This is a genomic window from Pseudomonas sp. B33.4 (assembly GCF_034555375.1).
Lineage (GTDB): Bacteria > Pseudomonadota > Gammaproteobacteria > Pseudomonadales > Pseudomonadaceae > Aquipseudomonas.
In genome coordinates this window covers 4,144,970-4,260,312 of sequence record NZ_CP140706.1, presented here as the reverse complement: position 1 = coordinate 4,260,312, position 115,343 = coordinate 4,144,970, and the positions used below count along the sequence as shown (strand labels likewise).

General features: G+C 59.6%; 93 protein-coding genes and 2 pseudogenes (1 of these 95 cut by a window edge). 43 read left to right on the top strand and 52 right to left on the bottom strand.

Annotation, left to right across the window (positions count from 1 at the left end; all coding sequences use genetic code 11):
* Positions 1-109 precede the first annotated feature (109 nt).
* Both U6037_RS18675 and U6037_RS18670 read left to right on the top strand, forming a co-directional pair.
* On the top strand, positions 110-2,149 hold the full coding sequence (locus U6037_RS18675) for an NADPH-dependent 2,4-dienoyl-CoA reductase (RefSeq protein WP_322844086.1): 2,040 nt from the start codon (positions 110-112) through the stop codon (positions 2,147-2,149).
* Positions 2,150-2,349: 200 nt separating this feature from the next.
* Positions 2,350-3,276 (top strand): 1-aminocyclopropane-1-carboxylate deaminase/D-cysteine desulfhydrase, encoded by a 927-nt coding sequence (locus U6037_RS18670; RefSeq protein WP_322844085.1) that lies wholly within the window; start codon positions 2,350-2,352, stop codon positions 3,274-3,276.
* A 3-nt stretch (positions 3,277-3,279) separates the two neighbouring features.
* On the opposite strand, the gene U6037_RS18665 is transcribed toward U6037_RS18670, so the two are convergent.
* The 3 genes from U6037_RS18665 to U6037_RS18655 all read right to left on the bottom strand — a co-directional run bounded on the left by U6037_RS18665 (position 3,280) and on the right by U6037_RS18655 (position 6,101).
* Positions 3,280-3,828, bottom strand: coding sequence for a cytochrome b (locus U6037_RS18665; RefSeq protein ID WP_322844084.1), 549 nt, complete (start codon positions 3,826-3,828; stop codon positions 3,280-3,282).
* A gap of 189 nt (positions 3,829-4,017) precedes the next feature.
* Positions 4,018-4,845: a phosphonoacetaldehyde hydrolase gene (gene phnX, locus U6037_RS18660; RefSeq protein ID WP_322844083.1), complete on the bottom strand. Its 828-nt coding sequence runs from the start codon at positions 4,843-4,845 to the stop codon at positions 4,018-4,020.
* A 146-nt stretch (positions 4,846-4,991) separates the two neighbouring features.
* Entirely contained in the window at positions 4,992-6,101 is a 1,110-nt protein-coding gene (locus U6037_RS18655; RefSeq protein WP_322844082.1) for a 2-aminoethylphosphonate--pyruvate transaminase, read from the bottom strand.
* A gap of 112 nt (positions 6,102-6,213) precedes the next feature.
* Here U6037_RS18655 and U6037_RS18650 point away from each other — a divergent pair, with 112 nt between their 5' ends.
* Complete coding sequence (locus U6037_RS18650) at positions 6,214-7,074, top strand: LysR substrate-binding domain-containing protein (protein ID WP_322844081.1); 861 nt, start codon at positions 6,214-6,216, stop codon at positions 7,072-7,074.
* 96 nt (positions 7,075-7,170) lie between these two features.
* Here U6037_RS18650 and U6037_RS18645 read toward each other — a convergent pair whose 3' ends face one another.
* Entirely contained in the window at positions 7,171-8,043 is an 873-nt protein-coding gene (locus U6037_RS18645; protein ID WP_322844080.1) for a LysR family transcriptional regulator, read from the bottom strand.
* Between the two features lie 282 nt (positions 8,044-8,325).
* Between U6037_RS18645 and U6037_RS18640 the strand changes: the two genes are divergently transcribed.
* Positions 8,326-9,651 (top strand): MFS transporter, encoded by a 1,326-nt coding sequence (locus U6037_RS18640; protein WP_322844079.1) that lies wholly within the window; start codon positions 8,326-8,328, stop codon positions 9,649-9,651.
* A 72-nt stretch (positions 9,652-9,723) separates the two neighbouring features.
* Positions 9,724-11,115 carry an FAD-dependent oxidoreductase gene (locus U6037_RS18635; protein WP_322844078.1) on the top strand — a complete coding sequence of 464 codons (1,392 nt, stop codon included), beginning with the start codon at positions 9,724-9,726 and terminating at the stop codon, positions 11,113-11,115.
* 21 nt (positions 11,116-11,136) lie between these two features.
* Here U6037_RS18635 and U6037_RS18630 read toward each other — a convergent pair whose 3' ends face one another.
* Positions 11,137-12,534: a type VI secretion system Vgr family protein gene (locus tag U6037_RS18630; protein WP_322844077.1), complete on the bottom strand. Its 1,398-nt coding sequence runs from the start codon at positions 12,532-12,534 to the stop codon at positions 11,137-11,139.
* A 221-nt stretch (positions 12,535-12,755) separates the two neighbouring features.
* Between U6037_RS18630 and U6037_RS18625 the strand changes: the two genes are divergently transcribed.
* Positions 12,756-13,460 (top strand): YebC/PmpR family DNA-binding transcriptional regulator, encoded by a 705-nt coding sequence (locus tag U6037_RS18625; RefSeq protein ID WP_322844076.1) that lies wholly within the window; start codon positions 12,756-12,758, stop codon positions 13,458-13,460.
* A 112-nt stretch (positions 13,461-13,572) separates the two neighbouring features.
* On the opposite strand, the gene U6037_RS18620 is transcribed toward U6037_RS18625, so the two are convergent.
* Both U6037_RS18620 and zapE read right to left on the bottom strand, forming a co-directional pair.
* Entirely contained in the window at positions 13,573-14,886 is a 1,314-nt protein-coding gene (locus U6037_RS18620) for a leucine-rich repeat-containing protein kinase family protein (protein WP_322844075.1), read from the bottom strand.
* A gap of 230 nt (positions 14,887-15,116) precedes the next feature.
* A complete protein-coding gene (zapE, locus tag U6037_RS18615; protein WP_322844074.1) occupies positions 15,117-16,247 on the bottom strand; it encodes a cell division protein ZapE in 1,131 nt (376 codons plus the stop codon).
* Positions 16,248-16,551: 304 nt separating this feature from the next.
* Between zapE and U6037_RS18610 the strand changes: the two genes are divergently transcribed.
* The 7 genes from U6037_RS18610 to U6037_RS18580 all read left to right on the top strand — a co-directional run bounded on the left by U6037_RS18610 (position 16,552) and on the right by U6037_RS18580 (position 22,980).
* Positions 16,552-17,055, top strand: coding sequence for a spore coat U domain-containing protein (locus U6037_RS18610; RefSeq protein WP_416221725.1), 504 nt, complete (start codon positions 16,552-16,554; stop codon positions 17,053-17,055).
* 101 nt (positions 17,056-17,156) lie between these two features.
* Entirely contained in the window at positions 17,157-17,690 is a 534-nt protein-coding gene (locus U6037_RS18605) for a spore coat U domain-containing protein (protein ID WP_322844072.1), read from the top strand.
* Between the two features lie 20 nt (positions 17,691-17,710).
* Positions 17,711-18,247 (top strand): spore coat U domain-containing protein, encoded by a 537-nt coding sequence (locus U6037_RS18600; RefSeq protein WP_064389251.1) that lies wholly within the window; start codon positions 17,711-17,713, stop codon positions 18,245-18,247.
* Between the two features lie 4 nt (positions 18,248-18,251).
* The gene (locus U6037_RS18595) at positions 18,252-18,752 is read left to right on the top strand and encodes a spore coat U domain-containing protein (RefSeq protein ID WP_122607800.1); all 501 of its coding nucleotides are present in this window, start codon (positions 18,252-18,254) and stop codon (positions 18,750-18,752) included.
* Between the two features lie 91 nt (positions 18,753-18,843).
* Positions 18,844-19,575 (top strand): molecular chaperone, encoded by a 732-nt coding sequence (locus U6037_RS18590; RefSeq protein ID WP_416221724.1) that lies wholly within the window; start codon positions 18,844-18,846, stop codon positions 19,573-19,575.
* 79 nt (positions 19,576-19,654) lie between these two features.
* Complete coding sequence (locus U6037_RS18585; protein ID WP_322844071.1) at positions 19,655-22,012, top strand: fimbria/pilus outer membrane usher protein; 2,358 nt, start codon at positions 19,655-19,657, stop codon at positions 22,010-22,012.
* On the top strand, positions 22,009-22,980 hold the full coding sequence (locus U6037_RS18580) for a spore coat U domain-containing protein (protein WP_322844070.1): 972 nt from the start codon (positions 22,009-22,011) through the stop codon (positions 22,978-22,980). Before U6037_RS18585 ends, U6037_RS18580 begins: the two co-directional genes overlap by 4 nt.
* A 125-nt stretch (positions 22,981-23,105) precedes the next feature.
* Here U6037_RS18580 and U6037_RS18575 read toward each other — a convergent pair whose 3' ends face one another.
* Positions 23,106-23,861, bottom strand: a complete 756-nt coding sequence (locus U6037_RS18575) for an anti-sigma factor (RefSeq protein WP_322844069.1) — start codon at positions 23,859-23,861, stop codon at positions 23,106-23,108.
* A complete protein-coding gene (locus U6037_RS18570) occupies positions 23,858-24,364 on the bottom strand; it encodes an RNA polymerase sigma factor (protein WP_150652287.1) in 507 nt (168 codons plus the stop codon). Before U6037_RS18570 ends, U6037_RS18575 begins: the two co-directional genes overlap by 4 nt.
* A gap of 157 nt (positions 24,365-24,521) precedes the next feature.
* On the opposite strand from U6037_RS18570, the gene U6037_RS18565 reads away from it, so the two are divergent.
* Positions 24,522-25,628, top strand: coding sequence for a catalase family peroxidase (locus tag U6037_RS18565; protein WP_322844068.1), 1,107 nt, complete (start codon positions 24,522-24,524; stop codon positions 25,626-25,628).
* Positions 25,625-26,170, top strand: a complete 546-nt coding sequence (locus U6037_RS18560) for a cytochrome b (protein WP_322844067.1) — start codon at positions 25,625-25,627, stop codon at positions 26,168-26,170. Before U6037_RS18565 ends, U6037_RS18560 begins: the two co-directional genes overlap by 4 nt.
* Here the strand turns inward: U6037_RS18560 and U6037_RS18555 are convergent.
* From U6037_RS18555 to U6037_RS18545, 3 genes and pseudogenes are all read right to left on the bottom strand, one after another.
* Positions 26,167-26,631: pseudogene (locus U6037_RS18555) on the bottom strand (hypothetical protein); the annotation flags it as partial. The gene U6037_RS18560 and the pseudogene U6037_RS18555 overlap by 4 nt on opposite strands.
* 48 nt (positions 26,632-26,679) lie before the next feature.
* Positions 26,680-27,831: a M14-type cytosolic carboxypeptidase gene (locus U6037_RS18550; RefSeq protein ID WP_322844066.1), complete on the bottom strand. Its 1,152-nt coding sequence runs from the start codon at positions 27,829-27,831 to the stop codon at positions 26,680-26,682.
* 489 nt (positions 27,832-28,320) lie between these two features.
* Positions 28,321-28,659: a DUF6124 family protein gene (locus U6037_RS18545; RefSeq protein ID WP_116030176.1), complete on the bottom strand. Its 339-nt coding sequence runs from the start codon at positions 28,657-28,659 to the stop codon at positions 28,321-28,323.
* Between the two features lie 130 nt (positions 28,660-28,789).
* Between U6037_RS18545 and U6037_RS18540 the strand changes: the two genes are divergently transcribed.
* Positions 28,790-29,449, top strand: coding sequence for a LexA family protein (locus U6037_RS18540; protein WP_322844065.1), 660 nt, complete (start codon positions 28,790-28,792; stop codon positions 29,447-29,449).
* A gap of 40 nt (positions 29,450-29,489) precedes the next feature.
* Here the strand turns inward: U6037_RS18540 and U6037_RS18535 are convergent, their stop codons facing one another.
* The 4 genes from U6037_RS18535 to U6037_RS18520 form a co-directional block, all read right to left on the bottom strand.
* The gene (locus U6037_RS18535) at positions 29,490-31,439 is read right to left on the bottom strand and encodes an acetyl/propionyl/methylcrotonyl-CoA carboxylase subunit alpha (RefSeq protein WP_322844064.1); all 1,950 of its coding nucleotides are present in this window, start codon (positions 31,437-31,439) and stop codon (positions 29,490-29,492) included.
* The gene (locus U6037_RS18530; RefSeq protein ID WP_322844063.1) at positions 31,439-32,254 is read right to left on the bottom strand and encodes a gamma-carboxygeranoyl-CoA hydratase; all 816 of its coding nucleotides are present in this window, start codon (positions 32,252-32,254) and stop codon (positions 31,439-31,441) included. The genes U6037_RS18535 and U6037_RS18530 overlap by 1 nt, the downstream gene beginning before the upstream one ends.
* Before the next feature lie 13 nt (positions 32,255-32,267).
* A complete protein-coding gene (locus tag U6037_RS18525; protein ID WP_322844062.1) occupies positions 32,268-33,872 on the bottom strand; it encodes a carboxyl transferase domain-containing protein in 1,605 nt (534 codons plus the stop codon).
* A 105-nt stretch (positions 33,873-33,977) separates the two neighbouring features.
* Entirely contained in the window at positions 33,978-35,141 is a 1,164-nt protein-coding gene (locus U6037_RS18520) for an isovaleryl-CoA dehydrogenase (RefSeq protein WP_110719347.1), read from the bottom strand.
* A 296-nt stretch (positions 35,142-35,437) separates the two neighbouring features.
* On the opposite strand from U6037_RS18520, the gene U6037_RS18515 reads away from it, so the two are divergent.
* Entirely contained in the window at positions 35,438-37,135 is a 1,698-nt protein-coding gene (locus U6037_RS18515) for an AMP-binding protein (protein ID WP_322844061.1), read from the top strand.
* 662 nt (positions 37,136-37,797) lie between these two features.
* Here the strand turns inward: U6037_RS18515 and U6037_RS18510 are convergent.
* The 3 genes from U6037_RS18510 to U6037_RS18500 all read right to left on the bottom strand — a co-directional run bounded on the left by U6037_RS18510 (position 37,798) and on the right by U6037_RS18500 (position 40,369).
* The gene (locus tag U6037_RS18510; protein ID WP_322844060.1) at positions 37,798-38,697 is read right to left on the bottom strand and encodes a hydroxymethylglutaryl-CoA lyase; all 900 of its coding nucleotides are present in this window, start codon (positions 38,695-38,697) and stop codon (positions 37,798-37,800) included.
* A gap of 147 nt (positions 38,698-38,844) precedes the next feature.
* Positions 38,845-39,243, bottom strand: a complete 399-nt coding sequence (locus U6037_RS18505) for a MerR family transcriptional regulator (RefSeq protein ID WP_007917234.1) — start codon at positions 39,241-39,243, stop codon at positions 38,845-38,847.
* Positions 39,244-39,439: 196 nt separating this feature from the next.
* Positions 39,440-40,369 carry a LysR family transcriptional regulator gene (locus U6037_RS18500; RefSeq protein WP_016986544.1) on the bottom strand — a complete coding sequence of 310 codons (930 nt, stop codon included), beginning with the start codon at positions 40,367-40,369 and terminating at the stop codon, positions 39,440-39,442.
* A gap of 171 nt (positions 40,370-40,540) precedes the next feature.
* Here U6037_RS18500 and U6037_RS18495 point away from each other — a divergent pair, with 171 nt between their 5' ends.
* On the top strand, positions 40,541-41,770 hold the full coding sequence (locus tag U6037_RS18495) for an acyl-CoA dehydrogenase (RefSeq protein ID WP_322844059.1): 1,230 nt from the start codon (positions 40,541-40,543) through the stop codon (positions 41,768-41,770).
* 137 nt (positions 41,771-41,907) lie between these two features.
* Here the strand turns inward: U6037_RS18495 and U6037_RS18490 are convergent, their stop codons facing one another.
* Positions 41,908-43,242 (bottom strand): phosphate ABC transporter substrate-binding/OmpA family protein, encoded by a 1,335-nt coding sequence (locus tag U6037_RS18490; protein ID WP_322844058.1) that lies wholly within the window; start codon positions 43,240-43,242, stop codon positions 41,908-41,910.
* A gap of 151 nt (positions 43,243-43,393) precedes the next feature.
* Positions 43,394-44,206 carry an exodeoxyribonuclease III gene (xthA, locus tag U6037_RS18485; protein ID WP_141129140.1) on the bottom strand — a complete coding sequence of 271 codons (813 nt, stop codon included), beginning with the start codon at positions 44,204-44,206 and terminating at the stop codon, positions 43,394-43,396.
* 302 nt (positions 44,207-44,508) lie between these two features.
* On the opposite strand from xthA, the gene U6037_RS18480 reads away from it, so the two are divergent.
* From U6037_RS18480 to U6037_RS18445, 8 genes are all read left to right on the top strand, one after another.
* Positions 44,509-45,159: a GNAT family N-acetyltransferase gene (locus U6037_RS18480; protein WP_322844057.1), complete on the top strand. Its 651-nt coding sequence runs from the start codon at positions 44,509-44,511 to the stop codon at positions 45,157-45,159.
* Between the two features lie 66 nt (positions 45,160-45,225).
* The gene (locus U6037_RS18475) at positions 45,226-46,953 is read left to right on the top strand and encodes an autotransporter assembly complex family protein (RefSeq protein ID WP_322844056.1); all 1,728 of its coding nucleotides are present in this window, start codon (positions 45,226-45,228) and stop codon (positions 46,951-46,953) included.
* The gene (locus U6037_RS18470) at positions 46,950-50,624 is read left to right on the top strand and encodes a translocation/assembly module TamB domain-containing protein (protein ID WP_322844055.1); all 3,675 of its coding nucleotides are present in this window, start codon (positions 46,950-46,952) and stop codon (positions 50,622-50,624) included. Before U6037_RS18475 ends, U6037_RS18470 begins: the two co-directional genes overlap by 4 nt.
* A 118-nt stretch (positions 50,625-50,742) precedes the next feature.
* On the top strand, positions 50,743-52,062 hold the full coding sequence (locus tag U6037_RS18465; RefSeq protein WP_322844054.1) for a hypothetical protein: 1,320 nt from the start codon (positions 50,743-50,745) through the stop codon (positions 52,060-52,062).
* A gap of 229 nt (positions 52,063-52,291) precedes the next feature.
* Entirely contained in the window at positions 52,292-52,774 is a 483-nt protein-coding gene (locus U6037_RS18460) for a MarR family winged helix-turn-helix transcriptional regulator (protein WP_077573642.1), read from the top strand.
* Positions 52,764-54,233, top strand: a complete 1,470-nt coding sequence (locus U6037_RS18455) for an efflux transporter outer membrane subunit (RefSeq protein ID WP_322844053.1) — start codon at positions 52,764-52,766, stop codon at positions 54,231-54,233. The genes U6037_RS18460 and U6037_RS18455 overlap by 11 nt, the downstream gene beginning before the upstream one ends.
* Positions 54,234-54,248: 15 nt before the next feature.
* Complete coding sequence (locus U6037_RS18450; RefSeq protein ID WP_166224058.1) at positions 54,249-55,451, top strand: efflux RND transporter periplasmic adaptor subunit; 1,203 nt, start codon at positions 54,249-54,251, stop codon at positions 55,449-55,451.
* Positions 55,452-55,593: 142 nt separating this feature from the next.
* Positions 55,594-57,123, top strand: coding sequence for a DHA2 family efflux MFS transporter permease subunit (locus tag U6037_RS18445; RefSeq protein ID WP_064389289.1), 1,530 nt, complete (start codon positions 55,594-55,596; stop codon positions 57,121-57,123).
* 261 nt (positions 57,124-57,384) lie between these two features.
* On the opposite strand, the gene lpxH is transcribed toward U6037_RS18445, so the two are convergent.
* Both lpxH and U6037_RS18435 read right to left on the bottom strand, forming a co-directional pair.
* Complete coding sequence (gene lpxH, locus U6037_RS18440; RefSeq protein ID WP_322844052.1) at positions 57,385-58,131, bottom strand: UDP-2,3-diacylglucosamine diphosphatase; 747 nt, start codon at positions 58,129-58,131, stop codon at positions 57,385-57,387.
* Positions 58,128-58,634 (bottom strand): peptidylprolyl isomerase, encoded by a 507-nt coding sequence (locus tag U6037_RS18435; RefSeq protein ID WP_141129133.1) that lies wholly within the window; start codon positions 58,632-58,634, stop codon positions 58,128-58,130. Before U6037_RS18435 ends, lpxH begins: the two co-directional genes overlap by 4 nt.
* Before the next feature lie 265 nt (positions 58,635-58,899).
* Between U6037_RS18435 and U6037_RS18430 the strand changes: the two genes are divergently transcribed.
* The 3 genes from U6037_RS18430 to U6037_RS18420 all read left to right on the top strand — a co-directional run bounded on the left by U6037_RS18430 (position 58,900) and on the right by U6037_RS18420 (position 63,809).
* Entirely contained in the window at positions 58,900-60,597 is a 1,698-nt protein-coding gene (locus tag U6037_RS18430) for a glutamine--tRNA ligase/YqeY domain fusion protein (protein WP_016986557.1), read from the top strand.
* Between the two features lie 21 nt (positions 60,598-60,618).
* Positions 60,619-62,001, top strand: a complete 1,383-nt coding sequence (cysS, locus tag U6037_RS18425) for a cysteine--tRNA ligase (protein ID WP_016986558.1) — start codon at positions 60,619-60,621, stop codon at positions 61,999-62,001.
* 590 nt (positions 62,002-62,591) lie between these two features.
* A complete protein-coding gene (locus tag U6037_RS18420) occupies positions 62,592-63,809 on the top strand; it encodes an MFS transporter (RefSeq protein ID WP_322844051.1) in 1,218 nt (405 codons plus the stop codon).
* Positions 63,810-63,983: 174 nt separating this feature from the next.
* On the opposite strand, the gene U6037_RS18415 is transcribed toward U6037_RS18420, so the two are convergent.
* Entirely contained in the window at positions 63,984-65,822 is a 1,839-nt protein-coding gene (locus U6037_RS18415) for a sigma-54-dependent Fis family transcriptional regulator (RefSeq protein WP_322844050.1), read from the bottom strand.
* Between the two features lie 341 nt (positions 65,823-66,163).
* On the opposite strand from U6037_RS18415, the gene U6037_RS18410 reads away from it, so the two are divergent.
* The 6 genes from U6037_RS18410 to U6037_RS18385 are packed head-to-tail and all read left to right on the top strand — an operon-like array spanning position 66,164 to position 72,116.
* Entirely contained in the window at positions 66,164-67,258 is a 1,095-nt protein-coding gene (locus U6037_RS18410) for an ABC transporter ATP-binding protein (protein ID WP_007912480.1), read from the top strand.
* On the top strand, positions 67,258-68,370 hold the full coding sequence (locus U6037_RS18405) for an ABC transporter ATP-binding protein (protein WP_322844049.1): 1,113 nt from the start codon (positions 67,258-67,260) through the stop codon (positions 68,368-68,370). The genes U6037_RS18410 and U6037_RS18405 overlap by 1 nt, the downstream gene beginning before the upstream one ends.
* A complete protein-coding gene (locus U6037_RS18400) occupies positions 68,367-69,233 on the top strand; it encodes a sugar ABC transporter permease (protein WP_322844048.1) in 867 nt (288 codons plus the stop codon). Before U6037_RS18405 ends, U6037_RS18400 begins: the two co-directional genes overlap by 4 nt.
* Before the next feature lie 9 nt (positions 69,234-69,242).
* A complete protein-coding gene (locus tag U6037_RS18395; RefSeq protein ID WP_003192012.1) occupies positions 69,243-70,043 on the top strand; it encodes a carbohydrate ABC transporter permease in 801 nt (266 codons plus the stop codon).
* A gap of 10 nt (positions 70,044-70,053) precedes the next feature.
* Positions 70,054-70,326, top strand: a complete 273-nt coding sequence (locus tag U6037_RS18390) for a DUF2160 domain-containing protein (protein ID WP_007912485.1) — start codon at positions 70,054-70,056, stop codon at positions 70,324-70,326.
* Positions 70,327-70,373: 47 nt separating this feature from the next.
* A complete protein-coding gene (locus U6037_RS18385) occupies positions 70,374-72,116 on the top strand; it encodes an ABC transporter substrate-binding protein (protein ID WP_016986564.1) in 1,743 nt (580 codons plus the stop codon).
* A 395-nt stretch (positions 72,117-72,511) separates the two neighbouring features.
* Here the strand turns inward: U6037_RS18385 and U6037_RS18380 are convergent, their stop codons facing one another.
* Both U6037_RS18380 and U6037_RS18375 read right to left on the bottom strand, forming a co-directional pair.
* On the bottom strand, positions 72,512-73,945 hold the full coding sequence (locus tag U6037_RS18380; RefSeq protein WP_322844047.1) for a heavy metal sensor histidine kinase: 1,434 nt from the start codon (positions 73,943-73,945) through the stop codon (positions 72,512-72,514).
* Positions 73,942-74,616, bottom strand: a complete 675-nt coding sequence (locus tag U6037_RS18375; RefSeq protein WP_322844046.1) for a heavy metal response regulator transcription factor — start codon at positions 74,614-74,616, stop codon at positions 73,942-73,944. The genes U6037_RS18380 and U6037_RS18375 overlap by 4 nt, the downstream gene beginning before the upstream one ends.
* Positions 74,617-75,209: 593 nt before the next feature.
* Here U6037_RS18375 and U6037_RS18370 point away from each other — a divergent pair.
* The 6 genes from U6037_RS18370 to U6037_RS18345 all read left to right on the top strand — a co-directional run bounded on the left by U6037_RS18370 (position 75,210) and on the right by U6037_RS18345 (position 82,534).
* Positions 75,210-76,457: a TolC family protein gene (locus tag U6037_RS18370; protein ID WP_322844045.1), complete on the top strand. Its 1,248-nt coding sequence runs from the start codon at positions 75,210-75,212 to the stop codon at positions 76,455-76,457.
* 49 nt (positions 76,458-76,506) lie between these two features.
* Complete coding sequence (locus U6037_RS18365; protein WP_322844044.1) at positions 76,507-77,694, top strand: efflux RND transporter periplasmic adaptor subunit; 1,188 nt, start codon at positions 76,507-76,509, stop codon at positions 77,692-77,694.
* A 14-nt stretch (positions 77,695-77,708) separates the two neighbouring features.
* The gene (locus U6037_RS18360) at positions 77,709-80,861 is read left to right on the top strand and encodes a CusA/CzcA family heavy metal efflux RND transporter (protein ID WP_322844043.1); all 3,153 of its coding nucleotides are present in this window, start codon (positions 77,709-77,711) and stop codon (positions 80,859-80,861) included.
* Positions 80,862-81,063: 202 nt separating this feature from the next.
* Complete coding sequence (locus U6037_RS18355) at positions 81,064-81,267, top strand: co-regulatory protein PtrA N-terminal domain-containing protein (protein WP_322844042.1); 204 nt, start codon at positions 81,064-81,066, stop codon at positions 81,265-81,267.
* A 79-nt stretch (positions 81,268-81,346) separates the two neighbouring features.
* On the top strand, positions 81,347-81,679 hold the full coding sequence (locus tag U6037_RS18350) for a DUF2790 domain-containing protein (protein ID WP_322844041.1): 333 nt from the start codon (positions 81,347-81,349) through the stop codon (positions 81,677-81,679).
* A gap of 474 nt (positions 81,680-82,153) precedes the next feature.
* Positions 82,154-82,534 carry a DUF6124 family protein gene (locus tag U6037_RS18345; protein WP_322844040.1) on the top strand — a complete coding sequence of 127 codons (381 nt, stop codon included), beginning with the start codon at positions 82,154-82,156 and terminating at the stop codon, positions 82,532-82,534.
* Between the two features lie 661 nt (positions 82,535-83,195).
* On the opposite strand, the gene U6037_RS18340 is transcribed toward U6037_RS18345, so the two are convergent.
* The 25 genes and pseudogenes from U6037_RS18340 to U6037_RS18220 all read right to left on the bottom strand — a co-directional run bounded on the left by U6037_RS18340 (position 83,196) and on the right by U6037_RS18220 (position 112,757).
* Entirely contained in the window at positions 83,196-84,521 is a 1,326-nt protein-coding gene (locus tag U6037_RS18340) for an OprD family porin (protein ID WP_322844039.1), read from the bottom strand.
* A 424-nt stretch (positions 84,522-84,945) separates the two neighbouring features.
* Positions 84,946-85,041 (bottom strand): annotated as a pseudogene (locus U6037_RS18335) (transcriptional regulator); the annotation flags it as partial.
* A gap of 396 nt (positions 85,042-85,437) precedes the next feature.
* Entirely contained in the window at positions 85,438-86,295 is an 858-nt protein-coding gene (locus U6037_RS18330) for a hypothetical protein (protein ID WP_322844038.1), read from the bottom strand.
* A 237-nt stretch (positions 86,296-86,532) separates the two neighbouring features.
* Entirely contained in the window at positions 86,533-87,996 is a 1,464-nt protein-coding gene (nuoN, locus tag U6037_RS18325; RefSeq protein ID WP_007920173.1) for an NADH-quinone oxidoreductase subunit NuoN, read from the bottom strand.
* 7 nt (positions 87,997-88,003) lie between these two features.
* A complete protein-coding gene (nuoM, locus tag U6037_RS18320; protein WP_016986254.1) occupies positions 88,004-89,536 on the bottom strand; it encodes an NADH-quinone oxidoreductase subunit M in 1,533 nt (510 codons plus the stop codon).
* A gap of 39 nt (positions 89,537-89,575) precedes the next feature.
* Positions 89,576-91,429 (bottom strand): NADH-quinone oxidoreductase subunit L, encoded by a 1,854-nt coding sequence (nuoL, locus tag U6037_RS18315; RefSeq protein ID WP_038362640.1) that lies wholly within the window; start codon positions 91,427-91,429, stop codon positions 89,576-89,578.
* Positions 91,426-91,734, bottom strand: a complete 309-nt coding sequence (nuoK, locus tag U6037_RS18310) for an NADH-quinone oxidoreductase subunit NuoK (RefSeq protein ID WP_003223790.1) — start codon at positions 91,732-91,734, stop codon at positions 91,426-91,428. Before nuoK ends, nuoL begins: the two co-directional genes overlap by 4 nt.
* A gap of 3 nt (positions 91,735-91,737) precedes the next feature.
* Positions 91,738-92,238: an NADH-quinone oxidoreductase subunit J gene (nuoJ, locus tag U6037_RS18305; RefSeq protein WP_322844037.1), complete on the bottom strand. Its 501-nt coding sequence runs from the start codon at positions 92,236-92,238 to the stop codon at positions 91,738-91,740.
* Positions 92,239-92,247: 9 nt separating this feature from the next.
* On the bottom strand, positions 92,248-92,796 hold the full coding sequence (nuoI, locus tag U6037_RS18300) for an NADH-quinone oxidoreductase subunit NuoI (protein WP_007920177.1): 549 nt from the start codon (positions 92,794-92,796) through the stop codon (positions 92,248-92,250).
* Positions 92,797-92,807: 11 nt separating this feature from the next.
* A complete protein-coding gene (gene nuoH / locus U6037_RS18295; protein WP_007920179.1) occupies positions 92,808-93,815 on the bottom strand; it encodes an NADH-quinone oxidoreductase subunit NuoH in 1,008 nt (335 codons plus the stop codon).
* Positions 93,812-96,526 carry an NADH-quinone oxidoreductase subunit NuoG gene (gene nuoG, locus U6037_RS18290; RefSeq protein WP_322844036.1) on the bottom strand — a complete coding sequence of 905 codons (2,715 nt, stop codon included), beginning with the start codon at positions 96,524-96,526 and terminating at the stop codon, positions 93,812-93,814. The genes nuoH and nuoG overlap by 4 nt, the downstream gene beginning before the upstream one ends.
* A 134-nt stretch (positions 96,527-96,660) precedes the next feature.
* Entirely contained in the window at positions 96,661-98,016 is a 1,356-nt protein-coding gene (gene nuoF / locus U6037_RS18285) for an NADH-quinone oxidoreductase subunit NuoF (protein WP_007920184.1), read from the bottom strand.
* Positions 98,013-98,510, bottom strand: a complete 498-nt coding sequence (nuoE, locus tag U6037_RS18280) for an NADH-quinone oxidoreductase subunit NuoE (protein ID WP_007920186.1) — start codon at positions 98,508-98,510, stop codon at positions 98,013-98,015. The genes nuoF and nuoE overlap by 4 nt, the downstream gene beginning before the upstream one ends.
* A gap of 2 nt (positions 98,511-98,512) precedes the next feature.
* Positions 98,513-100,297 (bottom strand): NADH-quinone oxidoreductase subunit C/D, encoded by a 1,785-nt coding sequence (gene nuoC, locus U6037_RS18275; protein WP_016987416.1) that lies wholly within the window; start codon positions 100,295-100,297, stop codon positions 98,513-98,515.
* Positions 100,298-100,370: 73 nt separating this feature from the next.
* On the bottom strand, positions 100,371-101,045 hold the full coding sequence (locus tag U6037_RS18270; protein WP_053121628.1) for a NuoB/complex I 20 kDa subunit family protein: 675 nt from the start codon (positions 101,043-101,045) through the stop codon (positions 100,371-100,373).
* A 10-nt stretch (positions 101,046-101,055) separates the two neighbouring features.
* Positions 101,056-101,469 (bottom strand): NADH-quinone oxidoreductase subunit A, encoded by a 414-nt coding sequence (locus tag U6037_RS18265; protein WP_003223812.1) that lies wholly within the window; start codon positions 101,467-101,469, stop codon positions 101,056-101,058.
* 637 nt (positions 101,470-102,106) lie between these two features.
* Positions 102,107-103,432 carry an isocitrate lyase gene (gene aceA / locus U6037_RS18260; RefSeq protein ID WP_034155130.1) on the bottom strand — a complete coding sequence of 442 codons (1,326 nt, stop codon included), beginning with the start codon at positions 103,430-103,432 and terminating at the stop codon, positions 102,107-102,109.
* Positions 103,433-103,906: 474 nt separating this feature from the next.
* Positions 103,907-104,668, bottom strand: coding sequence for a secretin N-terminal domain-containing protein (locus tag U6037_RS18255; protein WP_322844035.1), 762 nt, complete (start codon positions 104,666-104,668; stop codon positions 103,907-103,909).
* Positions 104,669-104,911: 243 nt separating this feature from the next.
* Positions 104,912-105,337: a GNAT family N-acetyltransferase gene (locus U6037_RS18250; RefSeq protein ID WP_322844034.1), complete on the bottom strand. Its 426-nt coding sequence runs from the start codon at positions 105,335-105,337 to the stop codon at positions 104,912-104,914.
* The gene (locus U6037_RS18245) at positions 105,330-106,499 is read right to left on the bottom strand and encodes a cupin domain-containing protein (protein ID WP_322844033.1); all 1,170 of its coding nucleotides are present in this window, start codon (positions 106,497-106,499) and stop codon (positions 105,330-105,332) included. Before U6037_RS18245 ends, U6037_RS18250 begins: the two co-directional genes overlap by 8 nt.
* Before the next feature lie 86 nt (positions 106,500-106,585).
* On the bottom strand, positions 106,586-107,956 hold the full coding sequence (purB, locus tag U6037_RS18240; protein WP_016987412.1) for an adenylosuccinate lyase: 1,371 nt from the start codon (positions 107,954-107,956) through the stop codon (positions 106,586-106,588).
* Between the two features lie 127 nt (positions 107,957-108,083).
* Positions 108,084-108,707 carry a high frequency lysogenization protein HflD gene (gene hflD / locus U6037_RS18235; RefSeq protein ID WP_122600567.1) on the bottom strand — a complete coding sequence of 208 codons (624 nt, stop codon included), beginning with the start codon at positions 108,705-108,707 and terminating at the stop codon, positions 108,084-108,086.
* Entirely contained in the window at positions 108,704-109,828 is a 1,125-nt protein-coding gene (gene mnmA / locus U6037_RS18230) for a tRNA 2-thiouridine(34) synthase MnmA (protein WP_007920201.1), read from the bottom strand. The genes hflD and mnmA overlap by 4 nt, the downstream gene beginning before the upstream one ends.
* A gap of 59 nt (positions 109,829-109,887) precedes the next feature.
* Positions 109,888-110,334 (bottom strand): NUDIX hydrolase, encoded by a 447-nt coding sequence (locus tag U6037_RS18225; RefSeq protein WP_322844032.1) that lies wholly within the window; start codon positions 110,332-110,334, stop codon positions 109,888-109,890.
* Between the two features lie 197 nt (positions 110,335-110,531).
* Positions 110,532-112,757 carry an NADP-dependent isocitrate dehydrogenase gene (locus tag U6037_RS18220; protein WP_322844031.1) on the bottom strand — a complete coding sequence of 742 codons (2,226 nt, stop codon included), beginning with the start codon at positions 112,755-112,757 and terminating at the stop codon, positions 110,532-110,534.
* A gap of 480 nt (positions 112,758-113,237) precedes the next feature.
* Between U6037_RS18220 and icd the strand changes: the two genes are divergently transcribed.
* Complete coding sequence (icd, locus tag U6037_RS18215; RefSeq protein WP_126364475.1) at positions 113,238-114,494, top strand: NADP-dependent isocitrate dehydrogenase; 1,257 nt, start codon at positions 113,238-113,240, stop codon at positions 114,492-114,494.
* 63 nt (positions 114,495-114,557) lie between these two features.
* On the opposite strand, the gene U6037_RS18210 is transcribed toward icd, so the two are convergent.
* The gene (locus U6037_RS18210; RefSeq protein ID WP_316916724.1) at positions 114,558-114,839 is read right to left on the bottom strand and encodes a cold shock domain-containing protein; all 282 of its coding nucleotides are present in this window, start codon (positions 114,837-114,839) and stop codon (positions 114,558-114,560) included.
* Positions 114,840-115,063: 224 nt separating this feature from the next.
* On the opposite strand from U6037_RS18210, the gene clpS reads away from it, so the two are divergent.
* Positions 115,064-115,343, top strand: partial view of an ATP-dependent Clp protease adapter ClpS gene (gene clpS, locus U6037_RS18205; RefSeq protein WP_011334948.1) — the 5' portion only. Its footprint extends 104 nt past the window's final position; only the first 280 of its 384 coding nucleotides appear in the window; it begins with the start codon at positions 115,064-115,066; its stop codon lies off the right edge, out of view.

Here is a 115,343-nt window from a genome sequence, read left to right as displayed (position 1 = left end):
TTACGGTCATTGAGTGACAGCGATGCGACTCTTAGTCTGTGGCACATGACTGACGGGAGCCGCAGAGCGCCCGCAACTTTTTCCGTGATCGCTCGTTGTGGAGTTACCGATGACCGCCGCTCATTACCCGCACCTGTTGGCCCCGCTGGACCTGGGATTCACCACGCTGCGCAACCGCACCCTGATGGGCTCGATGCACACCGGTCTGGAAGAAAAGCCGGGTGGCTTCGAACGCATGGCGGCATACTTCGCCGAACGTGCCCGTGGTGGCGTCGGCCTGATGGTCACCGGCGGCATTGGCCCGAACGACGAGGGCGGGGTTTACTCCGGCGCGGCCAAACTGACCACCGAGGAAGAAGCACTCAAACACCGCATCGTCACCCGTGCGGTGCATGAGGCGGGCGGCAAGATCTGCATGCAGATCCTTCACGCCGGGCGCTATGCCTACAGCCCGAAGCAAGTGGCGCCGAGTGCGATTCAGGCACCGATCAACCCGTTCAAACCGAAAGAGCTGGACGAAGAAGGCATCGAGAAGCAGATCAGCGATTTCGTCACCTGTTCGGTACTGGCGCAAACCGCCGAGTACGACGGTGTCGAGATCATGGGCTCGGAAGGTTATTTCATTAACCAGTTCCTCGCTGCGCACACCAACCACCGCACCGACCGTTGGGGTGGCAGTTACGAAAACCGCATGCGCCTGCCGGTGGAAATCGTTCGCCGCGTACGCGAAGCCGTCGGCCCGAACTTCATCATTATTTTCCGTCTGTCGATGCTTGATCTGGTCGAGGGCGGCAGCACCTGGGACGAGATCGTCACCTTGGCCAAAGCCATCGAGCAGGCCGGTGCGACTATCATCAACACTGGCATTGGCTGGCACGAGGCGCGGATTCCGACCATCGCCACCAAAGTGCCGCGTGCGGCATTCAGCAAGGTCACGGCCAAGCTGCGTGGCTCGGTGAGCATTCCGCTGATCACCACCAACCGCATCAACACCCCGGAAATCGCCGAGCAGATTCTTGCCGAAGGCGATGCCGACATGGTCTCGATGGCGCGGCCGTTCCTCGCCGACCCGGATTTCGTCAACAAGGCTGCCGAAGGTCGCGCTGACGAAATCAACACTTGCATCGGTTGCAACCAGGCCTGCCTCGACCACACCTTTGGCGGCAAGCTGACCAGTTGCCTGGTCAACCCGCGTGCTTGTCACGAAACCGAACTCAACTACCTGCCGGTGCAGCAGATCAAGAAGATTGCCGTGGTTGGCGCTGGCCCTGCCGGGTTGTCCGCTGCGACCGTGGCGGCCGAGCGCGGCCATCAGGTGACGTTGTTCGATTCGGCCAGCGAAATCGGCGGCCAGTTCAACATTGCCAAGCGTGTACCGGGCAAGGAAGAGTTCTTCGAAACCCTGCGTTACTTCAAGCGCAAGCTGCAAACCACTAACGTTGAGGTGTGCCTGAACACCCGCGTCGACGTGGCGAAACTGGTTGACGGCGGTTACGACGAAATCATCCTCGCCACCGGTATTGCGCCGCGTGTCCCGGCGATTCCGGGCGTCGACAACGCCAAGGTGTTGAGCTATCTGGACGTGATCCTCGAGCGCAAACCGGTTGGCAAACGCGTGGCCGTGATCGGCGCCGGTGGCATCGGTTTCGACGTCTCGGAGTTCCTCGTCCACGAAGGCGTAGCGACCAGTCAGGATCGTGCCGCGTTCTGGAAAGAGTGGGGCATCGATACGCAACTGGAAGCACGCGGTGGCGTTGCCGGGATCAAAGCCGCACCGCATGCACCGGCCCGCGAAGTGTTCCTGTTGCAGCGCAAGAAAACCAAGGTTGGCGATGGTCTGGGCAAAACCACCGGCTGGATTCACCGTACCGGTCTGAAGAACAAGCAGGTGCAGATGCTCAATAGCGTTGAATACCTGAGCATCGATGATCAGGGTCTGCACATTCGTATTGGCGAAACCGGCGAGCCGCAAGTGCTGGCGGTGGACAACATTGTGATTTGCGCGGGGCAGGATCCATTGCGTGAACTGCACGATGGCCTGGTTGAAGCGGGGCAGAATGTGCACCTGATCGGCGGTGCGGATGTCGCGGCTGAGCTGGACGCCAAGCGTGCGATCAACCAGGGCTCGCGCCTCGCCGCTGAACTTTAAGCTCCACCGCTTCACCTTTCGGAGCGAGCCTGCTCGCGAAGGCGTGGTGTCAGTCGACATAGGTATTGGCTGACACTCCGCTTTCGCGAGCAAGCTCGCTCCCACAGGATTTGTGCACAGCGCGAACCTTATGAGCCTGCTCGCGATGGCGGCTTGTGAGCGACTAGAATGCTGGCTCTGTCCAGATCGAATCGCCGCCCATGCTTTTGCCTCCCTCCGATTGGCTACCCCAAGCCCCCCTCGAACACCTTCATCTGGACTGGCTCGCAGCCGCCAGCGTTGAAGTCGCCATCCTGCGTCTCGACCAGATCGACCCGCTGATCAGCGGCAACAAATGGTTCAAACTCATCGAACACCTCAAAGCGGCAGACCGCGCGGGTGCCGAAGGCATCATCAGTCTCGGTGGCGCGCATTCCAATCATCTGCACGCATTGGCGGCGGCGGGTAAACGGCTGGGGTTCAAAACCGTGGGGCTGCTGCGCGGGCATGCACAGGAAACGCCGACAGTGCAGGATCTGCAGGCGTTCGGCATGCAGTTGCACTGGTTGGGTTACGGTGGCTATCGCGCGCGAAATGAACCAGGCTTTTGGGAGCCTTGGCATGCGCAGTATCCGCAGCTGTATGCGGTGCCCGAGGGCGGCGGTGGATTAGCCGGGGCGCTTGGTTGTGCGGCCATCCAACAGCAGGCGCAAGCGCAACTGCACACACTGGGCTGGAGTGATTATCACGCTTGGTGGCTGCCCTGCGGCACCGGCACGACATTGGCGGGACTGGTGCTGGCCGAAGCAGGCGGCCACCCGGTCTATGGCGCGCTGGCTGTGCCGGACGATCACGGTGTGGCGCCGCAAGTCGAGTCGATCCTGCAAGCCGCAGGGCACGGCAACGGGAGTTATGCACTGCTCGACGCTAGCCGTGGCGGCTTTGCCAGGGTTGATCCGGCGTTGCTGGCGTTCATCGAACAAACCGAGCAGGCCAGCGGCGTTCCTCTGGAGCCGCTGTACACCGGCAAGGCGTTGCTGGCGCTCAAACAGCAGGTCGAGGCGGGCAGGTTCACCATCGGCACGCGGCTGATCTTCATTCATACCGGAGGCTTGCAGGGCTGGCGCGGTTTTATCGCCAGCCCCTGACGGTCAACCGCGCTTGGGCATCATCCGCAGCAGCGTGTTATCGCGCACCACATAATGGTGATAGACCCCCGCCAGCGCATGCAGGCCGATCAGCCAGTAGCCGATCGTGGCAATCAGCACATGCCAGTGCTCGACCTGCTTGGCGAAATCCTTGTTCTCCGCGACCAGCAGCGGCAGATCAAAACCATAGAACATCACTTGATGCCCTTCGGCGCTGGTAATCAGCCAGCCGAGAATCGGCATGCTGATCATGAACAGGTACAGCGCCCAGTGCATCAGCCGCGCCAGTACGGTTTGCCATTGTGGTGACGCGGGAAAGATTTTCGGCGCCGGGCCAATGCTGCGGGCGAGCAGGCGAAACCACACCAGCACGAACACGGTCAGGCCGAGCATGTAATGCACTTCGCGGATCAGCGTGCGCCCGCCACTGCCTTTGGGAAATAGCCCACGCAACTCCATGCTGGCGTACACCAGCACCAACAGGACCAACATCAGCCAGTGCAACAGGACCGATACGGTGCTGTAACGGGATTCGGAACTTGTCCACGGCATACGGTGTTTCCTCACAGATCAGGGTCAAAAACGCCGTTCTTGTGCGACGGCATGCTTTAACTGTAATCCGCTTTGGCGGATTTGCCTGAGGCTGATCGGACTTTCAATGCTCTGAATCAGGGCTTTGCCAATAAAAAACGCCAGCGTCGTTCAGACACTGGCGTTTTTGTTGGCAGCAAGCGGCAGGGATTAGCTCGATTGCGGCATCTCACCGTTGGCCAGACGCTTGTTGATGTCGGCGATGACTTCCGGCAGATCAGTGATGGTGTCGATCATGTAGTGCGGGCGCGAGCCTTCGAACAGCGCGTGAATGCGCTTGCGTTCGCTGGCCAGCTCATCGCTGCCCAAGGCGCGGAAACCGGCGTAATCCAGACCCAGCGCATTGCCCGAGCAGATCAGCGCGACCGTCCACATCCCGGCGCGGCGGCCTTCGAGAATGCCCGGCACGGTGTCGTCGATCTTCACGCACGCCGCGACATCGTCGATGCCCAGCGCGATCACGTTGGCCAAGGCCTGGGCCGGCCAAGGTCGGCCGTTCGGCACTTCGTCGGTGGCGACCACATGGTCAGCGACGTAGCCGTTGGTGGCGGCCAGTTCGACGACCTTGTCCATCACTTGCTTCGGGTAGCCGGAGCAGGAACCGATCTTGATCCCTTGCTGGCGCAGGTTGGCGATGGTCTCCAGGGCGCCGGGAATCAGCGCCGAGTGTTCGGCGATCTTTTCGATCTGCAACGGCATGAAGCGCTTGTAGATGGCGGTGACGTCGTCATCGGTCGGCGTACGGCCGAACGCCTTGCGATAACGCTCGGCCACTTGCGGTTGGTCGCAGAGGGTGCGGATGTGGTCCCACTTGCCCATGCCCATCGGGCCACGGGCTTCTTCGATAGAGACCTGCACGTCGAACTCGGCGAAGGCTTCGACGAAAATCTGCGTTGGCGCGAAGGAGCCGAAATCGACCACGGTGCCGGCCCAGTCGAGGATCGCGGCTTGCAGCTTGTTTGGATTGAGGTAGTTCATGTTGATCAAATTCCTGAGTTGGCAATGCAATTCAAACTGTAGGCCTTCGCCTGCTCGCGATAGCTGTTGATCATTCAACATCTTCGTCGACTGGCACAGCCTCATCGCGAGCAGGCGAAGGCCTACAGGGGGATTTTTGGTGTGGGTTAGATTTTCAGCACTTCCATCTCACGCAGCACGTCGCCGACCGCCGCGACGGCTTCGCGCATTTCGTCCGGGCTGACGTGGCCGATACAGCCGACACGGAAGGTCTCGACCTGAGTCAATTTGCCGGGATAGAGGATGTAACCCTTGGCCTTGACCCGTTCGTAGAAGTCCTTGAACTGATAGCGCGGATCTTGTGGCGCATGGAACGTGGCAATGATCGGTGCCTGAATCGCTGCCGGCAGGAAGCTGCGTAAACCGAGTTTGCCCATCTCTTCCATCAACGCCTGGCAGTTGGCGGCGTAACGCGCATGCCGCGCCGGCAGGCCACCTTCTTCGTTGTATTGCAGCAGCGCCTCGTGCAGCGCCGCGACCACATGGGTCGGCGGAGTGAAGCGCCATTGCCCGGTTTTCATCATGTAGGCGTGCTGGTCGTACAGGTCCATCGCCAGCGAGTGCGAATTACCGGCGGCAGCGGCCAAAGACTCTTTGCGAGCAAACACGAAGCCCATCCCCGGCACGCCTTCCAGACACTTGCCGGAAGCGGCGATTAGTGCGTCGAACGGCACTTGCCGTGCGTCCACCGGCAGTGCGCCGAAGGAGCTCATGGCGTCGATAATCAGGCGTTTACCGTGTTGCTCGACGACCTGGGCAATCTCCGGCAGCGGATTGAGAATGCCGGTGCTGGTCTCGCAATGGATCAGCACAACGTGGGTAATGCTGCTGTCGGCGCGCAACAAACGATCGACGTCAGCGGCGGTGGTCGGTTCGTCTTCAGCGGTTTCAAACGTGCTGAACGAACGGCCAAGCACTTCGCAGATCTTCGCCAGACGCTTGCCGTAGGCACCGTTGATCAGCACCAGGACTTTGCCGTCACGCGGCACCAAAGTGCCGATGGCGGCTTCGACGGCAAAGGTGCCGCTGCCCTGCAATGGCACGCAGTGGTGAGTCGCGGCGCCGTTGAGGATCGCCAGCAATTGTTCGCAAAGGCTGGCGGTCAGTTGGTTGAAGCGGTCATCCCATGACCCCCAGTCGACCATCATCGCCTGGCGGGTGCGGGCCGAAGTGGTCAACGGGCCGGGAGTGAGCAGGATGGGTTCGGCGATACTCATTCGTGTGTCCTCGGATTGCGCTGTGGGATGAAGCTACGGGGCATACGTTGCAATTCGCCGTTGCATCAATCAAATTGTTTGTTGTTATGCCAGCCATCAGTGAGAGTTATTCATGAACCTGTTTCAGCTCCGCGCCTTCGACGCCGTGGCCCGCGAAGGCAGCTTCACCCGCGCCGCCGCGCGGTTGTTCATCAGCCAGCCAGCGGTCACCGGGCACATCAAAGCGCTGGAGGAGCACTACCAGATCACCCTGTTGCGGCGCACCGCGCGACGGGTGGAACTGACCGAGGAGGGCACCAAACTCGCGGCGATCACCCGCGCGATGTTTGGCCTCGCGGAAGAGGCGCAGACGATGCTCGAGGCCAACCGGCAGTTGTTGACCGGGCGGCTGGAAGTGGCGGCGGACGGGCCGCACATGGTCATGCCGATGCTCGCTAGCCTGCGTGCGCGCTATCCGGGGATCACGGTGAATCTGCGCTTGGGCAATGCCCAGGAAACCCTCGCGGCGTTGTTGTCGGAACACGCCGATGTGGCGGTGTTGACCGAGGTCGAACCGCGCAAAGGCCTGCATTTGCAAGCCTTGAGCGAATCAAGAATTTGCGCGTTGGTGCCGGCGGGGCACCCGTGGGCGATGCGCGCCGGGGAAGTGAAACTCAAGGAACTGGATCAAGTGATCATGGTGCTGCGCGAGCCGAGTTCGATCACCCGGCGTACGTTTGATCAGGCGTGTGCGCAGGCGTCGATCCATCCGCGTGTGCTGCTGGAACTCGATAGCCGTGAGGCGGTGACTGAAGCCGTCGCGGCTGAGTTGGGCGTTGGCGTGGTGTCATCGGTTGAGGTTAGTCATGACCCGAGGGTGGTGGCGATTCCGATTGTCGGGGCTGGGCTGGTGAATCGGCACATGATCGGCTGCATGGAACGGCGACGGGATTTGCGCCTGATTCAGGCGTTCTTTGGTCTGGCGCCAACCTGATAAACCGTGGTGCTCCCTTCGCGAGCAGGCTCGCTCCCACAGGGATATGCATTCCAAATGTGGGAGCGAGCTTGCTCGCGAAGGGGCCAGAACTGTTCACACAAGGCTGTCGCGAACCATATCGAGAAAGGTCGCCACCACCCGTCGATTGCTTTGTTCACGCAAACACACCAGCGTCTCCGTCAGCCGTCGCGTGCAATCGATAATCGGCAACGCACACACCCGCGAATCCGCGCCAAACTCTGCTGCCGAGACAACGCCCACGCCAATCCCGACCACCACCGCCTCACGCGCCGCTTCCCGGCCCTCGACCTGAATCGCCGGACGAATGCGAAAACCGGCCCGGGCCATTTCCTCTTCCAGTGTCTGCCGCGTCACCGATCCGTGTTCACGCAGCACCAGCGGCGTGTCATCGAGGTCTTCCAGGCAAATCGATTCACGCACGGCCCACGGATGATTGCGCGAAACAAACGCCACCATCGGATCGTTACGCAATGGAACGCACAGCAAGCGTTCATCTGTGACATCGCGCCCCAGTAACGCCAGATCCGCCTGATAGTTGAACAGGCGAAACAGCGATTCATCGGTATTGCCGGTTTCGATCTTCACGCTGATCCCCGGATAGCGCTCGCAGAACCGCGCGATTTGCGGCAGTACGTGCACCGGCGCATCCACCGCCAGAATCAGGCTGCCGGTCTGCAAGGCCTGGGATTCCTGCAGCAGTTCCTGCGCTTCGGCTTCAATCACAAACAGGCGTTGAGTGATCGCCAGCAAGCGCTCGCCCAGGTCGGTCAGACGTACGGAACGTTTATTGCGGTGAAACAGCAAAACGCCGAAGCGTTCTTCTAGTTTGCGTACCTGGTCGGAAATCGCCGGTTGCGTGAGAAAAAGGCGCTCGGCGGCTTTGGTGAAGCTTCCATGCACGGCCACGGCGTGGAAGGCTTTGAGTTGGGCGTGGGAAACCGACATGAAGGCACCTGATCGTTAAGTCAGTAACAAGCTGAGCTTATGTGTGAAATACGATAAATCGATTTTATTTATTAAACAGTAATTGCTTTGATCGGCGCACGCCATCGCTGACTGCCCGCTCGGGCAGCGCGGTGAGCCATGAGCCTGTGCGTGCAACAGCAGGACTCATCTGACCGGTATCGCCAGAGGGATAGAGCGATATCGCAGTGCTCAACAATAAAAACACAGGCGTTTTTCTTAACGATTCTGCCGGCACACTCACACCCTGAGGTCAGAACCACCATGAACAAGCACATCGGCACCATTGCGCGTTGGCGCATGCAGATTTTCGCGATTACCTGGCTGGCGTACGCCGCGTTCTACTTCACCCGCAAAGCTTTTTCAGTGGCCAAACTGGGCATCGCTGAAGACCCGACTTTCATGCTCGACAAGATGGCCATGGCCAACCTCGATGCAATCTATCTGGCGGCTTACGCCATCGGCCAGTTCACCTGGGGCATGCTCGCCGACCGATTTGGCCCACGGGTCGTGGTGCTCGGCGGTTTGCTGATTTCCGCCGCAGCGGCGCTGGTGATGGGCAGTTTCGCCACGTTGCCGATCTTCGCTACATGCATGCTGATTCAGGGCCTGGCGCAGTCCACCGGCTGGTCGGGGTTGTGCAAAAACCTCGGCAGTTTTTTCCCGTCCCAACAGCGCGGACGGGTGCTCGGGTTATGGAGTTCCTGCTATGCGTTTGGTGGTCTGGTGGCGTCGCCGTTCGCCGGTTGGTGGGCGTATACCTTGATGGGCACCTGGCACGCGGCGTTCATTTCCAGTGCGGTAGTGGTTGCGGTGGTCGCGGTGTTGTTCTTTATCTTCCAGCGCAACAAGCCCGAAGACGTCGGTTTGCCAGCGGTAGAGCCGGAGCCGGAACTGACCGCAGAAGAAACCGAAGCCAACAGCAAACTCAGCGTCTGGGAACCCTTGAAGGAAATCCTGCGTAACCGCACGGTGCTGGTGCTGGGCCTGGCGTATTTCATGCTGAAACCGGCGCGTTACGCGATTCTGTTGTGGGGGCCGGTGATTGTCTTTGAACAGATGCCCAGTGTCGGCAAGGTCGGCGCGGCGATCATTCCCACCTCGTTCGAACTGGCCGGATTGCTCGGGCCGATCCTGATCGGCCTGGCCTCGGACAAACTGTTCGGTGCCCGGCGCATGCCGGCCTGCGTGTTGAGCCTGTTGGCGCTGACCGTGACGCTGGCGCTGTTCATGGCTGCGTTGCAGAGCGGCAGTGTCTTGCTGGTGGTCGCGCTGCTGTTCGTCATGGGCCTGACCTTGTACGGGCCGGACTCGATGATCAGCGGTGCCGCCGCGATCGACTTCGGCAAAGCCAAGGCCGGCGCCACCGCTGCCGGTTTCGTCAACGGCTGCGGCTCGGTCGGTGCGGTACTTGGCGGTTTGCTGCCGGGTTACTTCGACTCGGTGACGGTGTTCATCGTCTTCGCCGGTTGCGCGCTGTTCTCGGCGCTGGTGCTGATTCCGCACTGGAACAGCCGTCCGGTTGGCGTGATGGAACCGCGTGCCTCGATCCCCAATTGCCCGCTGACGATCAAACCCCTGCGTTCCTGAAACCCTTGCCTCGCGGCCTGCTGCGGTGCTCGCGGCAGGCTGGGTCGTGGCCATCTGACTTGGAGAAACCCCATGAGACCGTTTTGGCTGGAGCAGGCTTTGCAGGCCGACACCTCGGAAACCTGCCCACCGTTGCACGGCGAAGTACGCACCGATGTGTGCATCGTCGGCGGCGGCTACACCGGGTTGTGGACGGCAATCATGCTCAAGCAACAGAACCCCGAACTCGATGTGCTGCTGATCGAAGCGGACATCTGCGGCGCCGGCGCCAGCGGGCGTAATGGCGGATGTGCGCTGTCGTGGTCGGCGAAATATTTCACCCTTGAGCGCCTGTTTGGCGTCGAGGAAGCGGTACGCCTGGTCAAGGAATCGGAACGCAGCATTCATGCGATCGGCGAGTTCTGCGAACACTACGGCGTCGATGCCGATTACCGCCTCGACGGCACGCTGTACACCGCGACCAACCGCGCGCAGGTCGGTTCGACCGACGCGGTGATCGCCGCGCTGGAGCGCAATGGCATCAACTCGTTCAGCCAGCGACCGGTCGCCGATGTGCAGCGCATGGCCGGTTCGAGCAAGCACCTGGAAGGCTGGTTCTCGCCGGCAGCGGCCAGCGTGCAACCGGGCAAACTGGTGCGTGGCTTGCGCCGTGTAGCGTTGCAACTGGGCGTGAAAATCCACGAAAACACCGCGATGACCGGACTGGAAGAAGGGCGCCCGGCACGCCTGCAGACGCCGCATGGCACGGTGATCGCCGATCGCGTGGTGCTGGCGATGAATGCGTGGATGGCCCGTGCCTTCCCACAGTTCGAACGCAGCGTGGCGATTGTCTCCAGCGACATGTTGATTACCGAACCGCGTCCGGAGCTGTTGCAGGAAATCGGTTTGACCAGCGGCGTCACTGTGCTCGATTCGCGGATTTTCGTGCACTACTACCACAACACCCCGGACGGTCGGATCATGCTCGGCAAGGGCGGCAATACCTTCGCGTTTGGTGGGCGCATGCTGCCGGTGTTCGATCAGCCGTCGCCGTATGCCGGCCTGCTGAAAAACAGTCTCGCGGACTTTTTCCCGGCGTTTGCCGATGTGAAAGTCGATGCCACCTGGAACGGGCCCTCAGATCGCTCGGTCACCGGGTTACCGTTCTTCGGCCAGATGAGCAGCGCGGGCAATGTGTTTTACGGTTTCGGTTATTCGGGCAGCGGCGTCGGCCCGTGTCATATGGGCGGGCAGATTCTTGCTTCGCTGGTGCAGGGGCTGGACAACCCGTGGACGCGCTCGCCGCTGGTCAACGGGCCGCTGGGCTATTTTCCGCCGGAGCCGATCCGCTACCTCGGTTCACTGATGGTGCGCAACGCCATCCGCCGCAAGGAACGCGCCGAGGATCACGGGCGGCGACCTCGGCATCTGGATGTGCGTCTGGCGAAGTTCGCCGCGGCGGCGGGCAAGGCTGACAAAGGGTAATTGATGACCTCCACTGGGGAGTCAGCGGGCATCGCTATTGAACAGCCAGTCCAGCAACAAGCTGTTGTCGCGCGCGGGCGGTGGCTCGCGAGGCGTAGGGTTGCGGGAGTTGCCCAGGCACAGAATCGGTCGGTCCGGATCGCTGTCGAGGAAACTCACCCACACTTCGCTGCCGGCACAGGGCAAATCGTCCGGCGCGATGCGGCGATGGGTCCGGGTCATGGCGATGGGCAGCCAGATCGCGTGGTGATCAAGCGTGTGCCCGGTATCCGAAGGCCACAGTCGCACGGCGACTCGACCCTGGTCATCGAGTTGCGCCGGTTGCCCGGCAGGTCCCAGCACCCGTGCCAGGTGATAGCCGGCGACGCTGGGCCGGGGTTGTCTGAGCGCCGGGCGAAAGTCGGATGACCAGGGTTGGGCGCTGAAGTCGTTGTGGTAGCGGTGTGCGTTTGGAGTCGGGTCAAGAATCGACGGATGCTGTCCGTGATGGCGCAGGGCGGTAAGCCGCCATTGTTCATTGAAGTGGCTGACCGGATGCGCCGACACTTGCAGCAGATGCCCACTGAGCAAACCGACCCGGTCACTGCGGCCGTTGATCGTCCGATGCTGACCGCGTTGCCTCTCCAGATGTCGACGGCTGCGTTGTTCGTGGTGACGTTGTTCGAGGGAGAGTATCGGCGGCAGGGCGGTTGCCGTGATGTGGTTGGCGGCATCGTCACCGCTTGCCTGCTGGCCTCGATTGCGCACGGCATGCAGCGTGGCGATGGGCGCAGCATGATGGTGCTGGAACAGCGCACTGACGCACGGTGACGGTGTTTGCTCGCTCACCTTGAACGGCAGCAGCGCCGGCATTTGCGGCAGGCTCAGGCTGTCATCGGCAAACACGACAACGTGACCGTCGACCCGGTGTTCGAAGTGATAGTGAATGCCTTCTTCTTCGCAAAGCCTGTCCAGCAGCGCCAGATCGCTTTCTTCGTACTGGATGCAAAACGGCCGGGCCGGGTAATGGCCGACAGTCATTTCAATCCGGTAGCCATCGCCGGGCAGGGCGTTCTCCGTGAGCAATCGCTGGAGAATCTGCGGCACGCTCAATTGCACAAACACACGCCGCTTGCTCGGCTGGGCCAGCCTCTGCAAACGTGGCACCAACGTCAGTCGATAGCCGATCCGGTGCGTACCGCGATGTTCGCAACTGGCACTGTCGATCAAGCCGTGAACCCCATGATGATCGTCCAGACGCAAAAAAGCCGGTTGGTGCAGGAATGTACCCGGCGTCATGGCGGGCGCGAGGCCGATCAGTTCGATGTCGAAACGGTAAGGCTGGTTGAGCGCTTCTTCGCCTTGAAAACGCAGCACCGGCAGGCTCAGGCCGCTGTCGGTCAGGGTCAGGGTAAAAGGACTTTCCTTGTCATTGAGCATTCGAACAGGCTCTGTCAGGCAATACGGGCTTGAGAGGGTACGAAACCACAGCACTGAATGGTCATGTCAAAGCCGTTTTTCAGAATCGCCCTACAAGCTCTGGTGAAGATGTCGATTCCGCGTTGCATTTTTTTGGTCGATTGCCGACTTTAGGCCGTATAAACTTGGCGCCACGCGTCGGCCAATAGATGTCTCGGCGCCACAGATCAAGAGAGTGAGTAATGGGCGCACAGTGGAAGGTTAAACACAAAGAAGCGGCATCCAACGCCAAGGGCAAGATCTTCGGCAAACTGGTGAAGGAAATCACCATCGCTGCCCGCAACGGTGCCGATACCGCCACCAACGCACACCTGCGTCTGGTGGTCGAACAGGCCAAGAAAGCCTCGATGCCAAAAGAAACCCTCGATCGCGCGATCAAGAAAGGCGCCGGTTTGCTCGGTGAAACCGTGCAATACCATCGCGTGACCTACGAAGGGTTCGCCCCGCACCAGGTGCCGCTGATCGTCGAGTGTGTGACCGACAATATCAACCGTACCGTCGCCGAAATCCGCGTGGCGTTCCGTAAGGGCCAACTCGGCGCTTCCGGCTCCGTGGCCTGGGACTTCAACCACGTCGGCATGATCGAAGCCTCGCCGGAAACCCCGGACGCCGATCCGGAAATGGCCGCGATCGAAGCCGGTGCCCAGGATTTCGAACCGGGCGAAGACGGCGCGACGCTGTTTCTGACCGATCCTACCGATCTGGACTCGGTGCAGAAGGCACTGCCAGAGCAAGGGTTCACCGTGCTGTCGGCCAAGCTGGGTTACCAGCCGAAGAACCCGGTCAGCGGTTTGAACGATGAGCAGATGGCTGAAGTTGAAGCGTTCCTCGAAGGCCTCGACAACCACGATGACGTGCAGGATATGTTTGTCGGCCTGGCGGGCTGATCGCCTTCGTCGGTGATGGCCTCATCGCGGGCAGGTTAGCTCCCACAGGGGATTTGTGAACGCCACAGATCTCCTGTTGGAACTAGCCTGCCAGCGATTGACCGCGCAGCGGTCACAGATCTTCAAGTTGCTTCATGACCTCTCCGAACCCCGGCCGCGCCAGCACATCCGCCTGACAGCAGCGCCGCTCCAGCTCTTCAAACACCGCACGCCGCTCATCACTCAACCCCGAGTCGATGCGCGCCAGCAATTCCCCGAGCAAAATTCCGAACGCACGCACTTCGATGCGTTGCAACGCGCGCGTTTCTACTGTGTCGGCGACTTCATGGAACGACGCCCCGCCAAAATCCCCGAGCAGGCAATCGCCGCGCTCGTTCAACAGAATGTTGTGCCCGTAGAGGTCGCCATGGGTGATGCCTTGCTGGTGCAAGTGATCGGCTGCCGAAGCGATGCCTTTGGCAATGTTCAGCGCAACCTCGGCACTGAATCGACAATCAGCGGCGTAAACATCTCGCGAGCAAGACGCCAGGCTTGGCAGATCGGCGAGGTTGCCGAACGACGGATCGATCAGCTGCATCACCAACCCCTGCTGGCCCTCGGGATGGCCGCTGATGCGCCCTTCGATACGGATCAGATTGGGATGCAGGCCTGCGGTGATGCAGGCGTTCATTTCGTGTAGCGGCGAGCCGTCGCTGGTCATTTCACCTTTGTACAGTTTCACCGCGACCGGCGTCACTGAGCCATCGTCGCGCTGCCAGCTCGCCCGGGAAATCACCCCCGAGGCGCCTTCACCCAAGCGTTGCTCCAGACTTAGCGCCGACCAGTCGATTTGCGCCGTCGCTTGCAGCGCGGCGGCATCCGCCTCGGTTTCCAGCGGGTTACCGGCGTAGGCCAGCCAGGTCAGGCTCGGCAGGGCGAGCAGCCACTGCGGCAGTTCGCTCAGGCGGTTGGCGGAAATGCGCAGCAGCTCCAGCCGATGGCACTTGCTCAGCGATGGCGGCAGCGTCTGCAGACGGTTGCCGGACAGCATGAGCTTCTGCAGCGCAGGACGTTCACCCAGTTCGTTCGGCAGGTGCTCGATGCAGTTGTCGGTCAGGATCAGCCAGCGCAGCTGTGGCGGCAAGGCAGCACCGGGTACGTTGACGATGCGATTGGCCCTGAAACCGATCATCGTCAATGCCGCGCATTGGCCGAGGCAGGCCGGCAGTTCGGTGAACGGGTTGTCGGAACAGAACAGCACACGCAGGCGCGTCAGACGGTGCAAGTCATCCGGCAGACTGCTCAGGGCGTTGCCGCTGAGGTTGAGGATTTCCAGACTGTCGGCCAGGTCGAAAATCTCGCGCGGGAATTCGGTCAGTCCGCAAGACAGATCCAGCCGCGTGATGCCCGACAACTCGCCGGCGCGTAATTGAGCAAGGGTGTGCATGTTGGTGTTCGCTATTGATCAGTGGAGCGACGCTGGGGCGCTGAGGATGGGCGACATGATAACGGCAAAGCAGGTTCTGGGCCTGAGTTGCATGTTGAAAACGCCACAAAACCCTGTGGGAGCGAGCTTGCTCCGGGCGGCGTTCCGACGAAGGTGTCGGGTCAGTCGACATTCATGGTGATTGTTCAACCGCTTTCGCGAGCAAGCTCGCTCCCACAGGGCCGGTGTGGTCAGTCGCAGGTGTGCATCTCTTGCAACTGCCCCAAGCGACTGCGCGTGCGCGCCAGGTCAATGGCATGGCCGTCGAGGCTTTCACGCAAGGGCAGGTGACCGAGCAGCGTCAGGTGCTTGTCCTGGTCGTATAGCACGTCGATCAGGTTGATGAAGCGCTGTTGGGCGGCGATCGAGCACTCTCCCAGTTCCGGCAGACCATCAATGATCCAGCGGTCGAAACGTCGACACAGTTCCAGATAATCCATGACCGCCGTCGGCTGTTCGCACAGATCGCTGAAGGTAAAACCGACACGCCGCGCTTCATGCAACCGCGCCTGAAACTGTCGGGTGCCCACCGCTAACCTGATGGCTGGCGCGTCTGCGGGCGGCAGCTCCAGCGCAGCGCGCTGTGCGGGCGTGGCCGGCCACACATAATGCCCCTGGGTGAAAATCTGCTGCGCAGAGTGGCGCGTGTGACTGCGGTAATCGTGCGGGCCGCCGACCTCCATCACCTGCATGTGCATATTGATCAGCTCAATCACCGGTTTGAAACGAGCGTGATAGAGCGGATTGGGCAGCAGGCCTTCAGGCGCATAGTTGGAGGTCACCAGCAGCAGAATCCGCCGTTTGAACAATGCCTTGAACAGCCGGGTGATGAGCATGGCATCGCCGATGTCATGCACATGAAACTCGTCAAAACACAGCACCCGACAATCCTGCAGCAGTTCGTCGAGGGTCGCTTCGAGAGCATCGTCGTGCGCGCGATGGCTGAACATGCCTTGATGCAATTGCGCAAAAAACTGATGGAAATGCAGGCGCCGTTTCTGGGTGATCGGCAGGGCATGAAAGAAACCATCGAGCAACCAGCTCTTGCCGCGTCCGACGGCGCCGAACAGATACAGACTCGGCGCGGTTCGGCCGCTTGCACCAAACAACAGGCTGGCCTGCTGCGCCATGCACTCGATGACGCGCTGCTGGCTGTGACTGAGGGTGTAACCCTGACCGCTGGCCTTGTGCCGGAAGTAGTCGCGGATCGACTGGGCACTGGCGTCATGCCCGGCGCTGGCCGGCAAACCCTTGCCCAACCATCGGCGCAACGCCGGCCAGCGCTGGGTCAGTCGCGATCGTTTCGGCGGTTGGGCTGGCACTGTGGGCGTCTCCGTGTTCGTAGAACCGGCTCCCGGAAGCGCGGCGACACAGTGTAACCAGACGCCGACCTGGCCAGCCACTGGGACGGGGCGAGAGTGGGCGGTTATTGAACAAACTTATGCGGCACGTACAGCTATTTTTAGCGACATGGCCCGACCACTTGCCAACCTTTCGAAACATATCCCGGGCGATCCATGGATCCAATCGACTGGCGGAATCGTCGACCGTTGCTAATCTCAATCACAGAAACGACGTCGCAAGCGGTCGCTGACAAGGAACGGTGCAGTGAATGTACATGTGCTCATGGGCCTGCTGGGTGTGCTCGTTGCGCCCGTCAATGCGGCGGATCTTCAGGTCGAAGTGCGCGTCGATGTGCAGCGTGGCTGCCAGTTGATCGGCCAGCAGCGTGAGGCCGGCATCGAGCAACTGGGTGTGCTCGACTTCGGCAGCACCGCGCGCCTTGACGACCCGACCGGGCCATTGGGCGCGGCGTTGACCAATCAGCGCCTGCCACGGCTGGAGTGCAATCCGGACACGCCATACCAGATGCGCGTCGACGGCGGTTTGCATGGCGGTGTCGGGGAAGTCCGCTACATGGCCGGTTCGACCGGCAGCAAACCGATTCCGTACCGCTTGTATCAGGACGCCGCGCGACGGGTGCCGCTGGTGGTGGATGTGCCGGTCAGCGGACGGGTGCCGGACAGCGGCACCGTGGAATTACCGTTGTACGCGCGGATCGAGCGGCTGGCCGAAGTGCCACAGGTCAGCCGTTACTCGGATCTGGTCAAGGTCACGGTCAGCTGGTGATCACGGTTTCAACAGGCACCCGGTGGATGCGGGTGTGCATGGAAGGCGTTCGATCTTGAACGCGGTGGTTGAGTCACCAAAAAGGAGCAGGGACGGACGCAATGACAGGCAAGCACTGGATGGTGATCGCAGCAGGAGCGCTGGTATTGCTCGCCGACGACGCCCAAGCGGGGATGAGCGGGCAGATCAATGCGCGGCTGATCCTGATTGCCGGCTGCGAAGTCACCAACACCAGCGATCCCGCCAGCCCGGTCAGCGACCTCGGCACCCTCGATTTCGGCCTGCAGGGGCCGACCTGGAATGCGCCGATCAAGGCCAGTCTCGACGGTGACAGCAGCGGCAAACTCAATGTTGCCTGCAATCCGTCGGTCACCGGTTTTACCGTCACCATTGATGGCGGCACCCACGGCGACGGCAATACCCGGCGTCTGAGCAACGGCCGCCAGACCCTTCCCTATCAGCTGTTCGTCGATCCCTCCGGCGCCCGGAGCTACAGCATCGGCCAGCAACACAATTTCGCTGTCACCAGCGGTGCGCGGATACCCATCCCGGTATTTGGCTCGGTGGTGGCGAATACCCGCGCGGTACCGGCAGGGGTCTATACCGACACCCTGACGGTGACGCTCGACTGGTAACCCCGTAGAGGACGGACACCATGCGTATGTTTGCATCAAGGATAGGTTTGTCGTTGCTCGGCCTGGCGCTGGTTTCCAGTGCCAACGCCGCCACCACGGTCACCGGCCAGATCACCTCCAGCCTGATTCTGATCAGCAGCTGCCAGGTCAACGGCGCTGGCGGTTCGACCGGTCTGAACTTCGGTGCGTTGAACTTCGGCACCGCCAACAGCCTGTTCACCACGGCCACCGGGCAAGTGTTGGGCGGTGGCGGCGGGGCGCTGTCGATTCTCTGTTCCAGTGGCACCACGCCGACGGTCAAGGTGCGCGCCGGTTCCCATGACGGCATGTCGCCGGGGGGCACGCGAGCGTTGTACGACGGGGTCGCCAATTACGTGCCGTACGACTTGTACACCGATGCCGGGCACTCGCAACTGCTGGCGATCGACGGGACGATCAACCTCGCCGCCAGCACCGGCGTTGCGCAGACGGTGAACATTTACGGTCAGGCGGTGGGCAAGGCCGGTTTGCCGGCGGGGACCTACACCGACACCGTCGCTGTTGAACTGACGTTCTGATGCCATGCGCCGCCATGGCTGCGCCGCGCTGCTCCTGCTCTGTGCGGGGAGTGCGCCGCTGCCGCTGACGGCGGCAACGAGCCAGAGCTTTCAGGTCAGCGCCACGGTCACTGCCGGGTGTCTGGTGGTGGGCGGGGTGTCGAACTATGGCGGGCTGAATTTCGGTTCGCGTTCGGCACTGGCCACCGGCACTGTGCAGGTCGCGTTGACGGGGGGCGTGCAGTTGCAATGTACGCCGGGCGTGACCTTGAACATGAGTGTCGATGGCGGCCAGTACAACAACAGCGGCCGGCACATGCAGGTCAACAGCGGCAGTGCGCGGGTGGCGTATGCGCTGTTTCGCGATGCGGCGTACAGCCAAAGCCTGGGCATTGGCCAGAGTGTGGCGGTGGCCTACAGCGATGCGAACAACATCAGCCTGCCGATTTACGGTCAGGTGCAATTGCCGGGCAATCAGCCTGGGGGGACGTACAGCGACGTGTTGCAGGTGCAACTGTCGTGGTGAGGCGAAGTCAGGATTGCCGACAAGGAGCAGGTCTATGCGGTGTTACACGTCATGGTGTTCGCTTGAGCATTGCGCGATAGCGGCATTGCTCATGCTGGGGATGAATTCTGTGCACGCTGCAAGTTCGGTGCTGATCTGGCCGATTGATCCGGTGCTGGAGGCCGATCAGCAGGCCAGTGCGTTGTGGCTGGAAAACCGTGGCAACGAAACCGCCAATCTGCAGATCCGCGTATTCGGCTGGAGCCAGAGCGGGTTCGTGGAGCAGTACCAGAACCAGCGCGAAGTGATCGGTAGCCCGCCAGTGGCGAAGATCGAACCGGGGCAGAAACAATTGGTGCGTCTGACCCGGACCAAAGAGGTGCCGCCGGGGCAGGAAATGGCTTACCGCATCATTATCGATGAAATTCCTTCCGCACAATCGGCGAGCGCTGACGGTGGCAAAACCGCTGCGGCGATCCGCTTCCAGATGCGTTACTCGGTGCCGCTGTTTGCCTATGGCGTCGGACTGTGGAGCAAAGAGGACAGCACCCGGGCGCGTGACCCCAAGGGGATCGGCCTGCCGCAGTTGAGCTGGCGCACGGTGGCGGTGGATGGCAAGCCTTATGTCGAAGTGCGCAATCAGGGCGCGGTGCATGCGCGGCTGACCGACGTGGCAATCAACCAGGCCGGGCAGAGCAAACCGTTGGCCGAAGGGCTGTTGGGTTACGTGCTGCCGGGCGCAGTGATGCGCTGGCCGGCACCGGCGGCACTGTCCAATGAGGCGGCGCTGCAGGTGCGGGTCAATGGTGCGGCGCAGGTGCAGAACATTACGCCGGCCAAGTGAGTGAGTCGTCGCGCCAATGACTGGCGTCGACGAAAGCGGTATCAGGAGGATTCAGTCCATTGACGGACGTAAAACGTGTATGAGCCCGGGATTGGCTCGCCGTATTCAGCGTCCGTTGTGGTTCATCACCGGCGCGTGTTGCCTGATGTTCGTGCAACCATCCGGGGCCGGCGATCTGCCGCCGCCACCCAGCGGCATGGAGGCCGTGAGTGATGCACAGTTGTTTCTGGAACTGGTGGTCAACCAGATGAATACCGGACGCGTCGTGGCAGTGCAGCAGCGCGACGGGCGCTTGTTTGTGCCGGCGACGGCGTTGCGCGAAACCGGCATGAAACTGCCGGATAATCTCGGCGCCGAGGTCGATCTCGACAGCCTGCCGGGGCTGCACAGTGACTATGACAGTGTCGGTCAGCGCCTGTTGCTGGACGTGCCGCCGGACTGGCTGCCGGAACAGTTCATCGGTAACCGCCAGGCTTATCCGCGCACTCCGGCGCTGAGCAGTTTCGGCGCACTGTTCAACTATGACCTGTACCTCAACGACACCGACGATGCTGGCACTTATCTGGCGGCGTGGAACGAAGTACGCTTGTTCGACAGTTGGGGCACGCTGTCCAACACCGGGCAATACCGGCGCACCTTGTCCGGTGATTCACTCAATACGCTGGACAATGGCTACCTGCGTTACGACACCACCTGGCGTTACTCTGATGACGAGCGGATGCTCACCTACGAGGCCGGTGACGTGATCAGTGGTGCGTTGCCGTGGAGCAGCTCGGTGCGTCTGGGCGGCGTGCAGTTCTCTCGGGATTTTGCCGTGCGCCCGGATCTGGTGACCTATCCGTTGCCGCAATTTGCCGGTGAAGCAGCAGTGCCGTCCTCGGTGGATCTGTTTATCAATGGCTACAAGTCCAGCAGCGCAGATTTGCAACCTGGACCCTACACGCTGACCAACATCCCGTTTATCAACGGTGCTGGCGAAGCCGTCGTCGTGACCACCGATGCACTCGGTCGGCAGGTCTCGACCACGGTGCCGTTCTATGTCACCAGTACCTTGCTGCAAAAAGGCTTGAGCGATTTTTCCGTGGCCGCCGGTACGTTGCGCCGTGACTACGGTTTGAAGGATTTCAACTATGGGCCGGGTGTCACCTCCGGCAGCCTGCGTTATGGCGTCAGCGACAGTTTTACTCTGGAAAGCCACGCCGAAGCGGCCGATTCGCTGACACTGGGCGGGCTCGGCGGCAATTGGCAACTGGGCAATTTTGGCGTGCTCAACAGTGCATTGAGCCAAAGCCGTTTCGACGGCGAGGGCGGTCATCAGGTCAGCCTGGGTTATCAGTACAGTAATCAGCGCTTCAGCTTTTCTTACCAACGTTTGCAACGCCACGATCAATACGCCGACCTTAGCGTGGTCGACAGCCCCTACATCAGCCTGAGCCGGCGCAGCGAACAGGCGACCCTGAGCCTCAATCTCGATCGCTGGGGCAGCCTTGGCGCGGGCTATTTCGATGTGCGCGCGGCGGACGATTCGCGCACGCGTCTGCTCAACCTCAGCTGGAGCAAACCGCTGTGGCGCAACAGCAGTTTCTACCTCTCGGCCAACCGTGAAATCGGCGACAGCAACTGGGCCGTGCAGGCGCAACTGGTGATTCCGTTCGACTTGCGCGGCAGTCTGGCGATCAGCACCGAACGCAGCAAAACCGGGCAGAGCCAGCAGCGGGTCAACTACAGTCGCGCGGTGCCAACTGAGGGCGGCGTAGGGTTCAATCTGGGTTACGCCAAGGGTGATGGCGCCGATTATCGTCAGGCCGACGTGACCTGGCGTCTGCAATCGGTGCAGTTGCAGGCCGGTGTCTATGGCACTTCCGACGCTGAAACCCGTTGGGCCGACGCCAGTGGTTCGCTGGTGTGGATGGACCGTCAGGTGTTTGCTGCCAACCGTATCGACGACGCGTTTGTGGTGGTCAGCACCGATGGCTTCGCCGACATTCCGGTGCGCTACGAAAACCAGCAGGTCGGTCAGACCGACAAGAACGGGCATCTGCTGGTGCCGTGGAGCAGCGCGTATTACCGCGGCAAATATGAGATCGATCCTCTGAACCTGCCGGCCAACGTGCGCAGCCCCAACGTCGAACAGCGCATTGCCGTGCGCCGAGGCAGCGGTTATCTGCTGGAGTTTCCGCTGAGCCGGGTGATTGCCGCGAGCATCGTGCTGGTTGATGCGCAGCAACGCGAGTTGCCACTGGGCGCGGGCGTGCTGCACGAGCAAAGTGGCGCGCGGACGGTGGTTGGCTGGGACGGGCTGGTCTATCTGGAAAACCTGCAGGCGCAGAACTCGCTGTTGGTCACGCTGGCCGATGGCAAGACCTGTCGGGCGCAGTTCAGCGTCGATATGAATCAGGATCAGGTGCCGTTGCTTGGGCCGTTGGTGTGTCAATGATGTTCAGGCGATGGCTATTGGCGCTGGCGCTGATGCTGCCGGGGGCGGTACAGGCCGCGTGCTCGGTGGTCAGCACCACACCGGCGGCGTTCGGCATGCTCAGTTCGATTGCTGTGCGCACGACTTCGCAGCCCAGTTCCACACTGAATGCGGGTTTGAGTTGCACCGGTTCGCTGCTGTCGCTGCTGACCAGTAACGACCACTTCTGGGGCACTGTGTCTTCGACGCAAGGCGGGCTGGTCGGGCCGACCGGCGATGTCATCAGCTACACGATCTATGCCAACAACAGCACCAGTTACCCGCTGACGCGCGGCACGGCCTATGACTTTGCACGCAACGGCATCATCGATGCCCTGGGCCTGCTCAACGGTACGACGCCGAAAACCGTGCCGCTCTATCTCGGTACAACCATCGGCAGCAACGTCGCGGCCGGGGTGTATACCGAGACCCTGAGCATTTTCTGGAACTGGAATTACTGCTCGGGAATCGGCATTGGCGCTATCTGCATCGGGCGCGATATCGCCAACGGCACGACCTCGCTGACGGTGAATCTGACCGTGTCCAACGACTGCACGATTACTGCGCCGAACATCGCGTTCGGCAGCGCGCCGGTGGTCAGCGCGTTCACGGCGGTGACCGGGCAGACCATCAATCTGGCCTGCACCAAAGGCAGTGCTTACACCGTGGGGTTGAGTGACGGGCAGAACGCGGTGAGTGTCGGTGGCCGGCGCCGGATGATTTCCGGGAGCAACTATCTGGCCTACGACATTTTCAAAAGCGCCGGCACCACGCGTTGGGGCAGTGTCGGCGCGGCGCGGCGGGCGAGTACCGATGCCGAGGTCAATCCGGGGAATGGCTTGGGCACGGGCAGCCAGATTTTCAACTACAACGCGAAGATCTACACCGACCAGACCACGCCGCCGGCGGGCACTTATCTGGACAATGTGGTTTTGGATGTAGGTTTCTGAGCCCGACGCTGAACCCTTGTAGGAGCTGTCGAGTGAAACGAGGCTGCGATCTTTTGATCTTGCCCTTAAGAACAAGATCAAAAGATCACAGCGTGCCGCAGCTCCTACATAGAACAGTGGTGTTTTCAGAATTGCAGCGATTGCTTGAGCTGCTGCGCTGCCGGCGTATCAACCGGGCTGACCATTGCATAGTTGTAGCCACCGCCCGACCAGTATTCGGCCTTCAAATCGCCATCACTGCGGCTGCCGCGCGGCAAAAAGGTGTTCTTCGGCCCCGGCGGGCGCACATAGAAACTCACTTTGTGCCCGCTGCCATCCTCATACATGACCATCGCCGCCGGGCCTTCATCGGTGCTGAGCAGGCGTCCGCTGACCGGTTCAAACCCAGCGGCCTTAAGGTCAGGCAAGCGACTGGCCTGGGTGAAGTAGCGGTCGAGCCAGCGTTGCATGTCGCCGTCATTGTCGACCTTGTAATCGGCCGGCAGCATCCCTTGCTGGGCGATCAAGCGATAGGCCTGCAAAGCGTCGGTCATTGGCAACATGGAAGGGCGCACGAGGGTTATCTCGCGAGCCTGCCAGCCACTGAAGCCACCGATGCTCACCGCGATCAGCAACACCGCCGCGCTGGCCAGATGACGACGTGACTGACGCTGGCGGCGCTGGCGGATCATGCCCGGATCAAGCGCCGGGTTGGCCGGTTGCTGCAGCGCACCGCTGAGTGCCGCGCGCAATTGTTGGGCATCCTGTTGCCAGGCGCGAACCTGCGCCGCTTCATCCGGGTGACTGGCCAGCCAGGTCTCCAGCACCCGCCGGTCGGCGTCGCTGAGTTGGTGGTCGACATAGGCGTGCAAGTCACGCTCATTGGGAGGCAGGCTGATCATTTGAGTATCCGCAAAGAAGGGCTGCTGATTTCACCGTCGCTCAATTGGCGCAAGGCCTGGCGGGCACGGGACAGGCGCGACATCACGGTGCCGATCGGGGCGTCGAGAATCTCGGCGACCTCTTTATAGGAAAGGCCTTCCACCGAGACCATCAGCAGCAGCGCGCGCTGTTCGGTGGGCAGGCGATCAAAGGCTTGCAGGGTCGACTGGGCGATCACGGTGCGTTCCACCGAGGGTTCGGCATCGTCGCGACCAGTGAAGAACTCGAGCATCCGTGCGTAGCGTCGCGAGCGGCGATGGGCATCGAGAAACTGCCGATAGAGGATCGCAAACAGCCAGGCGCGCAAGTCGCCGTCGGCGCGTTTGTCGCCCCAACTCGACAGCGCCCGCTCCAGGCTGGCCTGTACCAGATCGTCGGCGCTGCTGCTGTTGCGCGTCAGTGACACGGCAAAGCGGCGCAATCTGGGAATGATTTCTCTCAACTGTTCGTCGAATTCGCTCATGAAATTCTGCTAGTCACTACGCTGTGGACTAGGGAGACGTCCGTCGTTGGAGGTTATTCCACGTTCGGAAAAATAAATACCGAGCCGGGGAATAAATCCGCGCGGGGTGCGTCTTGCTGATTCTTCCTACTCGTGGCCGATGGCCCTGGAGTCGTTCATGGTTGATCGTTCATCACCCGATACCGCACCGCCCGGCGGGCCAAAGCGTCCACCTCTAAGTGCAGCAAACCTGGTGCTGCGTCTGGGCGGCATTGCTGTGGTAGTCGCTGCCGTGGCCGGGGCGTTTGCCTACGTGCATGGCAACTTTGACCCACAACGCCTGACGCCAAAAGCGCTAGTGGATGTACTGGAAAAGAACAACGGCGTGCACCCTGGCTTCCGTCGTAACCATGCCAAAGGCGTTTGCGTGATCGGCCATTTCGAGAGCAGTGGCGAGGCGCGGGTGTTTTCCACCGCGCAGGTGTTCAACGAGCCGCAGACTCCGGTGGTCGGTCGATTCGCGCTGCCGGCGGGAAATCCGTATGCACCGGACAGCAGCGTGCCGATCCGCAGTCTGGCGCTGCGTTTCACTCAGGCCAATGGACAGCAGTGGCGCACCGGGATGAACAGCATGCCGGTGTTCCCGGTCGGCACGCCCGAAGCGTTTTATCAATTGCAGCAGGCACAGTCGCCGGATCCGGCCACTGGTAAACCTGACCCGGCGAAGGTCCCGGCGTTCTTCGCCTCGCACCCGGAAACCGTGCCGTTCCTGACCTGGGTGAAAACCGCCAAGCCGTCGGCCAGTTATGCCACTGAAACCTACAACAGCGTCAATGCGTTTTATCTGGTCGACGCCAGCGGTAAAAAGCAGGCCGTACGCTGGAGCATGACGCCGTTGGCGCGGGATGCGGCGGGCGCCACTGCGCCTGAGGGCGGCGACTTTCTCGAGAAGGATCTGGTGCAACGTTTGGCCGCAGGGTCGCTGCGCTTTCAGTTGAACATCACCTTGGCCAATCCTGAAGACCCGGTAAATGACGCCAGCAAGACCTGGCCTGAGGGGCGCAAAGTGTTGAACGCCGGCACGCTGGTGCTGGAGAAAACCCAGCCGCAACTGAGCGGCGAATGCCGTGATATCAACTACGACCCGCTGGTGCTGCCGGCAGGGATTCAGGGCTCCGACGACCCGTTGCTCGCGGCCCGTTCCGCCGGTTACGCCAATTCCTACCTGCGTCGCACCAGCGAAGTCAGCCAGTTGCCCGCCGCCAAACAGGAGGCTCGTCCATGAGAACTCAACCGACGCATTTCGCCCTGGTGGCGCGGCTGCTGCATTGGCTGATGGCGCTGATGATCATTGCCATGCTGTTTATCGGCGCAGGTATGGTCACCTCGGTTTCCGAGCGGCATGAATGGCTGATTCATCTGCACAAGCCGCTGGGCATCGCGATACTGGCGCTGGTGATTGTGCGTTTGCTGGTGCGGCTCACCACGCGTCAGCCACCGTTGCCAGCCGATCTTCCGGACTGGCAGGCGCTGGCAGCCAAGGCTTCGCATCTGCTCCTGTATGCGCTGATGCTGGTGTTGCCATTGCTCGGCTGGGCGATGATCAGCGCTTCGGGTGAGCCGGTCATGCTCAGCACAACGTTGCAGTTGCCATCGATTGTTCCGGCGGACGCGCAGCTGTTTGCGCTGCTGCGCAAGGCGCATGGCTATCTGGCCTATCTGCTGTTCCTGACGGTGCTGTTACATCTGGCAGCGGCGCTGTTTCATGGCTGGATCCGCCGTGACGAAGTGCTCGACAGCATGTTGCGTGGTCGCGATCGCCGTTAACCCGTTTGCGTGGCGCATCGTGCCGGTGCGCCGCTTTTCAGGGTCAGCCACCAGTGCGCCAGCGCCACGCCGTTGATGCCGGCGCCGAGCAGGCACACGCCGATCCAGCCGGCCCACGCATACATGGCGGTCGAACTGATTGAGCCCAGCGCGCTGCCGATCGAGTAGAACAGCATGTAACCGGCGTCCACAGCACCATCGCGCTGGCGAAGGTCAGCAGGGCGAGGATCGCGCGTTGGAAAACCGAAGCGATCAGTGCGATGTCGCCAGTCGCCAGTTGTGGCAATGCATGCTTGGGCAGAACGCGAAACAGCAGCATTGCCATCAACAGGGTCAGCCCGGCTGACAGAAAGTAGATTGCACGCCATCCGGCCAGATCGGCCATGCCGCCAGCGATCGTGCGGGCCAACAGAATTCCTGCCACGATGGCCGCCGGTCACCACACCGACTACGCACCCGCGCAAAAGATCGCAGACAAGCTGCGATCTTTTGCGGGACGGAGGAGGGGATCAGCGCAAGGTATCAACCATGTCGGCGATGGTTGTCAGCACGTCTTTGCCCAATTGCTTCGAGCGTTTGCCCGACCAGCCGGTGACTTTGTCAGGATGGTCATCGTGATCCTTGAATGGCATTTCCAGGGTCAACGACAGGCAGTCGTATTTTTGCCCGACGCTGTTGCACGCCAGCGTCATGTTGGCCTGGCCCGGTTCGTCGCGGGTGTAGCCGTACTTGGTCTGGAAGTCTTTGGTGGTGTGTTTCAGGTGGCTGCGGAAATGTTCTTCGAGCTTCTCGATTCGCGGCGTGAAACCCGGATTGCCTTCGCAACCGGCGGTGAACACGTGGGGGATTTCTTCGTCGCCATGCACGTCGAGGAACAGATCGACGCCATACTTTTCCATTTGCTGCTGTACGAAAAGTACCTCGGGGCTGACTTCCTGACTGGCGTTCTGCCAAGCGCGGTTCAAGTCCTGGCCCATCGCGTTGGTGCGCAGGTGACCGTGGAAGGCACCGTCCGGGTTCATGTTCGGCACCAGGTACAAATCAGCGCTGGCCAGCAGTTTGTTCAACACGGGATCGTCGTGTCTTTCCAGGCGTTCGATCACGCCTTCCATGAACCACTCGGCCATGTGTTCGCCCGGATGCTGTTGAGCAATGATCCAGACTTTGCGCTGACCTTCGGCGCCGGTGCCTTTGCGCAGCAGTTGAATATCACGACCTTCGACGCTCTTGCCGGTGGCCAGCAGTTCAGTGCCAGCCTTGCTCAATGCCTGATCGATCAGCCAGTCGTGACGGCCACGGCTGTAAGGTTCGAAATAGGCCAACCAGGCGTGGGTTTGCTCGGCTTCGAGGCAAAAGCGCAGGCTGTCACCTTCAAAACTGGTCGGAATACGGAACCAGTTGACGTGGTCGTAGGAAGCGACTGCCTGATAGCCGGTCCAGGCTTTGTTATAGGAGGACTGGCTGGCGTTGACCAGGCGAAACCAGTGTTCCTGATGAACATGCAGACCGCTGGCCTTGAAGTGGAACCACTGAAAGTGGGCGCTGCGGGTGTCCGGGCGAATAGCCAGAACCGGATTGAGCGGATTGCTGATGTCGATGACTTGGATGTTGCCGCTGTCGAAGTTGGCGCTGATGTCGAACGAAGATTTGGCCACGGTCATAATCGATTCCTGAATATGATTTTTATGGCCGTTACTTTACACGCAGGCAGGTCTGAAACCGAGGGGAATTGCGGGGTGTGGCGGGGTGTGGCGGGGGGCGTCCTCCATGACGCGCAAGCAGCTTAGAGACTGTGCGATTGATTCTCAAGTGCTAATTGTCATTAGTTTGCCCCAATGTGGCCGGGCTCGGCTTGCCAAGCGATATTCTTTTGATATTATCCGCGCCATCGAATTTGCAACACCTGAAGACTTCATTAGCCTGAAGCTATAAGCCCGAAAAACGGGCAAAAAAAGACCCGGCAAAAAGCCGGGTCAAAAACCGTGATTAGCCTGATGAGGAGATAGTCCAGAAGACCGACCTAAGGTCTCTGGTCCATCGACTGATCTCGCGACCAGCTGCATGCAATAATAATCATTATCATTTGCAAGTCAAATGTTTTTATCTGCGCGATTGGAAAATTCTTTCCCGTCCGTCCGCTCTCCCGTTCCTCAGGCCTCATCGCCATCAAGTGAATGGTCGACCATCGCCCGCGCCATATCAACCATGTGCACCACTGAAAACGCCAGATCGCGACTCGCGCCTTGCAGGTTTTCCGCTGCCTTGAAGGCCGTGGCTGCGGCACAACGCAACAGATCCGAAGCATGCACCAAGGCTTCTTCGCCGCTCAGATGACGCCTGACATCGAAAAAGCGTTCGTCGACGGCCGGTTCTGACACAGCTGGTTTCAAGTAATAGTCCAGTGCCCGCTGCGCCGCCGCATTGCCCTGAGGCGAGGTGAAGGTGGTGTCCATTTGCAGATCGGGCAAGTCTTTGCTGCTGATATTCATGATGAAGAGGCACTCCTTGGTCGATTGAAAATCCGTGCTTTCAGAATAGTACTCTGCGTAGTTGTGACCAGAATTTAAATACTACAATATGTGTTTTGCTGGCCGAAGGCGTCCACGTAAGGTGCTGCACATGGATAAATGGATTGAGTTGGTCAAGGCCAAGATGAGTGAACTCAAAATCACTCAAACAGAGCTCGGAGAGCGCGTCGGCATGTCCCAGGGCGGGATCGGCCATTGGCTGAACAAGCGTCGCGAACCCGGCATCACGGAAATGAACCGCGTGCTGCAGGCACTGGGCATGGATTTTCTCGAAGTGGTGCTGGTGATCCGGGAACCGCAAATAACACCTGACGACGACATGCCGCTGGCGCAGAAGTACAACCCTTACTTCCGTTACCCGGTCAGCGATTGGCAAACGACGTGCGAGGTGCGTGAGAGCGACGCTACGTCCTACGCCAAGGCATCAGGCAAACAGCGTTTCGAACTGACGGATTACCACGCGCGTGGCGCGGCGTTCTGGTTGACGGTGACGGGAGATTCAATGACCGCGCCCAGTGGCCAGAGCATTGCCGAAGGCATGCTGATTCTGGTTGATCCGGCGGCCGAGGCGGTGCCCGGCAAACTGGTAATCGCCCAATGGCCGGACAGCCCTGAAGCGATCTTTCGCAAACTTGACGAACAGGGCGGCCAGCGTTACCTGGTGCCGCTCAATCCGACGTGGCCGAAAGCCCTGCTGACCGATGAGTGTCGAATCATCGGCGTTGTGGTTCAGGCAACGGCGCGTTACTAGTCAGATCGATCCTCGCCAGGCGTAGGATCGATCCTCATATTCACACTTCTTCCAGTTCAACCAAAGCGCTGCCTTCGCCGACCATTTCGCCTTCCTGGCAATACAGCGCTTTGATAACCCCTGCATGCGGCGCACGGATGCTGTGTTCCATCTTCATTGCTTCCAGCACCACCAGTTGCGCACCGGCCTCGACCGATTGCCCTGCCTCGACCAATACGCGAACAATGCTGCCGTTCATCGGTGCGGTCAGACCGCCCTGATGGCTGTGGCTGGCTTCGACGGCGCTGATCGGGTCGTACGTCTCGATGCGCCGCAACTCGCCTTCCCATTGCAGGTACAGCGAATCGCCTTGACGAATGGCACGCAACGTACGACGAACGCCCTCGTGCTCGACGATGAGTGCTTCACCGGACAGTCTCGCGTGATCAGCGGCATTCAGCGTCAATGCCCGATCCTGGCCCTCGCAACTCAAATGCAGGGTGATTTCCCGTGGCAGACCGGCACGTAAACCACTATTGAATGACCACGGCGAAGCAGGGTCATCCTGGCGCGCTAGCTGCGGCAGACTTTGCGCCACCGCCTGAGCCGCCGCGCTCCAGAATGCATCGCTCAACGTGCCTGAGGCAGGCAGCAATTGCTCCTGATAGCGCGGAATAAATCCGGTATCCAGTTCCGCCGCCGCAAACGCCGGGTGCGCGATGATCCGCCGCAAAAAGTTGATGTTGGTTTTCAAACCGCCAATGGCGAATTCGTCGAGCATGCTCAGCAGACGCAGGCGAGCCTGCTCACGATCCTCGCCCCAGGCAATCAGCTTGCCGAGCATCGGGTCGTAGAACGGCGAAATTTCATCGCCTTCTTCGACCCCGCTATCCACCCGGCGCCCAAGCCCTTCAGCCGATTCGCGATACAACGCCAGACGCCCGGTCGCCGGCAGGAAGTCATTCGCAGGGTCTTCGGCGTACAAGCGCACTTCAATCGCATGACCGTTCAACGGCACCTGCGCCTGGGTGATCGGCAGTGCTTCACCACGGGCGACGCGAATCTGCCACGCCACCAGGTCCAGCCCGGTGATTGCCTCGGTTACAGGGTGCTCGACCTGTAGTCGCGTGTTCATCTCCATAAAGAAGAATTCGCCACGGGCATCGAGCAAAAACTCCACCGTACCGGCGCCGACATAGCCGATTGCTTGCGCCGAACGCACAGCCGCTTCGCCCATGGCGCGACGCAGTTCAGGCGTCAGGCCCGGTGCCGGCGCTTCTTCGACGACTTTCTGGTGACGGCGCTGAATCGAGCAGTCACGCTCATTGAGGTACAGGCAGTTGCCATGCTGATCGGCAAACACCTGAATTTCCACGTGACGCGGTTTCAGCAGATATTTTTCCACCAGCATCCGCGAATCGCCGAACGACGATTGCGCTTCACGCTGAGCCGAGGCGAGGGCTTCGGCCAATTGGCTGACATCCTCGACGACTTTCATGCCCTTGCCGCCACCGCCGGCCGTGGCTTTGAGCAGCACCGGATAACCGATGCGTTCGCAGGCATCGCGGAAGGTCTCGAGATCCTGCGCTTCGCCGTGATAACCCGGCACCAGTGGCACGCCCGCAGTTTCCATCAGCGCTTTGGCGGCGGACTTGCTGCCCATCGCATCAATGGCCGAGGCCGGCGGGCCAAGGAAAATCAACCCGGCGGCTTCGATGGCGCGAGCGAATCCGGCGTTTTCCGAGAGAAACCCGTAACCCGGATGAATCGCCTGCGCGCCACTGGCCTTGGCCGCTGCGATCAGTTTGTCGATTTGCAGATAACTGTCGGCCGCTTTGCTGCCACCAAGATCGACGCGAATGTCCGCCTCACGGCTATGTCGCGCCTCGCGGTCGGTGGCACTGTGCACGGCGACCGTGGTCAGGCCCAGCGTTTTGGCGGTGCGCATTACGCGGCAAGCAATTTCACCACGGTTGGCCACCAGCAGGGTGGTGAGAACAGGTGCACTCATCAATGCGGCTCCTTGGTGGTGGTTGCGGCTTGCCAGCTCGGCGGACGTTTTTGCAGAAAGGCCCGCAAGCCTTCCTGGCCTTCCGGGCTGACACGAATGCGGGCGATGGCATTTTCGGTGTAGCGGCGCAGCGCGGGGGTCAGCGCGCCGTTACCGACTTCACGCAGCAAATCCTTGCTGGCGCGCATCGCGGCGGGGCTGTTGAGCAGCAGGTTGTTGATCCACTGTTCGACTTGCTGATCAAGTTCAGCGGCGGGATAGCTCTCGGACAACAAACCGATTTCCCGTGCGCGTTGGCCGCCAAAACGTTCAGCGGTCAGCGCATAGCGCCGCGCCGCGCGCTCGCCAATGGCTTGCACCACGAACGGACTGATCACCGCCGGCGCCAGACCAATACGCACCTCCGACAGACAGAATTGCGCGTCATCGGCGCCAATCGCCATGTCGCAGCAACTGATCAACCCCAGCGCGCCACCAAACGCCGCGCCCTGCACCACGGCCACGGTGGGGATTTTCAGCTTGGCGAGGTTGTACATCAGCTCCGCGAGTTCGCGGGCGTCATCGAGATTGGTGTGGTAATCGAGTTCGGCCGATTGCTGCATCCACGCCAGATCGGCGCCGGCGCTGAAGTGCTTGCCACGGCCACGCACCAGCAGGAAACGCAGGCTGGCATCACTGGCGACCTTGTCGAGTGCGAGGATCAGCTCGCGGATCATCTCGGCGTTGAACGCGTTGTTCTTTTCCGCGCGGTTGAGCCACAGCGTGGCGAAACCGCGTGGGTCGCTTTGCAGTTCGAGGGTGTTGAAATCACTCATGAGATTCTCCCGATCACATCCGGAACACGCCGAAGCGGCTCGGTTCGATTGGCGCGTTCAGCGACGCGGACAAGGCCAGGGCCAGCACATCGCGGGTCTGCGCCGGGTCGATGACGCCGTCGTCCCACAGCCGTGCGCTGGAATAGTAGGGGTGACCCTGCTCTTCGTACTGGTCGAGAATCGGTTGCTTGATCTCGTCTTCCTGCTCGGCACTGAACGCCTGACCGCTGCGCTCAGCCTGTTCGCGCTTGACCTGCACCAACACGCCCGCCGCCTGCTCGGCGCCCATCACGCCGATCCGCGCGTTCGGCCACATCCACAGGAATCGCGGATCGTAAGCGCGCCCGCACATGCCGTAGTTACCCGCGCCGAAGCTGCCGCCGATGATCACGGTGAATTTCGGCACTTTCGCGCAAGCCACTGCCGTGACCAGTTTCGCGCCATGTTTGGCGATGCCGCCGGCCTCGTATTTCTGGCCGACCATGAAGCCGGTGATGTTCTGCAAAAACAGCAGCGGAATGCCGCGTTGGCAAGCCAGTTCGATGAAGTGCGCGCCTTTCTGCGCGGCTTCAGCGAAGAGAATGCCGTTGTTGGCCAGTATCGCGATCGGATAACCGTGCAGATGCGCAAAACCGCAGACCAGCGTGGTGCCGAACAGCGCTTTGAATTCATCGAACACCGAACCGTCGACCAGTCGCGCAATCACTTCGCGTACGTCGAATGGTTGCTTGGCATCGGCGGAAACCACGCCATACAACTCATCGCTGCTGTACAGCGGCGCAATCGGCGTGCGCTGTTGCACTTCACCGAGCTTGCGCCAGTTGAGGTTGGCGACACTGCGGCGGGCGAGGGCGAGGGCATGTTCATCGCTCTCGGCGTAATGGTCGGCGACCCCGGAAATCTTGCAGTGCACATCGGCACCGCCCAGGTCCTCAGCGCTGACCACTTCACCGGTTGCGGCTTTGACCAGCGGTGGGCCAGCGAGGAAAATCGTCGCCTGATTACGCACCATGATCGCTTCGTCAGCCATCGCCGGCACATAGGCACCACCGGCAGTGCACGAGCCCATGACCACAGCGATTTGCGGAATGCCCATCGCGCTCATGTTGGCCTGATTGAAGAAAATCCGCCCGAAATGCTCACGATCCGGAAACACTTCATCCTGACGCGGCAGGTTGGCGCCACCCGAGTCGACCAGATAGATGCACGGCAGACGATTCTGCTGCGCGATGGTCTGCGCGCGCAGGTGCTTTTTCACGGTCAGCGGGTAGTACGAGCCGCCCTTAACCGTCGCGTCGTTGGCGACGATCATGCATTCGACGCCTTCAACCCGACCTATCCCGGCAATCACGCCAGCGGCGGGTACGTCTTCACCGTAAACGGCGTGAGCGGCCAATTGGCTGATTTCCAGAAACGGTGAGCCCGGATCGAGCAGGCGATTGATACGCTCGCGCGGCAGCAGTTTGCCTCGTGAGGTGTGACGTTCCTGGGCTTTCGCGCCGCCACCCTGGGCCACTTGGGCGAGCAGGGTGTGCAGGGCGTCGACCTGTTTGAGCATCGCCGCGCTGTTGGCAGCGAACTCCGCTGAACGTGGATTGAGCTGAGTGTGCAGAATCATTGGGCTACTCCGTAGCAGCTTCGAGTTGCAAGCTACAAGCTACAAGTTGAAGCAAGAGCGCGGTCCTCTTGCAGCTTGGAACTTGCCGCTTGCCGCTGACGAAATTCATTTCGTTTCGTTGAAGAGTTCGCGACCGATCAGCATGCGACGGATCTCACTGGTGCCGGCGCCGATTTCGTACAGCTTGGCGTCACGCAGCAGGCGCCCAGCCGGGAATTCGTTGATGTAACCGTTGCCGCCGAGAATCTGGATGGCGTCGAGGGCCATTTGTGTTGCGCGTTCGGCGGTGTAGAGGATTACCCCGGCGGCATCTTTACGCGTTGTTTCGCCACGTTCGCAAGCCTGGGCGACTGCATAGAGGTAGGCGCGGCTGGCGTTGAGTTGGGTGTACATGTCGGCGACTTTGCCCTGGATCAGCTGGAATTCGCCGATGCTTTGGCCGAACTGTTTGCGGTCGTGGATGTACGGCACGATCAGGTCCATACACGATTGCATGATCCCGGTCGGGCCACCGGACAGCACGACGCGCTCGTAATCGAGGCCGCTCATCAGCACTTTTACGCCGCCGTTAAGCACGCCAAGGATGTTCTCTTCCGGCACTTCGACGTCATCGAAGAACAGCTCGCAAGTGTTCGAACCGCGCATGCCGAGCTTGTCGAACTTGTTGCTGCGGCTGAAGCCTTTCCAGTCGCGTTCCACGATGAATGCGGTGATGCCGTGCGGGCCTTTTTCCAGATCGGTTTTGGCGTAGATCACGTAGGTGTTGGCGTCTGGGCCGTTGGTGATCCAGGTTTTGCTGCCATTGAGGACGAAACGGTCGCCGCGTTTGTCGGCGCGCAGTTTCATCGACACCACGTCGGAACCGGCGTTTGGCTCGCTCATCGCCAGCGCGCCGACGTGTTCGCCGCTGATCAGTTTCGGCAGGTATTTGCTTTTCTGCTCGTGGTTGCCATTGCGGTTGATCTGGTTGACGCAGAGGTTGGAATGCGCGCCATAAGACAGCGCCACCGAAGCCGAACCGCGACTGATTTCTTCCATCGCCACCACATGCGCCAGGTAACCCAAACCCGCGCCGCCGTACTCTTCCGGCACAGTGATGCCGAGCAGGCCCATGTCACCGAATTTGCGCCACATGTCGGCTGGGAACAGGTTGTCGCTGTCGATCTGCGCCGCGCGCGGAGCGATCTCCTTGGCAACAAAGGACTGAACCTGATCGCGCAGCATGTCGATGGTTTCACCGAGGGCAAAGTTCAGGGATGGATAGCTCATGGGTCACCTTTTGGCTTTTTTGTAGGGTGGGGAGGGCGGTCGTTCTGCTCTCACCTTTACGTTAACGTAAGCTTGCGGCGAATGACTGTCAATCACCCTTTACGTTAACGTCAACTTAGGCGAGAGTAAGGTCAGTTCAAGATTGAAACGGAGCAGGCCTTGTGGGAGCGAGCCTGCTCGCGAAAGCGTCAGATCAGTCAACATGGATGTTGAATCCGCTGGCCTCTTCGCGAGCAGGCTCGCTCCCACAGGGTTAAATCCGGCAAAACCCACTAATAAAGACAATAGGGGTCGTCATGGATCAACCCAGTGCAAACCCGCAGCGCAGCTACACCCGTGGTTCTCAGGACAAGGCCTTGCTGGCGATGACCATCGGGCAGAAGTTCGATCAGACTGTCGCGCAATATCCCGACGGCGAAGCGCTGGTGGTGCGCCATCAGCAGTTGCGCTACTCATGGCGACAGCTGGCCGATGCGGTGGATCTGCACGCCAAAGCATTGCTCGCTCTGGGTTTGCAGGCTGGCGATCGTCTCGGTATCTGGGCACCCAACTGCGCACAATGGTGCATTACACAATTCGCCACGGCGAAAATCGGCGTGATCCTGGTCAACGTCAACCCGGCCTATCGCAGTTCCGAACTGGAATACGTGCTCAAACAATCCGGCTGCCAATGGCTGGTCTGCGCCGGAGCGTTCAAGTCCTCCAACTATCACGGCATGTTGCAAGGCCTGGTGCCGGAACTGGCCGGACAATCCATCGGCCAATTGCGAAGTGAGCGTTTGCCGCAGTTGCGCGGAGTAATCAGCCTCGATGCACAGCCACCTTCAGGTTTCCTGCCGTGGTCGCAATTGGCCGACATGGCAACCAGTGTCTCCAAAGAACAACTACAAGAACGCAGCGACAGCCTGCACTTCGATCAACCGGTCAACATCCAGTACACCTCCGGCACCACCGGTTTCCCCAAAGGCGCGACCCTCAGCCACTACAACATCCTCAACAACGGTTACATGGTCGGTGAAAGCATCGGCCTGACGCCGCATGATCGTCTGGTGATCCCGGTGCCGCTGTACCACTGCTTCGGCATGGTCATGGGCAACCTCGGCTGCATCACCCACGGCAGCACGATGATTTACCCCAACGATGCTTTTGACCCGTTACTGACCTTGCAAACCGTCGCCGCAGAACAAGCCACCGGCCTCTACGGCGTGCCGACCATGTTCATCGCCATGCTCGATCAGCCGCAACGCGCCGAGTTCGATCTGTCGAGCCTGCGCACCGGGATCATGGCCGGTGCGACGTGCCCGATCGAAGTGATGCGCCGGGTCATCAGCGAGATGCACATGAGCGAAGTGCAGATCGCTTACGGCATGACCGAAACCAGCCCGGTGTCGCTGCAAACCGGTCCGAACGACGAGCTGGAGCTGCGCGTGACAACTGTCGGTCGCACCCAGCCGCAACTGGAAAGCAAGATCATCGATGAAGCCGGCAACCTCGTGTCGCGCGACACCATCGGCGAACTGTGCACCCGTGGTTACAGTGTGATGCTCGGCTACTGGAACAATCCGCAGGCCACTGCCGAAGCCATCGATGAGGCGGGCTGGATGCACACCGGCGACTTGGCGAGCATGAACGAGGAGGGTTACGTCAACATCGCCGGGCGCAACAAGGACATGATCATTCGTGGCGGCGAGAACGTTTATCCGCGTGAGCTGGAAGAGTTTTTCTTCACCCACCCGGCGGTGGCGGACGTGCAGGTGATCGGCATTCCGTGCTCACGTTACGGTGAGGAGATTGTCGCCTGGATCAAATTCCACCCTGGCCACAACGCTTCGGAGCTGGAGCTGCAAACCTGGTGCAAGGAGCGCATCGCGCACTTCAAGACGCCACGGCACTTCAAATTCGTTGAAGAGTTTCCGATGACGGTGACGGGCAAGATTCAGAAATTCAGGATGCGTGAGATCAGTATCGAAGAGCTACGCGAAAAGCACGCCTGACGAATATCAAATGTAGGAGTGAGCCTGCTCGCGATAGCGGTGTGCCAGTCGACGCAACTATTGACTGACACACCGCTATCGCGAGCAGGCTCACTCCTACAGGGGGGGGGAATTGAGGAATCACAGAAAGCACAAAGGGGAGCCGAGGCTCCCCTTTAATTTTGTCGTCGCGTGCTCTTTTTTATTATTGAGGGTCGGTCTGTTGTTGTTTTTGGCAACCGTGGCCCTTTACCGCTGTTTTTGGCGACCCCCATCCGGGGTCAAGAGCAAACGTATTTTTTTGAGCGCTGATCTGCTTTCTCGTTAAACGATCCAACCGATTCGGGAGCTACCTCAAGGTAGTTTTATTGTTCTCTGCCCGGTTGCGGGTCACTCCTGAGAGCACCCTGAAAAGCACACCTTCTCCAAAAAAATCTGTTAGCTGCGTCTCTGCCGTGTTGTTTTTGTTATGTCAGAGTCGGTACGTCTTGTTTTTATTGGTTTGCTGCTTTTTATTCTTGTTATGCCATAGAGACAGCAGAAGCCGTGCCAACTTTTAAAATCCTTTATAAATCAATGGTTTGAAAATTCAAACGTTTTTTTCTTCCGGCGAAACCAGACAATTTGTTTCCGTGTTACTCGCTTAAACCCACATTACAGACACAGCGGTAACACCTTTCCCCTCACTGTGCGCTGCGCGCCTTGGCCACGCGCGAACCGCTGGGGCGGCCGAGCACCGCGCTGATCTGCTGACCCGCAGCAATCAAGGCGTCCAGGTCGATTCCGCTCTCGATGCCGAGGCCGTTGAGCAGGTACACCACATCTTCGGTAGCAACGTTACCGCTCGCGCCTTTGGCGTACGGACAGCCACCGAGGCCCGCAATAGAGCTGTCGAACACCGAGATGCCTTCGAGCAGGCTGGCATAGATATTGGCCATGGCCTGGCCATAGGTGTCGTGGAAATGCCCGGCGAGTTTTTCCCGTGGCACTTGCGCTGAAACCACGTCGAACAGGCGGCGAGTCGCGCCCGCAGTGCCGGTGCCAATGGTGTCGCCCAGCGAAACCTCGTAGCAGCCCATCGCATACAACTCGCGCGCGACCATCGCCACTTGTTCCGGCGCGACCGTGCCTTCGTACGGGCAACCGAGCACGCAGGACACGTAACCGCGCACGGTAACGCCGTGCTGTTTCGCCGCTTCCATGATCGGCGCAAAGCGCGCCAGACTTTCGCTGATCGAACAATTGATGTTGCGCTGCGAGAAGGCTTCGGAGGCAGCGGCGAACACCGCGACTTCCTTGACCCCGGCGGCTATGGCGTCTTCGAAGCCGCGCAGGTTCGGCGCCAGTGCGCCGTAGGTCACGCCGGGCTTGCGCTGGATCTGCGCGAACACCTCGGCGGAACCGGCCATCTGTGGTACCCATTTGGGCGAAACGAAACTGCCGACTTCTATATAGCCGAGACCGGCGGCGCTGAGAGCGTCGACCAGTTGCACCTTGTCGGCGACGCTGATCGGCTGGGCTTCATTCTGCAGGCCATCGCGCGGGCCGACTTCGATCAGGCGTACTTGGGAGGGGAGGGACATGGCGGTTGACCTGCTCTTTTGAATTCGTGGAGAACCCCTGTAGGAGTGAGCCTGCTCGCGATAGCGCAGTGTCAGTCAGCATTTATTTCGACTGACACACCGCTATCGCGAGCAGGCTCACTCCTACAAGGGGATTTGTGTTGTTGGCTAAATGGCCTGCTGGCTCTTGAGCGTCTGCTCCAGCGCCTGCACGCAGCGCTCTTCGGCGGTGTCGAGTTCCAGCTTCATCTGTTCGATATCCAGCAACTGCTGCTCCAGCTGCTCGCGGCGCTCAGTGATTTTCGCCAGCATGCTGTTGAGCTGTTTGGTGTTACCGCTGGACGGGTCATAAAGCTCGATCAGTTCGCGGCATTCGGCCAGCGAGAAACCGATGCGTTTGCCGCGCAGGATCAGCTTCAGGCTGACCTTGTCGCGCGGCGAATAGATGCGTTCCTGGCCTCGGCGCTCAGGACTGAGCAGGCCTTGCTCTTCATAAAAGCGGATCGCCCGGGTGGTGATGTCCAGCTCGCGGGCGAGGTCGGAGATGCTGTAAGTCTGGCTGCTCATGGAAGCGCTCGGAAAAAGGTCTTGGCGCTAAGCTAATGGCAGGTTGACGTTTACGTCAAGCAGGATGATCTATGGTGTTCATGTTGGCCTCATCGCGAGCAGGCTCACTCCTACAATTGGTTGCATTTCTTCAGATGAAACACGGTCAACTGTAGGAGTGAGCCTGCTCGCGATGGCAGCGCCGCGGTAAAAAGCCCTACACCTTATCGAGCTTCTTCTCCTGCGCCGTCACCTGTTGGCACAACTCGATCATCTGCTCGCGCATCCAGCGATTCGCCGGATCCTGATCGGTGCTTTCATGCCAGTACAAATGCGTCTCCACCGGCGGCACATCATTCACCGGCAGATTGAACGCCTGCAACTCATGCCGACGGGCAAAGCGCTCCGGCACGGTCATGACCATGTCGGTCTGCTGCATGACCTGCGACGCCATCAGATAATGCTGCGAGCGCAGGGCAATCTTGCGCTGAATACCCATTTTGCCCAGCGCCAGGTCGACATAACCCAAACCACTGCGGCGACTGGAAATGTGGATATGCGTCAGCGACAAATAATCATCCAGCGAGAGCTTTTCCTTGCCCGCCATCGGATGACCCTTGCGCATCGCACACACGTAACGGTCTTCCATCAGCTTGACGTGACGCACCTGCGGGTCGGTGTTGAGCGGTGCATCCACAGCAAAATCCAGGCGCCCGGCCGCCAGTTCCTTGGTGGTCTCCCGACGTTTTGACAGAAAACTTTCGATAATCACCGTCGGCGCCAGACGCCTCAGACGCTGAAACAGCGGCGGCAGAATCACTGCCTCGGTGAGGTCGGTCATGCTGATGCGGTAGGTCTTCACCGCTTGCGCCGGGTTGAAAATGCGACTTTCCTGAACCGACACGCGCAGCAGCGACAGCGCGTTGCGCACCGGGCCGATGATGTTCTGCGCCATTGGCGTCGGCACCATGCCCTGAGCCGTGCGCACGAACAGCGGGTCGTTGAAGGTCTCGCGCAACCGCGCCAAGGCGTTGGACACCGCCGGCTGAGTAATGCCGACAATCTGCCCGGCGCGGGTCAGGTTGGCTTCGGTGTAGATCGCGTCGAAGACGATGAAAAGGTTGAGGTCGACCTTACTCAGATTCATAACGCGGCTTCTCTTGTTATTTAGGGCGATGTTTTGGGGGCTGGCAATCAGCCGATCATATATCGGTGATGAATGTTTATACACGCCGAGAATAGGCTAGGTAAATTATCAGCGCTGTTCTAGCATCGATTGCATGACTTAAACAACCTCTGCCCAAGAAGGTAATTGATCATGGATTTCGCTTATTCGCCCAAGGTGCAACAACTGCGTGAGCGCGTGACCGCGTTCATGGACACTTACGTTTACCCGGCCGAAGCCGTGTTCGAGCGCCAGGTTGCCGAAGGCGATCGCTGGCAGCCGACGGCGATCATGGAAGAGCTCAAAGCCAAGGCCAAAGCCGAAGGCCTGTGGAATCTGTTCTTGCCGGAGTCGGAGCTCGGTGCCGGCCTGACCAACCTTGAATACGCGCCACTGGCAGAAATCATGGGCCGCTCGCTGCTCGGGCCGGAGCCGTTCAACTGCTCGGCGCCGGACACCGGCAACATGGAAGTGCTGGTGCGTTACGCCAACGAAGAACAGAAACAACGCTGGCTCGAACCGCTGTTGCGCGGCGAAATCCGCTCGGCGTTCGCCATGACCGAACCGGATGTTGCTTCGTCTGACGCCACCAACATGGCCGCCCGCGCCGTGCGTGATGGTGACGAGTGGGTGATCAACGGCAAAAAATGGTGGACCTCCGGCGCTTGCGATCCGCGCTGCAAGATCCTGATCTTCATGGGCCTGAGCAACCCCGATGCGCCACGCCACGCCCAGCACTCGATGATCCTCGTGCCGGTCGATACCCCGGGCGTGAAAATTGTCCGTCCATTGCCGGTATTCGGTTACGACGATGCACCACACGGCCACGCTGAAGTGCTGTTCGACAATGTGCGCGTACCGTATGAAAACGTCTTGCTCGGTGAGGGCCGTGGCTTCGAGATCGCTCAAGGTCGCCTTGGCCCAGGCCGCATTCACCACTGCATGCGCTCGATTGGCATGGCTGAACGGGCACTGGAATTGATGTGCAAACGCGCGGTGAGCCGCACTGCCTTCGGAAAACCGCTGGCGCGTCTGGGCGGCAACGTCGACAAGATCGCCGACTCGCGGATGGAGATCGACATGGCGCGCCTGCTGACGTTGAAAGCGGCGTACATGATGGACACCGCCGGTAACAAAGTGGCGAAGAGCGAAATCGCGCAGATCAAGGTGGTCGCGCCGAATGTCGCGCTGCGAGTGATTGATCGGGCCATCCAGATGCATGGCGGGGCCGGGGTGTCGAACGATTTCCCGCTGGCCTACATGTACGCCATGCAACGCACCCTGCGCTTGGCCGACGGCCCGGACGAGGTGCACCGCGCGGCGATCGGCAAGTTCGAGATCGGCAAGTATGTGCCGAAGGAAATGCTGCGTAGCGAACGCTGATCCGGCACCGCGTTATCGTTCTTCGCGAGCAGGCTCGCTCCCACATGGGATCGCATTCTTCCAATTGGAATGCGGTTAAATGTGGGAGCGAGCCTGCTCGCGAAAGGGCCTGAACATTCAGTACATAACCATCAGGCTCAATACACCCAAACCTCAACCCGCCGATTCTTGATCCTTCCCTCATCCGCATTGTTCGCCGCCACCGGCATCAACGCGCCAAAGCCGCGAACCTCACGCAGCACCACGCCGTTCTTCACCAACTCACGCCGCACCGCCATCGCCCGCAGTTTCGACAGCAAATCCGCGCGTGCCGGGTCATCCTTGGCATCACCAAAGCCGACCAAGGTCACCGCGCGTTCGGTTTTGTCACGCCGCTTTATATAGTCGATCACCCGTGCCAGATCCTGCCGCGCCTTGTTATCCAGACTCGCGCTGCCCTCTTCAAAACGGAAGTTCACTGTCAGCCGCTGGGCGTGACGGCTGAGGGATTGATAACCCTCGGGCATCAACGCGTTCGGCGCGAGGCTAATGGCGTGCACGGTCTGGCTGATAAAACCGTTGGCGGCGACGATCGCCTGACCCTGACGACTTTGAGCAAACGTCACCAACGCCTGCGCCCATGGATTGTTGCTGTCGGGCGGCAGATAGAAGAACAACCGGCGCGACAACGGATAGTCCTCGGTGGCGATCAGGCTGTTCAGCGGCAGCATCGATTGCGACGCGCCATCGGCAATGGCCACCGCTTTGGCCTGACGCACGTAGGGCAAACCGATGAAACCGATACCCTGCGGATCCGCGCTGACGGCGTCAGACAATTGCTCGCTGGACTCAAACCTTTTCGCGTTGCTGCTCAGACTTTTCCCACGACGACTCAGGACCAGTTCCTTAAACGTGTCGTACGTGCCGGACTGATCATCGCGCGCATATAAATGAATCGCACCGCCACGCCCGCCTAGGTCTTCCCAGCTTTTCACTTCGCCGGCAAAGATCCGCGCCAGTTGCTCGGTGTCCAGTTGTTGGAGGGGATTATCGGGATGAAGAATGATCGCCAGGCCATCGATGGCGATGACTTGTTCGGCGGCAGGGCTTTTCAGGTCGCCCAATGATTGCAAGGCTTGCAACTCGCTGTCTTTGATCTCGCGGGAAGACGCGGCCAGATCGGCGCTGGCATTTTTCAACGCGGTGAAACCGGTGCTGGAACCGTGGGCGGCGACTTCAACGACCACGCGTTTGCCTTCGTGAGTCAGGCCGACGACGCGCAATTCGTTGGCGGTGTCCGGGGTTTCGCGGTGGATTTTCAGCAGACCCTGTTCTTGCAACAGGCCTTCGACCAATGCCGGGCCGAGTTCGGCGCCGATGGTGTTGGAGCCTTGAATACGCAGCGCCGGGCCGTTTTCAGGAAGGGGCAGGGCAGCGGCAGAAACCGTCAGCCACGCACTCAAGAGAAAAACGCACAGAACACGCAGGGTCATGCCGGCACCGAATCAAGCCAAGGGGATTGCCGGGGAGATTAAGTCAGGCGCATGACCAAAATATGACAGATCAAAAGATCGCAGCCTGCGACAGCTCCTACAGGGAATGCGTACCAATGTAGGAGCTGCCGCAGGCTGCGATCTTTTGCTTTTAGCTCAATTCAAGCCAGATCGGCGCATGGTCGGACGGTTTTTCCATCCCGCGCAATTCATAGTCGACACCCGCAGCCTTCACCCGCGGCAACAAACCATGCGACGCCAGAATCACATCGATGCGCAGCCCACGCTTCGGTTCATCTTCAAAACCACGGCTGCGGTAGTCGAACCAGCTGAACATGTCGGTCACGTCCGGGTTCAAGTGCCGATAGCTGTCGGTCAGACCCCAGTTCTTCAGGCGTGCCATCCACTCGCGCTCTTCCGGCAGGAAGCTGCATTTACCGGTTTTCAGCCAGCGCTTCATGTTGTCCGGGCCGATGCCGATGTCGCAGTCTTCCGGGGAAATGTTCACATCGCCCATCACCACCACGGGCTGTTCATTGTGGAACTGGCTTTCCAGCAGCGCTTGCAGATCGCTGTAGAAACGCTGCTTGGCGGGGAATTTGGTTGGGTGGTCGCGGCTTTCGCCCTGTGGGAAGTAGCCGTTCATTATCGTCACCGGCACGCCATTGGCGTCGGCGAACGTGCCCCAGATAAAGCGGCGCTGGGCGTCTTCTTCATCGGTGGCGAAACCTTTGTGGATCGCAATCGGTTCCTGACGCGACAGCATCGCCACGCCGTAATGGCCTTTCTGGCCGTGGAAGTACACGTGGTAACCGAGGGCGCGGACTTCTTCGAGCGGGAACTGGTCGTCGTGGACTTTGGTTTCCTGCAGGCCGATGACGTCCGGCTGGTGTTTTTCGATCAGCGCTGCCAGCTGATGCGGACGGGCGCGCAGTCCGTTGATGTTGAAGGAAACGATCTTCATGGTCGGCAGTCCTGGCAAAAGGGCGATGCTAGCTGACATGTGGGATGGGGGCCAGTGTGGGGTAGGGGAAATCGTCTTTGCCTGCCAGATAGATGTTGTCTGAACCGGCGTCATCGCGAGCAGGCTCACTCCTACATTTGAAATGCGTACCCCTGTAGGAGTGAGCCTGCTCGCGATTGACGGCCGCCCAGTCGATGAAGATCCCGACTTGGTCTATACCTGTGGGGAACCACGCCACCCGCAAAAGGTTCGTACCACCAAGAGCGCCGCCATCTGAACGCGCCCCGGGGAGAATCACCGTCATGCCTGAAACCCAGACCGCCATCGCCGACATTCATATGCTCGACCGCGGTTATTCCCGCGAAGCCCGATCGCTGCTTTATCAGGCCTATCGCCACGAGCCGACCTTCGGCTATCTGTTCGAAGCCGAGCGCCCAGGCTACGAACAGCGCGTGCGGGCGACGGTGCGTGAACTGGTCAAACAGCATTTTCTCCAAGACTTGCCCGCGATCGGCCTGCTGGTCAACGACCGCCTGATCGGCATCGCCCTGATCGCGCCGCCGCAGCGCCGTTTGGGCATCACCGAAAGTTGGGCATGGCGTCTGCGCATGGTGCTCAGCACCGGCTTCCGCTGCACCCGCCGCTATCTCGAATACCACGATGCGGTTTCCGCCTGCGTGCCTACCGATTCGGTGCACATGCTGCCATTGCTGGGGATTCACCCTCAGTTCCAGGGCAAACACTTCGGCGAACAATTGCTCACAGCCATACACAACTGGTGCGCGGTGGACGAAACCTCGCAAGGCGTGGTGCTCGACACCGGAAACCCGCGCTATCTGGAATTCTATAAAAGGCAGGGTTACGAAGAGATCGGCGAAGTTGCCGTCGGCCCGGTGCGTGAACACGTATTTTTCCACGCCAATCCGCAGGTGTTACAAACTGCAACAGCATGACAATCGAACTTCTTGGGAAATTTCCTGTTCTATCACGCTCCCAAGCCCGTGATAGCATCCGCGCCTATGAAGTTTCCAGGAAGATTTACCAGTGGCGTGCTCGTGCTGTTAACCAGCTGCGCGGCGCTGGCGCAAAGTGAATTGGATGTGCGGATCAAACCGTCCAACGATGAACTCAAGGCCAATATAGAAGGCTATATCGGCAGTCTCGGCGACCGTGACGAAGAAGCCTTGCAGCGCTTCAGTCGCGGTGCCGAAGAGCAGGCGCGCAAGGCGGCTCAGGCGTTGGGCTACTACCAGCCACAGATCGAAAGTGACGTCAAGGGCGGCAACAAACCGCGTCTGGTGTTGAACATCGATCCCGGCGAGCCAATTCGCCTGCGCAACGTCACCATCCGTGTCGACGGCCCGGCTGCCTCCCTCAAATCCTTTCGTGTACCGAAAAGCGACGTGCTCAAGTCTGGCGCGGTGCTCAACCATGGCCGTTACGAAGACGCCAAAAGACTTATTCAGAATCAAGCCTCGCGCTTCGGTTTCTTCAGTGGCCATTTCACCAGCCAAAAACTCATGGTCGATCCGCGCGCGGGTGTCGCCGATGTTGAACTGATCTACGCAAGCGGCCCGCGTTATGCGCTGGGCAAAGTCAAATTCGAAGGCGACACGCCGTTCGACGAAGACCTGCTGCAACGCATGGTGCCGTTCAAGGAAGGCGAGCCGTACGATTCCGAGCTGATCGCCGAGCTGAATCGCGATCTGCAATCGAGCGGCTATTTCGAAGGCGTGCGCGTCGATGCCGCACCGACCACGGCGAAGAACGACGTGATCCCGGTAGAGGTCAAACTCGACACGCGCAAACCACGGACCATGGGCCTGGGCCTCGGTTACTCGACCGACGTCGGCCCGCGCATCAAAGCCAACTGGACACGCCATTGGGTCAACCCGCAAGGCGACAGCTATGGCTGGGAAGCCGAACTTTCGGCGCCCCGGCAAAACGTCGGGCTGTTCTACGACATCCCGCTCGACCCGCCACTGACCGACAAACTGCGTTGGGCCGGCGGTTATCAGTTCGAAGACATCGACGGCTCCGACACGCTGAGCAAACTGCTGACCTTCGGCCCGGAATGGCACAGCAAATTGCCGAGCGGCTGGCAGCGAGTGATCTCGCTGAAATGGCAGCGCGAAGAATATGAACTGGGCGACGACTCGGGCCTGAGTACATTGCTGATGCCGGGCATCAGTTATTCCTACCTGAAAAGCGACAATCGCATCGACCCGCACAACGGCTATCGCCTGAGCTTCGAAAGCAAAGTGGCCAAGGAAGGCCTCGGCTCGGACAACAACCTTTTATATGGCACCGCGCTGGTCAAAGGCTTGACCACCGTATTCGATAAGCATCGACTCCTCGGTCGCGTGCAGGTCGGCGGTAGCGCCACTAATGGTTACAACTCGATTCCGCCGTCGCTGCGTTTCTTCGCCGGTGGCGATCAGAGCGTGCGCGGTTACGACTACCAGAGCCTGTCGCCGAAAAACTCCGACGGTGACCGTATCGGCGGCCGCTACATGGTCGCCGGCAGCGTCGAGTACCAATACTCGGTCGCCGAGAAATGGCGCGTGGCGACCTTCGTCGATCAGGGCAACTCTTTCAACAAACTCGAACTGCCGAACCTCAAGACCGGGGTCGGTATTGGTGTGCGCTGGGTCTCGCCGGTGGGGCCGATCCGCCTCGACCTGGCCCACGCACTCGACGACGATGGCGGCATCCGGCTGCACTTTTCCATGGGGCCTGAGCTGTGAAGCGTGGTTTGAAAATTACGGCGCTGGCGTTGTTGGCGCTGGTGTTGTTGATTGTATTGAGTGTCACTGCTGTACTCGGCACGGGGGCCGGCAGCCGCTGGGTGTTGGGCCTCGTGCCGGGGCTGACGGTGGAAAATTTCCAGGGGCGCCTCGGCGGGCAGTGGAGCGCCGATCACCTGTTGTGGCAGCAGGACAGCAGTCGCGTCGAGCTGAACAAAGCGATCTTCGCCTGGTCACCGCTGTGCCTGACGCGCATGACTTTGTGCATCGAACAGCTCAAGGCTGATCAGGTCATCCTGCAATTTCCACCGAGCGAAGAAACCACCGAAAGCGGCCCGATCAAACTGCCGGATCTGCAATTGCCGGTGGCCATCGAACTGGGCGACGTACAGGTCGGTAGCCTGTTGTTCAACGGCAGCGAACAGCTCAAGGGCTTGCAACTGGCGGCGCACTGGACCGCCCAGGGCATGCAGATCGACAGCGTGAAATTACAGCGCGACGAGCTCAGCCTGAACCTGTCCGGCACGCTCACGCCGACCGGCAACTGGCCGCTGAACATCGCCGGCGACCTGACGTTGCCATCGCCGGGTACTGGGCCGTGGACACTGGCGTTGAAGATCGACGGCGACCTGTTGAAAACCCTCAACCTGCATGCCGACAGCCGGGGTTACCTCGACGGCCAGTTGAGTGGTGAATTGCAACCGCTGGCGGAAAACCTGCCGGCCAAAGTGCGCATCACTAGCGACGCGTTCAAGCCGAGCGCCGACCTGCCGGACACCCTGCAACTCAATCAACTGCTGCTGACCGGAGAAGGCGACCTGAAAAACGGTTACCAGCTCAGCGGCAATGCCACGCTGCCCGCCGACAAAGGCCCGGTGGCGCTGTTGCTCAAAGGCAAAGTCGACGCCAGCGGCGCGCAGATCGCCGGCCTCGACCTGACGGCCAACGATAAACAAAGCCTCAAACTCACCGGCAACGTTGACTGGAGCAAAGGCCTCAGCGCGCAAGCCAATATCAACTGGCAGGATTTTCCGTGGCATCGGCTCTATAGCGAAATCGATGAGCCACAAGTCGCTTTGCGTACCTTCACCGGCGAAGTTTCCTATACCGACGGGCAATACCTCGGCAATTTCGACGCCGCACTGGATGGCCCGGCGGGTGCGTTTACCCTGAGCAGTCCGTTCAGTGGCAGCCTGAAACAGATCGCTTTGCCGCAATTGAAAATGCAAGCCGGGCAGGGCAAGGCTGAAGGGCACGTCAACGTACAGTTCGCCGACGGCATCGCCTGGGACACGGCGCTGGAGCTGTCGGCGCTCAACCCGGCGTACTGGGTTGCTGAGCTGCCAGGCACCTTGGCCGGGCCGCTGAAAAGCCAGGGTGAAATGAAAAACGAACGCCTGAGCCTCACTGCGGATCTCGACTTGAAAGGCAAGCTGCGCGGGCAGCCGGCGATCCTCCAGGCCAAGGCGGACGGCGCGGGCGAGCAGTGGAATCTGAACGCCCTGCAAATCCGCCTCGGCGACAACAGCATCAACGGCAAGGGCAGCCTGCAACAGAAACTCACCGGGCAGATCGACATCAAGCTGTCGCGTCTGGCCCAGCTCTGGCCGCAACTGCGCGGGCAGGTCAACGGTCAGGTCAATGTGGCCGGTACGCTGCAAGCACCGCAGGGCAAACTCGATCTGCAAGGTTCGCAACTGGCGTTCCAGGACAATCGCCTGCAAAGCCTCAACCTCGATGCGACTCTCGACAGCGCACAGCGGGCGAAAATCGATCTGAAGGGCGCGGGCATTCAGGCCGGCGACACCGCGTTGGGCACGCTGACTGCCAGCGCCCAAGGTGATATCAAAAAGCAGAAACTCGACCTCGACCTGATCGGGCCGAAGCTGAAACTGGCCCTCGGTCTGGATGGCAATCTGGACAAGGGCAACTGGCGCGGACGCCTGGCCAGTGGCGACATTCAGGCCGGTGGCCAGGATTGGAAACTGCAAAATCCGGCCAAACTCGAACGTCTCGCCGACGGCAAAATCAACTTCGGCGCGCATTGCTGGATGACCGGCAATGCCAGTCTCTGTGGTGAAGATCAACGGCTGATGCCGGAGCCGAAACTGCGCTACCACCTCAAGCAATTCCCGATTGAAAGTCTCGCGCAGTGGATGCCAAAAGATTTCGCCTGGAAGGGTAAGCTCAACGCCGATCTGCAACTGGACCTGCCGGCCAGCGGCCCGAATGGCGTGGTCAGTATTGACGCCAGCGGCGGCACCCTGCGCATGAAGGAAAAGGATCAGTGGCTGGATTTCCCGTACCAGACCCTCAGGCTCACCAGCAAGCTCACGCCCAAGCGCGTCGACACCGAACTGAATTTCGTCGGCGGCAAACTCGGCGAATTGATGGTGCAGGCGCAGCTCAACCCGTTGCCGAAAAACAAACCGTTGAGCGGTTCGTTCCGTCTCAGTGGACTTGATCTGTCGGTGGCGCGGCCGTTTGTGCCGATGGTCGAGAAACTCACCGGGCGCCTGAATGGCAGCGGCACGATTTCCGGCGGATTGCTGGCGCCGCTGGTCAACGGCACCGTGCAACTCAGCGACGGCGAAGTGTCCGGCGCCGAGTTGCCGATGGAGCTGCAGAATCTGCAACTCACCGCCATGATTGCCGGCGAATCGGTGCGTCTCGACGGCGGCTGGAAAAGCGGCAAAAGCGGGCAGGGTAGCCTCAACGGTAACGTCGCCTGGGGCCAGGCGCTGGTGGTCGATCTGGCGTTGAAAGGCACGCAGTTGCCGGTCACCGTCGAGCCTTATGCCAAGCTGGAAGTGGCGCCGGATCTGAAGATTTCCATGGCCGGCGACGAGCTGAAAATCGCCGGCAAAGTGCAGGTGCCCAAAGGCGAAATCACCGTGCGTGAATTGCCGCCATCAACGGTGAAAGTCTCCGATGACACGATCATCGTCGGTGCGCAGACCGAAGAGGGCAAACCGCCGATGGCGATGAAAATGGACATCGACGTGGTGGTCGGCGAAGACAAACTGGCCTTCGCCGGTTTCGGTCTGACCGCCAACGTGCAAGGTCATGTGCACATCGGCGACAACATGGACACCCGTGGCGAACTGTGGCTCAACGACGGCCGCTACAGTGCCTACGGCCAGCGCTTGCAAGTGCGCCGCGCGCGTCTGCTGTTCGCCGGCCCTCTCGATCAGCCGTATCTGGACATCGAAGCGATTCGCCAGACCGACGACGTGATCGCCGGTATTCGCCTCAGCGGTAGCGCCGAGCAGCCGACCACGCAGATCTTCTCCGAGCCGGCGATGAGTCAGGAGCAGGCGCTTTCCTATCTGGTCCTCGGTCGACCGCTGAGCACCAACGGCGAAGACAACAACATGCTCGCGCAAGCGGCGTTGGGCCTGGGCTTGATGGGCAGTTCCGGAGTCACCAGCGGACTGGCCAAGGATCTGGGGATTCAGGACTTTCAGCTCGATACGGCGGGCAGCGGCGATGCCACCAGCGTGGTGGCCAGCGGCAATATTACCGAGAAGCTCAGTTTGCGTTACGGCGTGGGCGTGTTCGAACCGGCCAGCACCATCGCGCTGCGCTATAAGCTGAGCAAGAAGGTTTACGTCGAGGCGGCGAGTGGTGTGGCCAGTTCGCTGGATATTTTCTACAAGCGCGATTTCTGACGCGCGTTTCCCCCTGCCGGGTCGCGTCGCTGCGATCCGGCTTTTGCAGAATGAATTAGACTCAGCGCTACTTGAATGCTGCGCGGTTGGCGGCTGCCCGAAAACAACAGAGACGCCTATGGTCCGCTTGAGTATGGTCTTGCTCGGTCATGACTTTGTCCGCAAGCGTTGGTCTGCGCTGGCGCTGACGGGCATCGTCTGGGGCGCGGCCGGAGTGGGCATCTTCATTGATGCGCTGGACGGCGTTCTGTATTTCCCGCTGCATCTCTTTGGTTATCTGTTGTTGCTCGAAGCGCTGATCCTGCTGCTGGTGCCGGCACCGCAAGCCGGGACCGCTGCGGCCCTGCGCAGAGCGCGCGGACTGGCGTTTCTCTTGCTGGGGCTGCTGATCGTCGACCGGCAACACGCCGCCGGGCTGATTCTGGCGGTGCTGTTTGGCGGGGCTTTTCTGCTCGATGGCGGCTTTCGGCTGGCGGCGGCACTGGTGGTGCGTTTTGTGGGTTGGCGAGTGTCGCTGCTGGCGGGGTTGTTCGAAATCGGCTTTGGCGTGTTTATCCTCGAGCCGTATCCGACGCTGTACAAGGGCACGGTGCCGTTCTGCATCGGCATGAGCCTGTTTCTCTCCGGTTGCGCCTTGTTGCGCCAAGCCGTGCGCTTCAAAAACCAGCCGCCGCTGACAAGCCCTTTGTCGGTCAGTGCGCCGGGCAGCAGCGATGCGTTGGTGATTCACGTCTGGACTCCCAGCGGCACCGTCGATGACACCTTGGTGCGCAATCGCCTGATGAATCGCTACATCGCGGCGGTCGACATCAACGGCGTGATCTCCGCCGGCCATGCGGCGCTGGAATGTGGCCCGGACATTTACATCAGTCATTACCCGTTGGACGACATCGATCGTTCGGCAGGGGATTTCGTGCGCTTGCTGCGGGCGACGCCGAACAACGATGTTGCCGGCAGGTTTTTGCCGGATTATGCCGGCGAGGTGGCCGACTGGTGTCCGTCTTCGGTGCAGGTCAGTTTTGCCCATTACGACGCCCGACGCCTGCATGCGTTCTGGACGGAGTATCGGCAGAACAGCACGTACAACCTGACCAGCCGCAATTGTTCCAGCGCCGTCGCGCATAGCCTCGAAGCGGCCTTGGAAGGGGCGATGAACCGGGGGCATTCGAGCATGCTGGATTTCGCCCGAGTCATCTTCAGCCCCGAGTTCTGGGTTGCCGCGCAAGTGCGCAAACGGGCAGAGGCGATGGCCTGGACGCCCGGGCTGGTGCTTGATTATGCGCGAGCGTTGCATGCTGCGATCGAGCCGGCACCGCCGGGCTGGCACAGCATTTATGCGGTGAGCAAGCGGGCCTTTGGGTATGTGGCCACTGCGTTGCGGGGGCGTGCGGTGCATCCGGTGCAGCCGCCACCTGTGCAGCCTTCCGACGATTCCTGACCGGCTTCACACCGAGTCACCCCAATCGCGAGCAGGCTCACTCCTACATTTGAAATGCGTTCCCTTGTAGGAGTGAGCCAGCTCGCGATGGCGTCCGCCTGTGCAACACAAAAACCCAGCCCATTGGTCAACTAATTGCAAAGCAACCTAACTATTGCGTTGACATTCGCTGCCTAGGCAGTAACATCTCGACATACATTCACTGCCTAGGCAGTTATTAGGTGAGCAAATGAAGCATTTCACCCCGGACGAATTCAAACACTGCCATCTCGGCCTGTTGCTTGGCCGTGCCGCGCTGCTCAAGGACCGGATCATCGACACGCACATGGAACCCCACGGCATCACCGCCGCGCAGTTCAAAGTGTTGATCATCATGGCCCAGTTCGGCGTCGATACCCCGGCCGAGCTGTGCCGGCATCTGTCGCTGGACAGCGGTTCGATGACGCGCATGCTCGATCGTCTGGAGCAGAAAGGCTTTCTGGCTCGCCAGCGCAGCGAAGGCGATCGCCGTCAGGTGCAGCTCAAGCTGACCGAACAAGGCCAGCAACTGGCCGATCGCCTGCCGCACATCGGCGCCGATGCGATGAATGAACTGGCCGGCGCCGTCACCCCGGACGAGTTGAAAACCCTGGAATACATCCTCAAGAAAATCCTGCTGGCAGCCGGTGACCCGATCACCATCCAGCGCTTAGGTGAACACAATGAGCGGTAAAACCTTGCGCAGCAGCCTGACGCTGGTGCTGTCGGCGATGATCCTCGCCGGTTGCGCCAACTACAGCGGCCTCGACACGTCGGGCGCGAGCCTCGATGCGAAAAACCTGAAAGTCGGCCAATCCCTCAACGGCGTGACCCTGTCGTCGGCCGCGTGGCCGAAGAGCGACTGGTGGACCAGCCTCGGCGACCCGCAACTCGACGGTTTGATCCGCGAAGCCCTGCACGACAGCCCGGACATGCAAATCGCCGAAGCTCGCGCCCATCAGGCCAGCGCCGCCGCGTATGCCGCCGATGCCGCACGTTATCCGACCCTCGACGCCAGCGCCGGCATCAGCCGTTCGCGTCTGGCCAAGGATCAAGATCCGTTGGGGCAGGGCGATGCCTACGCCACCGTGCGTAACGTCAGCGCCGGTTTCAATTACAACTTTGACCTGTGGGGCGGCCAGCGCGATGCCTGGGAAGCTGCACTCGGTCAGGCCCGCGCCGCTGAAGTCGATCGTCAGGCCGCGCAGTTGACGCTGGCCGCCGATGTTGCGCGTGCCTACAGCGATCTCGGTCAGGCACACATCGTTTATGACCTGGCCAACGACGACCTCAAGCGCACCAAGCAGATGCTCGACCTGAGCCAGCGTCGCCTGAGCTCCGGGATCGACAGCCAGTACCAGTTCCAGCAAACGCAAAGCCTGGAAGCCAGTTCCGAAGCCAGCCTGATCGACGCGGAAAAACGCCTGAACAGCGCCAAAATCGCCTTGGCCGTGTTGCTCGGCAAAGGCCCGGATCGCGGCAACGAAATCGCCCGACCAAAAGTGCTGCAAGCCAGCGCGGTCGCCGTGCCTTCAGTGCTGCCGGCAGAACTGCTCGGTCGTCGCCCGGATCTGGTCGCCGCGCGCTGGCGTGTCGAGGCGGCGAGCAAGGACATCGACTCGGCGAAAACCCGCTTCTATCCCAACTTGAACCTCACGGCCTCGGCCGGTGCCGAGTCCTTGTTGGGTGACGCGATGTTCGGCTCGGCCAGTCGCTTCTTCAACATTGCTCCGACCATCTCGGTGCCGATCTTCGACGGCGGACGCCTGCGCGCCAACCTCGATGCACGCGACGCCGATTACGATCTGGCGGTGGCGCAGTACAACAAAAGTCTGGTGAAAGCACTGGGCGATGTCAGCGACACGATCAACCAGTTGCGTGACATCGGCCGGCAAATCGGTGCGCAGCAACACGCCACCGAGATTGCTCAGGACTCTTACAACACCGTTGTCCAGCGTTACGGTTCCGGCATCGGCAACTACCTGGACGTGCTCAGCATCGAGCAGCAATTGCTCCAGGCCCAGCGTCAGTTGGCCAACCTCAATGCCGAGCAGATCGACCTGTCGATTCAACTGATGCAAGCGCTGGGCGGCGGCTTCCAGGGAGACACCCTGACCGCAGCCAACGCCAGCCCAGCCACGCCGCACAACTAATTCAAGGTAATTGTCATGGCCACTGCCGAAAACACCCAAGCTCAAGGCAACACCCCGGACACCGGCAACCCGCGCAAACGCAAAGTGATGCTGCTGGTGCTGGCCGTTGTCGTCCTGCTCGCCGGCGCCGGCGTCTGGGCGTATCACGAGTTCATCGGGCGCTTTAACGAAAGCACCGACGACGCCTACGTCAACGGTAACGTCGTGGAAATCACCCCGCTGGTCACCGGCACTGTGGTCAGCATCGGTGCTGACGATGGTGATCTGGTTCACGAAGGTCAGGTGCTGATCAACTTCGACCCGAACGACGCCGAAGTCGGCCTGCAAAGTGCTCAAGCGAAACTGGCGCGCACCGTGCGTCAGGTGCGCGGCTTGTACAGCAATGTTGATGGCATGAAAGCCCAGGTCAACGCGCAACAGGCCGAAGTGCAGAAAGCCCAGGACAACTATAACCGCCGGAAAAACCTGGCGCAGGGCGGGGCGATTTCCCAGGAAGAACTGTCCCACGCTCGCGACGACCTGACCTCGGCGCAAAACGCCCTGGCCAACGCCAAACAGCAGCTGAAAACCACCAGCGCGCTGGTCGATGACACCGTGGTGTCGTCGCACCCGGACGTGATGTCGGCCGCTGCCGATCTGCGTCAGGCCTACCTGACCAATGCCCGCAGCACGTTGATTGCGCCGGTCACCGGTTATGTCGCCAAGCGCACCGTGCAACTTGGTCAGCGTGTGCAGCCGGGCACGGCGTTGATGGCGGTGATTCCGCTGGATCAGCTGTGGATCGACGCCAACTTCAAGGAAACCCAATTGCGTGACATGCGCATCGGTCAGCCGGTCGATATCGAATCCGATATCTACGGCAGCGACGTGAAATACAGCGGCACCGTCGACAGCCTCGGCGCCGGTACGGGTAGCGCGTTTGCCTTGCTGCCAGCGCAGAACGCCACTGGTAACTGGATCAAGATCGTTCAGCGTGTGCCGGTGCGCATTCACATCAACGCCGAAGAACTGGCCAAGCACCCGCTGCGCGTCGGCCTGTCGACCAACGTTGAAGTGAACCTGCACGACCAGAGCGGCCCGGTGCTGGCGCAGCAGCCGCCGCAAAAAGCGTCGTTCAGCACCAACGTCTACGACCGCCAACTGGCTGAAGCCGACGCGATGATTGCGCAGCTGATCCACGACAACAGCGCCGCGGTGAGCAAAACCGCACAACGCTGATCCCGACGCGGACCCTGTGGGAGCGAGCCTGCTCGCGAATGCTGACTGACATTCAACTTAGAAGTTGTCTGACACACCGCTTTCGCGAGCAGGCTCGCTCCCACAAAGGGCATGGCGCCAATCAGGTTTCATAGGATTCACAATGAGCAATAACGCCTCTTTCACGCCGCCCAGCCTGTTGCTCAGCACCATCGGCCTGTCGCTGGCGACGTTCATGCAAGTGCTCGACACCACCATCGCCAACGTGGCACTGCCGACGATTTCCGGCAACCTGGGGGTGAGTTCGGAGCAGGGCACCTGGGTGATCACCTCGTTCGCCGTGAGCAACGCGATTGCGCTGCCGCTGACCGGTTGGCTCAGCCGCCGTTTCGGCGAGGTGAAGCTGTTTTTGTGGGCCACGATTCTGTTCGTGCTGGCCTCGTTTCTCTGTGGTATCTCCACATCGATGCCGGAACTGATCGGCTTCCGCGTGCTGCAAGGTCTGGTCGCCGGGCCGCTGTACCCGATGACGCAAACCCTGTTGATCGCGGTTTATCCCCCCGCGAAGCGAGGCATGGCCCTGGCGTTACTGGCGATGGTCACGGTGGTCGCGCCGATTGCAGGTCCCATTCTCGGTGGCTGGATCACTGACAGTTACAGCTGGCCGTGGATCTTCTTCATCAACGTGCCGATCGGCATCTTTGCGGTGATGGTGGTGCGTTCGCAACTGGCAAAACGTCCGGTGGAAACCAGCCGTCAGCCGATGGATTACGTCGGTCTGATCACGCTGATCATCGGCGTCGGCGCGTTGCAGGTGATCCTCGACAAAGGTAATGACCTGGATTGGTTCGAGTCGAACTTCATCATCATCGGCGCGGCGATTTCGGTGATCGCGCTGGCGGTGTTCGTTATCTGGGAAATGACCGACCAACATCCGGTGGTCAACCTGCGCTTGTTTGCGCACCGTAACTTTCGCATCGGCACGCTGGTGTTGGTGCTGGGTTACGCCGGGTTCTTCGGTATCAACCTGATCCTGCCGCAGTGGCTGCAGACGCAAATGGGCTACACCGCGACCTGGGCCGGTCTGGCCGTAGCGCCGATCGGCATTCTGCCAGTGCTGCTGTCGCCGTTTGTCGGCAAGTACGCGAACAAGTTCGACCTGCGGTTACTGGCCGGGCTGGCGTTTCTGGCGATTGGTCTGAGTTGCTTTATGCGGGCCGGATTCACCAATGAAGTCGATTTCCAGCATATCGCGCTGGTGCAGTTGTTCATGGGCATTGGTGTGGCGCTGTTCTTTATGCCGACCCTGAGCATTCTGATGTCGGACCTGCCGCCGAGTCAGATTGCCGATGGTGCCGGTCTGGCGACTTTTCTGCGGACGTTGGGCGGTAGCTTTGCGGCGTCGCTGACCACGTGGATCTGGATTCGCCGGGCGGATCAGCATCATGCATATATGAGTGAGAGCATCAGCACCTTTGAACCGGCGACTCGCGAGACCTTGAATCATTTGGGCGGGGCGAGCCAGTCGGCGTATGCGCAGATGGATCAGATTTTGACGAGCCAGGCGTACATGCTCTCCACCGTGGATTACTTCACGTTGTTGGGCTGGGGGTTTATGGGGTTGATTCTGATTGTGTGGCTGGCGAAGCCGCCGTTTGCTGCCAAGGCGGGGCCTGCGGCTTCAGGACATTAAGGTCAAAAGCCCCTCACCCTAACCCTCTCCCAGAGGGAGAGGGGACTGACCGTGGTGGATGTTCGAGGTACACCGACTTGCAATACCGAGTCGAACTCAGGTTTTGAAAAGCACAGAGATCGGCTCCCTTTGCCCTTCGGCCCGTTGGGGAGAGGGGACTGTCTGACTTCAGTCGAACTCGGTTTTGAAAAGCACAGAGATCGGCTCCCTTTCCCCCTCGCCCCCCTGGGGGAGAGGGCTGGGGTGAGGGGGTAGCGCTCTTCAGCCGTGCGGCAAAGCCAGCGGCGGGGCGAAGTCGAACGGTGCCAATGCGTACCCGCTCTCATCCACCTGCAACGCCCACCCCTGACGATCCCAATCCCCCAGCACAATCCGCTTCGCCGCCTGCTCACCGAGCTGCAACTTGTGAATCGCCGGGCGATGAGTGTGCCCATGAATCAGGGTTTTCACGCCGTATTCCTGCATGATCCGCGGAACTTCCTCGGGCGTGACATCAACGATGTCATTAGCCTTCATCCGCGTCTGCGCCTTGCTCTCGCTGCGCAGTTTGCGAGCGAGTTTATGGCGGCTGCTCAGCGGCAGGTTACGCAGGATAAACAGCGTGATCGGATTGCGCAGATAACGCCGCAGCTTCATATAGCCGACATCGCGGGTGCAGAGGCTGTCGCCGTGCATCAACAGCACCGGCTCGCCATAGAACTGCACGACACTCGGGTCCTTCAACAACGTACAGCCGGCCTGCTTGCAGAAGGCCTTGCCGAGCATGAAGTCGCGATTGCCGTGCATCAGAAAGATCGCCGTGCCGCTGTCGCTCAATTGGCGCAGGGCCTGGCAGATGGAACGCTGGAAGGGCGTCATGGCGTCGTCGCCAATCCACGCCTCAAAGAAGTCGCCGAGGATGTACAACGCACTCGCCGAGCGGGCGCGTCCGGCGAGCAAATCCAGAAACGCCCGGGTAATGTCCGGGCGCTCCTCTTCCAGATGCAAGTCTGAAATCAGCAATATCACGCTTCGATGATCTCGGCTTTCTCGATGATCACGTCGTCTGCTGGTACGTCCTGGTGGCCGGCCTTGGAAGTGGTCGCCACGCCTTCGATCTTGTCGACAACTTCGGTGCCTGCAACGACTTTACCGAACACGGCATAACCCCAGCCTTGAGCGGTCTTGGCGGTGTGGTTGAGGAAGCTGTTGTTGGTGGCGTTGATGAAGAACTGCGCCGATGCCGAATGCGGGTCCATGGTGCGAGCCATGGCCAGGGTGTACTTCTCGTTCTTCAGGCCGTTATCAGCTTCGTTCTGGATGCTGGCGCGCTTGTCTTTCTTTTCCTGCATGCCAGGCTGGAAACCGCCGCCCTGGATCATGAAACCCTTGATCACACGGTGGAAAACCACGTTCTCGTAGTGACCGGCCTTAACATATTCGAGAAAGTTGGCAACGGTGATTGGCGCTTTTTCCGCGTCCAGTTCGATGACGATGTCGCCGAAGTTGGTGGTCAGTTTGACTTGAGTCATGATCGGTGCTCTTTTTCAATGAAGCGTTTTATAAAGAATTCGTGGGTAATGGGACATTTCGGCCCGTTACCGGTTCAGCCCGTGGGCCAAGGTGCGCAGTTTAGCGTGACAGGCGCGAATTTCGAGGCTGTTTTTCAATTCCCGGCGATAAAAAGCACACCTTTATAGGGCCTGCTCTGTCAGCCCCTTGACAGCATCGGCTATGATAGCGGCTTTGTTTTGTCTGGCCCCCTCTGCGGCCGCGCACATGTAAGTCAAGGATCCTATGAGCAAGCCCACTGTCGACCCTACCTCGAATGCCAAGTCCGGCCCTGCCGTGCCGGTCAATTTCCTGCGGCCGATCATCCAGGCAGACCTGGACTCGGGCAAGCACACGCAGATCGTCACCCGTTTCCCGCCGGAGCCCAACGGCTACCTGCACATCGGCCACGCCAAGTCGATCTGCGTGAACTTCGGTCTGGCCCAGGAGTTCGGCGGCGTCACGCACCTGCGTTTCGACGACACCAACCCGGCCAAGGAAGACCAGGAATACATCGATGCGATCGAGAGCGACGTCAAATGGCTGGGCTTCGAATGGTCCGGCGAAGTGCGCTACGCCTCGCAGTATTTCGACCAGTTGCACGATTGGGCCGTTGAGCTGATCAAGGCCGGCAAGGCCTACGTCGACGACCTGACTCCTGAGCAAGCCAAGGAATACCGTGGCAGCCTGACCGAGCCGGGCAAGAACAGCCCGTTCCGCGACCGTTCGGTAGAAGAAAACCTCGACTGGTTTGCCCGCATGCGTGCCGGTGAGTTTCCGGACGGCGCCCGCGTGCTGCGTGCGAAGATCGACATGGCCTCGCCGAACATGAACCTGCGCGACCCGATCATGTATCGCATCCGCCACGCCCATCACCACCAGACCGGTGACAAGTGGTGCATCTACCCGAACTACGATTTCACCCACGGCCAGTCGGATGCCATCGAAGGCATCACCCACTCGATCTGCACCCTCGAGTTCGAAAGCCATCGTCCGCTGTACGAGTGGTTCCTCGACGCATTGCCAGTGCCGGCGCACCCGCGTCAGTACGAGTTCAGCCGTCTGAACCTCAACTACACCATCACCAGCAAGCGCAAGCTCAAGCAACTGGTCGATGAAAAGCACGTCAACGGCTGGGACGATCCGCGCATGTCCACGCTGTCGGGCTTCCGCCGCCGTGGCTACACGCCGAAATCGATCCGCAACTTCTGCGAAATGATCGGCACCAACCGTTCCGACGGCGTGGTCGACTTCGGCATGCTCGAATTCAGCATCCGTGACGACCTCGACCAGACCGCACCGCGCGCCATGTGCGTACTGCGTCCGCTGAAAGTCGTCATCACCAATTACCCGGAAGGCCAGGTCGAGAACCTCGAACTGCCGCGCCACCCGAAAGAAGACATGGGCGTACGCGCACTGCCATTCGCCCGGGAAATCTACATCGACCGTGACGACTTCATGGAAGAGCCGCCGAAGGGCTACAAGCGCCTGGAACCGGCCGGTGAAGTGCGTCTGCGCGGCAGCTACGTGATCCGTGCCGACGAAGCGATCAAGGACGCCGACGGCAACATCGTCGAGCTGCGCTGCTCGTACGACCCGGAAACGCTGGGCAAGAACCCTGAAGGCCGCAAGGTCAAAGGCGTGATCCACTGGGTGCCGGCCGCCGCCAGCGTCGAGTGCGAAGTGCGTCTGTACGATCGTCTGTTCCGCTCGGCCAACCCTGAGAAGGCCGAAGACAGCGCGAGTTTCCTCGACAACATCAACCCTGATTCGCTGCAGGTACTCACCGGTTGTCGTGCGGAGCCATCGCTTGGCAATGCACAGCCGGAAGACCGTTTCCAGTTCGAGCGCGAAGGATACTTCGTCGCTGATTTGAAGGACTCGAAACCAGGTCAGCCGGTATTCAACCGTACCGTGACCCTGCGTGATTCGTGGGGCCAGTGATTCAGCGTCAAGGGAAATAACGTGCTAACGATCTACAACACGCTCACCAAGAGCAAAGAAGTCTTCAAGCCGCTGGATGGCAACAAGGTGCGCATGTACGTCTGCGGGATGACCGTGTACGACTACTGCCACCTTGGCCACGGCCGCAGCATGGTCGCGTTCGACCTGGTGACCCGCTGGTTGCGGTTCAGCGGTTACGACCTGACCTACGTGCGCAATATCACCGACATCGACGACAAGATCATCAATCGCGCCAACGAGAACGGTGAATCGTTCGAAGCGTTGACCGAGCGCATGATCGCCGCGATGCACGAGGACGAAGCGCGCCTGAACATCAAGAAGCCGGACATGGAACCGCGCGCCACGGATCACATTCCGGGCATGCACGCGATGATCCAGACCTTGATCGACAAGGGTTACGCCTACGCCCCGGGCAACGGCGACGTGTACTACCGCGTCGCCAAATTCATGGGCTACGGCAAGCTGTCGCGCAAGAAAATCGAAGACCTGCGCATCGGCGCGCGCATTGAAGTCGACGAGTCGAAACAGGACCCGCTCGACTTCGTGCTGTGGAAAGCCGCCAAACCGGGCGAGCCGAGTTGGGAATCGCCATGGGGCGCCGGGCGTCCGGGTTGGCACATCGAGTGCTCGGTGATGTCCACCTGCTGCCTGGGCGAGACTTTCGACATTCATGGCGGCGGCAGCGACCTCGAGTTCCCGCACCACGAAAACGAAATCGCCCAGAGTGAAGCGGCCACCGGCAAGACCTACGCCAACGCGTGGATGCATTGCGGCATGATTCGCATCAATGGCGAGAAGATGTCCAAGTCCTTGAACAACTTCTTCACCATTCGCGACGTGCTGGAAAAGTACCACCCGGAAGTCGTGCGTTACCTGCTGGTGTCGAGCCACTACCGCAGCGCGATCAACTATTCGGAAGACAACCTCAAGGACGCCAAAGGCGCACTCGAGCGTTTCTACCACGCGTTGAAAGGCCTGCCGACCGTGGCACCGGCGGGCGGCGAAGCGTTTGTTGAACGCTTCACTACCGTGATGAACGACGACTTCGGCACGCCGGAAGCGTGCGCGGTGCTGTTTGAGATGGTGCGTGAGATCAACCGCCTGCGTGAGAGCGATCTTGATGCGGCGGCGGGTCTGGCGGCACGTCTGAAAGAGCTGGCGAGTGTGTTGGGTGTGTTGCAGCTCGAAGCCGATGACTTTTTGCAGGCGGGCGCTGAAGGGCGTGTCGATGCGGCAGAGGTTGATGCACTGATTGCGGCGCGTCTGGCAGCACGTGCGGGTAAGGATTGGGCTGAGTCCGATCGTATCCGTGATCAGCTGACGGCGATGGGCGTTGTGTTGGAAGACGGCAAGGGTGGGACTACCTGGCGTTTGGCTGACTGATTGCCGCGTTTAGCTTCAAAACAAAACCCGCCTTGTGCGGGTTTTTGTTTGGGCGCAAGAAAAGCCCCTCACCCTAGCCCTCTCCCAGGGGGAGAGGGGACCGAATGGGGGATGCTCAAGAGATACAGCGACTTGAACGATGTTTGCCGAATCCATAATCAACTCGGTTTTTCAGGTCGATGCACAACGCCAGACACCTCGGTCGGCTCCCTCTCCCTCCGGGAGAGGGTTGGGGTGAGGGAGAGGGTGTCAAAGAGACACGCCGACTTGAACCTGCCTTGAATCCATAATCGACTGGTTTTTTCAGGTCGATGCACAACGCCAGACACTTCGGTCAGCTCCCTCTCCCTCGGGGAGAGGGTTGGGGTGAGGGAGAGGGTGTCAAAGAGACACGCCGACTTGAACCTGCCTTGAATCCATAATCGACTGGTTTTTTCAGGTCGATGCACAACGCCAGACACTTCGGTCAGCTCCCTCTCCCTCGGGGAGAGGGCTGGGGTGAGGGTTGCTTTTGACGTTCGCGTAGGTCTTGATGTCGGCAACGCGTTCAGCCGGATGCTGAGCGGTGACGATCATGTAAGGGAAACACCATGGCCAATCACTACCGCGAACTGCTAACGACCCCCGGCGCCACCGGGCTAGTGCTCGCGAGTTCCATCGCACGCTTGCCGCAGGCAATGATCGGCATCGGCATCATCACCATGCTGGTGCAGCAAACCGGAGTTTACTGGCTGGCCGGTGCCGTCGCCGGGACGTTCACTCTGGCCAATGCGCTGCTCGGCCCGCACATCTCCAGACTGGTCGATCAACATGGCCAGAGTCGCGTACTGCCCATCGTCACCGCGTTCAGCATTGCCATGCTGCTGGCGCTGATCACCGCCGTCTACTTGCGCGCACCTGCCGCACTGCTGTTTGTTCTGGCGGCATTGGCGGGGACGATGCCGAGCATGCCGTCGATGATCCGCGCCCGATGGACGCAGTTGTTCCGGGGTAAGCCTCAACTGCACACGGCGTTCTCGCTGGACACGGTACTCACCGAAATGGCCTACATCGTCGGTCCGCCACTGGCGATCGGTTTGAGCGTGAGCTTTTTTGCCGAGGCCGGACCACTGGTCGCGGTCGGATTGCTGGCCGTCGGGGTGACGGCGTTCCTCCTGCAACGCCAGACTGAACCTAAAGTTGTCGTGGGCCACGCCAGTCATGGCGGCTCAACCCTGCTGATTCCCGGTGTACGCACCATTGTGCTGGCGCTGTTGGCGATGGGTGTCATTGGCGGAGCAATCGATGTCGCCGTCGTCGCGTTCGCCAATGCGCAGGGCTGGCCAGCGTCGGCGACCTTTATCCTCGCCGCCTATGCGTTCGGCTCACTGGTGGCGGGTTTGACGTTCGGTGCAATGAGGGTTTCCCTGCCGATCGAAAAACAGTTCCTGATCGGGATATTGGTCACGGCATTCACCGGCGTGTTGCCGATTTTTGCAGCGGACGTTTATGTCCTGTCAGCGACGCTGTTTATTGCCGGGATTTCGTTTGCGCCTACGATGGTCGTGGTGATGAAGCTGGGGACGATCATCATCCCGCCATCGAGGATTACTGAAGGGCTGACGTGGATGACCACGGGTATCAGCATAGGCGTTGCGCTGGGCGGCATGTTGGCGGGGCTGGTTATCGATGCCTGGGGCGCGCGGGCGGGGTTTGGCGTGGCCATTGGCGCTGGGATCATGATGGTGGTTGTTGTGATGGTGGGATTGCGCACATTGGAGGCGGCTTCGGTTGCGCATGTTGAGCCGGAATTTTCGCCCTCACCCTAGCCCTCTCCCCCAGGAGAGGGGACTGAATGGGGGATGCTCACGAGATACGCCGACCTGAACGGGATGCTTTGAATCCATAATCGACTGGTTTTTTCAGGTCGATGTACAACGCCAGACACCTCGGTCGGCTCCCTCTCCTTTGGGAGAGGGCTGGGGTGAGGGGAAGGGATTCACTCAACCTTCAATCTGCCGCAACCGCTTATAGAGCGTATTCCGACTCACCCCCAACCGTCGGGCCAGATGCGAAATATTCCCCCCAGCCGCTTTCAACTCCCGGTTCAACGCCTCAACATCATTCAAATCAACCCCCAACGGCACCGCGCTCTCCACCGGCTCCATCTCCAGATCAACAAAAAAATCATCCGGCAAATGCTCCAGCCTCACCGGCTGTTCCTCAGCCATCGCCAGCGCCACCTGCATCACACTGCTGACCTGACGCAAATTCCCCGGCCACGGATGACGACTGAACAACTCCAGCACCTCTTGGCTCAACCCCGCCCATTGCGTCGGCTCACGATGCTGTTCCCACAGTCTTTTAAACAACGCCTCCTTATCACTGCGCTCGCGCAATGGCGGCAGTTCCAGCGTCAGCCCGCCAATGCGGTAATACAAATCCTCACGAAATCGCCCTAATTGCACTTGTTCGCGTAAGGATCGGTTAGTCGCCGAAATGATCCGTAAATCCACCGGGAACAACTCGCTGCTACCCACCGGCTGCACACAGCGCTCCTGCAATACCCGCAGCAACCGCGCCTGAGTCGGCAACGGCATGTCGCCGATTTCATCAAGAAAAAGCGTGCCTTTATCAGCCTTGCGAATCAGCCCGATGCTGCCTTTCTGATTGGCGCCGGTGAACGCGCCTTTCTCGTAGCCGAACAATTCCGACTCGACCAGTTCGGCGGGGATCGCCGCGCAGTTGACCGCAATGAACGCCTGTTTGCTGCGTGAACTGGCCTGGTGCAGGGCTTTGACGAAGACTTCCTTGCCGACACCGGTTTCGCCGTGAATCAGCAGCGGAATGTCTTTCTCCAGTAACCGCTCAGCCTGACGCACGGCTTTTTCCACGCGACTGTCGCCGAAGTGCAGAGTGTTGAGGCTGATGGCGGTGGGCGCAACAGTTTTGGGGTCAGCAGCAAAAACGCGCGGCTGAATCGACGCCTGCTTCGGCCGCTTCAACAAACACTGGAAGCGGTTGCGCCCGGACGTCTGCAAGGCAAACGGCATGCCGTCGGGCTGATTGATCAGCTCCAGCAGTGAAACCTTGAACAGACTTTCAACGCTGACCCGCGACAAGCGCACACCCAGCAAATTGTCGGCACGACGATTGGCCGACAGCACCTGTCCGCTCTCATCAAAGATCAACAACCCGGCCCACTGACTGTCGAGGTTGTTCAACCCGGTGTTGAAGGTCAGTTGAAAGTGCTGGCCATGGAACAGGTTGAGGATCAGCCGGTTCTCCACGGTCTGGCTCATCATCTTGACCATGCCCAAGGTGTGCGAGGGCGGCAGATAGCTGTCGCTGGACACATCAAGTACCGCGATCACTTTGCGCTCGGCGTCGAAAATCGGCGCGGCGGATCCGGTCATGAAGCGGTTGGCTTTCAGAAAGTGCTCATCGTGTTCGATATGCACCGCTTGCTCGCAGGCCAGCGCCGTGCCGATCGCGTTGGTGCCGCTGCAGCGCTCCATCCAGCTCGCCCCAGCTTGAAAGCCGCGTGCCAGATTCGGCTCGATAAAGCGCTGCGTACCCCACGAGGTCAGCACCTGGCCCTGATTGTCGGCGAGCATGATCAGGCAGTTGGAGTTGCTCAGGATGTTTTCGTAATAGGGCAGGACTTCCTGATGCGTGGTCTGCACCAGCGAATGATGACTGTCGAGCAGCTGCGCAATACCGGCGGCGGGTAGTTGATCGAAGGCCGGCGTGCTTTGGTGATCAAGACCGAACGCGCGGCAACGTTGCCAGGAAGTCTGGACGATCGCGTCGTGGGACAGCGGCGGGGCAGGTGCGGCCATGGCAGTCAGCCTCTGATGCAGCATTCTTATTATTGTTATTCGATCCCCTGTAGGAGCTGCCGCAGGCTGCGATCTTTTGATCTTGATTGTCAAAAAACAGGATCAAAAGATCGCAGCCTGCGGCAGCTCCTACAGGGGGATCGGTTCGCAAAAAGCGTTCATAGAGTGTTGTTCACTATTGTTCATTGTCAATCGCCCAACTGTTCAAATGTGTTCAGCAATGAACGCCGTTTCCCCGCACTTTCAACGATTTTCACGCCAAATCAACCACTTGCCATTTCTGGCACGAAACTCGCTCCTGTGCACAGGTCTCTTGACTCCAATAATAAAAAGGCCGAGCCATGTCACTCACCCTGGAGCACGTCAGCCGTACCGTCGAGGGCCAGACCTGGATCGACGATGCGTGCCTGAAATTCGAACCCGGTTCGTTCAACGTTCTGCTCGGCCGCACGCTGTCCGGCAAAACCAGCCTCATGCGTTTAATGGCCGGGCTCGATAAGCCCGACAGCGGCCGCATCCTGATGAACGGCGTCGACGTCACCCAACGCCCGGTGCGCCTGCGCAACGTGTCGATGGTTTATCAGCAATTCATCAATTACCCGACCATGACCGTGTTCGAGAACATCGCCTCGCCGCTGCGTCAGGCTGGTGTCTCGAAAGAAATCATCCATAGCAAAGTGCAAGAGACGGCGAAGATGCTGCGCATCGAGAAGTTTCTGCAGCGCTATCCGCTGGAGCTGTCCGGCGGTCAACAGCAGCGCACGGCCATGGCCCGTGCGCTGGTCAAGGACGCCGAGCTGATCCTGTTCGATGAGCCGCTGGTCAACCTCGACTACAAACTGCGTGAAGAGCTGCGCCAGGAAATGCGCGAGCTGTTTAAGGCGCGCCACACCATCGCCATCTACGCCACCACCGAGCCCAACGAAGCGCTGGCACTCGGCGGCACCACGACGATTCTTCACGAAGGTCGGGTGATTCAGAGCGGCCCGTCCACTTCGGTCTATCACCAGCCACAAACCGTGCTCGCCGCCGAATTGTTCTCCGAACCACCGATCAACCTGATGCCCGGACGCATTGCCGGCAACGAAGTGAGTTTTGCCAACTTCGTACACTTCCCGTTGAACGTCGATCTGCGTCCGGTGGGCGAGGGCGAGTTCCGTTTTGGCGTGCGCCCCAGCCATATTTCGCTGGTGCCGAGCAATGATGACGACCTCGAACTGGCCGTCACCGTCGAAGTCGCCGAGATCAGCGGTTCGGAAACCTTCCTGCACGTGCGCAACGAGCATTTCCTGCTGGTGCTGCACCTGCCCGGCGTTCACGAATACGACGTCGATGCGCCGATCCGCATTTACATCCCGACCCACAAACTGTTTGTTTTCGATGCGCAGGGCCGTCTGGTGCAAGCACCGGGCCGGCGTGTCGCGAGGGTTGCCTGATGGCCGAAATCCGTTTGCAGCACCTCGCCCACAGCTACAGCAAGACCCCGAGCGGCGCCGAGGATTACGCGATCCGCGAGATGGATCACGTCTGGGAACAGGGCGGTGCTTACGCCTTGCTCGGGCCGTCGGGTTGCGGCAAGTCAACGTTGCTCAACATCATTTCCGGCCTGCTCAGCCCTTCGCAGGGGCACGTTTTATTCGACGGCAAAGCGGTCAACGACCTGACGCCGGAGAAGCGCAACATCGCCCAGGTTTTCCAGTTTCCGGTGGTTTACGACACCATGACCGTGTTCGATAACCTCGCTTTCCCTCTGCGAAATCAGGGCATGGCCGAGGCGAAAGTGCACAGCAAGGTGCAGGAAATTGCCGAAGTCCTCGACCTGCAAAGCCTCCTGAGCAAGAAGGCGCGCAACCTCACCGCCGACGAAAAACAGAAAGTCTCGATGGGCCGTGGTCTGGTCCGTGACGACGTTTCCGCAATCCTGTTCGATGAACCGCTGACGGTGATCGACCCGCACCTGAAGTGGAAACTGCGGCGCAAGCTCAAGCAGATTCACGAGCAGTTCAACATCACCATGGTCTACGTGACCCACGATCAACTCGAGGCCTCGACCTTCGCTGACAAGATCGCGGTGATGTACGGCGGCCAGATCGTCCAGTTCGGCACGCCACGGGAATTGTTCGAGCGGCCGAGCCACACCTTTGTCGGCTATTTCATTGGCAGCCCCGGGATGAACCTGATCGAGGTGCAGCCGCAACCCGGAGGCGTCGGTTTCGCCTCGACGCACCTGCCGTTGTCCGACGCCATGCAACGCCATATCGAACACGGTCAGTGGAAGAATCTGAAGGTCGGCATCCGCCCGGAGTTTATTCATGTGTGGGACGAGCCGTTTGATGACGCGATGCAGGCCAGGGTCGTACACGTCGAAGACCTCGGCACCTACAAGATCATGACCCTTGACCTCAATGGTGCACCGCTGAAAGTGCGCCTGGCCGAAGACAAACCGGTGCCCGAGGGCACGGCGTACATCAGTTTTCCGGCACAGTGGCTGATGGTCTATGCCGATGAATTTCTGCTCGAAGCCGACAGCAGCGAGGTGCAGCCATGAACAAGGTGCAGAACAACAAGGCCTGGTGGCTGGTGTTGCCGGTGTTCCTGCTGGTGGCGTTCAGTGCGGTGATCCCGATGATGACCGTGGTCAACTATTCGGTGCAGGACATCTTCGACCAGTCCAGCCGCTACTTCGTCGGTGCTGACTGGTACAAGCAAGTGCTGCTTGATCCGCGTTTGCACGACTCTTTACTGCGCCAGTTCATCTACTCGGCCTGCGTGTTGCTGATCGAAATTCCATTGGGCATCGCTGTTGCGCTGACCATGCCGACCAAGGGTCGCTGGTCATCGGTGGTGCTGATCATTCTGGCGATTCCGTTGCTGATTCCGTGGAACGTGGTCGGCACGATCTGGCAGATTTTCGGCCGCGCGGACATTGGTTTGCTCGGTTCCAGCCTCAACGCCATGGGCATCAGTTACAACTACGCAGCCAACACCATGGACGCCTGGGTGACGGTTTTGGTGATGGACGTCTGGCACTGGACTTCACTGGTGGCGCTGCTGTGCTTCTCCGGTTTGCGCGCGATTCCCGACGTGTATTACCAGGCTGCGCGCATCGACCGCGCCTCGGCCTGGGCGGTGTTCAGGCACATTCAGTTGCCCAAGCTGAAGAGCGTGCTGCTGATCGCGGTGATGCTGCGCTTCATGGACAGTTTCATGATTTACACCGAGCCGTTCGTGCTCACCGGCGGCGGGCCGGGCAATGCCACAACCTTTTTGAGTCAGACGTTGACCCAGATGGCGGTAGGGCAATTCGACCTCGGTCCGGCAGCGGCGTTTTCGCTGGTGTACTTCCTGATCATCCTGTTGGTGTCCTGGCTGTTCTACACCGCCATGACGCACTCCGACACCAACCGCTGAGGCCCGGCCATGAGCAAGAGAAAGCTTATTCCGTTGCTGGTGTACATCCTGTTCCTGCTGGTGCCGATCTATTGGCTGCTGAACATGTCGTTCAAGAGCAATACCGAAATCCTTGGCGGCCTGACACTTTTCCCACAGGACTTCACGCTGGCGAACTACAAGGTGATCTTCACTGATCCGAGCTGGTACACCGGTTATCTCAACTCGCTGTATTACGTGAGTTTGAACACGGTGATTTCGCTGAGCGTGGCGTTGCCGGCGGCCTATGCGTTTTCGCGCTACCGTTTTCTCGGCGACAAGCACCTGTTCTTCTGGCTGCTGACCAACCGTATGGCGCCGCCAGCGGTATTTTTGCTGCCGTTCTTCCAGTTGTATTCGTCGATTGGCCTGTTCGACACGCACATCGCCGTGGCGTTGGCGCACTGCCTGTTCAACGTGCCATTGGCGGTGTGGATTCTCGAAGGCTTCATGTCCGGTGTGCCCAAGGAAATCGACGAAACCGCCTACATCGACGGCTACAGTTTCCCCAAGTTCTTCGTGAAGATTTTCATCCCGCTGATTGGCTCTGGCATCGGTGTGACGGCGTTCTTCTGCTTCATGTTTTCCTGGGTCGAATTGCTGCTCGCGCGCACGTTGACCTCGGTAAACGCCAAGCCGATCGCGGCGGTGATGACGCGCACGGTTTCCGCTTCGGGTATCGATTGGGGTGTGCTGGCGGCGGCGGGGGTGTTGACCATTCTGCCCGGCATGCTGGTGATCTGGTTTGTTCGCAACCACGTGGCCAAGGGCTTTGCCCTCGGTCGGGTCTGAGGAACTGATGATGGAGTGGATGAGCTGGACTACACCTACCGCAGCATTCTTCATTGTCATCGGCCTGATTCTGGTCGGCATGACCACGTGGGAATTGCGCTCGCCGAGCATCCTGCGGCGAGGTTTTCTACCGATTGCCACCACCCGTGGCGATCGCTTGTTTATCGGTCTTCTCGGCAGCGCCTACCTGCATTTGCTGGTGATCGGCGCCACCGACTGGAGCATCTGGGTGGCGTCCGCGTTGTCCCTGGTGTGGCTGTTGGCTGTGATGCGTTGGGGCTAGTCGAGTCGTTCGGCAACGCGGCTCCACAACTTAAACAGGAGGTCTCTATGTTCGACAAAAACAATAAGCTGCGACATAGCATTTCATTGGCAGCCATGCTGGCACTCAGCGGTTTGAGCGCCGCCGCGTGGGCCGATGCCTACGAAGACGCGGCGAAAAAATGGATCGGCAGTGAATTCAAACCGTCGACCCTGACGGCCGAGCAGCAACTCGAAGAGTTGAAGTGGTTCATCAAGGCGGCCGAGCCGTTTCGCGGCATGGACATCAAGGTCGTTTCCGAGACCTTGACCACCCACGAATACGAGTCGAAAGTGCTGGCCAAGGCGTTCAGCGAAATCACCGGGATCAAGCTCACCCACGACCTGCTGCAAGAAGGCGACGTGGTCGAGAAAATGCAGACGGTGATGCAGTCCGACAAGAACATCTATGACGGCTGGGTCAATGACTCGGACCTGATCGGTACGCACTTTCGCTACGGCAAGACCGAATCGATCACCGACCTGATGGCCAACGAAGGCAAGAACTTCACCTCGCCAACCCTCGACATCAAGGACTTCATCGGCATCTCCTTCACCACCGCGCCGGACGGCAAGATCTATCAACTGCCCGACCAGCAATTCGCCAACCTGTACTGGTTCCGCGCTGACTGGTTTGAGCGCGCCGATCTGAAAGCCAAGTTCAAGGAAAAGTACGGCTACGAATTGGGCGTGCCGGTGAACTGGTCCGCCTATGAAGACATCGCCAAATTCTTCAGCGAAGACGTCAAGGAAATCGACGGCAAGCGCGTTTACGGGCACATGGATTACGGCAAGAAAGACCCGTCGCTGGGCTGGCGCTTCACCGATGCCTGGTTCTCCATGGCCGGTGGCGGCGACAAGGGGCTGCCTAATGGCTTGCCGGTGGACGAGTGGGGGATTCGTGTCGAGGATTGCCACCCGGTCGGCTCCAGCGTGACTCGCGGCGGCGACACCAATGGCCCGGCGGCGGTGTTCGCCACCACCAAGTATGTCGACTGGCTGAAGAAGTACGCGCCACCGGAAGCGGCGGGCATGACTTTCTCCGAGTCGGGGCCGGTACCGTCGCAAGGCAACATCGCCCAGCAGATTTTCTGGTACACCGCGTTCACCGCCGACATGACCAAACCGGGCCTGCCGGTGGTCAACGCCGACGGCACGCCGAAATGGCGCATGGCACCATCGCCGCGCGGGCCGTATTGGGAGGAGGGCATGAAGCTCGGTTATCAGGACGTGGGTTCGTGGACGTTCATGAAATCCACGCCTGAGAAGCAGAAGCTGGCAGCGTGGCTGTACGCGCAGTTCGTGACCTCGAAAACCGTGTCGCTGAAGAAAACCATCGTCGGCCTGACGCCGATTCGCGAGTCGGACATCAACTCGCAGGCGATGACCGATCTGGCGCCGAAACTCGGTGGTCTGGTCGAGTTCTACCGCAGCCCGGCCCGCGTGCAATGGACCCCGACCGGGACCAACGTCCCGGACTATCCGCGTCTGGCACAACTGTGGTGGAGCCACATCGCCGAAGCGGCCAGTGGCGAGAAAACCCCGCAACAGGCGCTGGATGGTTTGGCCAAGGATCAGGACGCGATCATGACGCGTCTGGAACGCTCCAAGGCCCAGGCTGTTTGTGCTCCGAAGATGAATCCGGAGCGCGACGCGCAATACTGGTTTGATCAGCCGGGCGCACCGAAACCGAAACTGGCCAACGAGAAGCCGAAGGGCGAGACCGTGAGCTACAACGAACTGCTGAAATCCTGGGCGGATGCGCGTAAGTGATAGGGGAACTGTGAAAGGCGAACGGCACCGGAAGGTGCCGTTTTCTTTGTTGCCTGATCTACCGCTTTCGCTTGCAGGCAAGCTCCCACAGGTTTCTGTGATGTTCACAAACTCCGGGCACGCCGCAGATCACTGTGGGAGCTGGCTTGCCAGCGATTCGATCTGACATTCAACATTGATATCGACTGCCCCACCGCCATCGCTGGCAAGCCAGGCTCCCACAGGTTTCTGTGATGTTCACAAACTCCGGGCACGCCGCAGATCACTGTGGGAGCTGGCTTGCCAGCGATTCGATCTGACATTCAACATTGATATCGACTGCCCCACCGCCATCGCTGGCAAGCCAGGCTCCCACAGGTTTCTGTGATGTTCACAAACTCCGGGCACGCCGCAGATCACTGTGGGAGCTTGCCTGTAAGCGATGGGGTCGTTGGCGTCACCGCAGGAAACCCAAGCCGAAACACGGTCATCGCCCCCGGCAAACTCTTAACCTCCGCCACACCCTGATGCAGGCTCATGATCGAGCGCACGATCGCCAAGCCCAACCCGGTGCTGCCCTGCGAACGGGAGCGGCTGCTGTCGACGCGGTAGAAACGGTCGAACAGATGCGGCAGATGTTGCGCTTCAATCCCGGCGCCGGGGTTGCTGACCAGCAGGGAGGCCTGCGTCGCACTCTGTTCAATCAGCAGCGTCACGGTTTTCCCGTTCGGGCAATGACGCAGCGCGTTGGACAGCAGATTGGAAATAGCCCGCTGAATCATCAGCCGATCGCCCATCACCTGTGCGCTGCCAATGACATTCAAATGAATGCTCTTATCCTGCGCCGACAGCGAAAACATCTCGGCGACTTTCGCCACTTCAACCTCCAGCGCCACCGCTTCAAACGGCGCCAGCGCCGACGGATGACTCACCTGCGCGAGAAACAACATGTCCGAGACAATCCGCGCCACGCGCTCCAGTTCCTCGGTGCATGACACCAGCACGTCCTTGTATTCTTCGGTCGTGCGCTCGCGGGACAAGGTCACCTGCGCCTTGCCCATCAGGTTATTGATCGGCGTGCGCAACTCATGCGCCAGATCATCGGAGAACTGCGACAACTGCTGCACCCCGGCATCCAGCCGATGCAGCATGAAGTTGATGCCCTGCGCCAGTTCACTCAACTCCTGCGGCATGTTGACCACCGACAACCGATGGTCCAGATCCTGGGTCGAGACCATCGCTGCCACTTTGCGAAACTCACGCAGCGGCGCCAACCCACGCTGCACCGCGCCCCAAGCGGTCAGGCCGATAAACACCAGCAACAACGGCAAGGCAATCAGCGTCGAGCGCAGATAGGCGCTGAGCAACGCCTCATCGTGGGCGTTATCCACTGACAGCAGCACCGGCACGCTGCTGCTGTCCTTGAGGCGAATCAGTTTCGAGGCGGTGAGGAATTTCTTGCCTTCTGCGTCGGTGCTGTCGCTGTAAGCCAGTTGATCGGTGGTGGCGCGCACCGCTTTCAGTTCGACGCGCGGATCGCTCAATCCCGAGCCGGATTTGAGCAGCGGCGAGCGTTGATTGAGGCGGTCGTAAATGGTCAGCGTCAGGTTGTCATGCCCCATCACCTGATCGAGCAGAATATGCGGCTTGCCGGTGATTTCATTGGCATCGACGTACAACGACAGGCTGTGCTCGACCTGCGCCATCTTCTTTTCCAGACTGTCTCTGGCAAGCGAATTCAGCTCATGGGTCAACGCGAAATAGGCAAGGATCGCCAGAAACACCACCAGCAGCGCGCCGAGAATACTCACCGTCAAACCAAGGCGCATCGACAGGCTGGAGGGCTTCATTCCCGTGCCTCCAGCACATAGCCGACACCGCGCAGGGTGTGAATGAGTTTGCTGTCGAACGGGTCGTCGATCTTCGCCCGCAAACGGCGGATCGACACTTCGACCACGTTGGTGTCGCAGTCGAAATTCATGTCCCACACCAGCGAGATGATTTGCGTGCGCGTCAGCACTTCGCCGGACTGGCGCATCAGCAGGTGCAGGAGGGCGAATTCCTTGGTGGTCAGGTCGATCCGCTGTTGCCCGCGAAACGCGCGATGGCGGCCCGGGTCAAGTTCCAGGTCGGCCACTTTCAGCACCTGCGGCACAGGGATGGTCTCGCTGCGACGCATCAACGTGCGCACCCGCGCCAGCAGTTCGGGGAACTCGAACGGCTTGACCAGATAGTCGTCGGCGCCCAGGTCGAGGCCACGAATCTTGTCGGCCAGACGCCCGCGCGCGGTGAGCATCATCACCCGCGTGGCGTGGGTTTTTCGCAGTTGTTCCAGCACGCCCCAGCCATCGAGTTCCGGCAGGTTCACGTCGAGAATGATCAGGTCATAGGCCTGTTGTTGCGCCAGATGCAGGCCATCGGCACCGGTGGCGGCGTGGTCAACGACATAACCACTTTCGGTCAAACCCTGATGCAAGTATTCGGCAGCTTTAAGCTCGTCCTCGACGACAAGGATTAGCATGATCTATCACCACTTTTATTTAATGGGTATTTAATTAAGGTGGCCGGGAAAGTTATTGTTTTTGTAGGGGCTTCCGGACGTTGTTCAATAACGATAGAAGCCCCTCACCCTAACCCTCTCCCAGAGGGAGAGGGGACTAAACGTGGGATGCTTCGGAACTGCACCGACGTGGAACATCTTTACGGAATCCATAGTCGACTTGATTTAACAGGTCGATGGAAAGTGTCAGACATCTCGGTCGGCTCCCTCTCCCCCGGGAGAGGGCTGGGGTGAGGGGAAGTGCTGACAATAAAGGTTGTAGCGGCTACAGGGTCAACGCCAAAACGCTTTAGATCAGTGTTCTGCGACAGTCGGTCGCAGCGCAGAACCAGCAAATTCTCTTGAATTCAATTACGGCAAGTGCTGTTCAGCGGATAACTACCGAGTATTTGTTTCGATGTATTTCTATAACGCCGTTTGCACTTCGCATCCTAGAACAAAACAACTTCGGCAAACCGTGGATAACGGATTTGTAATGTTTCAGTCACCTTGTCGATAAGTTCAAAACCCTACCGTGGCGGCATTGAAGAATCTTGAATAAAGGAAGTCTGCCATTGCCCGGTTTAATTGAACTGACGGCGCGATCACGCCTGAAAAAAACAGTCGGCGGCCTGGTGTTGTTGGCCAGCGCCGGCCTTGCAAACGCAGCGACCCTGACGCTGGATCAAGCCCTGCAAAGTGCCTTCGCCAGCAACCCGGATTTAGCCGCTGCGCAATGGGAAATCGGCATCGCCGAAGGTGACCGCAAACAGGCCGGCCTGATCCCCAACCCCGAAGTGTCGTGGGAAGCCGAAGACACTCGCCGCGAGTCGCGCACGACCACGGTGATGCTCAGTCAACCGATTGAACTGGGCGGCAAACGCGGCGCACGGATCGACGTCGCCAGCCGCGCGCAAGATGTCGCCGGGATTGAACTGGAGCGCAAGCGCAATGCCTTGCGTGCCGATGTGATTCAGGCGTTCAACAGCGCGCAAACCGCGCAGCAACGTTTGCAGCTGTCCCGGCAATCCCTGCAATTGGCCGAGCACGGCTTGCGGGTGGCACAAGGGCGAATCGAGGCGGGTAAATCGTCGCCGGTCGAAGGTACTCGAGCACAAGTGCAGCTCTCACAAGTGCGCCTTGAATTGAGCCGGGCAGAGCGCGATCAGGCCACCGCGTACCAACAGTTGGCGCAGGTCATGGGCGCGCCGTTGCCGACGTCGACCAAGGTGCAGGCACCCACGCAAAGCATGCCGGCCGTTCCTCCACCGACAAGATTGCTCGAGCGTCTGAATGAGACCGCCGACCTGCGTCTGGCCAAATTGCAGATCGATCAGCGCGAAGCGTCATTGGGCCTGGAAAAATCCCAGCGCATCCCCGATCTCACCGTGAGCATCGGCAGCCAGTACAGCGAAACCGAGCGCGAGCGGGTCAACGTGGTCGGGCTGTCGATGCCGATTCCGTTGTTCAACCGCAATCAGGGCAATGTGCTCGCGGCCGCGCGCCGCACTGATCAGGCACGGGATCTGCGCAACGCCACCGAGCTGCGTTTGCGCACGGAAATCCAGACCAGTCTTGAGCAATGGCAGACCGCCAATGGCGAAGTCACCGCCTTCAACCAGACCATCCTGCCCGCCGCACAAAGTGCGGTCGACAGCGCCACCCGCGGTTTCGAAATGGGCAAGTTCGGCTTCCTCGATGTGCTCGATGCGCAACGCACCTTGATCGCCGCGCGCAGCCAGTACATCCAGGCCGTCAGCGAAGCGACCGACGCCCGTGTACGCATCGAACGGATCTTCGGCGACCTCAGCGTCCGCCCTTGAATTTCACTTTTCAGACAACTGCGCGCAGGCACGGCGCAGAGGAGTTTCCATGGATAAAAAACTGATGGTGGTCGCGGTGGCGACGTTGGCACTGGGCATTGGTATCGGCTCGCAGTGGTCAGGTAACGCAAGCATCGACGCGCATGCCGACGAGGCTTCCGAGCATGCCGATCACGCCGAAGAAGGTGCAGCGGCTGAACATGCCGAAGAAGGGCACATCGAATTGAGTGCCGAGCAGATCACGGCTGCCGGTATTCAACTGGCCGAAGCGCGGGCGCAAACCATCAGCCGCGGCCTGCCGTTCCCCGGCGAAGTGCGCTTCGACGAAGACCGCACCGCCCATGTCGTGCCGCGTGTGCCGGGCGTGGTCGAGGCGGTGGCGGTCAACCTCGGGCAAACGGTGAAGGAGGGCCAGTTGCTGGCGGTGATCGCCAGTCAGCAGATCTCCGATCAACGCAGCGAGCAGGCCGCCGCGCAACGCCGTTTGGCCTTGGCGCGCACCACCTACGAGCGCGAGAAAAAACTCTGGCAGGACAAGATCTCCGCCGAGCAGGATTTCCTCCAGGCGAAACAGGCGCTGGAAGAGGCGGAGATCGCCATGAACAACGCCCGGCAGAAAATTAGCGTGCTCAGCGGCAGCGTGGTCGCTACCGGCGGCAATCGCTATGAATTGCGCGCGCCGTTCGATGGTGTGGTGGTGGAAAAACACCTGACGCCGGGCGAGGTGGTCGATGAAACCACGGCGGCGTTCACGCTCTCGGACTTGTCGCGAGTGTGGGTGACGTTCGGGGTGTCGCCGAAGGACTTAAAAAAGGTGCAAGTGGGCAAGTCGGTCACTGTCAGCGCGCCCGAACTGAACGCTGAGGTGGTCGGCAGCGTGGCTTACGTCGGCAGCTTACTCGGCGAACAAACCCGCACCGCGACGGTTCGCGTCACTCTGGAAAACCCCCAAGGCTCGTGGCGCCCCGGCCTGTTCGTCACCGCGCTGGTGGCGACCGACAGCCGCGAAGCGAAAGTCGCCGTGCCGGAAACCGCGATCCAGACCGTCGAGGACAAGCCCACGGTGTTCGTGCGTACCGACGACGGTTTCGAAGCTCGCGCGGTAGAGCTGGGCAGCCGCGCCGCCGGCCATGTGGAAATCACTCAAGGCCTGGAACCGGGCGTGCAAGTCGCCAGCGCCGGCAGCTTCGTCCTCAAATCGGAACTGGGCAAAGCCTCAGCCGAGCACAGCCACTGATCCGGAAGACTCCCATGTTCGAACGCCTGATCCAGTTTGCCATCGAGCAGCGCATCATTGTGCTGCTCGCCGTTCTGCTTATGGCCGGCCTCGGCGTCGCCAGTTATCAAAAACTGCCGATCGACGCCGTGCCCGACATCACCAACGTCCAGGTGCAGATCAACACCGGCGCCGCCGGGTTCTCGCCACTGGAAACCGAGCAGCGCATCACCTTCCCGATTGAAACCGCCATGGCCGGTTTACCCGCACTGGAGCAGACCCGTTCGCTGTCACGCTCGGGCCTGTCGCAAGTGACGGTGATCTTCAAGGACGGCACCGACCTGTTCTTCGCCCGTCAACTGGTCAACGAGCGTTTGCAGATCGCCAAGGAGCAATTGCCCGAAGGCGCGGAGGCGGTAATGGGGCCGATCTCTACCGGGCTCGGCGAGATTTTTCTGTGGACGGTCGAGGCGAAGGAGGGCGCACTCAAGGACGACGGCACAGCTTATACGCCGACCGATCTGCGGGTGATTCAGGACTGGATCATCAAGCCGCAGTTGCGCAACGTACCCGGTGTCGCCGAGATCAACACCATCGGTGGTTTCGCCAAGGAATATCAGATCGCGCCGGACCCGAAACGCCTGGCCGCGTACAAGCTGACCCTCACCGATCTGGTCACCGCGCTTGAGCGTAACAACGCCAACGTCGGCGCCGGTTACATCGAGCGCAGCGGCGAGCAGTTGCTGATCCGCGCGCCTGGGCAAGTGGCGAGTACCGAAGACATCGCCAACATCGTCATGGCCAATGTCGACGGCACGCCGATCCGCGTGAAGAACGTGGCAACGGTGGAAATCGGCCGCGAGTTGCGCAGCGGCGCAGCCACGGAAAACGGTCGTGAAGTGGTGCTCGGCACCGTGTTCATGCTGATCGGCGAGAACAGCCGTACGGTCTCGCAAGCGGTCGCCAGCAAGCTCGAACAGATCAACAAATCCCTGCCGCAAGGCGTGATCGCCGTGCCGGTGTACGACCGCACGCACCTGGTCGACAAAGCCATCGCCACGGTGAAAAAGAACCTTATCGAAGGCGCGATTCTGGTCATCGCGATTCTGTTCCTGTTCCTCGGCAACATCCGCGCGGCACTGATTACCGCGATGGTGATTCCGCTGTCGATGCTGTTTACGTTCACCGGAATGTTCAGCAACAAGGTCAGCGCCAACCTGATGAGCCTCGGCGCGCTCGACTTCGGCATCATCGTCGACGGCGCGGTGGTCATCGTCGAAAACACCCTGCGCCGCTTGGCTCACGCGCAGCAGCATCACGGACGATTGCTGACCCGCGCCGAGCGTTTCAAGGAAGTCTTTGCCGCAGCGAAAGAGGCGCGGCGACCGCTGATTTTCGGCCAGTTGATCATCATGGTGGTGTACCTGCCGATTTTCGCCTTGAGTGGTGTCGAAGGGAAAATGTTCCACCCGATGGCGTTCACTGTGGTGATTGCTTTGCTTGGCGCGATGCTGTTGTCGGTGACCTTTGTGCCGGCGGCGATTGCGTTGTTCGTCACTGGTAAGGTCAAGGAAGAAGAGGGCGCGGTGATGCGCGGCGCACGTCGCGTTTATGCGCCGGCGTTGGCCTGGGTGATGAGTCATCGTGCTGTCGCAGTGGGCGCTGCTTTGGGCGTGATCGTGCTCAGCGGTGTGCTCACCAGCCGCATGGGCAGCGAGTTTGTGCCCAGCCTCAGCGAAGGCGATTTTGCTCTGCAAGCGTTGCGCGTGCCGGGCACCAGCCTGACGCAATCGGTGGATATGCAGCAGCGTCTGGAGACGTTGATTCTGGCGAAAGTACCGGAAGTCGAGCGCGTCTTTGCCCGAACTGGGACCGCTGAAATTGCTTCCGACCCGATGCCGCCGAACATCTCCGACAGCTATGTGATGCTCAAACCGAAAGAGCAGTGGCCGGATCCGGGCAAGTCCCGCGAAGCCCTGATGGCCGAACTGCAAGCCGCTGCCGCGATGTTGCCGGGCAGTAACTATGAGCTGTCGCAGCCGATCCAGTTGCGCTTCAACGAGCTGATTTCCGGCGTACGCAGCGATGTCGCGGTGAAGGTGTTCGGTGATGACATGGACGTGCTCAACGCCACCGCTGCGAAAATCGCGGCAGCGATGCAGAAGGTCAACGGCGCATCCGAGGTCAAGGTTGAGCAGACTACCGGGTTACCGGTGCTGACCATCAACATTGATCGCGACAAGGCTGCGCGTTATGGGCTGAACGTCGGTGATGTACAGGACACCATTGCTGTCGCGGTGGGCGGGCGGCAGGCCGGGACGTTGTATGAGAGCGATCGGCGTTTCGACATGGTGGTGCGTTTGTCCGATGCCATGCGTAAGGATATCGACGGCTTGTCGGCGTTGCTGATTCCGGTGCCGGCGCCTTTGAATGGAGCGGCGAATCAAATCGGCTTTATCGCGCTGCAAGACGTCGCCAGCCTCGACCTGGTCCTCGGGCCGAATCAGGTCAGCCGCGAGAACGGCAAGCGTCTGGTGATCGTCAGCGCCAACGTGCGCGGGCGTGATATCGGCTCGTTCGTCAGCGAGGCCGGCGAAGTGATCGAACGTGACGTGCAAGTGCCGGCCGGTTACTGGACCAGTTGGGGCGGACAGTTCGAGCAACTGCAATCGGCGGCCAAGCGCTTGCAGATTGTGGTGCCGGTGGCGCTGCTGCTGGTGTTCGGGTTGTTGTTCATGATGTTCAACAACCTCAAGGACGGCTTGCTGGTGTTTACCGGGATTCCGTTTGCCTTGACGGGTGGGGTCATGGCGTTGTGGCTGCGGGATATTCCGCTGTCGATTTCGGCGGGTGTCGGGTTTATCGCGTTGTCTGGTGTGGCGGTGTTGAACGGGTTGGTGATGATTGCGTTTATTCGTAATTTGCGTGAGGAGGGGCGATCGCTTTCGGACGCGATCCATGAGGGTGCGTTGACGCGTTTGCGGCCGGTGTTGATGACGGCGCTGGTGGCGTCGCTGGGGTTTATCCCTATGGCGCTTGCCACCGGCACCGGCGCGGAGGTGCAGCGACCACTGGCGACCGTGGTGATCGGCGGCATCCTGTCCTCGACGATCCTCACGCTGCTGATCTTGCCGGCGCTGTACCAACTCGCCCATCGCCGGGACGAAGAGCCGGTTTCATCTGAATAGGTAATCCCCCCTGTAGGAGTGAGCCTGCTCGCGATAGCGGTCTATCAGTCAGATCTAAATTGACTGACCCACCGCTATCGCGAGCAGGCTCACTCCTACAGATTTTGTGCCCACATAACGGATATGTAATTTCCACGCCACCGTCACGAAAGGTGCGCCTTGTTACTTTGATCCCGTCAGCTACTTAAACGAGGAATCAAAGATGAAAATCGTACAGATGGGTGCTTTTGTTGTGGCGTTGGCGATCTCTTCCGTGGCCTTTGCCGAAGGCGGCGGCGACCGCACATTCGACCGCATGATGACTAACAACGACCGCTCCATGGAGTTGTTCGTCGCCAAGGAAAAAGCCGCCGCCAACCCGGTTGTCGTCAACGACAAGAAAGACGACAAAACCCGCGACCTGTAAGCTGCTGCACCTGAACAAGCCCTTCATCGCGCATCGATGCCGGGCTTTTTTTTCAAGCTCGGACGGGAAGGAAATGGATATGAAAGTACTCAAGTTGATCGCATTCGCGGCTGTCATGGCGATGTCGGTGAATGTGCTGGCCGAAGGCGGTGGTGACCGCACCTTCGAACGTGCGCTCAGCGCCAACGCCAAAGCCATGGAACAGTACGCCGCCAACCAGGGCAAAGCGCCGCCGGTGGTGAAGGATTACGAATACGGAATGAAGCTGGACGTGGTCAAAGTGGTGAGCGTGGTGAAGCCTGCGCCAGCCTGCAATGTGGTGCCCACCGCGATGACCTATGAGGACTCCAAAGGTCAGCTCAATACCATCAAGTACAACGTGATGGGCGCGTGTCGAAACGGCGGTAGCTGAATCTGTAACGTCTGAACGCGGTCCCCTGTAGGAGCTGCCGAAGGCTGCGATCTTTTGATCTTGATCTTAAAAATCAAAGTCAAAAGATCGCAGCCTTCGGCAGCTCCTACAGGGCCGAATTTCAATATCACGATGCGTATTTCAATTCGTGATGTTTAAAGGCTGTGTTGGAAATACGGAACCTTCCCACAATGTTTTCAGGTTGTCCGTCGGACGTCCGCTCTCTAGCCTGTGTGGGTCGCTGCCAATTCAGCGATCGGGATTGGAACCCCGCGGCTCAACTGAAGCAAAACGCACTGTTCATGACGTATGCTTGCGCACTTTCATGTGTGCACTCCGTTATGGCGGCTGTGCGCGGGAGACTTCGAGTCTGTCGGGTTTGCTCAGTTGCCCGGGTTCCAACCTGCGTACAGCTGCCACCCTTTCGCGTGGAACCGAAAGGGCCAGCTCCACCTTCAAGCTGAGTAAAACATTATGAAAAAGCCAACCCCAAATCCCCCCGAAGCAGACGCAATCCCCGACGCCAACTCAACATCCCCTTACGCCTCCGACGACACCCGAAAACTCCACGAAGCCGCCGACCGCGCCCTCGACTTCTACCTCAAACCGTCGGCCACCATCATGTCCGCACCGTACATCCCCAACCAGATGTTCCTGGTCAATCCCAAAGCCGACACCGAATCATTACTGGCCAACGCCAGCGAATCCCTGGCCTCGGCCACGGTAATGCTCGGTGACTTCGCCGCGCTATTAGGCGGCACCCATCGCAAGACCCTGCTCGGTATCGCGCAGGTCGTCATGCTTGGCGAACTTGCGGTGAACAAAGCGCTGGATAACGTAGATCCTGCGGCGTAGCTATCAATGGCCGGGTTTTATCCGTTGCTTTTGCGTTGACTCAAAATCCTGCCCCCTCACCCCAGCCCTCTCCCCCGAGGGGGCGAGGGGGAAAGGGAGCAGATCTTCAAGCCATTCAAAACCAGAGTACGCCTCGGTTTTTCAGGTCGATGTATCTTCAACAACCAGCTCGGTCAGTCCCCTCTCACCCAGGGGGAAAGGGAGCAGGCTTTCGAGCCATTCAAAACCAGAGTACGCCCCGGTTTTTCAGGTCGATGTATCTTCAACAACCAGCTCGGTCAGTCCCCTCTCACCCAGGGGGAAAGGAAGGAGGCTTTCGAGCCATTCAAAACCAGAGTACGCCCCGGTTTGTCAGGTCGATGTATCTTCAACAACCAACTCGGTCAGTCCCCTTTCACCCAGGGGGAAAGGGAGCAGGCTTTCGAGCCATTCAAAACCAGAGTACGCCCCGGTTTTTTAGGTCGATGTATTTGCAACAGCCAACTCGGTCAGTCCCCTCTACCTCTGGGAGAGGGCTAGGGTGAGGGCCGGGCCTAAACCTGAAAAACATAACCACGGCAAAACACAGAGCAAAAAAAGGCGCCCCGAAGGACGCCAAAAGATTCACCTCTTACCAAAGGAGCAAGGAGCTTCTAAAGGTGAATTTGCATCAACCGCCCAATCAAAGAATCGCCAGCGGATACTCGACAATCACCCGCACTTCATCCAGATCCGACTCGAACGCCGTGGCGCGGGTGGTGGCTTGGCGCAAGCGCAGTGACAGGTCTTTCATCGAACCGCTTTGCACCACGTATTTGACTTCGATATCGCGCTCCCAACGCTTCTGATCGGTCAGCGGATTGCCCTCGGCATCGCGGCGCATGTACACCGCGTTGGCGTTGGAATAATCGGCGTCGGTGCCGCGCGCGTAGCGAGTCATGAACGACAAACCGGGTACGCCATAAGTGCTCATGTCGAGGTCATAACGCACCATCCACGAACGCTCTTTCGGCGAGTTGAAGTCGCTGTACTGGATCGAGTTGTCGAGGAAGATCGAATCGGATTGACGCAGGTAATCGAAGTCGTCATTGCCGTTGTTGCGCTGGTGGGAGAGGGCGACCGAGTGGGCGCCGAGTTTGACGCCGACGCGACCGCTCCAGATGTTGTTGTCGAATTCGCCGAGCAGTTGTTTGCCTTCATCGACGGCTTTGTAATAGTTCAGGCCACCGAACAGCGACAGATCATCGGACAGCGGATAGGTCCAGGCAGTACCGGCGTAGTACTGATTCCAAGCATCCTTGAGGCGACTGGAGTACAGGCTGAAACTGAGGTTTTTGTTCCGCACGTAATCGCCGCCGCCGTACGCGATCCACGGCGAATTGACCGGACCTGCGTAGAAGGTCGCGAAGTTCTCACGCATGTCGCTGGACACCGGTTGGCTCATGGCATGCAGCCGACCACCCTGCACCGACAAACCGTCGATGCTGGTGTTGCTCGCCGTCACCCCGCGAAAGCTTTCCGGCAACAAGCGCGAGTCACCCGCCGCCACCACCGGATTGGCCGGGAACACATCGCCAACCTTGACCACCGTATCGAACGCCCGAATTTTCGCGGCGCCACCGACCTTGGTGTATTCGTCTCGCGCCTCGCCATCACTGTTAACCGGCAACACATCAAACGAACTGCGCCCGCCGTTTCGCCCGTCACCGGTATCGAGCTTCAGCCCGATCATCGCAAACGCATCAACACCGACGCCGATGGTGCCCTGGGTGAAACCGGATTCGAACTTGCTGATCACCGCATGCGACCAGGCTTCGGAATAACCGTTGCCGGTGGGGCTGGACTGGCCTGTGCGATGATCACGATTGAAGTAAAAGTTGCGGTTGAGCACCGTCAGGCTACTGCCTTCGACAAAGCCCTCGGGTTTGTCTTCTGCAAACACCACGGACGGCCCTGAGCCGACCACCACCGCTAAAGCGGCCATCGATATTTTTGTAGGGTTAACCATCAAACACTCCTTGGGTTCGGCAGAACGGGAACGTGCGTCGGCGTGGGTTTTATTGTTCGGCGGGGCAGGGCCCGCCGGCATGGTCGCCGGGTGACATCGTTGCAAGCTGCGGATAACGCCAAGGTGATGAGGGAATTACAATTTCGTCATGTGGTTATATGGATTGAGTGAACGCCACACAAACCTGTGGGAGCGAGCCTGCTCGCGAAAGCGGAGTGTCAGACAATCAAGATGTTGAAAGTGCCTACGCCTTCGTCGGAACTCCGCCTGGAGCAGGCTCGCACACAGTGGTCAGCGTAAGTCAGATAGATCACATGAGAGCAGACGCGGATTTTTACCTTTCGAAGAGATCCAGCAAACCGTTTGATAGAGAGGTATCAATTTCGTGGGGATGTGTGAATTTGCCCTTCATGGCGCCGATCCGTTTTACACGGGTCGTCTGTAGGATGATTTTGCCTTGGCGTTCTTCGGCTAACGCATCAAGACCATCCATCAATTCTGAATAAATGTCCCGCTTCATGGTTCGTGGAACTCCACTTGATAGGTGATCCTCAAATTTAACCGCAATGACCTTCTGCAGAAGGTCAGCCATTGCTCGATGCTTTGCAGGAAAATTCTTAAAAAGGTGAGAGTGTGAAGACCAAGAAAGCATAGCGAGCGATCATCTGGACGCGCTGGCGCAGTCTGCTGATACTTAATCCTACAAACGCGAAGGCGGCACCTGAAGGTGCCGCCTTTTTATAAAGTTCTGCGAGGGCAAGAGCGCTTTAGTTGCGTTGTCATCTGTTATCTAAAGCTATCTCTTTTCTATTGATAACTTTTTCGTTAACGATACGACGTACAACCGGTGCAGAAGGTTTCTCTGGTGGTGTAGGTCTTGTCGAATTTTGTGGCTTAGGCCGATCATTAGTAGCTTTCATTTCTGATCCCTATTGGTGCCGCCGTTAACATCGTCGTATGTTCTTCTAAAAGATGGAACAGTCGGTTTGACAGGAGCTTGGGGCAAAGGTTTTTTTTCACTTGATGTTGGCTTATTGGATTCGCTCAATTTCCCTGCCCCTTTTTCAAGAAGTATATTCTCAAGGATTATAGTCCTTTTTTTCAGATCTGCTACGCCTTCGGCTTTTGAGTCATTCAGCAACTGCTTTTTCAAGTCGGATATTTGGTCGCCCACGTACGTATCTTTTATTGCAAAATTTTTCCTGGGCGAGGAGGTATCCATGTCAAAAAGGACAAACAACAAGCTACCGATAGCAAGAGGAATGCAGGCCATCAGAAAAGTTGAAATGGATTTGAAAACCCATCGTGATCGCTCTTCATTGACTAAAGCATTGTGTGTGGAGCAACTGATATAGGTGTTTGAAATGAAGCTTGCAGTTTCTTTGTCAGGATCGATCAAAGGTATTTGCTCGTGCTGCGATACCTGTGAGTTATATTTGCCAAGTTCAATGTTGTATTGTGTTTGGCTGTCGTAATACTCTTTTATTTTTTCTGCGTATGGCATTCTGTTGAATTCAGATCCGCTAAAGGCTCTGAAGTTGAAGTATGTAGAGATGGTTGAGATTGACAGGGTTAAAGTTACGAGAAAGGAAATGATGTATGCAATTTCGGGGTTGAAGGTGAAATCCAAAAAACGAGCTAGGTAGATGGTTGCAGAAGCTAGCGCAAATATCGCGGTAAAAATTATTTGAGTTTTTATCGAGATGCTGTTTTTTATCTCTTCTTCGTATGCATACATTTTTTCATATGTGGTGTGGATGTTGTCAGTGTTCAATATGGTTTCCTTGTGCCCTGTTGGTCGGCAAGTACTTTCAATGTGCCTTCGAGTTTTCGCGTTGCCTCACACATACACAATAGCTCCAACAGCCGGATGCGGACTGTAGGACGAAACCGATAATTGAGCGGGAGCTTTCCGGGCTTTCAGCAGGAAGGGCAGGGCATCAGTAAAAAATCCCACAAAAACAAAAACGGCACCCGAAGGTGCCGTTTTCATTTCTGGCCAGCCAAGTAATCAGCCCGCCAGACCCGCCTGCTGAACCAGTGTCAGCAATGGCTGCGGGTATACACCCAGGAAGAATGCGACCAGGGCGATGGCCAGCAGCATCACGCCGCCTGCCTTCTGTTCCCAGTGCAGCTGGGCGTCGTGGCGACGCAGGTTTGGCTCGATCAGGTACAGGGTGACCATCACGCGCAGGTAGTAGAAGACGCCGATGGCGCTGCCCAGTACCAAGGAGCCGACCAGCCACCATTGGTGCGATTCAACACCGGTAGCGATGATGTAGAACTTGCCGATGAAGCCTGCGGTCAGCGGGATACCCGCCAGCGACAGCATCATCACGGTCAGCACGGCGGTCAGGTACGGACGACGCCAGAACAGGCCGCGGTATTCGTACAGCGCATCCGCGTCACGGCCGTTGTACGGCGAGGACATCAGGGTGATCACGCCGAAGGCGCCGAGGCTGGTGATCACATAAGTCACCAGGTACACACCGATGGCTTCCACCGCCAGACCCTTGCTTGCCACCAGTGCGATCAGCAGGTAGCCGAAGTGCGCGATGGACGAGTAACCGAGCAGACGCTTGAGGTTGCTCTGGGTCAGGGCCAGCAGGTTACCGAACAGGATCGAGGCGATCGCGATAACGGTCAGCACGTCGCTCAGGACGCCACTGCTGGCAGCAGGGGAGATCTGGAACAGACGCACCATCACCGCAAACACGGCCACTTTCGAAGCGGTCGCAAGGAACGCAGCCACCGGTGCCGGAGCACCTTCGTAAACGTCCGGCGTCCACAGGTGGAACGGTACCAGCGACAGCTTGAACGCCAGACCGATCAGCATCATGCCCAGGCCCAGTTGCGCCAGCGAGCTAGGCAGGCCAGTCGCAGCCAGGGCCTGACCGATGCCAACGAAGCTCAGCGAACCCGAGTCTGCGTACAGCAGCGCCATACCGAACAACAGGAATGCCGAACCTGCCGCCGACAGCACCATGTATTTGATGCCGGCTTCCAGCGAACGCTTGTTGAAGAAGGCGTAAGCCACCAGACCGTAAACCGGTACCGAGAGCAGTTCCAGACCGATGAACAAACCGGCCAGGTGCTGCGCGCTGACCAGAACCAGACCACCAGCGGCGGCCATCAGGATCAGCAGGTAGAGTTCTTCACGGTTGCCCGGGTAACCCGAACCGCCATCGCCCAGATAGGCGTGGGCGAGGGTGACGCAGGCGAGGGTGGCGACCAGGATCAGCGCCATGTACAGGCAAGCGAACGTGTCGATTTGCAGCAGTGGAGTCACGGCCAGAGGCGCGACTTTCAGGGCTGGCAGGATCGACAGCAAGGCCAGGTTCAGACCGGCGACCGAGATCAGGAAGGTCTGCGAGTGGTTGCGGCGCCAGGCGATTGCCAGCATCACCACGATAATGGTGAGGCTGGTGATCAACAGTGGCGCAAGCGCAATAAAGTGTTGAATCGTGAATTCCATAGCGCTCTTACCGGGCCGAAGCGAGTTGAGTGAAGGCGGTGCCGAGCCACTGCTGCACGCCATGCATCGTGGCGGCAGACGTGTCGAGGAACGGTTGCGGGTAGACGCCGAGGTAAACCAGCAGCACCGCAAGGCCCAGCACCATGATCAGTTCGCGAGCGTCCATACCGTGCAGGATCGAATCCGATTTCGACGGACCGAAGTAGGCACGGTGGATCATGATCAGCGAGTAGACCGAACCGAACACCAGACCGGAGGTGGCAATCGCCGTGATCCAAGGCCAGCTTGCGAAGGAGCCGATCAGGATCAGGAACTCACCGACAAAGTTACCGGTACCCGGCAGACCCAAGGACGCGGCTGCAAAGAACAGGCTGATCGCCGGCAGGTAAGCGATACGCGACCACAGACCGCCCATCTCACGCATGTCCCGAGTGTGCAGACGCTCGTACAACTGACCGCTGAGGATAAACAGTGCGGCTGCCGAAACGCCGTGCGCGAGCATCTGGATTACTGCACCTTGCAGCGCCAGTTGGCTGCCGGAGTAGATGCCGATCAACACGAAACCCATGTGGGAAACGGACGAGAAGGCAATCAGACGCTTGATGTCGGTTTGTGCGAAAGCGAGGAACGCGCCGTAGAAGATCCCGATCAGACCGAGGGTCATGGCGATCGGCGCAAACTCGGCCGAAGCATTCGGGAACAGCGGCAGGGCGAAACGCAGCAGACCGTAGGCAGCGGTTTTCAGCAAGATACCGGCGAGGTCGACGGAACCTGCAGTCGGCGCCTGGGCGTGGGCATCAGGCAACCACGAGTGGAACGGTACGACGGGCAGCTTGACCGCGAAGGCGATGAAGAAGCCGAGCATCAGAATGTACTCGGTGGTCATCGACATCTTGGTTTTCAACAGGTCGGCGTAGTTGAAGGTAATCACGCCAGTGTTGTTGAAGTTGACCAGCACCAGACCGAGGATCGCCACCAGCATGATCAGGCCGGACGCCTGAGTGAAGATGAAGAACTTGGTTGCTGCGTAGATGCGGGTTTTCTTGCCGTCCGAAGAACTGTGACCCCAGAGCGCGATGAGGAAGTACATCGGCACCAGCATCATTTCCCAGAAGAAGAAGAACATGAACAGGTCGAGGGCGAGGAACACGCCGACAACGCCGCCCAGGATCCACATCAGGTTCAGGTGGAAGAAGCCAACGTGACGTTGAATCTCTTTCCACGAGCAGAGTACCGAGAGGATACCCAGCAGGCCGGTCAGCAGGATCATCAACAGCGACAGGCCGTCGAGGGCCAGGTGCACGTTGATGCCGAAGCGCTGGATCCAGACATGCTTGAACTCAAGCGCCCAGGTCGGATCGGCGCCAGGCGCCGGTGCAAATGAATAGTCACCGTGGGCCCACAGCCAGAGGCCGAGGGCGAGTTCCAGGGTCATGGTCAACAGCGCAATCCAGCGGGGCAGGGTAGCGCCGAAGCGCTCACCCATCCAGCACAGCAGGCCGCCGATGAAGGGGATCAGGATTAGCCAAGGCAGAATCATGACGGGCTCGTTTCCTTTCGCAAATTCGCAAGGTTCATATCAGACCGCTACCAGCACGATGGCGCCGATTACCAGCACGGCACCAGCAGCCATCGAAGCAGCGTACCAACGCAGTTGACCGGTCTCGGTGCGGCTTAGGGCGGTGTGACCACCCTTGGCCATACGCGGGATCAGACCGATGGTCTGGTCGAGCGGGTCTTTGCGCAGTACGTGGCTGATCGCCAGGTAAGGCTTGACGAACAGTTTGTCGTAGATCCAGTCGAAGCCCCAGGCAGCGAACCACCAGGCCGAAAGGAAACGGCCGATGCCGCTGTTGGCGATCGCCGTGACGAAGCGACGCTTGCCGAGGAACAGCAGCGCTGCCAGCAGGATACCGGCCAGGGCGATGGCGCCCGAAGCGATTTCCAGACTGTGCTTGGCTTCGCCACCGGCATGGCCAACGCTTTCTGGCAGTACGCCGTGCAGTGGCGGAACGATCATCGCGCCGATGGCGGTGGACAATACGATCAGCACCGACAATGGCAGCCAGTGAGCGATGCCGTGACCGGCGTGGGCTTCAGTCTTGGCTTCACCGTGGAACGTGATGAAGATCAGGCGGAAGGTGTACAGCGATGTCATGAACGCGCCGACCAGACCTGCGTAGAGCAGACCGTGGTTGCCGCTGGCGAACGCTTCCCAAAGGATTTCGTCCTTGGAGTAGAAGCCTGCGGTGACCAGTGGCAGGGCAGCCAGTGCCGCGCCGCCGACGATGAAGCTGGCGTAGGCCAGTGGCAGTTTCTTCCACAGACCGCCCATCTTGAAGATGTTCTGCTCGTGGTGGCAGGCAACGATCACCGCACCGGAAGCAAGGAACAGCAGGGCCTTGAAGAAGGCGTGGGTCATCAGGTGGAAAATCGCGCCATCCCAGGCGCCAACGCCCAGCGCCAGGAACATGTAGCCGATCTGGCTCATGGTCGAGTAGGCGAGGATACGTTTGATGTCGGTTTGAACCAGCGCGGCGAAACCAGCCAGTACCAGGGTCACACCACCAACGATGCCGACCAGGTGGAGGATTTCCGGCGCCAGGGTGAACAGACCGTGGGTACGGGCGATCAGGTAGACACCAGCAGTCACCATGGTTGCAGCGTGGATCAGTGCCGAAACCGGAGTCGGGCCGGCCATCGCGTCCGCGAGCCAGGTTTGCAGCGGCAGTTGTGCCGATTTACCGACCGCGCCACCCAGCAGCATCAGGGTTGCCAAAGTGATCCAGAAGTCGCCGACCTGGAATTTCTGCGGTGCCAGCACCAGCAGTTCCTGGATGTTCAACGTGCCCACTTGCTGGAACAGGATGAACAGGCCGATGGCCATGAACACGTCGCCGATCCGGGTCACGATGAAGGCCTTGAGTGCGGCGTTACCGTTGTTGCGGTTGCTGTAGTAGAAACCGATCAACAGGTACGAGCACAGGCCCACGCCTTCCCAGCCGAAGTACAGGAACAACAGGTTATCGCCGAGCACCAGGAACAGCATGCTGGCGATAAACAGGTTGGTGTACGAGAAGAAGCGCGAGTAGCCCGCTTCGCCGCGCATGTACCAGGACGCGAACAGGTGGATCAGGAAGCCGACGCCAACCACCACGCCAAGCATGGTGATCGACAGGCCGTCGACGTAGAGGGCGAAGTCAGGCTTGAAGCCTTCGACCGCCATCCACTTCCACAGCACCAGCGTGTAGTGACCGCCTTCGGGTGGCGCGACGTTGAATTGCCAGATGACGTAGGCGGCGACAATCGCCGACAAGCCAATGGAACCCACGCCAATCAGCGCCGAGAGGTTTTCCGACCAGCGTCCACGGGAGAACGACAGGAGCAGGAAACCGATCAGAGGGAATACGAAAGTCAGAAAGATCAGGTTCATCCGCGCATCTCACTGGCAGCGTCGATATCGAGCGTGTGGAAGCGGCGATACAGTTGCAGCAGGATCGCCAGACCAATACTGGCCTCGGCGGCTGCCAAGCTGATCACCAGGATGAACATGATCTGTCCATCCGGCTGGCCCCAACGGGCGCCTGCAACGATGAAGGCCAGTGCAGAGGCGTTCATCATTACTTCCAGACTCATCAACACGAACAAAATGTTGCGGCGGACCATCAGGCCGACCAGACCAAGGCAGAACAGGATGCCGGCAACGGCCAGACCATGTTCGAGAGGGATAGCAGGCATGTCTTACTCCTTCGCCTCGTTACGGCCCAAATGGAACGCCGTGACGGCTGCAGCAAGCAGCAGCATCGAGGCGAGTTCGACCACCAGCAGGTACGGACCGAACAGGCTGATGCCCACGGCTTTCGCGTCTACGGTGGTGTGGCCGATGGCCTGGCCGCTCTGGTGAGCGAACAGCACATACAGCAGTTCGGCCAGCAGCAGGGCGGCGAGAATCACCGGACCGGCCCAGATGCCAGGCCGCAGCCAGGTGCGTTCTTGCTGAACCGAGGCCGGGCCCAGGTTCAGCATCATCACCACGAACACGAACAGCACCATGATGGCGCCGGCGTAGGCGATCACTTCCAGCACGCCGGCGAACGGCGCGCCGAGTGCGAAGAAGGTCATGGCCACGGCAATCAACGAGATGATCAGGTAGAGCAGGGCGTGCACAGGGTTGGTGTTGGTGACCACACGTAGCGTGGACACAACAGCGATACCCGATGCGAAATAGAAAGCGAATTCCATCGTTCTTCCTTAAGGCAGCAAGCTCTTCACGTTGATCGGTTCGGCTTCGTTCTGCGCGGAGCCTTTCGGCTTGCCAGCGATTGCCATACCTGCAACACGATAGAAGTTGTAATCAGGGTTTTTGCCGGGGCCGGAGATCAGCAGATCTTCTTTCTCGTACACCAGGTCCTGACGTTTGAACTCGGCCATCTCGAAATCCGGTGTCAGCTGGATCGCGGTGGTCGGACAGGCTTCCTCGCAGAGACCGCAGAAAATGCAGCGCGAGAAGTTGATACGGAAGAAGTCCGGGTACCAGCGACCGTCTTCGGTTTCAGCTTTCTGCAGCGAGATGCAACCCACTGGGCAAGCTACGGCGCAGAGGTTGCAGGCTACGCAACGCTCTTCGCCATCGGGGTCGCGGGTCAGGACGATGCGACCACGGTAGCGTGGTGGCAGGTAGACCGCTTCTTCGGGGTATTGCAGGGTGTCGCGCTTGCGAAAGCCATGGCCGAAGACCATGACCAGGCTGCGCAACTGGGTACCGGTACCCTTAACGATGTCGCCAATATATTTGAACATGGGTCAAATCCTCACTGAACCGCGACTGCAGGCGTGTTCCACAACACGACCGCAGCGGTCACCAGCAAATTGATCAGGGTCAGTGGCAGGCAGAATTTCCAGCTGAAATCCATCACCTGGTCATAACGCGGACGCGGAATGGAAGCGCGCAGCAGGATGAACAGCATGATGAAGAACGCGGTCTTCAGTGCGAACCAGACGAAGGCCAGTTGCGGCAAGATGCCGAACGGACCGTGCCAGCCACCGAAGAACAGGGTGACCAACAGCGCCGAGATCAGGATGATGCCGATGTATTCACCGACGAAGAACATGCCCCATTTCATACCGGCGTATTCAATGTGGTAACCGTCGGCCAGTTCCTGTTCCGCTTCCGGCTGGTCGAACGGGTGACGGTGAGTCACGGCGACGCCAGCGATGAAGAAGGTACAGAAGCCGAAGAACTGCGGAATGATGAACCACAGGTTCTGCGCCTGGTACTCGACGATGTCGCGCATGTTGAACGAGCCGACCTGAACCACGATGCCCATCAGGGCCAGGCCCATGAACACTTCGTAGGACACGGTCTGCGCCGAGGCACGCAAGCTGCCGAGCAGGGCGAACTTGTTGTTACTCGACCAGCCGGCGAACAGCACCGCGTAGACCGACAGACCGGCCATGGCGAAGAAGAACAGCAAGCCGATGTTCAGATCCGCGACGCCCCAGGTCGGGGTGATCGGGATGATCGCAAAAGCGATCAGCAGGGCGGACATCGCCACCACCGGTGCCAGGGTGAAGATCACCTTGTCGGCAAACGGCGGCGTCCAGTCTTCCTTGAAGAACATCTTCAGCATGTCGGCGGCGATCTGGAACATACCAAACGGACCAACGCGGTTCGGACCGTAACGGTCCTGCCACCAGCCCAGCAGGCGACGTTCGACAAAGCTGAGCAATGCGCCTGCGACCACAACGGCCAGCAGAATCACGATGGCTTTGACGACCGAGAGGATCACATCGATCACTTCAGGGGTGAACCAGGTCATTGCGCTGCCTCCTGCAGACCGTCGACGGATACGCCGGCGAATGCCGGTGGAATGCCGGCGATGCCCGCAGGCAATGCCACCAGACCGGCGCCCAGTTCTTCATTGATGCGCAGCGGCAGACGCAGGGTCTGACCGGCCACGTTCAGGCTCAGCAGGGCACCGTCGTTGACGCCCAGACGATCCGCTTCCGATTTGGCCAAAGCTACGTATGGAGCCGGAATGCGCTCTTGAACCGGCGCGGCTTTCGAAGAGTTCTCTTCGCTGCCGAACAGGTGGAAGAACGGCACGGCTTGCCAGGTGCCCGGCGCCGGGTTGAATGCGCGCGGTGCGGCAGCGAACCAGTTCAGCGAATCACCGGTGCTTTCGATCAGGCGAGTGCCCGGGTCGCCAGCGCGGATGTGACCACCGACTTCGTCCTGGAACTTGTTCCACGCTTGTGGCGAGTTCCAGCCCGGCGACCAGGCAAACGGCACCTGCTGACGCGGTTCAACCGAACCTGAGTAACCTTCCATGGAGAAGGCGAACGCGGTGTCCTTGTCTTGCGGGGTGCGCGGTTCGTGAACGCTGATGTCGGCGCGCATCGCGGTGCGACCGGAATAACGCAGCGGCTCACGTGCCAGTTTCAGACCCTTGATGCGGAACGCCGCCGATGGTGCTGCGTCGACGATACGTGCCAGTTGCTCGGTGCTCGAAGCAACGGCAGCGGTGACGTGGTCGAGTTGCGTCCAGTCGATCGGCTGGTTCAGCAGGGTCGCGCGCAGGGCGTGCAGCCAGCGCCAGCCTTCGTGAACCAGGATGCTCGCATCCATGTATTGCGGGTCGAAAACCTGGAAGAAGCGCTGGGCGCGACCTTCCTGGCTGACCAGCGTACCGTCGCCTTCAGCGAAGCTTGCGGCTGGCAGAACCAGGTGCGCGCGGTCGCTGGTAGCCGTCTTCTGATGATCAGCAACGATCACTACTTGCGCAGCGTTCAGTGCGGCATCGACTTTTTCTTTGGCGGTGCGGGTGTACAGATCGTTTTCCAGCACGACGATAGCGTCGGCCTTGCCATCGATGACGGCTTGCAGCGCGGCGTCGACCGATTCGCCACCGAGCATGGCCAGACCGAGGCTGTTGGCTTCCGGGACGATCAGGCTGATCGAACCGTTCTTCTCGCGCAGCTTCAGTGCCTTGGCGATGTTCGCGGCGGCTTCGATCAAGGCTTTGGAACCCAGCGAAGTACCAGCGATGATCAGCGGACGTTTGGCGGCGAGCAGGGCATCAGCAATGCGCTTGGCCAGTTGCAGTGCTTCGGCGTCCAGACCTTCAACGGCCGGGGCGCTGGCGTCCAGTGCGTGAGCCACGGCGAAACCGATGCGCGCCAGGTCGTCTGGAGCGGCGTGTACGCATTCTTCAGCGATGTCGTCGAGCTTGGTTTCCGCCAGGCTGGCGATGAACAGCGGGTTCAGCGCGTGCTGACCGATGTTCTTCACCGCAGCGTCGAGCCAAGGCTGAACACGCATGGCTTCGGCCATGTCTTCAGCTTTGCCTTTGACCGATTGACGCAGCGACAGCGCCACACGGGCGGCGGTCTGAGTCAGGTCTTCACCGAGGACGAAAATGGCGTCATGGTCTTCGATGTCGCGCATGTTCGGCACAGGCAACGGGCTGTCTTTCAGCACTTGCAGGACCAGACGGATGCGCTCCAGTTCGGAGGCTTCGATACCCGAGTAGAAGTGCTCGGCGCCGACCAGTTCGCGCAACGCGTAGTTGCTTTCGAGGCTGGCACGCGGCGAACCGATACCGACGATGTTGCGACCGCGCAGCAAGTCAGCGGCTTTATCCAGTGCAGCATCCAGACCGAGCTTGGTGCCATCGGCCAGCAGCGGCTGACGTGGACGGTCGGTGCGGTTGACGTAGCCATAACCGAAACGGCCACGGTCGCACAGGAAGTACTGGTTCACCGAGCCGTTGAAACGGTTTTCGATGCGACGCAGTTCGCCGTAGCGTTCGCCCGGGGAGATGTTGCAACCGCTCGAGCAGCCATGGCAGATGCTCGGCGCGAACTGCATGTCCCACTTGCGGTTGTAGCGTTCGGAGTGAGTCTTGTCGGTGAACACACCGGTCGGGCAGACCTCGGTGAGGTTGCCGGAGAACTCGCTTTCGAGGGTGCCGTCTTCAACGCGACCGAAGTACACGTTGTCGTGGGCGCCAAACACACCGAGGTCGGTGCCGCCAGCGTAATCCTTGTAGAAGCGCACGCAGCGGTAGCAAGCGATGCAGCGGTTCATTTCGTGGGAAATGAACGGGCCCAGTTGCTGGTTCTGGTGGGTGCGTTTGGTGAAGCGATAACGGCGCTCGTTGTGGCCGGTCATCACGGTCATGTCTTGCAGGTGGCAATGACCGCCTTCTTCGCACACAGGGCAGTCGTGCGGGTGGTTGGTCATCAGCCATTCAACAACACTGGCGCGGAACGCCTTGGATTCTTCATCTTCGATGGAGATCCAGGTGTTGTCAGTGGCAGGGGTCATGCAGGACATGACGATGCGACCACGGGTGTCGTTCTCGTCGGTGTACTGCTTGACCGCGCACTGGCGGCACGCCCCGACGCTACCGAGCGCGGGGTGCCAGCAGAAATATGGAATGTCGAGGCCCAGCGACAGACATGCCTGTAACAGGTTGTCTGCCCCGTCGACTTCGAGCGCTTTGCCGTCTACGTGGATAGTGGCCATGGTTCAAAGGTCTTCGTTGGCCCGGTGTCAGCGGGCGTGGCTAATGGAATCTTGTTATCCGTGCGAATCAAACCAGCCTCGAAAGGCGTCATCGCAGGAGGCGAAGGGCACGGACCCTTCGCCTTTTTAAGCGTTTACGCGCCGATTACGATCGGCCTTGCCAGAGGCGGGACGGCGGCGCTGACTGGCGCGATACCGGCTTCGAACTCTGGACGGAAGTATTTGATGGCACTGCCCAACGGCTCCACGGCACCCGGTGCGTGAGCACAGAAGGTCTTGCCTGGGCCGAGGAAGTTGACCAGACCCAGCAGGGTCTCGATGTCGCCTGGCTGACCGCGGCCTTGTTCAATGGCCATCAAGAGCTTGACGCTCCATGGCAAACCATCGCGGCACGGGGTGCAGAAACCGCACGACTCGCGAGCGAAGAACTGCTCCATGTTGCGCAGCAACGAGACCATGTTGACGCTGTCATCCACCGCCATGGCCAGGCCGGTACCCATACGGGTGCCCACTTTGGCGATGCCGCCGGCATACATTTGGGCGTCGAGGTGCTCAGGCAGGAGGAAACCGGTACCGGCGCCGCCTGGCTGCCAGGCCTTGAGTTTGAAGCCGTCGCGCATGCCGCCGGCGTAGTCTTCGAACAACTCGCGACCGGTGACGCCGAATGGCAGCTCCCACAGACCCGGGTTTTTGACTTTGCCGGAGAAGCCCATGAGCTTGGTGCCCATGTCTTCGCTGCCTTCACGCGCCAACGATTTGTACCAGTCAACGCCGTCGGCAATGATCGCCGGCACGTTGCACAGGGTTTCGACGTTGTTCACGCAGGTCGGCTTGCCCCACACGCCGACGGCGGCAGGGAAGGGCGGCTTGGAGCGCGGGTTGGCGCGGCGGCCTTCGAGGGAGTTGATCAGTGCGGTTTCTTCACCGCAGATGTAACGCCCGGCGCCGGTGTGGACGAACAGCTCGAAATCAAAACCGCTGCCCAGAATGTTTTTGCCCAGCAGGCCCGCAGCCTTGGCTTCTTCCACGGCACGGTTGAGGTGCTTGGCGGCGGTGGTGTATTCGCCACGCAGGAAGATGTAGCCACGGTAGGTTTTCAGCGCGCGAGCACTGATCAGCATGCCTTCGATCAGCAGATGGGGCAGTTGCTCCATCAGCATGCGGTCTTTCCAGGTGTTCGGCTCCATTTCATCCGCGTTGCACAGCAGGTAACGGATGTTGATGGATTCGTCTTTGGGCATCAGGCCCCACTTCACGCCCGTGGGGAAGCCTGCACCGCCGCGACCTTTGAGGCCGGCGTCTTTCACGGTCTGGACGATAGCGTCCTGATCCATGTCGGCGAAGGCTTTGCGCGCCGCAGCGTAACCGTTCTTGGCCTGGTACTCGTCGAGCCACACGGCTTCGCCGTCATCACGCAGACGCCAGGTCAGCGGGTGAGTCTCGGCCGAACGCTGAATGCGGTTGGCAGGACCGAAAGATGTCAGGGTCATACGTAGCCCTCGAGCAGTTTGGCGACGCCAGCCGGCTGCACATCACCAAAGGTGTCGTCGTCGATCATCAGCGCCGGTGCCTTGTCGCAGTTGCCGAGGCAGCAGACCGGCAGCAGGGTGAACCGACCGTCGGTGGTGGTCTGACCCAGGCCGATGCCCAGATTGTTCTGGATTTCGCTGACCACCGACTCGTGGCCGCCGATGTAGCAGACCATGCTGTCGCAGACGCGAATGATGTGACGGCCGACCGGCTGACGGAAAATCTGGCTATAGAAAGTAGCCACGCCTTCAACGTCGCTGGCCGGGATGCCGAGAATCTCGCCGATCGCGTACAGGGCGCCATCCGGCACCCAGCCGCGTTCTTTCTGAACGATCTTCAGGGCTTCGATCGACGCCGCGCGCGGGTCTTCGTAGTGATGCAGCTCGTGCTCGATGGCCGAGCGCTCGGTTTCACTCAAGGTGAAACGGTCTGTCTGGATAAGCGTGCTGTTCATGCTTAGCGGTCCACGTCGGCCATAACGAAATCGATACTACCCAGGTACGCAATCATGTCCGCGACCATGCTGCCTTTGATCACCGAAGGGATCTGTTGCAGATGCGGGAAGCTTGGAGTGCGGATCCGGGTACGGTAGCTCATGGTGCCGCCGTCGCTCGTCAGGTAATAACTGTTGATGCCCTTGGTCGCTTCGATCATCTGGAAGGATTCGTTGGCCGGCATGACCGGGCCCCACGAAACTTGCAGGAAGTGCGTAATCAAGGTTTCGATGTGCTGCAGCGTGCGCTCTTTCGGCGGCGGCGTGGTCAGCGGGTGATCCGCCTTGTACGGGCCTTCCGGCATGTTGCGCATGCACTGGTCGATGATCTTGATGCTCTGGCGCATCTCTTCGACGCGAACCATGCAGCGGTCGTAGGCATCGCCATTGGCGGCGAGCGGTACTTCGAATTCGAAGTTCTCGTAGCCGGAGTACGGACGCGCTTTACGCAGGTCGAAATCGCAACCGGTCGAACGTAGGCCAGCACCGGTGACGCCCCATTCCAGGGCTTCTTTGGTGTTGTACTGGGCAACGCCGATGGTACGACCCTTGAGGATGCTGTTCTGCAGGGCAGCCTTGGTGTATTCGTCGAGGCGTTTTGGCAGCCATTCAACGAAGTCTTTCACCAGTTTTTCCCAGCCGCGCGGCAGGTCGTGGGCAACACCACCGATGCGGTACCAGGCCGGGTGCAGACGGAAACCGGTAATGGCTTCAATCACCGTGTACGCCTTCTGGCGGTCGGTGAAGGTGAAGAACACCGGGGTCATCGCGCCGACGTCCTGGATGTAAGTCCCGAGGAACAGCAGGTGGCTGGTGATCCGGAAGAACTCGGCCATCATGATGCGGATGACGTCTACCTTTTCGGGCACCTTGATGCCGGCCAGCTTCTCGACCGAGAGCACGTACGGCAGGTTGTTCATCACGCCGCCGAGGTAATCGATACGGTCGGTGTACGGGATGAAGCTGTGCCAGGACTGACGCTCGGCCATCTTCTCGGCACCACGGTGGTGGTAACCGATGTCCGGCACGCAGTCGACGATCTCTTCACCGTCCAGCTGCAGAATGATGCGGAACGCACCGTGCGCAGAAGGGTGGTTCGGGCCGAGGTTGAGGAACATGTAGTCCTCGTTCGGGCCGGAACGCTTCATGCCCCAGTCTTCCGGACGGAAGCGCGCGGCTTCTTCCTCAAGCTGTTGCTTGGCGAGGTTGAGGCTGTACGGATCGAATTCGGTGGCGCGCGCCGGGAAGTCCTTGCGCAGCGGGTGACCTTCCCACGTCGGCGGCATCATGATGCGCGACAGGTGCGGGTGACCTTTGAAGTCGATACCGAACATGTCCCAGACTTCACGCTCGTACCAGTTGGCGTTCGGCCAGATGCTGGTGACGGTCGGCAAGCTGAGGTCGCTCTCGGACAAGGCGACCTTGATCATCACGTCACTATTACGCTCCAGCGACATGAGGTGATAGAACACGGTGAACTCGGCGTCGCTCGGCAGCCCCTGACGCTTGGTGCGCAGACGCTCGTCCACGCCGTGCAGGTCATAGAGCATGACGTACGGCTTGGGCAGGTTGCGCAGGAAGGTCAGGACTTCGACGAGTTTGGCACGCGCCACCCACAGCACCGGCATGCCGGTGCGGGTCGGCTGGGCGGTGAACGCCTCCGGGCCAAAACGGTTGTTCAATTCAACGACCACATCCTGGTCGTCTGCCTTATAAGGCGGGATGTACAGAGCACTGCCTGTAGTCATGGTTATTTTTTCGCTTTCGGTCAACGTAAAGAATGAAGCCAGCTTCTCGTTTCTTTGTCAGAACAGATCTGGATCAGACTTCGTCAGGGCTGCGCAGGTTGGTGACTGCGATTCGCTGTTCGCGGCGCTGTTCCTTTTGCGAAGGCATGTCGGCGCGATAAACGCCTTGATCACCAACGACCCAGGAAAGCGGACGACGCTCCTTGCCGATCGATTCCTGCAACAGCATCAAGCCTTGCAGAAATGCTTCCGGACGAGGAGGGCAGCCAGGTACGTAGACGTCCACGGGCAGGAACTTGTCCACCCCTTGAACCACAGAGTAGATGTCGTACATGCCACCGGAGTTAGCGCACGAACCCATGGAGATAACCCACTTCGGCTCGAGCATCTGCTCGTAGAGACGTTGGATGATCGGCGCCATCTTGATGAAGCAGGTGCCGGCGATAACCATGAAGTCGGCCTGACGCGGCGATGCCCGGATCACTTCGGCGCCGAAGCGCGCGATGTCGTGGGGCGCCGTGAAGGCGGTGGTCATTTCCACGTAGCAGCACGACAAGCCGAAGTTGTACGGCCACAGGGAGTTTTTACGTCCCCAGTTGACCGCGCCACTCAGCACGTCTTCCAGCTTGCCCATGAAAATGTTTTTGTGGACTTGATCTTCTAACGGATCGGAAACGGTTTCCCGTTCGCCAATCGGATACTGCTCGTTAGGAGCATCGGGGTCGATCCTGGTGAGATTGTATTGCATTGCCAAAGCCTCATTGTTTCAGCTTCGCCTGCCGCTTGCGACGAGCTTCCGGAGCCCAGTCAAGGGCGCCCACTCGGAACAGGTAGACAAGACCTGCCAACAGAATTGCTATGAAAACGAGAGCTTCGACGAATCCGGTCCAGCCGCTTTCGCGGACGGACACAGACCATGCAAAGAGAAAGAGGGCTTCGATATCGAAGATCACGAAGAGCATCGCGACCAGATAGAATTTGGCTGAGAGCCGCAAGCGGGCGCCACCGGTAGGTAGCATGCCGGACTCGAACGGTTCGTTTTTGCTGCGACCCCAGGCTTTTGACCCAAGGAGGCTGGAGACGCCAAGCATGAAGGCACACAGGCCGACGACACCCAGAAGGAAAATGGCAAAGCCCCAGTTGTGGGCCATGAGTCCTGTCGCTTCGGGCATGCTGGTAATCCTTAACAGAGAGCAAAGGTCTCTGAGCTTGATAAAGAAATAGGCAGTGACGATATGTCGCAGCAATCAATCGCGCTGATTTTATGGCTAAACACCCTGCAAGTAAAATTCCTATAGCGAAATTATTTATTGGAATAAGGACATAGCGCATCTCCAATGCCCTGCAGCCCATGCGTTGCGGGCATTAGGCGGGTTTATGCAAATAATGTTTTGTAGGGAATGTAACGAACATAGTTGCGGCTAAATGATAATTAATATCGTTTGGAGTGGTTTTGTAACTGTTTAACGGGATGTCAGTTGGGAAGTTGTCTTACTTGCACGTTACTGCAAGTAGCGACGGCGCCCGTTTTAGCGGATTTTTCTGACGCGTGTACCGCTCTGGATCAATGTTTTGTCCGGACGACACCGATCCCTGTAGGAGCTGCCGAAGGCTGCGATCTTTTGATCCTGCTTTTGATTCTGAAAAATCAAAGTCAAAAGATCGCAGCCTTCGGCAGCTCCTACAGGGAAAGGTTTGTTTTCCGGGGGCAAAAAAAAAACGCCCCGAACCAGTCGGGGCGTCAGTTTTGCGGCTCTGCGGTTAGCTTTCCATCCGATCCGCAGAGGCCGTTTGCTCAGGCGAAGCAGATCAGTGGAACTGTTCTTCTTCGGTCGAACCGGTCAGTGCGGTTACCGAGGACGAGCCACCTTGAATCACAGTGGTCATGTCGTCGAAGTAGCCGGTGCCCACTTCCTGCTGGTGAGCCACGAAGGTGTAACCCTTGGCAGCGTCGGCGAATTCCTGCTCCTGCAGCTTCACGTAGGCAGTCATGTCGTTGCGGGCGTAGTCGTGCGCCAGGTTGAACATGCTGTGCCACATGTTGTGAATGCCGGCCAGGGTGATGAACTGGTGCTTGTAGCCCATGGCGGACAGTTCGCGCTGGAACTTGGCGATGGTCGCGTCGTCCAGGTTTTTCTTCCAGTTGAAGGAAGGCGAGCAGTTGTACGACAGCAGTTGGTCCGGGTATTCCTTTTTGATCGCTTCGGCGAAGCGACGAGCCTCGTCCAGATCCGGCTTGGCGGTTTCGCACCAGATCAGGTCGGCGTATGGCGCGTAAGCCAGGCCACGGGCGATGGCTTGATCGAGGCCGGCACGGACCTTGTAGAAACCTTCCTGAGTGCGCTCGCCAGTCACGAACGGCTGGTCGTACGGGTCGCAATCGGAAGTCAGCAGGTCAGCAGCGTTGGCGTCGGTACGGGCCAGAATGATGGTCGGGGTACCGGCAACGTCAGCAGCCAGACGTGCAGCGGTCAGCTTCTGTACGGCTTCCTGAGTAGGAACCAGTACTTTACCGCCCATGTGACCGCATTTTTTCACCGAAGCCAGTTGGTCTTCGAAGTGAACGCCGGCGGCGCCTGCTTCGATCATGCTCTTCATCAGCTCGTAGGCGTTCAGTACGCCGCCGAAACCGGCTTCAGCGTCAGCCACGATCGGCGCGAAGTAGTCGATGTAGCCTTCGTCGCCCGGGTTCTTGCCGGCTTTCCACTGGATCTGGTCAGCACGACGGAACGAGTTGTTGATGCGCTTGACCACGGTTGGCACCGAATCCACCGGGTACAGCGACTGGTCCGGGTACATGGATTCTGCGGAGTTGTTGTCCGCAGCCACTTGCCAGCCCGACAGGTAGATCGCCTGGATACCGGCTTTAACCTGCTGAACAGCCTGGCCGCCGGTCAGGGCGCCCATGCAGTTGACGAAATCTTTCTCAGGACGGAAGGACGGCTTGGCACCCTGGGTCACCAGGTTCCACAGCTTGTCGGCGCCCATTTTTGCAAAGGTGTGCTCAGGTTGAACCGAGCCACGCAGACGGACGACGTCAGCAGCGGAGTAAGTGCGTGTCACGCCTTTCCAGCGCGGGTTTTCAGCCCAGTCTTTTTCGAGGGCTGCAATTTGCTGTTCGCGTGTCAGTGCCATGGAGATAAACCTCGTCGCGTCTTTTATGAAAAGTTGTTCTGCGGTGGAAAATTCCTGCGCTCGCTGACCATAAGCTTAGGTGGTCAAGTCGGATTCGGCGGGGTAGGCGACGGGATGAACGATGGGCTCGAGGGGAAGTGAGCAGGTAGTGGCAGGCTGTGGGCGCATTCGGGCGTCGTGGGCCTTTATACGGTCTACAGTGTGAAGCCGGGTTACCTAAATACGCTTCCGTCCCTCGGGACAACTTCGTTCCAGTCGGCAACCTCGTCAAACACACCTTGTGGGCGGTACAGACACGAAGCGGTTCGCGGGGTAGGTGCGAACATCGCTTCGAAAGCCCTTGCCAGGGCCTCTGATTAGCGGGAGCGAGGCCATCATGCCTTCGCTTTTTTACCCCGTCAAACGTTTTGTAGTGCTTTTTTTCAAGCACTACATCTTTCGTCTAATACGACTAATCAGTCAGTTTTCGGTGCTTTAGTCCAGGGCGTCGACTTTCACCCGCAAGGTCATGTCATCCCGGCCTTGAGTCGAGTAGCTGCGGGTCAGGCCCTGTTTGTCGGCCTGAGTCTGGCGATTGACGCCGGCGAGGGTGATCCATTCACCGAGGCGCCCGCTGACAGTTGTGTCGGTGCTTTGCACGTTCACTACATCGGGACGTTCCTGGCTCATGCGGTCACGGTTGGTACTGATTGCCAGATGAACGATGTCACCGGTGACGCTGGCGGTGACATAGAAACCCTGGGTGACGTTGCGGTATTGCGTCTGGCTGTTGTAACCGCCGTAGGAGTCACTTTGAACATTGGTGATCGGCACGCTCTGGCCAACCTGAATCAGCGCCGGCATGCCATCGGTGGCCTGTACTTGCTGCACGCCGCCGTCGCGGCTGGCGGTGCTGCGGCTGATGATGCGGGTCTGGTTCGGCTGTGCACCGTTGACTGAGTAACCTTCGTCGCCACGGCCATTGTTTTCATTGGTGTCGACGCTGATCAGCAAGCGTTTCGGCGCCGTGTCGAGTTGGGTGATCAGTGCCTTGAGTTCCTGAATCTTGTCTGGCTCGGCCTTGATGATCAGTTGATTGCCGTAGGCGCTGACCTGACCGTCCTTGCCGAGGAAGTCTTGCGCCATCGGCAGCATGTCGGTGCTGGTGCGGTAATTGAGAGGCACGATTTCTGTGGCTGCCATCACCGTAAAACTGCAACCGAGCAGCAGGGTGGTGAGCAGGGTGCGTAGGGACATGTCCGTTATCTCCGCTTTCGAAAGGCTTGATATTGCCAGTTTGTCGGCCTTGGGTGGGGCAAGTTGAATCGTAGACAGCAAAACGCCCCGGCATCGGTTGATGTCGGGGCGTTTTGTGGTGTTCTCGCGGGCCTCTTCGCGAGCAGGCTCGCTCCCACATTGGATCTCTGTCTGACACAAAAATCGTGTCCGCAGGAGATCCTCTGTGGGAGCGAGCCTGCTCGCGAAAGCCGCGCCGCGGTCTTAAGCCGAATGCCGAACCATATCGACATGTGGAATCCCGGCTTCGAGGAATTCCTCGCTGACCAGGCTGAAACCCAAGCGCTCATAGAACGCCGTGGCCTGCACCTGTGCACTGAGCATCTGCTGCTTCAAGCCACGCTCTTCGGCCTCAGCAATCACCGCGTGCATCAGCGCATCACCGACCTTCATGCCGCGCCAGTCTTTCAGCACTGAAACCCGGCCAATGTGCCCATCGGGCAACAAGCGCGCAGTACCAATCGGAAAGTCGCCTTCAAACGCCAGAAAATGCACGGCGGTCGCGTCGTCCGCGTCCCATTCCAGCTCAGGTGGCACCGATTGTTCGGCGATGAACACCGTTTCACGAATGCGCCGGATCTCGGCGATGTCCTTCTGCCAGTCTGCGACACGTACGCGAATCTTATTCATCGGCGAACCCCAGGCTCCCTTGCTTGACCAGCTGGCACAGCAGGCCGCAAGCGTCTTCGTCGTTCAGCCACTCACCGAGGTTGTCGGTGTGCAGGGCGTCGGCGGCGCAGATCAGCTTCAACAGCTCGCGCAGCTTGCCCGGCAGGTAACGGCTCTGGCCGCTGGCGAACAGCAGCAGGTCGTCATCGACTTCCGACCAGGCCAAGCGCGCGCTCGGGTTGCGGATCAGGATGGCGCCATCCTGCAGGGCGGCGAGGAAATCTTCTTCCTCGATTTCTTCCGGGCCGGTCACCAGTTCCGGGTAGCGCGGCTCGGTCATGTACTGGCCGAACCAGGTCAGCAGCAGGCGCTCGTCGCTCATGTGCTCGGCGAGCAGGGCTTTCAGGCGATCCAGTGCGTCGTGTTGAATCTGGTGCGGATCGGCTGCTGGCTGTGCGTCGGCATCGGTGTAGCGCTCTTCGTCAGTCAGGAACTGGCTGAGGAAGTCGGTGAAGTGGGTCAGCACTTCCGAAGCGCTCGGTGCACGGAAGCCGACCGAGTAAGTCATGCAGTTGTCGACCGCAACACCGCAGTGGGCCAGACGTGGCGGCAGGTAAAGCATGTCGCCCGGTTCCAGCACCCACTCTTCGGTCTCGTGGAATTCAGCGAGGATGCGCAGGTCCGCGTGTTGCAGCAGCGGGCTCTCGGAATCGCACATCTGGCCGATCTTCCAGTTGCGCTTACCGTGGCCTTGCAGCAGGAACACGTCGTAGTTGTCGAAGTGCGGACCGACGCTGCCACCCGGGGCGGCGAAGCTGATCATCACATCGTCGACGCGCCAGCTCGGGAGGAAGCGGAAGTTTTCCAGCAGTTCGCTGACTTCCGGCACGAATTGGTCGACGGCCTGAACCAGCAGGGTCCACTCTTTTTCCGGCAATTTGCTGAATTCGTCTTCGGCGAACGGGCCGCGACGCAGTTCCCAAGGGCGCTCGCCGTGCTCGATCACCAGGCGCGATTCGACTTCTTCTTCCAGGGCCAGGCCGGCCAGTTCGTCGGCGTCGATCGGGCTTTCGAAGTCAGGAATTGCCTGGCGGATCAGCAGTGGCTTTTTCTGCCAGTAATCGCGCAGGAATTCGCGCGCCGTGATGCCGCCCAGAAGTTGAAGAGGAATATCGGAATTCATATGTAACCTATTGAAAAAAAGCACTTTTCAGACGGGAATAAAAACGCCCGGCGCGGCCGGGCGTCTCAAACGGATCAAGCGGTCGATCAGATGCGTTTGGCTTGCGCTACAGCGTTGCCGATGTAGTTGGCCGGGGTCAGTTGCTTGAGCTCGGCTTTCGCTTGCGCAGGCATGTCCAGGCCGTCGATGAAAGTCTGCAGCGCTTCAGGGCTGATGCCCTTGCCACGGGTCAGTTCTTTCAGCTTCTCGTACGGGTTTTCGATGTTGTAGCGACGCATCACGGTCTGGATCGGCTCGGCCAACACTTCCCAGCAAGCGTCGAGGTCAGCGGCAATCTTCTGCTCGTTGAGCTCCAGTTTGCTGATGCCTTTGAGGCTGGCTTCGTAGGCGATCACGCTGTGAGCGAAGCCGACACCGAGATTACGCAGGACGGTGGAGTCGGTCAGGTCGCGCTGCCAGCGGGAAATTGGCAGTTTGCTCGCCAAGTGCTGGAACAGTGCGTTGGCGATACCGAGGTTGCCTTCGGAGTTTTCGAAGTCGATCGGGTTGACCTTGTGCGGCATGGTCGACGAACCGATTTCGCCAGCGATGGTGCGCTGTTTGAAATAACCCAGGGAGATGTAGCCCCAGATGTCACGGTCGAAGTCGATCAGGATGGTGTTGAAGCGCGCGATCGCGTCGAACAGCTCGGCGATGTAGTCGTGCGGTTCGATCTGCGTGGTGTACGGGTTGAAGCCCAGGCCCAGCTCGTCTTCGATGAAGGCGCGGGCGTTGGCTTCCCAGTCGATCTGCGGGTAGGCCGACAGGTGCGCGTTGTAGTTGCCAACAGCGCCGTTGATCTTGCCCAGCAGTGGCACGGCAGCGACTTGAGCGATCTGACGCTCGAGACGGTAAACCACGTTCGCCAGCTCTTTACCCAGAGTGGTCGGCGAAGCTGGTTGGCCGTGGGTGCGCGACAGCATCGGCACGTCAGCGAAACGGATGGCCAGTTCGCGGATGGCGTTGGCGGTCTGGCGCATCAGCGGCAGCATCACGTCGTCACGGCCTTCGCGCAGCATCAGGGCGTGGGACAGGTTGTTGATGTCTTCGCTGGTGCAGGCAAAGTGGATGAACTCGCTGACCTTGGCCAGCTCCGGCAGCTTGGCCGCCTGCTCTTTGAGCAGGTATTCGATCGCTTTGACGTCGTGGTTGGTGGTGCGCTCGATCTCTTTGACGCGCTCGGCGTGCTCCAGCGAGAAGTTTTCAGCCAGTTCATTGAGAACGGCGTTGGCCTCGGCGGAGAAGGCTGGCACTTCAGGGATACCAGCGTGGGCGGCCAGGCGCTGGAGCCAGCGCACTTCAACCAGAACACGGGCACGGATCAGACCGTACTCGCTGAAAATCGGGCGCAGGGCCTGGGTTTTGCCGGCGTAGCGGCCGTCAACAGGGGAAACCGCAGTGAGCGAAGAAAGCTGCATGGGGTGTTCTCGGACAGTCGGGCAACGAAATGGGGCGCGTATCATACATGAAAAAATCCGCCGGTCCGTTGCCAACTGACCGGCGTATTACGCGTTACAGACTACAAAGCTTTTATTGCAGGGCGAATTACTCGCTGCGCATCAACGGATACAGCTCTTTGAGCAGCTTGCGCCGGCTGATCACCAACTGCCAGCGATGGCCGCCGAGCTGCCGCCACAGGCGCGCCGAACGAATGCCGGCGAGGAGCAGGGCGCGAATCTTCGAGGCATTGCTCGGTTGCTGCAGATTGCGCATGTCGCCATGCACCTGAATGCGTTGGCGCAAGGTGCTCAGGGTGTCCTGATACAGCGCGCCGCAGGCCGCGACCACGTTTTCGTGAGCCGGGCCGAAGTGCTCGACCTGCGACTGAATCTGCGGCAAGCGTTTGCCGATGATGTCGAGCATGTCGTCACGCTTGGCCAGTTGACGTTCAAGACCGAGCATCGACAGCGCATAGCGCAATGGCTCGCGTTGCAGCGTGCTCGGGTCGCGCTCGAGGGCGCCGATCAGTGCACGGTAGCCTTCGCGCAAATTGATGTCGTCGCCGCCGTACACATCCAGCGTGTCTTTCGGGTCGCGCACCAACAGGCTGCCGAGCATGCAGCTCAGGCCGGCTTCGTTGGTCTGGCCGGTCTTGGCGATCCGGTCGACCAGCACGGCAGCGAGGAACACACCGCCAAGCGCCGTCAGTTGCTCCTGAGTCGGGCTCATGCCTGGCCGCTCCACGGCTCGGCGACTTCGATCACGCCGCCACCGAGGCAGATTTCACCGTCATAGAACACCACCGATTGGCCCGGCGTCACCGCGCGTTGCGGCTCGTCGAACACGGCGCGGTAGCCGCTGGCGGTTTTTTCCAAGGTGCAGGCCTGATCGCTCTGGCGATAACGCACTTTCGCGGTCAGGCGCAGCGGCTGGCTCAGGTCGATCGGGTTGACCCAATAGATTTCCGAAGCGAGCAGGGCGCTGGAGAACAGCCATGGATGGTTGTTGCCTTGGCCGACGATCAGCTCGTTGCTGTCGAGATCCTTGCGCAGCACGTACCACGGCTCATCGCCGGCGTCTTTCAAACCGCCGATACCGAGGCCCTGACGCTGACCGATGGTGTGGTACATCAAACCGTGGTGGCGGCCGATTACTTCGCCTTCGGTGGTTTTGATCTCGCCCGGTTGCGCCGGCAGGTATTGCTTGAGGAAGTCGCTGAAACGCCGCTCGCCGATGAAGCAGATCCCGGTGGAATCCTTCTTCTTCGCGGTCGCCAGCTCGTATTTCTCGGCAATGGCGCGCACTTCCGGCTTTTCCAGTTCGCCGACCGGGAACAGGGTCTTGGCGATCTGTTCGCCGCCAACGGCGTGCAGGAAGTAGCTTTGGTCCTTGTTCGGATCAAGGCCTTTGAGCAGTTCGGTACGGCCATCGATGTCGCGGCGACGCACGTAGTGGCCGGTGGCGATCAGGTCGGCGCCGAGCATCATGGCGTAGTCGAGGAACGCCTTGAACTTGATCTCGCGGTTGCAGAGGATGTCCGGGTTCGGCGTGCGACCGGCCTTGTATTCGGCGAGGAAATGCTCGAACACGTTGTCCCAGTATTCTGCAGCGAAGTTGGCGGTGTGCAGCTTGATGCCGATCTTGTCGCAGACAGCCTGAGCATCCGCCAGATCGTCCATGGCGGTGCAGTATTCCGTTCCGTCGTCTTCTTCCCAGTTCTTCATGAACAGGCCTTCCACCTCGTAACCCTGCTCGATCAGCAGGAGAGCGGAAACGGAAGAGTCCACGCCGCCGGACATGCCGACAATGACGCGCTTCTTGGATGTGTCAGAAGGGGCTGGATCACGCATAGGGATTCAATGAGTGTCTTGAAAAAGGACGCGATTCTAGCAGGCTCGCGGCCTCAAGGCTAAAGAGAAGGGCGGATCAGTTCGAGGCTGAAGTGATGACCGGCCAGATAATCGTCGATGCAACGGATGATCAGCTCACTGCGCCAGTTGCCGCGCTGGGCGATTAATTCGTCACGGGTCAGCCACTTGGCGCCGACGATGCCGTCGTCGAGTTGGTAATCCGCGTGATGTTTGACGGCTTTGGCGCTGAAGCACACGCGCTGGTAGGTCACGCCATTGCTCGGTGCGGTGTACAGGTAAATGCCGATGACGCCGGTGGGTTCGACGTCCCAACCGGTTTCTTCGAGAGTTTCGCGTATGGCGGCATCGATCAGGGTTTCGTCCGGGTCGAGATGGCCGGCGGGCTGGTTGAGCACATTACGCCCGGCCTTGTGTTCCTCGACCATCAGGAAGCGACCGTTGTCCTCGACGATGGTGGCGACGGTGATGTGGGGGAGCCATTCCATAAAACCTTCCTCAAGTCTGGGGTTGAAATGCAATCCCTGTAGGAGTGAGCCTGCTCGCGATAGCGCAATGTCAGTCACCATAATTGTTGAATGGTATACCGCTATCGCGAGCAGGCTCACTCCTACAAGGGAATTGTGTGAACTCTGGAAACACAAACCCCGGCACGGGGCCGGGGTTTGTTTGCCGCGCTACAACCTTAAACCAGCGCAGCAATCGCCGCGTTGAGGGTTGCGCTTGGGCGCATCGCTTTGCTGATCAGCTCGGCATTGGCGTGGTAGTAACCGCCGATGTCGACTGGCTTGCCCTGAACGGCGTTGAGCTCGGCAACGATGGTTGCTTCGTTCTCGGTCAGAGTCTTGGCCAGCGTCGCGAACTGCGCTTGCAGTGCAGCGTCTTCAGTCTGGGCGGCCAGGGCCTGAGCCCAGTACATCGCCAGGTAGAAGTGGCTGCCGCGGTTGTCGATGTTGCCGACTTTGCGCGATGGCGACTTGTTGTTGTCGAGGAACTGGCCAGTGGCCTGATCCAGAGTTTTCGACAGCACCAGCGCTTTCGGGTTGTTGTAGTTCACACCCAGATGCTCAAGGGACGCTGCCAGTGCGAGGAACTCGCCCAGCGAATCCCAGCGCAGGAAGTTCTCTTCAACCAGTTGCTGCACGTGCTTCGGAGCCGAACCGCCAGCGCCGGTTTCGAACAGGCCACCGCCGTTCATCAGCGGCACGATCGACAGCATCTTGGCGCTGGTGCCCAGTTCCATGATCGGGAACAGGTCGGTCAGGTAGTCGCGCAGGACGTTGCCGGTCACCGAAATGGTGTCCTTGCCTTCGCGGGTGCGCTGCAGGGTGTACTTCATCGCGTCGACCGGTGCCATGATCTGGATGTCCAGACCGGCGGTGTCGTGATCTTTCAGGTAAGCCTGAACTTTCTCGATCACTACGCCGTCGTGAGCGCGCATCGGGTCCAGCCAGAAGATCGCTGGCGTGCTGCTGGCGCGAGCACGGTTGACGGCCAGTTTGACCCAGTCCTGGATCGGCGCGTCTTTGGTCTGGCACATGCGGAAGATGTCGCCGGCTTCAACAGCCTGTTCCATCAGCAGGTTGCCCTTGCTGTCGGTGACGCGAACAACGCCGTCAGCCTTGATCTGGAAGGTCTTGTCGTGCGAGCCGTACTCTTCGGCTTTCTTCGCCATCAGGCCAACGTTTGGCACGCTGCCCATGGTGGTCGGGTCGAAGGCGCCATTGGTTTTGCAATCTTCGATCACGGCCTGGTAGATGGTCGCGTAGCAACGATCCGGAATCACCGCCTTGGTGTCGTGCAGTTGACCGTCGGTGCCCCACATTTTGCCGGAGTCACGGATCATCGCTGGCATCGAGGCGTCGACGATCACGTCGCTCGGCACGTGCAGGTTGGTGATGCCTTTGTCGGAGTTGACCATCGCCAGCGATGGGCGAGCAGCGTAGACCGCCGCCATGTCAGCTTCGATCTGCGCTTGCTGCTCAGCCGGCAGGGCTTTGATGCGCGCGTACAGATCGCCGATGCCGTTGTTCAGGTTGAAGCCGATTTCGGCCAGCACGTCAGCGTGCTTGGTCAGGGCGTCTTTATAGAACTCGGCAACGATCTGGCCGAACATGATCGGGTCGGAGACCTTCATCATGGTCGCTTTCAGGTGCACCGAGAGCAGCACGCCTTGCGCCTTGGCGCTGTCGATTTCAGCAGCGATGAACGCGCGCAGGGCGTTTTTGCTCATCACGGCGCAGTCGAGGATCTCGCCAGCCTGAACGGTGGTTTTTTCTTTCAGAACGGTCGCGGTACCGTCCTTGGCGATCAGCTCGATCTTCACGGCGTCAGCGGCGTCGATCAGGGCAGCTTTTTCGCTGCCATAGAAATCGCCGGTGCTCATGTGAGCGACGTGGGACTTGGAGTCTTTGGCCCAGGCGCCCATTTTGTGCGGGTGCTTGCGTGCGTAGTTTTTAACCGACAGTGGAGCGCGACGGTCAGAGTTGCCTTCACGCAGAACCGGGTTCACGGCGCTGCCCTTAACCTTGTCGTAACGCGCCTTGGCGTCTTTGTCGGCGTCGCTGGTCACGGTTTCCGGGTAGTCCGGCAGGTTGTAACCCTGAGCTTGCAGCTCTTTGATCGCGGCTTGCAGCTGAGGCACCGAAGCGCTGATGTTCGGCAGCTTGATGATGTTGGCTTCAGGCGTAACGGCCAGGTCGCCCAGTTCGGCGAGGTGGTCGGCTACGGCTTTGTCACCCAGTTGCTCGGGGAAGCTGGCCAGAATACGTGCTGCAAGAGAGATATCGCGGGTTTCCACGGCGATATCGGCCGAGGCGGTGTAAGCCTCGATGATCGGCAGCAGGGAATAGGTGGCGAGGGCTGGAGCTTCGTCGGTGAAGGTATAGATGATCTTCGAGCGGGTGGGCATATTCGGATTAACTCTCTCTTCTTTGCTAAAGCGTGCGCAGAAACTCGAGGGGCGCCGGGTAAGCGCGTTCGTTCAAAGTCATCCATGAACCGAATGTCGAGATTCTTCGCGGTGATGTTGGGTGCATCAGTAGAGCGTCAAGCAGTCGGGCTGCGGTAACAGTCCGGCTATAAGGCGGAAAGTCTCATTCTAGAGAGGCCAACCGTCGTGACCCTGTGGTCAGCGGGCGGCATTATACATAGGTAGCTGGCAATCTGCCGATGGTTCATATGCAACGATTCTCGTCCATTGGTCTAAAGGTCGCAGGGCAGGGTGGCGCGTAGAGTCGTCGCGAATGCTTGAGTTTGGCGCTTTTCCCTTTGCTTTCAGGCTTGTACGAAACGAGATGTAGGCGCGCCACGAACAGAGGGTTTGCGTGTTGATTTAACTGGGTTACGCTCGAACCAAGCCAGATGTTCAATCCAAACAATGGAGTTCAGCATGGGTTACAAGAAGATTCAGGTTCCAGCCGTCGGCGACAAAATCACCGTCAATGCAGACCATTCTCTCAATGTTCCTGATAACCCGATCATCCCCTTCATCGAAGGTGACGGCATTGGTGTCGACATCAGTCCGGTGATGATCAAGGTTGTCGATGCTGCTGTTGAAAAGGCCTACGGCGGTAAACGCAAGATTTCCTGGATGGAAGTCTACGCCGGGGAAAAAGCCACTCAGGTTTACGATCAGGACACCTGGCTGCCTCAGGAAACCCTGGACGCAGTCAAGGATTACGTGGTTTCCATCAAAGGCCCGCTGACCACTCCGGTCGGTGGCGGCATCCGCTCGCTGAACGTGGCCCTGCGTCAGCAACTCGACCTGTACGTCTGCCTGCGTCCTGTGCGCTGGTTCGAAGGCGTACCAAGCCCGGTGAAAAAGCCTGGCGACGTCGACATGACCATCTTCCGCGAGAACTCCGAAGACATCTATGCTGGCATTGAGTGGAAGGCCGGTTCGCCGGAAGCCACCAAAGTCATCAAGTTCCTTAAAGAAGAAATGGGCGTCACCAAGATCCGTTTCGACGAAAACTGCGGCATCGGCGTCAAGCCGGTTTCGCTGGAAGGCACCAAGCGTCTGGCGCGTAAGGCTCTGCAATATGTGGTCGACAATGACCGCGATTCGCTGACCATCGTGCACAAAGGCAACATCATGAAGTTCACCGAAGGTGCCTTCAAAGAGTGGGCCTATGAAGTGGCCGCCGAAGAATTCGGCGCGACCCTGCTCGACGGCGGCCCGTGGATGCAGTTCAAAAACCCGAAAACCGGCAAGAACGTTGTGGTCAAAGACGCCATCGCTGACGCCATGCTCCAGCAGATCCTGCTGCGTCCGGCCGAATACGATGTGATCGCGACCCTGAACCTGAACGGCGACTACCTTTCTGACGCCCTGGCGGCGGAAGTGGGTGGTATCGGTATCGCGCCGGGCGCCAACCTGTCCGACACCGTGGCGATGTTTGAAGCGACGCACGGTACGGCGCCGAAGTACGCTGGCAAGGATCAGGTGAATCCGGGTTCGCTGATTCTGTCGGCCGAGATGATGCTGCGCCACATGGGCTGGACCGAAGCGGCGGATCTGATCATCAAGGGCACCAACGGCGCCATTGGTGCCAAGACTGTGACTTATGACTTCGAACGTTTGATGGACGGGGCCAAGCTGGTTTCGTCTTCTGGCTTCGGCGATGCGCTGATTTCGCATATGTAAGCAGTACGGGTACAAAAAAAACCGCCTTCGGGCGGTTTTTTCATGGCTGAGTGACCGGTAACGTCAGCTCGACACCCTTTCGGTATGGGGCGTATGCACGACTGGCTCGCTGGCAGTCGTCGCATCTTTGATCTTCACGGCGTGCAGGCCTTTGGGGCCTTGAACGATGTCGAAGCTGACGGCCTGTCCGGCCTTGAGGGTTTTGTACCCGTCCATTTCAATGGCGGAGTAGTGGGCAAAGAAATCGATGTCTTTGCCATCCTCATCGCGGCCTTCACGGGCGTCGGTATTGATAAAGCCGAATCCCTTGGCATTGTTGAACCATTTCACCTTGCCGACAGCCATGCTCAAATCCCTCTGCAACAGACTCCATCGCTGGAGTATCATCCAGTTCATCCGCAATCTAATCCGTTAAAAGGATTGACTCCGCGGATCTTTTTTACCCACTGTGGGTTCTATTGGTTGTAACACCGTTTTCCCGATAGTCAAGGTGACCGGGCAGTCGGAGTTGAAAACGTGGACAACCGCCCCCACCACTGTATTTGCACAACTGACGAACCTTTCTTTCCATGCATGCAATCAGCCAGATTCGACTAACATTCAATCAGGATCGCCCGCTTCTCCAAAAGGATCTTCCACAGGAGCACGACGACGATTCGGCAGGCGTTGCTGTTCAGGAAGCAAAGCCTGCGTTACAGGCGCCGCCGATGTACAAGGTGGTTTTGTTCAACGATGACTACACACCGATGGATTTCGTCGTCGAAGTGCTCGAGGTGTTTTTTAACCTGAATCGCGAGCTGGCGACCAAGGTCATGCTGGCCGTCCACACAGAAGGGCGGGCAGTATGTG

What these genes read in the sequence shown, in the direction of transcription:
- U6037_RS18270 (WP_053121628.1), bottom strand. Translation starts at nt 101,045, where the DNA reads ATGCAATACAATCTCACCAGGATCGACCCCGATGCTCCTAACGAGCAG.
- U6037_RS18385 (WP_016986564.1), top strand. Translation starts at nt 70,374, where the DNA reads ATGTTCGACAAAAACAATAAGCTGCGACATAGCATTTCATTGGCAGCC.
- U6037_RS18455 (WP_322844053.1), top strand. Translation starts at nt 52,764, where the DNA reads ATGAGCGGTAAAACCTTGCGCAGCAGCCTGACGCTGGTGCTGTCGGCG.
- U6037_RS18450 (WP_166224058.1), top strand. Translation starts at nt 54,249, where the DNA reads ATGGCCACTGCCGAAAACACCCAAGCTCAAGGCAACACCCCGGACACC.
- U6037_RS18475 (WP_322844056.1), top strand. Translation starts at nt 45,226, where the DNA reads ATGAAGTTTCCAGGAAGATTTACCAGTGGCGTGCTCGTGCTGTTAACC.
- U6037_RS18535 (WP_322844064.1), bottom strand. Translation starts at nt 31,439, where the DNA reads ATGAGTGCACCTGTTCTCACCACCCTGCTGGTGGCCAACCGTGGTGAA.
- U6037_RS18540 (WP_322844065.1), top strand. Translation starts at nt 28,790, where the DNA reads ATGGATAAATGGATTGAGTTGGTCAAGGCCAAGATGAGTGAACTCAAA.
- U6037_RS18220 (WP_322844031.1), bottom strand. Translation starts at nt 112,757, where the DNA reads ATGCCCACCCGCTCGAAGATCATCTATACCTTCACCGACGAAGCTCCA.
- U6037_RS18570 (WP_150652287.1), bottom strand. Translation starts at nt 24,364, where the DNA reads ATGAGCGAATTCGACGAACAGTTGAGAGAAATCATTCCCAGATTGCGC.
- U6037_RS18565 (WP_322844068.1), top strand. Translation starts at nt 24,522, where the DNA reads ATGGTTGATCGTTCATCACCCGATACCGCACCGCCCGGCGGGCCAAAG.
- U6037_RS18525 (WP_322844062.1), bottom strand. Translation starts at nt 33,872, where the DNA reads ATGATTCTGCACACTCAGCTCAATCCACGTTCAGCGGAGTTCGCTGCC.
- nuoL (WP_038362640.1), bottom strand. Translation starts at nt 91,429, where the DNA reads ATGAACCTGATCTTTCTGACTTTCGTATTCCCTCTGATCGGTTTCCTG.
- U6037_RS18545 (WP_116030176.1), bottom strand. Translation starts at nt 28,659, where the DNA reads ATGAATATCAGCAGCAAAGACTTGCCCGATCTGCAAATGGACACCACC.
- nuoI (WP_007920177.1), bottom strand. Translation starts at nt 92,796, where the DNA reads ATGTTCAAATATATTGGCGACATCGTTAAGGGTACCGGTACCCAGTTG.
- U6037_RS18650 (WP_322844081.1), top strand. Translation starts at nt 6,214, where the DNA reads ATGAACCTGTTTCAGCTCCGCGCCTTCGACGCCGTGGCCCGCGAAGGC.
- hflD (WP_122600567.1), bottom strand. Translation starts at nt 108,707, where the DNA reads ATGAGCCCGACTCAGGAGCAACTGACGGCGCTTGGCGGTGTGTTCCTC.
- U6037_RS18395 (WP_003192012.1), top strand. Translation starts at nt 69,243, where the DNA reads ATGAGCAAGAGAAAGCTTATTCCGTTGCTGGTGTACATCCTGTTCCTG.
- U6037_RS18400 (WP_322844048.1), top strand. Translation starts at nt 68,367, where the DNA reads ATGAACAAGGTGCAGAACAACAAGGCCTGGTGGCTGGTGTTGCCGGTG.
- U6037_RS18625 (WP_322844076.1), top strand. Translation starts at nt 12,756, where the DNA reads ATGGGCGCACAGTGGAAGGTTAAACACAAAGAAGCGGCATCCAACGCC.
- U6037_RS18550 (WP_322844066.1), bottom strand. Translation starts at nt 27,831, where the DNA reads ATGACCGTGGCCAAATCTTCGTTCGACATCAGCGCCAACTTCGACAGC.
- U6037_RS18355 (WP_322844042.1), top strand. Translation starts at nt 81,064, where the DNA reads ATGAAAATCGTACAGATGGGTGCTTTTGTTGTGGCGTTGGCGATCTCT.
- U6037_RS18445 (WP_064389289.1), top strand. Translation starts at nt 55,594, where the DNA reads ATGAGCAATAACGCCTCTTTCACGCCGCCCAGCCTGTTGCTCAGCACC.
- U6037_RS18350 (WP_322844041.1), top strand. Translation starts at nt 81,347, where the DNA reads ATGAAAGTACTCAAGTTGATCGCATTCGCGGCTGTCATGGCGATGTCG.
- U6037_RS18360 (WP_322844043.1), top strand. Translation starts at nt 77,709, where the DNA reads ATGTTCGAACGCCTGATCCAGTTTGCCATCGAGCAGCGCATCATTGTG.
- U6037_RS18460 (WP_077573642.1), top strand. Translation starts at nt 52,292, where the DNA reads ATGAAGCATTTCACCCCGGACGAATTCAAACACTGCCATCTCGGCCTG.
- U6037_RS18210 (WP_316916724.1), bottom strand. Translation starts at nt 114,839, where the DNA reads ATGGCTGTCGGCAAGGTGAAATGGTTCAACAATGCCAAGGGATTCGGC.
- U6037_RS18410 (WP_007912480.1), top strand. Translation starts at nt 66,164, where the DNA reads ATGTCACTCACCCTGGAGCACGTCAGCCGTACCGTCGAGGGCCAGACC.
- U6037_RS18375 (WP_322844046.1), bottom strand. Translation starts at nt 74,616, where the DNA reads ATGCTAATCCTTGTCGTCGAGGACGAGCTTAAAGCTGCCGAATACTTG.
- U6037_RS18675 (WP_322844086.1), top strand. Translation starts at nt 110, where the DNA reads ATGACCGCCGCTCATTACCCGCACCTGTTGGCCCCGCTGGACCTGGGA.
- nuoK (WP_003223790.1), bottom strand. Translation starts at nt 91,734, where the DNA reads ATGCCTGCTATCCCTCTCGAACATGGTCTGGCCGTTGCCGGCATCCTG.
- U6037_RS18495 (WP_322844059.1), top strand. Translation starts at nt 40,541, where the DNA reads ATGGATTTCGCTTATTCGCCCAAGGTGCAACAACTGCGTGAGCGCGTG.
- U6037_RS18255 (WP_322844035.1), bottom strand. Translation starts at nt 104,668, where the DNA reads ATGTCCCTACGCACCCTGCTCACCACCCTGCTGCTCGGTTGCAGTTTT.
- U6037_RS18245 (WP_322844033.1), bottom strand. Translation starts at nt 106,499, where the DNA reads ATGAATTCCGATATTCCTCTTCAACTTCTGGGCGGCATCACGGCGCGC.
- U6037_RS18345 (WP_322844040.1), top strand. Translation starts at nt 82,154, where the DNA reads ATGAAAAAGCCAACCCCAAATCCCCCCGAAGCAGACGCAATCCCCGAC.
- U6037_RS18580 (WP_322844070.1), top strand. Translation starts at nt 22,009, where the DNA reads ATGATGTTCAGGCGATGGCTATTGGCGCTGGCGCTGATGCTGCCGGGG.
- U6037_RS18595 (WP_122607800.1), top strand. Translation starts at nt 18,252, where the DNA reads ATGCGCCGCCATGGCTGCGCCGCGCTGCTCCTGCTCTGTGCGGGGAGT.
- U6037_RS18250 (WP_322844034.1), bottom strand. Translation starts at nt 105,337, where the DNA reads ATGAATAAGATTCGCGTACGTGTCGCAGACTGGCAGAAGGACATCGCC.
- nuoF (WP_007920184.1), bottom strand. Translation starts at nt 98,016, where the DNA reads ATGACCCTGACATCTTTCGGTCCTGCCAACCGCATTCAGCGTTCGGCC.
- U6037_RS18645 (WP_322844080.1), bottom strand. Translation starts at nt 8,043, where the DNA reads ATGTCGGTTTCCCACGCCCAACTCAAAGCCTTCCACGCCGTGGCCGTG.
- U6037_RS18640 (WP_322844079.1), top strand. Translation starts at nt 8,326, where the DNA reads ATGAACAAGCACATCGGCACCATTGCGCGTTGGCGCATGCAGATTTTC.
- U6037_RS18665 (WP_322844084.1), bottom strand. Translation starts at nt 3,828, where the DNA reads ATGCCGTGGACAAGTTCCGAATCCCGTTACAGCACCGTATCGGTCCTG.
- U6037_RS18635 (WP_322844078.1), top strand. Translation starts at nt 9,724, where the DNA reads ATGAGACCGTTTTGGCTGGAGCAGGCTTTGCAGGCCGACACCTCGGAA.
- aceA (WP_034155130.1), bottom strand. Translation starts at nt 103,432, where the DNA reads ATGGCACTGACACGCGAACAGCAAATTGCAGCCCTCGAAAAAGACTGG.
- nuoN (WP_007920173.1), bottom strand. Translation starts at nt 87,996, where the DNA reads ATGGAATTCACGATTCAACACTTTATTGCGCTTGCGCCACTGTTGATC.
- icd (WP_126364475.1), top strand. Translation starts at nt 113,238, where the DNA reads ATGGGTTACAAGAAGATTCAGGTTCCAGCCGTCGGCGACAAAATCACC.
- U6037_RS18560 (WP_322844067.1), top strand. Translation starts at nt 25,625, where the DNA reads ATGAGAACTCAACCGACGCATTTCGCCCTGGTGGCGCGGCTGCTGCAT.
- purB (WP_016987412.1), bottom strand. Translation starts at nt 107,956, where the DNA reads ATGCAGCTTTCTTCGCTCACTGCGGTTTCCCCTGTTGACGGCCGCTAC.
- U6037_RS18520 (WP_110719347.1), bottom strand. Translation starts at nt 35,141, where the DNA reads ATGAGCTATCCATCCCTGAACTTTGCCCTCGGTGAAACCATCGACATG.
- U6037_RS18415 (WP_322844050.1), bottom strand. Translation starts at nt 65,822, where the DNA reads ATGGCCGCACCTGCCCCGCCGCTGTCCCACGACGCGATCGTCCAGACT.
- U6037_RS18670 (WP_322844085.1), top strand. Translation starts at nt 2,350, where the DNA reads ATGCTTTTGCCTCCCTCCGATTGGCTACCCCAAGCCCCCCTCGAACAC.
- U6037_RS18515 (WP_322844061.1), top strand. Translation starts at nt 35,438, where the DNA reads ATGGATCAACCCAGTGCAAACCCGCAGCGCAGCTACACCCGTGGTTCT.
- U6037_RS18510 (WP_322844060.1), bottom strand. Translation starts at nt 38,697, where the DNA reads ATGTCCCTCCCCTCCCAAGTACGCCTGATCGAAGTCGGCCCGCGCGAT.
- U6037_RS18600 (WP_064389251.1), top strand. Translation starts at nt 17,711, where the DNA reads ATGCGTATGTTTGCATCAAGGATAGGTTTGTCGTTGCTCGGCCTGGCG.
- U6037_RS18500 (WP_016986544.1), bottom strand. Translation starts at nt 40,369, where the DNA reads ATGAATCTGAGTAAGGTCGACCTCAACCTTTTCATCGTCTTCGACGCG.
- U6037_RS18465 (WP_322844054.1), top strand. Translation starts at nt 50,743, where the DNA reads ATGGTCCGCTTGAGTATGGTCTTGCTCGGTCATGACTTTGTCCGCAAG.
- U6037_RS18365 (WP_322844044.1), top strand. Translation starts at nt 76,507, where the DNA reads ATGGATAAAAAACTGATGGTGGTCGCGGTGGCGACGTTGGCACTGGGC.
- phnX (WP_322844083.1), bottom strand. Translation starts at nt 4,845, where the DNA reads ATGAACTACCTCAATCCAAACAAGCTGCAAGCCGCGATCCTCGACTGG.
- U6037_RS18530 (WP_322844063.1), bottom strand. Translation starts at nt 32,254, where the DNA reads ATGAGTGATTTCAACACCCTCGAACTGCAAAGCGACCCACGCGGTTTC.
- U6037_RS18435 (WP_141129133.1), bottom strand. Translation starts at nt 58,634, where the DNA reads ATGACTCAAGTCAAACTGACCACCAACTTCGGCGACATCGTCATCGAA.
- U6037_RS18420 (WP_322844051.1), top strand. Translation starts at nt 62,592, where the DNA reads ATGGCCAATCACTACCGCGAACTGCTAACGACCCCCGGCGCCACCGGG.
- mnmA (WP_007920201.1), bottom strand. Translation starts at nt 109,828, where the DNA reads ATGCGTGATCCAGCCCCTTCTGACACATCCAAGAAGCGCGTCATTGTC.
- U6037_RS18380 (WP_322844047.1), bottom strand. Translation starts at nt 73,945, where the DNA reads ATGAAGCCCTCCAGCCTGTCGATGCGCCTTGGTTTGACGGTGAGTATT.
- nuoG (WP_322844036.1), bottom strand. Translation starts at nt 96,526, where the DNA reads ATGGCCACTATCCACGTAGACGGCAAAGCGCTCGAAGTCGACGGGGCA.
- nuoJ (WP_322844037.1), bottom strand. Translation starts at nt 92,238, where the DNA reads ATGGAATTCGCTTTCTATTTCGCATCGGGTATCGCTGTTGTGTCCACG.
- U6037_RS18620 (WP_322844075.1), bottom strand. Translation starts at nt 14,886, where the DNA reads ATGCACACCCTTGCTCAATTACGCGCCGGCGAGTTGTCGGGCATCACG.
- U6037_RS18405 (WP_322844049.1), top strand. Translation starts at nt 67,258, where the DNA reads ATGGCCGAAATCCGTTTGCAGCACCTCGCCCACAGCTACAGCAAGACC.
- U6037_RS18490 (WP_322844058.1), bottom strand. Translation starts at nt 43,242, where the DNA reads ATGACCCTGCGTGTTCTGTGCGTTTTTCTCTTGAGTGCGTGGCTGACG.
- U6037_RS18630 (WP_322844077.1), bottom strand. Translation starts at nt 12,534, where the DNA reads ATGCTCAATGACAAGGAAAGTCCTTTTACCCTGACCCTGACCGACAGC.
- U6037_RS18585 (WP_322844071.1), top strand. Translation starts at nt 19,655, where the DNA reads ATGAGCCCGGGATTGGCTCGCCGTATTCAGCGTCCGTTGTGGTTCATC.
- nuoE (WP_007920186.1), bottom strand. Translation starts at nt 98,510, where the DNA reads ATGAACAGCACGCTTATCCAGACAGACCGTTTCACCTTGAGTGAAACC.
- U6037_RS18390 (WP_007912485.1), top strand. Translation starts at nt 70,054, where the DNA reads ATGGAGTGGATGAGCTGGACTACACCTACCGCAGCATTCTTCATTGTC.
- U6037_RS18340 (WP_322844039.1), bottom strand. Translation starts at nt 84,521, where the DNA reads ATGGTTAACCCTACAAAAATATCGATGGCCGCTTTAGCGGTGGTGGTC.
- U6037_RS18430 (WP_016986557.1), top strand. Translation starts at nt 58,900, where the DNA reads ATGAGCAAGCCCACTGTCGACCCTACCTCGAATGCCAAGTCCGGCCCT.
- U6037_RS18655 (WP_322844082.1), bottom strand. Translation starts at nt 6,101, where the DNA reads ATGAGTATCGCCGAACCCATCCTGCTCACTCCCGGCCCGTTGACCACT.
- U6037_RS18605 (WP_322844072.1), top strand. Translation starts at nt 17,157, where the DNA reads ATGACAGGCAAGCACTGGATGGTGATCGCAGCAGGAGCGCTGGTATTG.
- nuoM (WP_016986254.1), bottom strand. Translation starts at nt 89,536, where the DNA reads ATGATTCTGCCTTGGCTAATCCTGATCCCCTTCATCGGCGGCCTGCTG.
- U6037_RS18225 (WP_322844032.1), bottom strand. Translation starts at nt 110,334, where the DNA reads ATGGAATGGCTCCCCCACATCACCGTCGCCACCATCGTCGAGGACAAC.
- U6037_RS18265 (WP_003223812.1), bottom strand. Translation starts at nt 101,469, where the DNA reads ATGCCCGAAGCGACAGGACTCATGGCCCACAACTGGGGCTTTGCCATT.
- xthA (WP_141129140.1), bottom strand. Translation starts at nt 44,206, where the DNA reads ATGAAGATCGTTTCCTTCAACATCAACGGACTGCGCGCCCGTCCGCAT.
- U6037_RS18505 (WP_007917234.1), bottom strand. Translation starts at nt 39,243, where the DNA reads ATGAGCAGCCAGACTTACAGCATCTCCGACCTCGCCCGCGAGCTGGAC.
- nuoH (WP_007920179.1), bottom strand. Translation starts at nt 93,815, where the DNA reads ATGACCTGGTTCACCCCTGAAGTGATCGATGTGATCCTCTCGGTCGTC.
- U6037_RS18575 (WP_322844069.1), bottom strand. Translation starts at nt 23,861, where the DNA reads ATGATCAGCCTGCCTCCCAATGAGCGTGACTTGCACGCCTATGTCGAC.
- U6037_RS18590 (WP_416221724.1), top strand. Translation starts at nt 18,844, where the DNA reads ATGCTGGGGATGAATTCTGTGCACGCTGCAAGTTCGGTGCTGATCTGG.
- U6037_RS18610 (WP_416221725.1), top strand. Translation starts at nt 16,552, where the DNA reads ATGGGCCTGCTGGGTGTGCTCGTTGCGCCCGTCAATGCGGCGGATCTT.
- nuoC (WP_016987416.1), bottom strand. Translation starts at nt 100,297, where the DNA reads ATGACTACAGGCAGTGCTCTGTACATCCCGCCTTATAAGGCAGACGAC.
- U6037_RS18480 (WP_322844057.1), top strand. Translation starts at nt 44,509, where the DNA reads ATGCCTGAAACCCAGACCGCCATCGCCGACATTCATATGCTCGACCGC.